Here is a 110,344-nt window from a genome sequence, read left to right as displayed (position 1 = left end):
TGTCAAGGGTAGGGCGTGGCCTGTCCGGATCGGGATGCCGTCGCGTTGTGTGACGTTAGCGCGGTCTGCACCGTCCTTCGGCCCTACCGGGATAATGCCGGAAGTCCTAAGTTTGACCTGCCACAGTCCGAGCGAAAGGAACGACGATGTTCACCTTGCAGATCAGCTATCCGGTCCGGGATTACGAGGCCTTCAAAAAAGTATTCGACAGCGATCCTGCAGGCCGCGCGGCCTCGGGCGCCAGGTCTGTCCGCCTGTTCCGGGATACGGAGGACCGGAACAGCGTGGCTGTGCTCCTTGACTTCGACACCAAGGACTCTGCGAACGCCTTTCTGGGACGGCTACGCAGCGAGGTGTGGGACAACCCCGAGGTGATAGGGCAGCTGATGACCGCAGCCCCCACAGCCAGGATCCTGGAGGAGACGGCCCGCGAGGGCCAGGGCGCGGACTGACCGCTGCCCCGCACGGCAGCCCTGTGTGGAGCAACGCCAAACGCAAGCGGACGACGGCGGGACCTCCCGCCGTCGTCCGTCCCTTCTGCTGCGGCCGGTCAGGATGTGGACCGGGTATCGAACGCTGCCGCCGATTCCCGCAGGAGGCGCGCGACTGTGTCCACGGGCATGTTGGCTGACCGCCGCCGGTCGAACCGTCGCAGGACGATACGTCGCGTGCCCAATCCGGGGACGTCCAGGACATCCACCCCGTCATGGCGGACGCCGCTCAATGCCAGGGTGGGTGCGATCGCAATACCCTCGCCCGCGGCCACGAGCGCGAGGGCGGTAAGCGTGTCCTGGTACTGATGGACCGTCTCCATCCGGGCACCCGTTGACTGGCGAAGGCGACCGAGCACCGCCGCGTTGGCCGCGGACGGCTCGACGCCGAGCCACGGAAAGGGCAGCCCGGCAAGATCAACGTTCTCGGTGGTGAGCAGTGCACCCGACGGAACCACCAGCTTCCATGGTTCGTCAAGGAGGGGCTCTTCAATCATTCCGGCGGACAGTGAACGTTGCTCGGCGGTCGTAGAGTCGAGCTCGACCACGACGGCGTCGAGCTGGCGCTGACGTAGCAGCCGCATCAAGGCAGGGAAGTCGTCCTCAAAGATCCTGATCTCCAATTGCGGGTACTGGGTGCGCCAGCCGGGCAGGCGCGGGATCACCACCGTCCGAACAAAGCTGGTGAACCCGCCCACGCGCACGACTCCTGCGACCTTGGCCCCGCCTTCGATTCGGGCGCGAGCAACACTGAGGGCGCGTTCAATCTCCTCGCCTGCTTCGGCAACTGCCAGGCCGGCGGGTGTCAAAACCGAACCCTTGGGCGTGCGCACCACCAAGGCGTGCCCCGTCTCGTCCTCCAATTTGGTGAGCTGCTGTGAGACGGCCGAGGGCGTAAGTCCCAGCTCGTCCGCTGCGGCCAGCACGCCGCCCGTACGAGCAATTGCAAGAAGCACGCGCAACCGGCGCGGATCGATGTCCATGTTAAGTAGTTCTAAACCAGGACTTCAGTGGAATGCAATTGCTCTAAAGGTGGTACGTCCCCATAATTGCTGTTGAAACGGCAGGCCCGCGGGCGACATCCAGGCCGGACTCCAAACACACGCGTAGCCCGCCAACTTCATTCCGCCAGCGGATGGCAGCCGGGCATCACCTCGAAAGGACATCATGGAACTGCTGTGGGAAATCGCAGGTTGGTCGGGGGCAGTTCTGATCCTGTCGGCATACCTGTCCGTCTCCATGGGTTGGTTGAAGGCCGGCAAGCGCTTCCAGGTGGCCAACCTCATCGGTGCATGTGCCTTCATCGTCAATGGTGCGGTCCACGAAGCGTGGCCTTCCGTGGTCACGAACATTGCCTGGTGCCTTATTTCCGCCATCGCGATTCTTCGCATGCGTGCCACGCACGATTCGCCGGTGGACGCGGTTGAGGCGCCGCAGGTGCAATTTCCGGGCGTCCCCGACACGACCGGACAGATCGCTGTTGTCGAGGCAATTACGTCTGCGGTTCACGGCGACGTCGCCGGACGTGCGGCCGAGTGCCACGCCAGCCTGCGTGACGGGTGGACAGCGGACTCCGCGCACCTGAGCAGCACTGCCGGGACTCGCTGACGGGGTTCCCGCTCACGTTGACGTCGCCGCTTTTAGTTCCTCATTGTGGTGGCGGCCCAACAGGGCCACCATGATGCTATGAACGCTGAAACACCGAACGCAGCGGAGTTGAGTCTTCCCCAGGCCTTCCTCCTTCTGGCAACGAACGACAACAACGGCAAACCTGAAGTGCCGGTGTTCGCACTCAGGACCACTGTGGCAGGGGCAATATTGGCCGAGCTGGCGCTGCTCGGTGCGATCGAGCTGCAGGGGAAGCACGTCAGGGCCACCGGGACTGTCCCGCAAACGGACTTCCAGGACGAGCTGGAACTCATCCGCGGCAAATCCCGTGCCCGCACTCCCAAGTGGTGGGTCTCCGTACTGGACAGCCGCGCCGAAGTGCAGGGTGTGTACGAGGGAATGGCGTCGGCGGGCATCGTGGAGCACGTCGGTGAAAAGCATCTGGGCCGGTTCCGGGCCGTACGATACCCGCACAAGGACCACGCTGCGGAGGAGGTGCTCCTGAAAAAGATCGAAGCGGCACTCAGTGGTGCGCCGTCCAATCTCGAGGTTCCTGAGGCGGGGGTTACCGAGGCAGGGGCGCCTGATGCAGCGGCGGCTGAGGCCGGGGTTTCCGGGGAAGGGGCGCCTGATGCTGCGAAACCTGCCGCGAAACCTGAGTCCAAAGGGCCCGATCTCCGGACCACGGTGCTGATCGCCCTGCTTCAGGCGGCCGGACTGCTCGGCAAGCTCTTCCCGGCAGCAGACCTAACCCGGGCAAATGAGCTGGCCAGGGACTATTGGCCCACCCGTGCCGTGGAGGACGAACTCCGCCTGATCAGACTGGCGGAGGAAGAAGCCGCAACCTTGTAGTGCTGTCCGCGGACGACGGAGGGGGAGTCCGCGCCTCACCGCGGGGCGACGGCGGGCGGTCCCGCCGCCGTCCGCTACGAGACGGTGGTGCGGGGGCGCAGTCTTAGGGCCTGCATGCCACCATCGACGGCCAAATCCACACCCGTGGTGGATCCGGCCAAGGGGCTGGCCAGATACACGACAGCCGCTGCCACTTCTTCCGGGGCAACGAGCCTGCCGTGCGGTTGGCGCGCCTCAAGCGCGGCGCGTTCCGCGGCCGGGTCCGGAGCCGCCGACAGGAGGCGATCGATCCATGGCGTATCTGCGGTGCCAGGGTTGACGCAGTTGACCCGGATGCCCTCAGGGAGGTGGTCCGCCGCCATGCTCAGGGTGAGCGAAAGCACCGCGCCCTTTGTCGCGCTGTAAAGAGCACGCTGGGGCAGGCCCGCGGTGGCAGCAACCGAGCATGTGTTCACGATGGCGGCATAACTGGAACGGCGCAGGTACGGGAGGGCTGCACGGGAAACCCTGACCATTCCAACAACGTTAATGTCGAAGGCCCGGTGCCACTCGTCGTCGTCGTTGTCCTCGATGGTGCCTTGTGCGCCGATGCCAGCGTTGTTGGCCACAATGTCGATACCGCCCAGCAGCTTCGCGGCTTCTTCGACAGCGCTCCGGACAGAGGCATCGTCCGATACGTCGCACCGGAGGGCGATGAGGCCCGCAGCGGCCTTCTGGGGTTCGAGGTCCAGCACAGCAACGGCTGCACCCCTCTCCCTCAGCAGCGCAGCGATTGCCGCGCCGATGCCGGAAGCGCCTCCTGTGACCACAGCTTTGAGTCCTGCAAACTCCATTGTTTTTCCTTCCCGGCCGAGGCCGTTCTGACTAGGATTGCGAAAATTCCTGCCGCTGGCGCCCGAGGCCGGCTACTTCAATCTCGACGACGTCTCCCGCCTTGAGGTAGGGGAATCGGCCCGAAAGCGCCACGCCTTCCGGAGTGCCGGTACATACCAAGTCCCCCGGTTCCAGGACGAGGTACTGGCTGAGGTCGTAGATGATCATTTCGACGTCGAAGATTAGATCGCGGGTAGATGAATCCTGCCGTGCTTCGCCGTTCACCCAGCTCCTCAGCCGAAGGTCCCCGGCGTCGACTTCGTCGGGCGTCACAAGGAACGGGCCGGTGGGGCAGAACCCCGCGCAGCTCTTGCCCTTGGACCATTGGCCCCCGGAGACCTCCAGCTGGAACTCCCGTTCGGAGAGGTCATTGACGGTGACGAAGCCGCCGATATGCTCCCTGGCTTGATCTGGCGAGTCAAGGTATGAGGCGCGTTTGCCAATGACGACGCCGAGCTCCACTTCCCAGTCCGTCTTGGTTGATCCGCGGGGAATGGCCACGCGATCGTAAGGACCGGCAACGGTGTTGGGCGCCTTGTGGAAGATGATGGGGACCGTCGGCGGCTTTGAGCCGGACTCTGCCGCATGGGCTGCATAGTTCATGCCGATGCAGATCACTGATGAGGGGCGCGCGATGGGGGAACCGATCCGCGCGCCATCCAGGGTGATTTCGGGCAGGTCTCCGGCGGCGAGGGCCGCCGCAACACGTGCGGGGCCGCCCGACTCCCAGAAGGCCGTGTCGATATCGGCGGTCACCGGCAGCAGGGAATAGTACTTGTTCTCGTTCACGACGGCGGGGGCTTCGGCGCCGGGCGCACCTATGCGTGCAAATTGCATCGGTTCTTCTTTCTCAAGTGTGTTCGGTTGGCGGGGCGTTGCGGCCGCCCGGTTATGTGATCAGGCCGGTTTCGCGCAGCTCGTCCCAGAGGGCCGGGGGCACGGACTGCGCTGCGAGGTCCAGGTTCTGCGTCACCTGTTCCGGGGTGCGCATGCCAAGTACCACGCTGCTCACGGCAGGGTGCTGGTACGGGTAGGCGAGGGCGGCCGTTGGCAGGGTTGTGCCGTGGGATTCACAGATTCGGGCCAGCCGGTTTGCCCTGTCCAACAGTTCGCGGGACGCGGCCTCATAGTTGTAGGTGGCGCCGGGTACGGGCCTGTTCTTTGAGAGGAGCCCGGAGTTGAAGACGCCCACGTTCACAACGGCAACGCCCCGTTCCAGGCACGCAGGAAGCAGGTCCCTGGCCGCACCCTGTTCAAGGAGCGTGTACCGGCCGGCGAGCATGATGACGTCGATGTCGGTCTCGGCGACGAAGCGGTGCAGCATTTCGGCCTGGTTCATGCCGGCGCCCCAGGCGCCGATGATCCCTTCATCCCGCAGGGCGGAGAGCGTGGGGACGGCGCCTTCCAAGGCCTCTTCCCAGTAGTCATCGGGATCATGGATGTAGACGATGTCGAGCCGGTCTGTGCGGAGTCGCTGCAGGCTTTCTTCAATGGAGCGGAGGACCCCGTCCCGCGAGTAGTCACGGACGCGGGCGAGGTTGTCCGGCACGTCGAAGCCCTCGCTGTCCCGCCCTGCCGGGGCGGTGTTGGGTCGCAGGAGCCGGCCAACTTTGGTGCTCAGCACGTAATCGCTGCGCTCGCGTCCTGCCAGTGCGGCCCCGATCCTGCGCTCAGAGAGTCCCAGGCCGTAGTGGGGTGCCGTGTCGAAGTACCGGATGCCGCCCTCCCAGGCGGCGGTGACGGCGTCGAGCGCTTGCTGTTCAGGCACCTCCCGGTAGAGGTTGCCGATCGGCGCGGCGCCGAACCCCAGTACCGGCAGTTGCACGTCGGTTCCCGGAATGGTGCGTTTTTGCTTGAGATTTGCGTGCATTGGGTCAATCCTTGTCTGATCTTTGGAGACGCCTGCTAAGCAGGAGTGTCTAGTCGATAGAAGCGGGCGGCGGTCGCCCAGGCGACGCCGTCACGTTCAGCGGCGCTGGCCCCCGCGAGAGCGCTGTCCATGACCAGGTCGATCCACCCCTGGTACGCGGCCGGATCCGTCATCGAAACCGGCCAATCGCTTCCGATCATGCAGCGTTCCGGCCCGAAAATCTGGAGGGCCTCTTGAATGAAGGGCAGTGCCTGGCCTCCAAGGGGCCTGCCGGGTGCTGCTTCGGCCCCCGCCCCCGAGAGTTTGATGACGACGTTCGGCAGCCCCGCCAGCTTCCGCATCGAGTCACGCCAGGCGCCGAGGGTGCCTTTTGCGACCGGCGGTTTGCCCATATGGTCCAATACGATGCTCAGTTCCGGCACCTCCCTTGCCCAGTCCGCCAGGGTGCCGAGCTGCCAGGACCGGACGCAGGCGTCAAAGGTGAGCCCTGCGAGAGCCACCTGCCGGGCGCCGGCAATCATCTGCGGGGCGAGAATTTGGGAGTCGTCCAGATCTTGGAAGAGGTGCCTTACTCCCCGGACCAGCGGCCGCTGGGCCAGCTGCTCCAGGTCCCGGGCCAGTTCGTTGCCGCCGTCGAGGCGGGCGAAGGCGACGACGGCGGACAGTGCAGGCCAGTCGGCGGCCAGCGCGCTCACCCAGTCCACTTCCTTGAGGGCCTGGTCTTCCCTGCAGTCAGCCTGGACGAAGACTGCACCGCGGGTGTTGTTCGAAGTGTGCGGAAGGTCCTGGGGGAGGAACGGTTTGTTCAGAGCCGCGCTGTTCGCCAACCACGTATAGTCAAACAGCGTCGGGTCCCAAACGTGGACATGGGAGTCAATGACCTTCACGGCATCCGCCCATCACTCGGTTGCCTCTGCACGGACGCCGATGGTCAGCAGGAGATTGGCGTAATGACGGGTGTCTCCGCTTGCGATGACGATTGCGACATCGGCTGATCGGGCTGCGTCATAGAAATCAAAACGCTGGTGGGACGTGATGGGGACGTCCTTGCCAAGGGCCTTCTCATAGCCCTTGACTGCTTCCGTCCAGTTTCCGTCCGGGGGCGTCATGACGGCGGCGGCTTCGATCGGAACCGCGTCGACAAGGACCTCAAGGATCTGGTCAATGCCGAGCAGCCCGGGACGCAGATTGAGGGCGACACGCGTGGCGGTAGCGGGGGCTCCGGTGTTGTGCGGATAGTTGCCGTCCGCGATGAGGATCTGGGAACCATGGCCTGACTCCGCTAGCGCTGCAAGCAGCCCGGGGTGCGTCAGGGTGTAGTTGATCATGCGCCCGCTCCTTCGCGTGTGGTTGCGAACATCATTCCACTGACAACGCGTGCGGACTTCCGGGCCTCTTCATCCCGGCCCTTTTCGGTCCCTGCCCAGTAGTTGCCCGAAGGGAAGGCATATTCCTGCAGCGTTAGTTCCTTGATCTCCGCTGAGTAGCCCGGATTCATCGGAGCTACGTAGGCGCCGTCGGCGATGATGCAGGGATCCACGAAATGCTCATGCAGGTGGTCAACGTACTCGGTGACTCGCCCTGAGAGGTCGCCCGACACTGCGATGAAGTCGAAGATCGAGAGGTGTTGTACAAGTTCACAGAGCCCGACGCCCCCTGCGTGGGGGCAGACAGGGATGCCGAATTTGGCGGCCATCAGCTGCACCGCGAGCACCTCATTCACGCTGGCGAGGCGGCAGGCGTCCAACTGGCAGTAGTCGATGGCCTCGGCTTGGAAGAGTTGCTTGAAGAGGACGCGGTTCATGCCGTGCTCGCCGGTGGCTACGCCGATGGGTTGGACTGCCCTGCGGATCTCGGCGTGCCCGAGGATGTCGTCGGGGCTTGTTGGTTCCTCGATCCAAAGGGGGTTGAATTCCGCCAGTTGTTTCACCCAGTCGATCGCCGCGGGAACGTCCCACACCTGGTTGGCGTCGATCATGAGGTTGCCCTCCGGCCCGATCACATCGCGGGCGATGCGAAGTCGGCGGATGTCGTCCTCCAGGGAGGCCCCGACTTTCAGCTTGATATGGCGGTAGCCCTGGTCCACAGCCTCCTGGCACAAGCGGCGCAGCTTTTCGTCGGAGTAGCCCAGCCATCCCGCGGAGGTGGTGTAGCAGGGATAGCCTTCACTCATCATTTGTTCGAGGCGGTGGTTCCTTGTGGGGTAGAGGCCGGCAAGGATTCCGAGGGCCTCATCCCGCGTCAGCGCATCCGACAAATACGTCAGGTCCGCGGCGTCGACGATCTGCTCCGGGGACATGTCCACGAGCAGCCGCCACAGCGGCTTTCCGGCACGCCGCGCGGCCAGGTCCCACACCGCGTTCATTACCGCTCCTAGTGCAAGGTGTTCCACACCTTTGTCCGGTCCGAGCCACCGCAACTGTGAGTCCTGCTTCAAGCTCCGGTAGGTCTTCCCGAGGTCCTGGCAGACATCCGCGACGTCGAGTCCGACCAGGGGGCGCGCGCGCAGCTCCATGGCCGCGGCGCAGATCTCATTGCCCCGTCCTATTGTGAAGGTGAATCCGCAGCCGTAAACGGCGGGATCCTCCGTCCTCAGGACGATGTACGCGGCGGAGTAATCGGCGTCGTGGTTCATGGCATCTGAACCGTCAGCGGTCAACGAGGTGGGAAACCGCACGTCGTAAACGTCGTATCCGGTGATGTTTGGCAAGGTAAGTCCTCCAGGTTAAGCGAGGCAGCTGACGCTCTAGCGACGTTGGCGAGCATCATCTGATGTATTTGGGGATATTTGATGAGAATATAGTAGTAGGAGGCTTTTTCCAAGCAATACATCAGATGACCTGGGTTCCCGGCTAAAATCAGCGGAACCCTGATGTTTCGAGAAAGGCGGACCGGATGGACAACCTTCCGATGTCCCAGACAGACGTCGTCATCTCCGGCGTAAAGCAAATGCTCTCCACCCGCAGGCTCAAACCAGGGGATCGCCTGCCTATCGAGAAGGACCTTGCGGCAGAACTCCAGGTGTCCCGGGGGTCCCTTCGGGAGGGAGTCAGGGCACTGTCCACGATGGGAATCCTGGAGACCCGCCAGGGCGCCGGCACGTTTGTCACCAAATTGGAGCCAGCCGCCTTGCTGACGGCTATGGAGTTCTGGGTGGGTCTGCAGGACGGTGAGCGGGCCAATCAGGTGCACACCGTCCGCCGGGCACTGGAAACGGAGGCCGCTTCTGCCGCGGCTTCTTCCATTAGCGAGGAGGAACTTCAGGTCGCGGAGCAGGTCCTTCAACGTGCGCACGATGCGATCGGCGGGACTCCTGTTGACCATAACGCGGCGATGCAATGCGATATCGAGTTCCACAGGCTGATAGCCAGCGCTTCCCGCAACCATGTGCTGGCCGCCCTGATCGAGACAGTCTCCACGAAGACGATCCGCGGCCGTATGTGGCGGTCCATCCACGACCATGAGGGGTTGCTGGCGACGCATCGCGAACACCTGGGAATCCTCGACGCATTGAGACGCCATGATGCGGAGCGCGCCAGGACCCGGATGGCAAACCATCTTTATGCGGTGGAGGACTATGTCAGTGCCATCCCTTCCCCCGTTTTGGACGAAGCCCTCCAGCAGGGGCGGTTCGACGAAGAAAGTCCAGTTGAAGGCAACAGCACATTCGTCTGATGTTGTATGGCCGACATGACTCTTTTAGGGGAAGAACTGCTGCTTTTGACTGATGAGTGATGAGAAAGATCGGATGTATTTGGCTTTTTCTCTTGACTTCCCCAAATCAGGGGGACATTCTGGAGCGACAAAGGTTGCGTGTATCACATCCGTCAGGCCACGAGGACGTCGCCCGGCAACCGCCTTTGTCCCCAAGAGATGAAAGGACATCCATCGTGTCGCAAACCCGCGCTTACGCCAGGCTGCTCACCGCGATTGCGGCTGCAGCTGTTGCCGCTACTGCCCTGACAGCCTGTGGCTCCGGAGCCACCTCATCATCGGAGAACGGCAATGAGGCTTCCTCGATGTATACGTGGATTTCAAACGAGAACGACCGGGCCCAGTGGCAGGCGTTCGTGGATGCGGCGAAGAAAAAGGATCCCGGGTTCAACCTGGCGTTGGAGGGACCGAGCTTCACGGATTACTGGACGAAGGTCAAGACCCGCCTCTCCAGCTCTGGTGCCCCCTGCATCATCACGAGTCAAGCAGCGCGGATGCAGGAGCTAAAAGACCTGACAGTGCCATTGGATGACCTGGTCAAGAGCAACAACCTGGACATATCTGTCTACAACAAGGCAATGATGGACGGGATGACGGTTGACGGGACGCTGCGCGGCATCCCGTATGACGCCGAGCCTACGGTTTTGTACTACAACAAGGACCTGCTGGCCGCGGCCGGCGTGAAAGAGCCAGGCGCCAGCTATACCACCAGCCAGTTCCTCGCGGACCTGAAGGCGGTGACTAAGGACGGCGGTGCCGGTCTGGCAGTGCCGCCCGGTTTTGTGGCAGGTCCGGGCCTGCCGTTGGCCTTCGCCAACGGACACGAGCCGGTTAAGGATGGAAACCTTGATCTGACCAACCAGGGCCTCGTGGACGCACAGCAGTTTGCCTTTGATCTTTCAGCCAAGGAACAGGTAGCCGGCGCACCGCAAGCCTCGGATGCCCTTGACGTAGCGGAGCAGCAGTTCATGAGTGGAAAAGCCGCGATGATCATTGACGGTCCTTGGATGTACGACTCCTTGACCACCAAGACCAAGGGCAAAGTAGGCATCGCCGTTATTCCGTCGGACTCCGGTAAGAGCGTAGGCATGATCCAGGGTTCAGGCTTCGCCATAGCTGCTTCGTGCAAGGACAAAGAAGCGGCCTTCAAAAACATCATGAAGATCACCACCGCAGAGGTTGTGGGCGCCGTTGGGGCTGCCCGCGGCACCGTTCCGTCCATTGAATCGGCGGTCCAGGATTGGGCGGGAAACAAGCCGGCCTCCGACGTCGCTACTGTCAAGGCCCTTTTGCAGAGCGGCAAGCCGTTGGTGACCACGCCAACCTGGAACCAGGTGGAGACATCTTTCACGCAGTACTCAGGGCAGGGGTTCCGCGGCACCAAGTCTGCCGAGGAGATCCTCAGCACCATCATGAGCTCAGCTAAGTAAATCCCCAGGGCGGGCTTCTGCCAAGGAGCCCGCCCGCACGATTGATGGAATAGGTCAACGATGACTGCCATACCTCCAACAGCTGTTACAGACCGGAAGGTGCCCATACGAAGCATGGGTCACGGACGCGTTGCCGCCGCTTACCTGGCGCCGGGAATGCTCGGTTTCCTCATCTTCATTGTGTTGCCCCTGATCGCTTCGCTGGTTATCAGCCTGTTCGACTGGCCCCTTTTCGGGACACCGGAATTTGTGGGTCTGGACAATTACGTGCGGATGCTGACCACCGACCCTGTGTTCTGGACGGTGCTTGGCAATACCATGTTCTTTGCTTTTTGCTACACGGTGCTCAACCTCGTTGTGGCGCTCGCCCTGGCGACTTGGGTGCACAACCTCGGCAGCTGGGGGCCGTTCTTCCGGGTCCTGTTCTTTGTCCCCGTAGTGACTCCCATGGTGGCGAACGCCTTGGTTTGGCGGCTGATGCTGACGGACGACGGGGCGGTGAACAGCTTCCTGGCAACCTTGGGAATTCAAGGGCCTTCATGGCTCAGCGACAGTCACCTTGCCATGGGATCCCTGATAGCAATGTCCGTCTGGCAGGGAATCGGCTACAACATCATCGTGCTCGGGGCCGGGCTAAGCGGCATCTCGCCGAACCTGCTCGAAGCCGCGCGGATCGACGGGGCGGGAGCCTGGCAACGATTCTTCCGTGTGGTGCTTCCCATGCTCTCGCCGTCGCTATTCTTCTGCACGGTGATGACCATCATCGGCTCGTTCAAGGTTTTCACCCAGCCGTACCTCCTCACGCTCGGCGGCCCCGGTGACTCCACGAACACCATTGTCTTGTACCTCTACCGCAACGGCTTTTCCTTCGACAAGCTGGGCTACGCCTCCGCCTTGGCCTGGGCACTGTTCGTGATCGTCATGTTAATTACGGCGCTCCAGTTCGCGCAGCAGAAGAAGTGGGTCAATTATGACAACTGAGATTCTCGTTCCGCGGGCAGCAGATCGGACTCCGGACCAGCAACCCAGGAAAAACCGGCGCAAGAGGTTTCCCGCCGGACGCGTCTTTAGTCGGGTAGGGGTGGTCCTCGTCGGGGCCGTCTTCTTCTTTCCCTTCATTTGGATGTTTGCTTCCTCGCTGAAGCCGACCTCCGAAATCTTCTCGACCGGTTCAAGCTTTTTCGCCTCCCGCGTGGAGTGGTCCAATTACGTGACGGCGTGGACGGCCATTCCCTTCGGGCGCATCATCCTGAACAGTTTCCTCGTGGCCACGGCCGGTGCCCTGCTGACAACCGTCGTGTCGTTGCTTTCCGCCTACGCCTTCGCCCGCTTGCAGTTCAAGCACCGGGACAAGCTGTTCCTCGTTTTCCTGGGCACGTTGGTATTGCCCCAGGAAGTGTTAGTGATTCCCCTCTACATCATGATGAACAAGCTCGACATGGTTAACTCGTTGCCCGCGCTGATCGTGCCCTTTGCCTTCGGAGCCTTCGGGGCATTCCTTATCCGGCAGTTCCTACTCGCGCTGCCCATTGAGTTCGAGGAAGCGGCCAGGATCGACGGCGCAGGCTCGATCCGAATTCTTTGGAGCGTCATTCTGCCTTTGGTCCGTGCGCCACTTGCCGTCGTCGCGGTCTTCAGCTTCATCGACTACTGGAGCAGCTTCCTCTGGCCCCTGGTCGTCATCAATGACGTCTCCCAGGCCACCATCCCGCTGGGCCTTTCCATGTTTTCAGGAGAGCGCGGCACCGACTGGGGTCCGCTTATGGCGGCAGCCACGGTGGCCGTTATTCCCAGTCTGCTGATAGTGGTCCTCCTGCAGCGCCAGCTCGTCAAGGGCGTCAGCATGGGCGGCTTCGGCGGACGCTGAATATGCACCACCACCCGAAACCCGACCCACACCTCATGTATTGGAGCAAAATGAACAACTCGACTGTCGACAATAACGACTGGAAGAAGCTTTCGCGGCCCGTCCCGGAGTGGTTCCAAAACGCCCCGTTCGGCATCTTCATCCACTGGGGTGCGTACTCCGTCCCTGCCTGGGCTGAACCGATCGGGGCGTTGGGCACGATCGACGACGACCGTGAATGGTTCACACACAACCCCTACGCTGAGTGGTATTACAATACGATCCGGATCGACGGAAGCCCCGCCCAGCAGCACCACAGGGAGAATTTCGGCGGAGAAGACTACGATGCCTTCCTGGAACAGTGGAAGGCCGAGCAGTTCGATCCGACCGAGTGGGTGGAACTTTTTCAGTTCGCTGGCGCAGACTACGTTGTTCCCACCACCAAGCATCACGACGGCATCGCTCTCTGGGACGCACCAGGGACGGGGGATCGTAATACCGTCCACCGCGGCCCGGGCAGGGACCTGATCAGGGAGATTGCAGATGCAGTCCAGGCAAAGGGCCTCAAACTGGGCCTCTACTACTCCGGCGGCCTCGATTGGCACGTTCGTCCGTTCCCGCCGCTCATCACCAGCGAAAGTGTCCATGACTCGTCCCGGCCCAAGGACGCCGGGTACGCGGAGTATGCCTACAAGCACGTCATCGACCTGGTGGATAAGTACAAACCGCACGTTCTCTGGAATGACATCGAGTGGCCGGATGCCGGTAAGCATTTCGGCGAACACGGACTCGGGCGACTCTTCGAATATTTCTATTCGGTCAACCCGGAGGGCGTCGTAAATGACCGCTGGGGTGATACGCACAAGGACTACGCGACCAGCGAGTACGAGCACTTCTCGCAGTCTGAGTCTGAATCGCAGTGGGAGAACTGCCGTGGTGTCGGGTTCTCCTTCGGCTACAACCAGGTGGAAGGCCCGGAGCAGTCCCTCAGTGGCAAGGAGCTGGCGCGGCATTTGACTGATGTCGTCTCCCGGGGTGGACACTTCCTGCTCAATGTGGGGCCCAAAGCCGACGGAACCATTCCCGAGATACAGCGCCAGGCGTTGACTGACCTCGGTCACTGGATGGCCACGGCCAAACAGTTCCTGGTCGGTGCTATGCCGCTGGCAGAGGACATAGCAGCCAAGGAGGACGCACCGTGGGTCCGATGGCTCGACAGGGGCGATGAAGTCATTGCGTTTGTGGATTCATCCGATGAGCACTCAGAGGCTGTCTTGGAGCTCGACGCCGGTCAGTTCGCACTCGGAAAAGCCGCGGTGGCCGGTTCCGGGGGCGCCTTGGGACACGAGGGGGCCCGGCTCAAGGTCGAACTACTTCCTGACCGTCGAGGGCCAGTGATTGTCCGTGTTCCGAGACTTAACGTCGCGGGTTAGGCGCTCGGCTGCATTATGCACCGAACGAGCGCGGGCGACGGCGGGAGGTTTCCGCCGTCGCCCGCTTCCTGGGTGGCGGGTGGCGCCGCTTAGTTCGGGCTCCGGGAGTTCGCACCAGCATCGCCAGCCGAGCCACCGCGCCTCAACGCGGTGCGAGGACGCAGAACTCGTTGCCCTCTGAGTCGGCGAGGCACACCCACGGCACATCGCCCTGGCCGACGTCGGCGTCAGTGGCGCCCAGAGCCCGCAGCCGGGCCACCTCGGCCGCTTGGTCATCACCGGGGTATGGCATCAGGTCGAGATGGACGCGGCCGCAGACGGTCTTCAAAACTGGCTCGCGAAGGAACTCAAGATACGGCCCCACACCCTTGGCGGATCGCAGCCTGGCGTGATCGTCGGTCACCTCATGCAGGGTCCAGTCCATCGCCTCGCCCCAGAACCGGGCCATGGCCCGCGGGTCCGCGCAGTTGACCACCACGGCGGCTATCGGCCCGGTGTCCCGGTAGATCGACCGGGGTTCCAGCACGCGGAACAGGTTGCCCTCCGGGTCGGCCATGGCCGTCCACGGCACATCACCCTGGCCCACGTCGGCGGGCGTCGCACCGAGCTCCTTCAGCCGGGCGACCAGCTCCGCCTGGTGGGCCGCGGAGGTGGTGGCGAGATCGAGGTGCGCGCGGTAGTTGACCGTTTCGGGGTCCGGGACGGTGACCACATCCACGCAGACGGCGACGGGGTCCGGCCAGACGAAGCCCACGGGTTCAACATTGGTCACGCCGGGTCCCTCGCTGGAAACACCCCAGCCGAGTGCCTCCGCCCAGAACCGGCCGATCGCTGCGTCATCCCGAGCCTTGAAATTCACCTGAACGAGTTGCAATGCCATACCGCCAGACCCTATAACAGCCAGCATCCGAAACGGGAGGCGAACCCTAGTTGTTCAGGGCCGCGTACAGGTTCAGGCTGCCCGAGAACACCAGCCACGAAACGTAGGGCAGCATCAGTACCCCCGCCGTCGTACTGATCGGCCCGAAGTGCAGCACGGCGAGGGTCGCAATCACCGCGTGCGCCGCGATCACCAGCAGCGCCAGCCACAGGGCTGCGGTGCCCATCATCGGATACATGCCGAAAAACATCAGCGGCCACGACAGGTTCAGCAGCAGCAGGCTGCCATAGACCTTGAGCGCCGGCCGGCGCGGGTGCCGCTGCTGACGCCACACCAGCCATGCCGCCACCGCCATGGCGGCGTATAGCACCAGCCAGACCGAGCCGAACATCCACCCCGGCGGGGTCCACGGTGCCTTGTCCGCGGCCGCGTACCAGGCACTGTTCATCCTGATCGGCAGGGAGCCCAGCAGCGACACCGCACAGGACGCCGCCAAGAAACCGAGGAGGGCCGCGATCTGCCGCCTCCGCGGCCGGGTGCCGGGGGCGGGAGTGCCCGGGGCGCTTTGTTCAACGTTCAAGAGCACTGACTTACTGTGAACAACTGCGAGCCCTCCCGTCAAACCACGACCGTCAAACCACGACGGCGGGACCCCCGCCGTCGTCCGCCCGCCGTCGTTCGCCTACTGGCTTTCACAGCCTGCCCATAGGCAATCGGTGACTTGTTCCAATGCGGGTGGACGACGATCAGGGTATGAGCGCATGGAGAAGGAGAACAGTTCGCGGGCTGGCCGCCGTCGCGGCGTTCTTCCTGGTCGCAGCCAGCGTGGCCGGCATCGATGAGATGGCCAACGCAAAAATACCGGGTACGGCCACGGGAACCGTCCAGGCAACCGCTATGAACACCGAGGTGCGGCTTGAGCACGTCCTTCTGGCCGGCCTCATTCAGGGCAGCCTTCCCGGTGGTTTCCCAAATGACGACGTCCGGGACGACAAGTACGACGAGGACTATCTGGAAACCCTCCACGTCGAGCCGCGTCCCCCGGCCTGAAAGCCGCCCGCTCACCCATTGCCGTAACAGGTGAAATATGTTTCACTATTTCGTACGGAGGGGAGTATCCCCTGAATGTTCCGTCGTCAGTCCGGCCGTCCCTGAACGGCCCGGCGGGACAGGTCCCCAGAGGACCGGGAAAGACCTCCAGTTGGTTGAACTGACTGGAAGCGGGTTTTGTCTGATGAACGTTCCCCTATGGGCCTGGTTGGCCGTTCTTGGCTTCATTGTCCTCATGCTGGCTGTGGACCTTTTCGCGCACCGCAAGGCACATGTGATCGGTGTCCGGGAGGCGGCCCTGTGGTCGGCTGTCTGGGTTGCCTTCGGAATTGGTTTCGGTGCGCTGGTATGGCGGATCTACGGGGCCGAGTTCGGCCAGCAGTACTTCGCCGGATACCTGATCGAGAAGTCCCTGGCCGTGGACAACGTGTTCATCTGGGCCATCATCTTCACGTACTTCGCGGTGCCCCGGGAGTACCAGCACCGCGTCCTGTTCTTCGGTGTGCTGGGCGCGCTGGTGTTCCGCGGCATCTTCATCGCGGCCGGCTCCGCGATCATCGCCAGCGCCGGATGGGTGCTGTACCTCTTCGCGGCCTTCCTGCTCTACACCGGCTACCAGATGATTCGCCACCGCAACGAGCACCTGGACCCGGAGAAATCCAAGGCGCTGGCGCTCTTCCGCCGACGGGTGCCCATGACCGAGGACTTCCACGGCCAGCGGTTCCTGATCCGCAAGCGCGGCGCCCTCCTCGCCACCCCGTTGCTGGCCGTCCTGGTGCTGGTTGAAGTCACCGACATCATCTTCGCGGTTGACTCCATTCCGGCAATCTTCGCGGTCACCGACGAAGTATTCCTCGTCTTCACCGCCAACGCCTTCGCCATCCTGGGACTCCGGGCCATGTACTTCCTCCTGGCCGACCTGATCCACCGGTTCATCTACCTCAAGATCGGCCTGGCACTCGTCCTGATCTGGGTCGGCATCAAGATGCTCCTCAAGATCGACATCTACTACATCCCCACCCCGGTGTCGCTCGCCGTCATCGCCACAATCCTCGGCGTATCCATCGCGGCAAGCCTCTGGGTCACCCGCGGGCAGGCACGTCACGCGCTCCCCGCACCGCAGAACCCGCCCTTCGGAACCGCCTCAGCCGAGGAGATCGAAGCGCTGGAACCGTTGTGGCGGCGTCCCGGTAAGAAATCGGTCCGGACGTGAACCCGGAGGAAGCATCCCGCCCCGGCCTGCCCGCTTCCGGGCGGGCCGGGTGGACCTTCCTCACCAACCACGGGCACGTGCTGCTGGCCGTGGCGGCGGACCCCGAAATGCGTGTGGCGGACATCGCCGACCGGGTGGGCATCACGCCGCGGGCGGCCCTCCAGATCCTCAAAGACCTTGAAAGCGGCGGATACCTGCACCGCACCCGGGTGGGACGCCGCACCTTCTACAACATTGAACCGCATCAGCATTTCCGGCATCCCACCGAGGCAGCACGCGAAATCGACGGGCTGATCCGCCTGTTCTCCGATCCGGCGCCGTAAGAACGTTGCCCGTTTTCAAACGCAAGCGGACGACGGCGGGACGTCCCGCCGTCGTCCGCTTGGCAGTGCGCCCCCAAGGAGGACCGTAACGTCCGTACCTGACAATGGAAGGGGCCGGATACCTCGCCGGAACATTTAGACGCAGGAACAAGGAAGGCGGAACCTTGAATGGCGGGAATGCCACCAGCCACGGTGGAAGTGAGTGACGCCGTCGTCCAGGGCCTCGTCCGGGACCAGCGGCCCGACCTCGGCGATCGTCCGTTGGAGCGGGTGGCGAATGGCTGGGACAACGCGACTTTCCGGCTCGGCGACGACCTGGCCGTCCGGCTGCCACGCAGGCCGGAGGCGGTTTCCCTGATACTGCATGAGCTGCGTTACCTTCCCGGCATAGCCCGACGCTCCCCGTTTGCGGTTCCTGTCCCTGTCCATGCCGGCCGGCCGACGTTGGACTTTCCTTGGCCGTGGAGCATCGTGCGGTGGGTCCCCGGAGCCGCCGCTGCCGACGCCGGCCTTGCAGACCGCGGGCCGGCCGCCGAGGGCCTGGCCGAGTTCCTCCTGTCCCTCCACGTGCCCGCCGAAACCGGCGTCCCGGTGAATCCTTTCCGCGGCGTGCCGCTGACGGACCGTACCTCTGCGGTGGTGGAACGGCTCGCGGACCGCGGACGCTACCCGCAGGCGGCAGCACTGAAGGAGGTGTGGGCGCAGGCGTGTGCCGCTAGAGCCTGGGACGGCCCGGCGATGATGCTCCACGGCGACCTTCACCCGGGCAATATCCTGCTGGCGGAGGACGGCTCGCTGGCCGGCGTCATCGATTTCGGCGACGTCGGGGCGGGGGACCCGGCTGTCGACCTCGCGGTGGGGTGGCTGATGTTCGACGCCGGCGCCCGCCGCCGCTTCACGGACGCCTTTGGCCCCGCAGTGGAATGGGACACCTGGATGAGGGCCCGGGGCTGGGCTCTCATCCTGTCCACCGCCATGCTGAGCAACTCCGACGATAATCCGCGGATGTTCGCCGTGGGGGAGTTCGGGATCAGGCAGGTCCTGGAAGGCTGACTTTGCCTGCAACTCCCGCGTTAATTGTCAGAGCCTGCTGTCATGCTGTGGGTATGGACGGCAAGGCGGTTGCGGAGACGTTGGAGGCCATGGGGGCTTCCCTTGCTGCGTTGGCTGCGTGTGCCGGCCGCGGGGCCGGGAACGGCGCCGGGAACCTGGCCTCGTCTGGTGCTGATCCTTTGCGGGACGAGGCGGACGCGTGCCTGGACGGCCTGGCGGGGGTGGGTGGCCTGGAGGCCATGCTGGCCGCGGTGAAGGTGCACTTCGCCGCCGGGTACGTCCGCGCTGCCGCGGCCTTGGCGGCCCCGGCCGTTTCCCCGCGGGAGCGCACCGCGCAGGAGATGGCGGTCACGGCGGAGGTGGCCTGTGTCCTGACGGTGGGTGAACGGTCGGCAGCGGCGTTCCTGGCGGAGTCAGCCCTTCTGAGTACCGGGTTGCCGCTGACGCTGTCCGCGCTGCGGGCTGGGGGCATTTCGTGGCAGCACGCGCGCATCATGTGTGATGAAACATCCGGTCTGGACCCGGTCGCGGCTGCTGCCCTGGAGGCTCATTTCCTGGACCCCGGGGCTCCCTTTGCTGCGCGGGGCTGCCCGGCCGGGCAGCTGGTGCCGGGCAGGTTCCGGGCCAAGGCGCGCAGCTGGCGTGAGCGGCACCATCCGGTCAGCCTCGAAGCACGCCACCGCAAGGCCGTGGAGGACCGCCGGCTGGACTATGCCCCGGACCGGGACGGGATGGCCTGGCTCTCGGCCTATGTGAGTGCGGACGTGGCAGCGGGGGTGTGGGCCCGTGCCACGGACGCGGCGCGTGCCCTGCAGGGCCCGGCCGAATCCCGGACCCTGACCCAGCTCCGTGCGGACGTCGCCGCTGACTGGCTCATCGCCGGCGTTGCCGAGGGTGTTCCGTCGCCGAAGGCGCAGGTGTTGGTGACCGTCCCGGTGGTGTCGCTGCTGGGCGCGGGGACGGAACCGGCCACCCTGGACGGGTATGGTCCTGTTCCGCCGTCCATGGCCCGACGGCTTCTCGGCGAGGGCGCCGGATCGTTCCTGCGTGTGCTGACCGACCCGCGCAGCGGGGCGCCGCTGGAGATCGGACGCAGCAGATACCCGGTTCCGAAAGCGATGCGCCAATGGCTGCGGCTTCGGGACGGCCGGTGCCCGTTTCCCGGCTGCAACAACCACTCCCTGGATAACGAAGCGGACCACCTGCTGGCCTGGTCCGCAGGTGGCGGCACCGGTATCACCAACCTGGGCCAGCCATGCCCGAAGCACCACCGGCTCAAACACACCACAGCATGGACGCCGGTCGGGGCCACCCGGGACCAGCCACCGGGCTGGATCTCACCCGCAGGACGCTCCTACCCCAGCGAACAACAGGACTGGGAACCACCACACTGGCCCGACATACCCGCCGGCGCGGAGCCCGCGGGCGAAAACCCCGCGGTGGAGGACGACGACCCGGAGTGGGTACCGGAATGGGAACCACCCCACTGGCCGGACATACCCGCCGGCGCCGAGGGCAACCCCGCAGGCGAAGACCCCCAGTGGGAACCACCCGACTGGCCGGACATACGTGCCGGTGCCCCCGGTCCCGGCGAGACCGGGCCACCACTACCCGCCGACCCCTTCCCTGACTGGGCACAATTCATCGCGGCATAGGATCACCCGTGCACGGTCCTGCCCGCTGCCCAGGCAACCACCGGTGGCGAATGCCGAGGACTGCCCGGGGCGGCCCTTATACTCAAGAGTCCTAGCCGGACGGCCTTATTGGGGGAGACGTGGACGAGGGAACTGCTGTGCCTGCCCAGGAAACGCAGGGACTACCGCCGGTGTACCTGGAAGTGCCGCACCCGTCGGGTTTGCAGGATGCCGGGACATCCAAACTGCTGAACACCGGGCTCACTGCGGCTGAAGCTCTCATCGTCTCCGAACCGGCCCCCGTCCAGTACGCCACCAGATCACAGAAACGCATCCGGGATGTCTTGGGCGTCACGTGGATTCTGTCGTGCATCGCCGCCGGCGTGATGTGGTCCGTCTACAGCGACGCGGCAGACGGGCCCTACCAAGGGGAAGCGGACTGGGCGCTTGTGTTGCTGGGAATCATCGCGCCGTTCGCAATCGTCTTCAGCTTCTACCCGCATTGGCAGGAATGGCGGCACAAAAAGCGGCACAAGGCGTGGCTTGCCCGATTCATCGCAACATGGCCGCTGCGCGAAAGTCTGGTGAGCGTGGAGAGCATCCCTGACGTGTGGCAGCGCATCACCGTGGGCACCATGGCTGACACGCTGGCGGCTGATCGCGGGGCCGTACTGATGCAGGGCGGTGGCGCATCCGGGGAGATTCCCCTCCGGCTGCTAACCGAAGCCCTAACCGCAGTTGGCACCTATGCCCGGGCCGCTTCCCTGGTTCCGGACTTGCAGGCGGCGGCCCAGCAGGCTGTCGACCGGTTTAGCGAGCTGGCCGGACGACGGCGGGAAGACCTCCCGTTGGCAGGCCCGCCGTCGGTGCCGGGTCAACAGCTGCGGCGGCGCCGTAAGGGACCCGTCAGCGACGTCGGCCGCCTGCCGGAATAGCCGGCGGACCTCTCGTTTCGGGGGGACATTCCCCAGATCAAACGCAATCGGAGCGGCGGGAAGTCCCGCCGTCGTCCGCTGCCCGTATCGGGTACTGCTTAGAGTTCGCCCTGGTGGGGAGTCCCGGCGGGGATCGGCACCAGTCGCGTGACATCCACCGGTTTCTCCAGAAGACCCTCGAGCGAGGCGTTGAGCCGTTTGACGGCATCGCCGGCGCCGTGGGCATCGAGCAGCTCGGCGCTTTCCCACTTTTCAATCATCATGATCTGGCCGGTCGGCGATTCATGGATGGCGTACAGCAGGCAGCCGGGTTCTTCGTGCACCTCTGCAATGGCGGGGGAGAGCGCGGCGACCACCTGGTCGTAGGCGCCCTCTTTGGGAGTGAATTCTGCGGTGACAATGACAGTCATGAAATTTCCTTAGCTGATAGGGGAGAGGGCGAGAGGTGAGCAACTGCTGCGTGGGACAAAGTCGGCCTTAACTTCAATCGTGCGGGGAGCCGCAGGGAGCCGTCCCTGCATCCTGCCCAGAACCAGCTCCAACGAGTGCACCGCGAGCATGTCGATCGGCTGACGGATCACGCTCAACGGCGGGTTGGTCAGTTCTGTCCAGGGGTTGTCGTCAAAGACAATGACCGACAGATCGTCAGGTATCCGCACGCCGATCTGGACAAGGCGTCGGACGGAGCTCAGAACCTGGGCGGTGTTGGCCACAATGAGCGCCGTGGGGCGGTCCGGCAGGGCCAGAAGAGACCCGACGGCGTCACCCCCGCCGTCTCCCCGGAACGCTACATCCCGGATGAGCTGGGGGTCCACGCTGATCGAAAAGTTGTTGTGCGCGGCTTTGTAGCCCTCGATCCTGGACCGCCCCGTCGAGGTGCTGACGGGCCCGGTAATGAGGCCAATACGCCTGTGTCCGAGGCCGAGCATGTGTTCGGTGGCGCGTCGGGCCGAATCTACGTTTTCGATGCTCACCAGGTCCACGTCTTCGAGTTCCGGAATGGTGCGGTCGACGAAGACAACATTCACACCCAGGGACTGGAGGCGTGCCCACTTCTCAATGTTTGCTCCGGTGGGCGTGGCAATGACCCCTCCCACTGAGCGGTCAAGGAGTGTGTCCAGGCTGTCGGCTTCGAGGTGGGGGTCTTCCTGGGTGGTCATCACCATCACCTGAACGCCGTGGCTGCGGGCCTCCCAGACAACGCGGTCGGCTAGGTGCGCAAAAAAGGGGTTGGCCAGGTCTGCCACCACCAGGCCAATGGTGGGGGTATGGCCGACGCTGAGTTCACGGGCGGCGGCGCGGGGCCGGTACCCGAGTTCATCAATGACCCGCAACACCGTTTCGCGCTTGGCCGGCGCGACCGGGCCTGAGTCCGGATTCAGTACGCGGGACACCACCGAGACTGAAACTCCGGCCGCCGACGCGACATCGCGAATTGTTGGCGCCTTCTTCACTTCTCCTCCTCGGTGAGGGTCCTGGCCTGGCGTGCGATCACTAAGAGCTGTTTCGTTGGCCCTGGGATGCTCGCTGAGAAACCTTCGTTTGCGTTCCGGTGTGACTGTTGACACAGCCTATCACTGACTGGTACAAAAGTGGAACCGGTTCCACTCCGGTCCTAAAATTCCTATTTGCGACGAAGAAGTTGCTCCGCCCCTCCGGTGGAGGGCCCTTCTCGACGCGGAACGCCAATCAGAGAGATCCCCATGAACCTCCACAAGCTTCTTAGCGACCGCGAGCAGGATGGCCGTCCGATCCGAGTCGGACTCATCGGAGCCGGCCGCTACGGCACCATGTACCTGGCTCAGGCAAACAACATCCCGGGAATCCATGTCGTCGCTATCGCCGACATCAACGTCAAGCGCGCCGAAGGGGCATTCGAGCTTGTGGGTTGGCCCAAGAACCAGATCGCGCCGGACATCGCTACCGCCCTCAGGGACCGCTCCACGACCATCGTGGCCAACGCGGACGAGCTCTTTGATGTAGATATCGACGTCATTGTCGAAGCGACGGGCAACCCCATCGTCGGAGTGAAGCATGCACTGCGTGCCATCGAGACGAAGAAGCACATCATCATGGTCACGGTGGAGGCCGACGCCCTGGCGGGTCCGGCCCTTGCCAGGCGCGCAGAAGCCGCCGGTGTGGTCTATTCGATGGCTTACGGTGACCAGCCGGCCCTCATCATGGAACTTGTCGACTGGGCACGCACCAGCGGCTTCGATGTTGTCTGTGCCGGCAAGGGCGCAAAGTTCCTTGAGCACTATCACGAGATGAATCCCGACAACGTCTGGGAGAACTGGGAGTTCTCCAAGGAACTCACCGATTCCGGGCAGCTGAACCCGAATATGCACACCTCCTTCCGTGACGGCACAAAGGCCTCCATCGAGATGGCCGCCGTAGCCAACGGCGCCGGACTCGTGCCTTCCGACACCGGGCTTACGTTTACGCCGGGGGACGTTGAAGAGATCGCCACAATCTGCCGTCCGGCCGACGCCGGGGGAGTCCTCGCCCACGAAGGAACCGTTGACGTCATGTCCAGCGTCAAGCGTGACGGCACGTGGATCCCGCACAACACCCAGGAGGGCGTGTTCGTCGTGGTCAAGGCCACCAACGCCTACGTTTCCGGCTGCTTCACTGAGTACCCGTGGCACCCGGACCCCACCGGCCAGTACGCCGCGCTCTACCGCCCCTACCACTACGTGGGCCTCGAATTGAATATGTCCATCGCCAACGCAGCTCTCCGCGGGATCTCCACAGGTTCGCCGATCGGGTTCTTCGGCGACGTTGTTGCGACAGCAAAGAAGAACCTCAAAGCCGGCGAATTCCTCGACGGCGAAGGCGGGTACACGGTCTGGGGTCAGCTGGTTTCGGCCAAGCACTCCGTCGCAACCGGCGCCCTCCCGGTTGCGTTGGCCCACCACGTGGAACTGCGGAACGACGTGGCCAAGGGCGGAATCGTGGGCTGGGACGACGTCATCATGGACGACTCCCTGGCCCAGGCCCTGGAGGTTCGCCGGGAAACCGAAGCGCTCGTCGCGGAATTCGCAATCAACGCCTGACCCTCCCGCACCAAACCGGGCGCGGCAATGAACTTCGGCCGATGACGTTCACGCCTCCGGAACAAGACTCCTTCCAATGAAGAAAGGCATCACATGAAATCCAAGACCCGCGCCCTCACCGGAGTGCTGGCATGCACCCTCGCCGCCTCAGTCCTCGCCGGATGTGCCTCAGGGGCCTCCGGCGGGACTGGAGCGCCGGTGGCCAAGATCCAGCTCTCCATCCCCGATCCGCTCACGTCCTCCGTCGGTGTCTCGGCCCAGCATTTCGCCGACCAGGTCAAGAAGACGTCCAACGGGTCCGTGACTGTCACCGTTGTCCCCAACGGAACGAGCTTCAGTGGAGACCAGAACGCGGCTGTGACACGCCTGCAGGGCGGTTCCCTCGATGCACTTATCCTGTCGACGTCCGTCTACGCAGCCGTCGTACCTGAAATGAACGCCATCAGCATTCCGTTCCTCTTCAAAGACACCACCGAGGAAGCGGCGTTCCTGGCAGGAAAGCCGGGCCAGGCGCTGAAGGAAAAGCTTGCCGCCAAAGACACGGTCGCGCTTTCCTTCCTCACCCGGACCGGCCGGGAAATTACGAACTCCGTTCGCCCCATCGAACAGCCCTCGGATCTGAAGGGACTAAAGATCAGGGTTCCAGGCAACCCGTTGTGGACCGACTACTTCAGCAAGCTCGGCGCCAGCCCCACCACCATGGCATTCTCTGAGGTCTTCACCGGTCTGCAGACCGGAACGATCAACGGCCAGGAAAACCCGATTGAGGTGCCGTGGACGAACAAGTTCTCCGAAGTCCAGAAGTACATTTCGATGACCAACCACATCAACGACGCCTGGGTACTCGCCCTCTCCTCGAAGAAGTGGGACACCCTCACCGATGAGCAGAAGAAGGCCCTCACGGACGCCTCTGAGGAAACCGCCACCTTTAAGACCGGTTACGACGCCGAGCAGTCCAAGAAGCAGCTCGAGGAACTCACCGCCAAGGGCATGAAATCCAACGAGCTCAGCGCCTCCGGTCTGGAGGAATTCAAAGCGGCTTCCAAGAGCCTTTACCCGACCTTCTCCCAGCTGATCGGCAAGGACTTCTTCGACCAGGCCATCGCTTTCACCACCACCAAGTAGCCCCCGCCGGCCCGGGGAGCCGAATGCTCCCCGGGCCACCCGCAAGGAAAAGTCCCACTCTCAATGTCGACAGTCTGGAAGCCCATGAAAAACATCACTACGCCCGAGGAACTCGAGGAGGTCCTCCCCTCGGACGCGGAAGAGATACTCCACCACGGCCATGTACCCCCGCGTTGGAGCGGTGCCCTGTGGCTCGACAAAACGCTTGAATGGGTTGTGGGCGCTGCCATCCTCGCGGAGCTCGTCGTGATCCTGCTGAACATCATGGTGAGGGTGATCACCGGCGATTCCGTGCTCTGGACCCAGGAAGTCTCCGAGATCGCGCTGCTGACCATCGCTTTCATCGGCGGCGCCATCGCGTACCCCAAGGGCGCGCACATGTCCGTCCAGGCCCTCATCATGCGCCTCCCCGCCACTTGGAAGCCTTACCTGGCCGCCCTGGTCGACTGGCTGGTGTTCATTATGAGCGCAGGCGCATTTGCGCTGTTCGTTCCCACCCTTGTCCAGCAGATCGAGGAAAAGACCCCGATCCTGCAGCTGCCCGTTTTCTGGGTCTCACTGCCCTTCTCCGTCGGCATGGTGCTGATCGCCTGGTTCGCCCTCCTCAAACTGTGGCGCCAGGACCGCCGGCCGGCACTCATTGCTGCGGGAATCGCCGCCGGACTGATTGTTCTCGTCCTTGTGGCCCAGCCGCTTTTCTACTACGCCACCCCCAACGTCCTGCTCGGCGTCGTCCTCCTGCTTTTGTTCATGCTGCTGTTCCTGGGCCTGCCCATCGCATTCGTCCTTGCCCTGGCATCCGGGATCTACCTTTACCTGGGCGGCATTTCCGAGGTCAGCGCCATCCCCATCGGAATGGCTTCCGGGGCTAAGGGCTTCGTCCTTCTGGCGATCCCGTTCTTTATCCTTGCCGGCACGGTCATGAACTCCGCCGGCCTGACCCTCCCGCTGGCCAAGCTAGTCGATGCCCTGATCGGGCACCTGCGCGGCGGCCTGCTCCAGGTGGTCGTCGTGACCATGTACATCTTCTCCGGCATCTCCGGCTCCAAGGTGGCCGACGTCGCAGCAGTGGGGACCACGATGCGCGGCATGCTCGAAGAACGAAAGTACCCCCGTGGAGAAGTCGTCGCCGTCCTGTCGGCCTCGGCCATCATGGGCGAAACCATCCCGCCGAGCATCGTGCTCCTGATCCTTGGATCCATCACCACCATCTCCACCACCACGCTGTTCCTGGCCGGCTTCGTTCCCGCCGCCTTCCTGGCCCTCTGCGTCATGGCACTCGTCTTCTTCCGCGCCCGCAAACAGGGCGGCGTCGCCAGCCCCAAATCCAGCTGGCGTGAACGCGGATCGGCAACCTTCTTCGCAATTCCGACTCTCCTGCTTCCTGTGGGCATGGTGGTGGGAATCCTCAGCGGCTTTGCCACACCCACTGAAGTGTCGTCCGTGGCCGTCGCCTACGCCTTCATCCTCGCCGCCGCTTACCGGCGCGGCAGCAAGCGGCTGCTGGGTGACACGCTGCGGGAAACCACGACGACGGCGGGAATGGTGTTGTTTATCATCGCGGCGGCGTCGCCGCTGGCCCAGACCCTCGCGCTTGCAGGTGTCTCCCAGCAGATCCACGACCTCATGTCAGGGCTCGGCGACTCACCACTGCTCTTTATGCTGTTCACCATCGTCCTGCTGATCATCATGGGCCAGCTCCTTGAAGGCCTCCCCGCGGTACTGATCTTCGCGCCCCTGCTCCTGCCGATCGCCGTCGACTTCGGCGTCAACCCGGTGCAGTACGCGATGGTACTGATCATCTCCATGGGTATCGGCTCATTCGCACCGCCAGCCGGCGTCGGCTTCTACGTCGCCTGCGCAACCGCCCACGAAACTGTCGAGAAGAGCCTCAAGCACTTCTGGCCCTACCTCATCGCCGTGTTCCTCGGGCTCCTCGTTCTTGCCGCAGTCCCGTGGTTCAGCACATTCCTTCCCGCCCTCGCCGGACTGATCCCCTTCTAAGCGAATGACAACACCCGCAATGAGTGAGAAGGAAATGCCCGGCTTCCGCGGCTCCGTGGCCCTCATCGGCACGGGGCCCATGGGGGCCCCGATCGCCCGGAACATCCTCGCCGGCCACGTTCCGCTTACTCTCTGGAACCGCACAGCGGAAAAGGCCCGCGCGATCGGGGGAGGGACCGTCGTAGCCACCCCGGCCGCGGCCGCAAGCGAAGTCGTGCTGACTGTATTGCCCGACCTCCCCCAGGTTGCGGCGCTACTTCCCGGCGAGGACGGCCTGCTGGCAGGATGGAAGGCCGCCGGCATCGAGCATCCGGTCTTGGTGATTCACGGGACGGTGTCACCGGTGGCGGTCGCGGAGTTCGCCGACGACTGCCTGCGAAACTGGGGACTGACCGTCGTGGACGCACCCCTCAGTGGCGGAACCATCGGTGCTGAAGAGGGCCGGCTGAGCATCATGGTTGGCGGACCGGCCGAGGCCGTGGAGCGCTTGACCCCGCTCTTCGGGCTATACAGCTCGACAGCCGTTCATTTCGGCAAAACCGGCGCGGGGTCAACGGTGAAGGCGTGCAACCAGATCGTCGTCGCCGCCACGGTAAACGCCCTGGCCGAAGCGATGGCCCTCGCAAGCACTGCCGCATTGGACCTTGAGAAGGTGCAAACCACCCTGGCAGGCGGCCTTGCCAACTCAGAGGTCCTAAGGCAAAAGGGACACCGCTGGATCGACCAGGACTTCGAGGGTGGCGGTTCTGCGAAGAACCAGCTCAAAGACCTCAACTTCATAGCCGAGATTGCCGCGGCACACGGGATAAACCTTCCGTTGGCTGCGTGCCTGCAGAGTTCGTTCGAAGAGATGATCGCGGCCGGCGACGGCGACATGGACCATACAGGGATCTACCGGACCTTACTGTCTTAGCCTCCAGACAGGGGAACGGCGCCAAACGCAACGGCGCGCCTACGAGGGAGTGGCGTCGCCGGGAACGGGGGATCAGCTCACAAGCTGCCGAGGAAGTCCTCTGCGAACCGCCTGACACCATCCCACTCGGTGTAGACGTAATCCTGCGATGTGTCGGTATCCAGGCTGCCTTTGTCGCTGGCGATCTTCTTCATCATGTGCCGCTTGAGGAACCCGTACTGCGTGTAGAGCAGCGCCCCGCCGAAGAGTCCCACCCGAGCAGGCCGCCAGCCCGTTTCATGCTCGAATTTCTCGACGTAGCTCTCCGCGTTCTCGGCGTCCCCGTGGGCAGCCAGGCTGACAGAAAAGAGCGCGGACGGGAGGCGCGTCAGGACATCACCGTTCTTCCGCACGAAATCCCGGACGTAGTCTTCGTGCTTTCCCAGGTGGACCGACGCGCCAACGATCACGGCGTCGTACCCGTCCGGGATCGTGTCCCCGGCCTGCTTGATGTCCGCCGGGTCCGCGCTGTGGCCGTGTGCCCGCACCACGTCCGCGATGTACTCGGCGATCTTGGCAGTCTGCCCCTCGGTAGTCCCGTAGGGAAGGTAGATCTTGGCCATGATTGGCCTCCTTGTGCTGACGGCCCGCGCGCGAAGAGGGCATCGCCTGAATGATCCACGGACCTTCTCACACCAGTCTGAGCACGCCCGGGGATGCAGCCGTAGGGTCGAACGACCCGGAACGGGAGCCGGCTTTTCACCGCTGGCCGCGGCCCGGGCGGCGGACTCCGGGGCTGCCGCCGGTTCGTTTCGTGTTGGTCACCGATGATGACGAATGGGGCCGGTGTTTATTACCCGGCTGCGCGTGGAAGAACAGCCAGCCCGTCGGCGACGAGCCTGCCGTCGTGTATGACGGTGCGGTCGGTGCCGCGGTCCATGACGGTGCTGGTGACGGTTTCGCCGTCTACCAGGACGACGTCGGCCCGGTCGCCTGGGGTCAGGCCCGGCCGGTCGTCGGGGCTGGTGAGCCGCGGGACGGTGCGGTCCATGATGGACGCGCCTCCGACCGTGGCGATCGCCGCGCAGTGCTCGATGAGACGGTCCTTGCGCAGCCGGTGCGTGAAGGCCAGCTGCCAGGTGCGGTCGAGCATGTCGCAATTGCCATACGGACTCCAGTAATCCCGTTGACCATCCTCGCCCAGACCAACGCGGATCCCGGCCTCCGTCATCCGGGCCAGGTCGAACTGGGCGCCTCCACTTGCCGGGGCCACGGTCGCCCAGGCGACGTCCAGCTCGGCCATCTGCTCCACGATCCGGGCGGTCACATCGGGGTGGACGTTGGCCAGATCGTAGGCGTGGGAAAGCGAGACGCGTCCCTGCATGCCCAGTGCGCGGGTGCGTTCGAAGATGAGTTCCGCACTGAAGACCCCCAGATGGCCGGGCTCGTGCAGGTGAATATCAACGTCCACCCCGTACTTCTCGGCCAGCCCGAAGACGATGTCCAGATGGCGGGCCGGGTCGCGGTCCAGCTGGCAGGGATCAATGCCGCCGATGGTGGTCGCCCCCGCACGGAGGGCCTCCTCAAGGAGCGGCACAGTGCCGTCCTCGAGGAGGAGGCCCGCCTGGGGGAAAGCCATGACTTCTACCTCGGCCGCGTGGGCGAAGCGCTCCTTCGCCGCCAGGACTGCTTCGAAGCGCTCAAGCTTGCAGTCCACATCGATCTGCGCATAGGAACGGACGCGTGTGGTGCCCCGCGCAATCATCCGTTCCAGCGTTCCTGCCACCACATCCGCGTACGGGATGGGCGTGTCACGCCAGTTTTCCCGGTCGTTGCACATCATGTTCCACACCCCGGGAGAGGCGGTGTGCTCCCGAAACGGCAGTCCTATCCGGGTCGAGTCGAGGTGGACGTGCACGTCCGTGAAAGCGGGGAAGGCGATGCGGCCGCGTCCGTCGATCGTGCCGCCGGCGGCGTCAGCTGACACGTCGCCGGTCCCCGCGGGATGAACGGTTGCAATACGCCCCTCGTAAACCTCGAGGTCTACGTTGTCCCCGCCCCAGGGGCGGACGTTAGTGATGAGCATGATTCATTCCTTTCGGATGGGCTGGTGAACACGACGGCGGGGAAGGCTCCGGTACAGTGGCACCGGCGCCTTCCCTACCGCACCATGGACTAGAAGTGGAAGGCAACCTGTGCAATCGCTGCCGCGGCGACGAAGCTCGCCGTGAACGTCATCAGGGCGACGATAATGATCTTCCAGCTCAGTGAGCGCAGGGCCTTCACGTCGCGGCCCAGTGACATGCCGATCAGGGCGATCATGGGCAGGCCTGCGAAGAGGACGCTGATGTGCTGCGTGGCGGAGGCGACGAAGGGCCCGATGGGCAGGAACGTTGCGGAGGCAATCGTGGCCAGGGCCAGCACCCAGATGCTGGACGGAACAACCGGGACGAGCTTCGCGAGCACCAGCGCGATGGCGGTGAGAGCCAGCAGGATGAGGATGCCGACCACGTCCAACGGCTGTGCTGAACCGGTGCCAAGGGCGTTCAGGAAGAAACCGGCCACTCCGGTCGCGGCGAATGCGATGAGCCACGTCCTGGGTGTCCGGACAACTGTGGGATCCTCTTCGATTCCGTTGACGTCCACGGTGTCCGAGCCAGGCGCCTCATCGGAGTCGGTCAATGCCCCGCCCGGGAGCGCAGCGCCTGTGCGGCCTGCTCGGGCTCCGACTGTCGCGCCACTGGGAACACTGTGGCGGACACGGCGGCCGAGGTCGTCCCGTCCGAAGATGCGGGACCACATCTTGTAGAGCTTCTGGCACATCGGCAGCGCGATAAAGACGCCGGCGTAGAAGCCGACGATGTTGGTCACGAGGTTGGAAAGCGCAGCGAGGGCCATGATCTCCCCGGCCATCTCGGGGTAGAGGATGGACAGGGCGCCGACGCCCCCGAGCATCATGGAAGCGGAACCCAGTCCCAGGCCCAGCGCCAGGGCGCGGGGATCGAAGAAGTCCAGTCCGCCGAGAAGACCGGCGAGCAGGGAGATGAACACGGCGCCAAACACACTGCCCAGCACCCACACTGCGAAAACACCGCGGTACTCGGGGGAACGGACGCCGAATCGTTGGATGGCGAAGGCCAGGTAGGACTCGCGGTCGATCGACCAGGTGGCGCCGATTGCAGTACGGCCCAATCCAAGGGCAACTGCCACCGGCAGGGCCAGGATCACGGTGCCGACCACGTGCCCGACCTCCTGGAGGAGTATCGCGGGGCCAATGTCGGTGAACTTCGTCAGCGACGGGCCAATCTGGGTCCCGAGGCCTGCCAGGAAGAAAACGATGGATACGTCCATCAGGTGCGTGGACACCGCACGTGCACGCCCTCCGATCGGCTTCCACTTCTGGACGCCGAGGAATCCGCCAATGAGCACGGTCCACAGGATGGGCATCAGGACGATGGCTGCCGGACCGAGCTGCAACTTGTGGGTGCCGATCGTGATGGCCACGGCACAGACCGCTGTGGAGAGCGCGATCATCCCGAGCCACAGGGCGGGCCGGGCACGGAAGGAACGGGAGGGCGGCGCGTCCACTAAGGCGGGTACCGGGCCGCCTGTGGTCTTCGTTTCGTTGGGCATGGCGCAGGCCTTTCCAAGGAGGAGTTGGGGGATCAGAACAAAGACGTCTCGCATTTGCGGAATCAAGCTTTGGTATACCAAGTGACTGTATACTCGTACCCATTGAGAGGCAAGTCACATTTTTCAAACGCCGGTAATCCCCGGCCGCTGCCCCAAGGAGGCACCTTGTACACGAAGATCTCGGCCCGGTTCGTTCTGGGGTTCGACGGAAGCCGGCACACGCTCATCTCCGACGGCGAAGTCGTCTTCGAAGGAGATTCCATCATCTTCGTGGGTCGCAACTATGAGGGCCCGGTTGATGAGGAACGCGACTTTGGCCAGAGCCTGGTGATGCCTGGACTGATCGACCTGGATGCCCTCGCCGACATCGACCACCTCATCCTGGACTCGTGGCCCTCGCCTGACGTCGCCGCCGGCCACCTGTGGTCGGACGACTACTTCGCCAGCCGCCGCCGGGACGTGTTCACGCCGTCGGAACGCGCCACCATCCGCGAATTCGCCCTTGCCCAGCTCGCCCTGCACGGCATTACCACCTACATGCCCATCGCCTCAGAGATCCACAGTTCCTGGGCCGAAGGCTTCGACGAGCTCGTGGACATGGCAGAGACCAGCCGACGGATCGGCCTGCGGGGCTACCTCGGCCCCGCGTACCGTTCCGGGGTCCACGTCACCACTGCAGCAGGCAGCCGCGAGGTCCACTTTGACGAAGCCCGGGGGGTTGCCGGCCTGAGCGACGCTGAGCGTTTCCTCGACCATGCCGCCGGGCTAAATGACCCCCTCGTCACTGGCGTATTGCTGCCGTGCCGCATTGAGACGCTGTCCGAAAACCTCATGCAGGAGACGGCGAGGATCGCCCGCGATCGGGACGCGATTGTCCGGCTCCACTGCCTCCAGTCGCCCCTCGAGGACGAGCTGCTGCAGCGTTCAGCCGGACGCGGCGTCCTGGAACTGCTCGAATCCACCGGCCTGTTCGGCACCCGCCTTCTCATTCCGCACGGGGTGGTGATTAGCGGCAAGGACCCTGCCGCGTCCGCTCCCGGAGGTCCGCTGGACGTGCTGGCCCGGCACGGCGTCAGCATTGTCCACTGCCCGCTGACCTCGTTCCGCTACCAGAAGCAGCTCGATTCGTTCGACCGTTTCCGCGAGGCCGGAATCAATATGTGCCTGGGTACCGACTCTTTCCCGCCGGACCTGGTGCGGGGCATGGACGTGGGCATGCACCTGACCCGGATGGTTGAGGGGAGGCCCGACGCCGGGACCCTGGCCGACTACTTTGACGCCGCGACCCTCGGCGGTGCGCGAGCTCTTGGCCGGAAAGACCTCGGGAGGCTGGCGCCCGGCATGCAGGCCGACATCACGGTGTTCTCCCTGGGCCACTTCCGCGACGGCGTCGTCGAGGATCCGCTTCGCACCCTGGTGCTCAACGGCACGGCGCGGCAGGTTACGGATACTTTTGTGGCCGGCCGCCCCGTGGTGGTGGGCGGTGCCCTGCCCGGCGTTGACCTGGACGCGCTGCGGGCCGGGGGTCAGGGGCTGTTCGAGGCGATGCGGGCTGCCTACTCGGAGCGGGACGTCCGGCGCCGTGCTTCCGATGAGCTGTTTCCGCCCACCTATCCGCACGCCGAAATTGCCCGTCCGGTTGTTGTCCCGTAGCGACGGGAGCTACGGACTACCATGCCGCCCACTATTGGCTTGGTATACCAAAGGCGGTATGGTGGATACATGCGAGGGCTGCCGGCGCATCCTGGGACAGCTCCTCCGCCCCCTTACCGGAACCATGACTTTGACCTGCTGACATCGGCTCCCGCAGTGTTGCGGAGCGGCCCATTCCATTGGAGAAAACAATGTGCCTGCATGATCACACCCCTGCCGCTGTGCCCCCCGCTGCGGTTCCGCGCCGCGGCATCCTCGCCGGGGCGGCCGCCCTCGCCGGAATCTCAGTGGCAAGCCTTGCCGCTCAGCTGGGAGGTGCCCCGGCCGCGAAAGCGGAGGGCAACGCATCCGGTCCCGGCTACCCCGGCCGGCCCGCTTCACCGCAGCCCATGATCATCGAGGGCGGCACCATAGTGGACCCCATGACAGGCGACGCCGTGCCAGACGGGGTCCTTGTCCTGGAAGGCGGTAAGGTCACCGCCGTCGGCAGCCGGGAGGAAACACGGCGTGCCGTGGCCGCACTTGCCGGGCGCGCCCGCATCGTGAATGCCGCCGGCCGCTTTGTCCTCCCCGGCCTCATCGACGTGCACGTCCATGCCAACGCACTGGCCGATGCACGGGCCATCCTGCAGGGCGGCGCGACCAGCGTCAGGAGCGGGTCGAGCAGCTTCTACCAGGACGTCGCCCTTGCTGCCCTGCCCGCCTGGGCCGTCGGCGCCTCGCCCCGGATGAGCCCGGCCGGGCTGTTCATTTCACCCGAACTCGGGGACTCGCTCCTTGCAGACCCGGACCTTGCACCACTCGCCTCCCTGTCCGGGGGAGTCGCCGAACCATCGGACCTTGCCTACCTCACCCGCACCAACCTGAAACGCGGCGCCCAGGTGATCAAAACCCGGGCCAACCCCCGGGCGGGGCTGCCGGAACAGGACCCCCGCGAACTCGTCTACACCTACGATCAGCTCTCTGCCGTGGTCAAGGCCGCAGGAAAAGCAGGAGTGCTGTGCCACGCCTACAGCGCGGAAGGGATCGACGGCGCAGTCCGGGCCGGTGTTCGGAGCATCGAGCACGGCGTCTTCGTCACCGAGGAGACCATTTCCCGGATGGCCCGCCGAGGGACCTACTTCACGCCAACCATGGATGCCATCACAGGGATGGCGGGCTCGCCCAATCCCATCCTCGCCGCCCGCGGCAAGGAATACACGCCCATTATTAAAGCCGCCGTCAAAGCTGCCCATGAAGCCGGTGTGACCATCGTTGCGGGGACGGACTCTTTCGGATCCGACGTAACCCCGATTGGCACGGAAGTCCGTCTTCTTGCCGAGGCAGGGCTGTCTCCGCTGGAAGCGCTCAGGGCAGCGACGGTGAACGCCGCCGCCCTGCTCGGCTGGGGTGAGAGCGCGGGCCGACTGATGCGCGGTTCTTTCGCCGACGCCGTCATTGTGGACTCCGATCCGTTGAGCAGCGCTTCGGCCCTGGAAGAAATCCGGGCTGTGGTGGCACAGGGGGTCCTTGTCCGGAACGACCTCTGATCGAGGGCCAGGGGATAGCGGCGACGCTGTCCCCGCCCGCCTTACCCTGCCCGAGCGTTTAGCCGCGCCCATTTGAGAAAGCCACCCATGACCCTGATTCTTAAGGCCTCCGAGCTCCAGGCCCTGGCCGATATGCCCGCGACGATTGCCGCCGTCGAACGCGTTTTTGCCGGCCTCAGCCGGGGCACCGCCGTTCAGCCGGCGCCGGATTCCCTCCTCCTGCCCTCGTCTGACGCGAGGTTCCTGCCGATGGCAGCGCTGTCCAGCGCCGAAGAACTGGCATCAGTGAAACTGCTGGCGGACATCCCTGCGAACCGGGAGTCCAGCCTCCCCACCCAGCGGTCCACGATCATGCTCGTCTCCCAGCTGACCGGTGAGACCCTGGCGATCCTGGACGGCAAAGTGCCCACACGGGTCCGGACTGCCGCCGCCAGCGCCGTGGCGACGAAGCTGCTCGCCAGGCCAGGCAGCACCACCCTGGGGCTGGTCGGGGCAGGTGCCCTGGCGGTGGCGCATGTGGAAGCCATGCTTTCCGTCCTCCCGATCGAAAACGTGGTGGTGTGGTCCCGTTCCGCGGGCACCGTCGCCGCCTTCTGCGCCGAAATATCCCATCACGGCCTGAACATCACGCGGGCTGCCAGCGTCCGGGAAGTGGTGGAGGCCGCCGACGTGCTGTGCACCCTCACACCGGCCGTTGCGCCCCTGGTAAAAGGCGAGTGGTTCAAGCCCGGGCTGCACGTGAACGCTGTCGGATCCCGTCCCCGCGCGGACCACCGGGAGATAGATTCCGCGGGCATGGTGAGGGCGAGGGTTTTCGTGGACAGCCTGGCCACGGCCAAAGCAAAATCCGGCGGGCTCATCATCCCGGTGGCCGAGGGTGTGATGGGCTTTGAGGACGTGGAAGCCGAACTTGGTGACGTGGCGGCCGGGACACGACCGGGCCGCGTCAGTGCTGAGGACGTAACCTTGTTCAATTCGGTAGGTATCGGTCTGCAGGACCTTGCGATCGGGCGGCTCCTGTACGACGCTGCGCTCAGCAAGGGGGTTGGCACCCGCGTGGCGTTGAATAACTGAGAGGCTGCGGAAGCACGACGCCGCAGCAATAACGGGAGGTATGTATGACGGTCCAAGCGGAATCCCCCGCGTCCTCCTCGGACACGGCCCGGGCGCGGATCCGGGAACTGATCATTTCAGGCGACTTCGCGCCGGGCTCCCGGCTCCGGGAACGTGAGCTGTCCCAGACCCTGGCCGTTTCCCGCGTACCCGTCAGGGAAGCCCTCCAGCAGCTCGAAGCCGAAGGCTTTATTGATACGTCCCCCCGGCGTGGTGCCACCGTCAAGCAGATCACCCTGCGCGACGTGAACGAACTCTTTGACGTGCGGCTCAGCCTGGAAGTCCTCGCCGCACGCCTCGCCGCCCAGGCCGCGGCAAGGGGCCAGTCCTCGTCGCGGTTGCAGCACATGATGGACCAGGCGGAAGAAGCAACCCTGCGCCACGATCACGCGCAGATCCCGCTCAGCAACACGGCCCTGCACGCAGAGATTGTGGCGATGGGAGGCAACTCGCTGCTGGAGTACTCCATGAAGCCGCTGCTGGGCCGGATGCAGTGGCTCTTCACCTTGACCGGGCACCGTGATCCCCAGGTGCAGTGCGCTGAGCACCTGAGCCTGTGCAAGGCCATCTATGACGGCAAGGCGGAGCTGGCGGCGGCGCTGGCCTACGCGCATGTGGAGCTGGGCCGCGAGCCGTCACTCCAAGGACTGGCCGGGCGCCTGCCCGAAAGCTGACCGGACAAGCTGACCGGACAGGCTGACCAAACGGAAAGGACGACGGCGGGATGTCCCGTCGTCGTCCTTTCTGTTTGTTCCGAAAGCCGGGGGTCCTAGTGCCAGAGCCCCAGGGCGAACTCCGCGATCACGGTGGAAAGCAGGAAGGACGCCGTGATGGCCACCAGGCCCACCGGGATGATCTTCCAGCCGATGTTCTTCAGCAGCGGGATGTCCTTGCCCAGCGACAGGCCCGCCAGCGTCAGCATGACCGTGGCGATGGACAGGAAGTCCACGGTCTTGACGGCGGCATTGAGCGCCCCTGCCCCGAAGAACCACGGGCTGGAGATGTAGGCGCCGATGGTGGTGATGAAAACGATCGCCGAGATCTTGCGGGTGACTTTCGCCAGGGCAATGCTGACCAGCACGAGGGCGAGCATGATGGCGTAGCCGGCCACAATCGTCAGGCTGAAACCCTTGGCCGCCACCGAAGCCGTGGCGATGCCGAGCACCGTCAGCACCGACAGGGACAGCCACAGCGGGAGCTTGATGGCTGCCGACGATTCGGCGACGCGCTCGCGGAACAGGCGGTTTTCCTCGGCCTGTGCTTCTTCACGGTCGATGTCGGCGGCGCTGCGCTCGGCGGTGGCGCCTGCTGTTACGGCGGCAGCTTCGCGTGCTGTCTGCTTCCGGGTGAGGGCCTTGTAGAAGCGGTCGGCCAGCGGCAGCGCAATGTAGATGCCGACGTAGACGCCTAGGACGGTGGTGATCAGGTTGGACACGGCGGCCATGCCCAGGATGGCTTCCTGATCGGCCGGGTAGGCGGCGACGATGCTGGCCGCGGAGGCGGCCATCATGGAGCCGGAACCCACGCCGGCGCCCATGGCCAGGGCCAGCGGATCGAAGATCTTCCAGTTGGCCACCAGTGAGGTGAGGAGCGTGATGAACACGGCCCCGAACAGGGTGCCGAAAACATACATGGCCAGCACGCCGCGGTACTGGTCCGAATCCGGTCCGTACTTTTCCGAGACCATGGCGAACGACGGTTCCCGGTCCAGGGAGAACGTGGCACCCACGGTTGCCTTGCCCATCCGGAGCAGCACTGCCAGGGGGAGTGCCAGCACGATGGTGCCCAGCAGGTGGCCTACTTCCTGGAGGAGCAGCGCCGGCCCGGCCTTGATGAGGCTGGGAAGGCTGGGTCCGATATTGAAGGCCAGCCGGGCCACCAGCAGCAGCACGGCGACGCCCACCAGGGCAGCCGCAACGCGCTGGAGGTCAAGGCCGAGCGGCTTGAATTTCTGGATGGAGACGAGCAGGCCCACGATGAGGCCCCACACCATGGGGAAGATGATGATGGCGCCAATTCCGACGTCGATCTTGGCCTGGCCGATGAACTGGACCGCGACGGCGATCACAAGGGCCAGGGCGGCAATGGGGATGGTCAGCTTGGTGCCGGCCTTGTCTATCCGCGCTGTTTTGGTGGTGCTCATGATGTGCCTTCCTGGGTGAAAGTACGACGGCGGTATGCCGCTTTGATGAAGCGTTCTCTTTGTGCGGGGGTTGAGGCTGCTGCGGCGACCGTCCAGGCCAGCGCGGTGGCTGCTTCAAACATCACCCCGTAGGCCTCCGGGGAGTCGGCCAGCGCGGCGAACGCATGCGAGTGAATGGGAACGTCAGCACCCGGAATGCTCAGCCACGGATGCAGGGACGGGATGACCTGGGAGATGTTGCCCATGTCGGTGGAGCCGCCGCTGAGGCCTGACGAACGCGAGATGTCCTTGCCGAACACCTCCATCGCATCGGTCCAGTGCGCAGCCAGGGCATCGTCCTGGAGGAGGGGCTCGTAGAGGGGTTCCGCCTCCTCGATGGCCAGCGTTGTTCCGGTGGCCATCGCGGCTCCTTCGAAACAGCGGCGAACGCGCTGGTGCAGCGCGTCGTATTCCGGCAGGGTGAAGGCCCGGCATTCAAACTGGACCACGGCCCGCTCCGGAATGATGTTGGTGACGTGTCCGGCTTCCTCAACGAAGCAGGCGATGCGGTGGTCCGAGGGGATCTGCTGGCGGAGCAGCCCAATGGCCACCTGGCTCAGCACGGCCGCGTCCGCGGCGTTTACGCCCAGGTGCGGGGCCGCTGCCGCGTGGGCGGCCTTGCCGGTGAACGTCGCCTTGTAACGGCCCACGGCCTGCGCACTGGTGCCGGCCGGGTTGTAGGTCAGCCCGTCCTGGACGGGATGGACCATCAAAGCCAGCCCCACGCCGTCGAACGCTCCCTGCTCCAGCATGAGCGCCTTGCCGCCGCCATGCTCCTCGGCGGGCGTTCCGATGGCTTTCAGCGTGATGCCCAGCTGGTCCACGTGCGGTTGCAGGGCCAGTGCGGCGGCCACCGATGCGCCCGCGATCAGGTTGTGCCCGCAGGCGTGCCCGATGTCCGGGAGCGCATCGTATTCCACGCACAGCACCACGGTCAGTTCGCCGCTGCCCGCGCTCGCGGTGAACGCTGTGGGCAGCCCGCCGGTGCCGCGTTCAACCTCGAAGCCGCCTTCGGCCAGCAGTGCCGCCGCCGCCTCGGCGGAACGGACCTCCTCGAAGGAGACCTCCTTCGCGGCGTGGATTTCCCGCGCCATGGCCTGGACGCGGGGCTTCCAGTTTTCGACGCCGGCGGCAAGGGCCGTGCGGAGCGCCGCCAGGGCGGGGCTTGAGTCTGTCAGTTCCATCAGTATCTGCCTGTTCTCGTAGGGCGCTTTAGTAGGACAGGGACGGGAAGGGGGAACCGGCAGCCCGCGTTGGCACCCAGACCGCCTTCGTCTGGGTGTACTCGTCCAGGACGCCAGGGCCGGACGAGCGCCCGTGGCCGGAGTCGCCGAAGCCGCCGAACGGAACCGCCACGTGGATGGTCTTGTAGGAGTTGATCCAGAACGTTCCTGCCTTCACCTCGCGGGCGATATGGTGCGCGCGGGAAATGTCGGACGTCCATACGGCGCCGGCCAGGCCGAAGTTGGTGTTGTTGGCCCGGGCGATGGCTTCAGCTTCGGTGTCGAAGGCGTCGGCACCCACCACCGGACCGAACACCTCCGTCGTTTCGAGGCGGTTTGCGGGCGTGACGCCGTCGAGCAGGGTGGGCATGACCCAGTGCCCGCCGGACAGCGTGGACCCGGCGAGGGCGTCCGGAAGTGCCGCCCCGGTGACCCGGCGGCCGCCGTCGTTCATTCCTGCTTCGATGAGGGTGTTGACCGTGGCGAACTGCCGGGCCGTGATGATCGGGCCCACCTCGGTGTCCGCGCTGAGCGGGTCGCCCACCCGCAGCCGGGCGGCACGGTCCGCCACGAGCTCAATGAACTGTGCGTGCACGCTCCGCTCCACCAGGAGCCGCGATCCGGCGACACATGACTGCCCGGCGCCGGAGAAGATCGCCGAGATGGCGCCGTCGGCGGCACGGTCCAGGTCCGCATCGGCGAAGACGATGTTCGCGCTCTTGCCGCCGAGTTCCAAGAGGGCGGGAATCCCGGCCTGCGCAGCCGCAACAGCCACGCGCCGGCCGGTGGGGACGGAGCCGATGAAGCTGATTTTGCCCACGCGCCGGTCGGTGGTGAGGGCCGCGCCCATGGTCTGGCCCAGCCCGGCCGCCACATTGAACACACCTGCCGGCAGGCCTGCTTCGTGCGCCAGCTGGGCGAGCCGGACGGAGGATGCCGGAGTGAATTCGCTGGGCTTGATGATCACGGCATTGCCGGCGGCCAGCGGGGCGGCGGAATTCCAGCCCGCCGTAAACAGGGGAGCGTTCCAGGGCGTGATGGCGACGACGACGCCCCAGGGGACGCGTTCGGTGTAGGTGTGCCACGGGCCGGGAACCGGAATGGTGAGACCCGTCAGCTTGTCCGCCCAGCCGGCGTAGTAGCCGAACATCTCGGCCACCTTGGCGGCCTCGACGCGGGCGTCCCGGATGGGTTTGCCGGTGGTGGCGGACTCGAGGATGGCAAGTTCCTCGCCGTGCGCTTCCACGACGCGGCTCACATTGCGCAGGATGGCGGCCCTTTCGAAGCCGTTCATCGCGCCCCAGACTGCCGCGCCCGCCGTCGAGCTTTCCTGGATGGCGTTGGCACCTTCGGCGCCGGGGTCAGCGTAGCTGGCAAAAGCTTCGCCGGTGGCCGCGGCAGTGAGGGTGATGCTCTCCCCGCTGCCGGGAACGGTCTTACCGTCAAGGAAGGCGCCGAGGCCGGCCGGAAAGGCTGCGTCGAGGACGGCCCGGGCGGTGGCCGCCGAGGAGGAGGTGGGTGCTGTGGTGATGCTCAACGTGATGGTCCTTCAGGGCTGGGATCCGGGGATCAGGAGACGGGTGCGGTGGACGGCGCGCCCGCTGGCGTGATGGCGGGGGCGACGGTCCTGGCGATTTCGGTGAAGTCGGCGCGCGGTCCGAGGGCGGCGAGGGCGTCCTGCCACTGCCCGGCCACGGCTGCAAGGAGGGCCGGGCTTTCGCCGATCTGGGCGGCGACCTCCACGGCGAGGGCGGCATCCCGGGCCATCAGGCCGAGCGAGAAGCCAGAATCGTGGGTGCCGCTGAGTACCCAGGTGGGGTACATGTTGGCCGAGACTCTGCTGCCGCCGGAGGCTTCGCTGATGCTGGCCGCCGCCTTGGCGGGATCGATGCCGTAGGCCTTGGCCACTCCGAGCGCCTCGCCCACGGACACCAGGTTGGCCGCCGCCAGGACGTTGTTGAGGAGCTTGACCACGTTGCCGCTGCCGGGGCCGCCGATGTGGCTGTACTTGCCGCCGGTGAGGGCGAGGAGTACGGGTTCGGCGGCGGCGAGGGCGGCGTCGGTTCCGCCAACGAACGCGCTCAGGGATCCCGTTGCTGCACCGTCGCGGCCACCGGAGACCGGAGCGTCAACGAAAGCCGCGCCCTGTGTGTCGGCAAGGTGGGCCATCTGCTTGCTCGTGGCCGGTTCGGAGGTGGTGGTGTCAATGATCGCCACGGTCCCCGGTACGGCCAGGAGCCGGGGAACGGTGGTTTCCACGATGCTGGCTGCAGGCAGTGAGAGGACGGCGTAAGGGGTTCCGGCGACGTCGTCAAGGCTGGCGGTGGTGGCGATTCCGGTTTGGGCGGCTGCGGTCCGGGCGGCCTCGGAGGGGTCGAAGCCGGTGACGTCCCAGCCGGCTTTGTGCAGCGTGGCAGCCATGGCTCCGCCCATGGCTCCAAGGCCAATGACGGCTATGCGGGTGCTGGTGTTCATGAAGTACTCCTGGAGGATACGTGTGGGGGTGTGGGGGTGTGGGGGTCAGTCGAGGTAGATGTCCAGGTCTTTCCAGAGCTGTTGGGTACGCCGGATGGCGGCGCGGCTGCGTTCGGGATGTGCAGCCTCCATGCCCGCGAGGAGGCCGTAGACCACGGAGTTTGCCGCGGTGACGGACTGGAAGAAGGAGATGCCTTCCGAGGCCACCACCAGGAGGTGGTCGGCGGCCGCGGCCAGGCGGCCGCGGCGCATGTCGCTGATGGCGATGACCGCGGCACCTGCCTGCTTGGCGGCTTCGGCTGTGACGATGATCTGCCGGATGGAGCGCCACATGTTGATGACCACCAGGACGTCCCCTTCGCCGAGGGTGTTGGTGCTGGAAGCGAGGTGGACGCCGGCGCGGTTCTCCAACGTGATGGGGTAGCCCATGGTCGAGCCCAGGTGCGCCATCACGCTGGCGGGGCCGGCGAAAGAGCCAAGCCCGACGACGGTGATGGATTTGGCGGCGGCCATGGCCGCAATGGCGGCCTCGGCGTCGTCGCCCGTATTGGAGTCCAGCGTCAGGCGGAGATTCTCGATGTCGTGGTTGATCGCGTCGTGGAGGGGGCTGCGGTGTTCGCCATGCTCGGTCAGGGTGTCCTCGGTGGAGATCATGACGAGGTAGCGCGAGCGCAGTTCCCGCTGGAGATCGGGCCAGCCGCGGTAGCCCAGGTGTTGGGCCGTGCGGACCACCGTGGAGTTGTTGACGTCCGCCCGCTGGGCGATCTCGGCGATGTCCGCGTAGGAGGAGAGCTGCGGATTGCGGGCGATGACATCCACCACCCGGCTCTGCGCCTTGGACAGCGGAACGTCCGGCAGGGCGTCGCCGAGCCACGCGTGGGAAACGTTGCCCGCGCCGCCCGCGCCTGCTCCGCCGGCTTCAAGATCGACCGCGTTGGTGTTCAAGTCCGGACCTCTTCTGTAACGCACATCACTCTGCAAGGCTGATTGCATCAAATCTACTATGCAATTTCGTTTGCGAACAGGCTTTTTGGTTTCCGGCTTGTTAATCCTCGTTGCGGCGGCCTTTGGGCTGCCGCGGCGCAAACAGCAACGGACGACGGCGGGAGGTCCCGCCGTCGTCCGTTCACCTTTTGGAGTCAGCTGTTGGAGTCAGCGCCGATGTCCGCGCTGAAGTGGCGCCTAGGGCCCAGTGTCTGCCGGCCCGGTGTCTGCCGGCCCGGTGTCTGCCGGCCCGGTGTCTGCCGGCCCCGCAGGTTCGGTCCGGAACTTGATCAGCTTGTGTGTCCCGTCGCAGTAGGGTTTGATCGCTGACGCCCCGCACCGGCAGAGCGCCACCGTCCGGCGCTGCCTCGGCACGGGCTCTCCGGAAGGCGTGACAATCTCGAAGTCACCACGGACCAGCAAGGGCCCGTCCGGGCAGACGACGATCGAACCTTCAGCGGGCTCCTGGTTCATGTGCCCTTCCTGGTGCGTGGTCATGCGGCAGCGGGGAGGCCGGTGCGGAGTGAGGTGCGCCCGTTCTCCCAGGCCTCGAGGATGCGGAGGGTGAGCCTGGTGTCTAAGGCAATGGCCGCCGTCGCCCCGAACAGCACGTCGGGGAGCAGGTCCGGTTCTGCCTCCACCAGACCTCCCGCGAGATCCCGTCCTGCGATCTGCTCGTGGACGGCGTCGGCCTCCACGTGTTCATCGAAGTAGGCGGTTGCTGCCGCGTCGAAATTATGGCGGCGGAAACCGTTGCCATAGAGCTGGTTGGGCCGGGAGGACGTCATCTCGTAGATCGCCAGGTGCCCGGAGATGGCACCGCGGAGGCGGCGGTTCAATCCGAAGAGGGACATCATGTTTACCGAAGCAAGGGCAATCGCGGGCACTGCATCGACGTAGGCGCCGTACCGGTCATCGAGATCGAGGGCGCGCATGGTCCTGGCGAAGAGGGCGCTGTGCATCCGGTCCGCGCGGCCGCCGCCGTATTCGTCGGCCTGGATCTCCACCAGGGCGGCTTTGGCGCGGCCGGAGAGGCGGGGGATTGCCCACGTGTGCGGGTCCGCTTCCTTGAGCTGATAGAGGGATTTGTGGATGAGGAATTCCCGGAGCTGGTCGGGGCTGGCCATCTTCGCGACGTGCTTTGAAAGGCTGGGCCCGGTGTCCGCGGCCGCGAGGGTGAACAGGACGGTGGCCACGGCGTCACTGACAAGGACTCCCGTGGTGACCGGGGGAGCCGCGGGGGCCTCGGTCCGCGCCGCCGTCCGCAACGCCTCCTCGAACGGCTGCTCCAGCAGCCGCCGGACGGCGATCAGGCCCGGAGTCCACTCCCAGCCGTCATCCACGCCGTCCAGTCCGCCATAGTGCAGCTCGTAGAGACAGAAAAGCGCCAACTGGAGGTCCTCGTCCTCGATGACGTCCCCGGTCTCGGCCAGCTGAGCGGAGACGAGTACCTGCAGGCCGGTAAGGGCTGCTGCGTCCGCGTCGGGCTGGCCGGCGAGGAGTGCTAGCAGGGCGGCGCTGACCGGCCCCCGCGGGTCGGGGATGTTCATGGTTCTCCTAGGGATTCTCGTGCCAGGCGGGCGCTGCTGCGGACGGGGTTAGAGCCGGTTCCGGTTGCGGGGGTTGGCGGCAGGGTTCTGTTTCGCCCGCCGGGCGCGCATGACGCGGCTGATGATGGTGGGGAGGAAAGCGATGAGCAGTTTCTTCATGGCGGTGGTTCCCTTCGTCGTGATGGATACTAAGCATACTTGCTATTGAACGCGCAAGGGCTGGTGGCAGCGCGCGGCGGCTTTGCCGAGACTCATTGTGGTAGTCGCGTAACTGCGCCACCATGATCGTATGGATGCACAAACACCTCAGGCGGAGGAACCCAGGGCCCCGGAGCTGAGCCTTCCCCAGGCATTCCTCCTCCTGGCTACGAACGACACCGACGGCGCCCCCGAAGTGCCGGCCTACATACTCCGGACCACTGTGGCAGGGGCAATATTGGCCGAGCTGGAACTACTCGGCGCGATCCGGCTGGACGGGAAGCACGTGAGGGCTACCGGGACCGTCCCGCAATCGGACTTCCAGCACCAGTTAGAGCTCATCCGTCACAAATCGCGGCCTCACACTCCCAAACGGTGGGTCTCCATGCTGGAGGGGCGGGCAGAAGTGCAGCGCGCCTATGAGGGGATGGCTTCGAAAGGCATTGTGGACCGGGTCGGCGAGAAGCATCTGGGCCTGTTCAAGTCCGTGCGGTATCCGGAGAAGGACCACGGTCCGGAGGCCGCGCTTTTGAAGAAGATCCATGACGCACTCGGACTCAAGCCGGCGGCTGCGACGCCGGCCTCGCCGCCGGCAACTGCGGCGCCGGTAGCGCCGCAGGCAACTACGACGCCGGCCGATGCCAAACCGGCAGACGCCAGGACCACAGCCCTGATCGCCCTGCTTGAGGCGGCCGGGCTGCTCGACAAAATGTTCCCGGAAGCTGATCGGGACTTTCCTCGAAAGCTGGCGAAGGACTACTGGCCTGCCCGTGCGGTGGCGGACGAACTGCGAATGATCCGGATGGCGGAGGCAGAGGCTATGACCTAGCCCGGGGCTGTTCGCCCGCGGGCTGGAACAACTCGACGACGTTTCCGGCCGGGTCCACGAGCAGGATCTGCTGGCCGCCCGGGCCGCTGACGATGTCGTTCCGGAAGGTGAGCCCGGCTGCGCGCAGCCGGTCGACCTCTGCCGCAATATCGTCCACGATGAGATGGATGCGGTTCCATCCTCCCGGTAACGGCACCGCGCCATCCGGCATCGGCCGCCCTGCCGAGCTGGCCGGCCCGCTCAGCAGGAGCCGCAGCCGGCCGCGCCCGACGTCGGCGAACGCCGGCGCCGCGCTCATCCTGAGGGTGAATCCGAGGTGTTTTGTGTAGAAGTCGACGGCCGCCTCGACGTCGTCAACCATGTAGCGGACGCTGACCATGTCCGTAAGATCGTTGGGCATTTCTGGCTCCTCTCCGAAAATCAGATGGGAATACTCGATGACGTACAGCAGAAACCGGACAGATCCAACCTTCAGCCACGGCTACGCGGACAACAACGGCCTCCGCATGTATTACGAGGTCCACGGGGGGGCGTTGCCGGGCCGGCCGCCGCTGCTCCTCATCCCGGGCGGCGGCTCCACCATCGGCACGAACTTCAGTGAACTCATCCCGCTGCTGGCCGAACACCGCCAGGTGATCGCCGTGGAGGAGGAGGGCCACGGCCGCACCCAGCCCACCAGCCGCCCGCTCACCGCCGAGAACTCCGCCGGCGACATTCTCGCCGTCCTGGGCGACCTCAACGTCGAAACCGTTGATGTGCTGGGATTCAGCGCCGGCGGGCACACCGCGATCGCGCTGGCACTCGCACGCCCCGCCGCTGTCCGGCGCCTCATCGCGGCTTCCACCTTTGTGAGCCGCGACGCCGTGCCGGAGGAGTTCTGGGACGGCATGGCAACGGCCACGCTGGAGGACATGCCCGACACCTACAAGGACGCCGACCGCCTCCTGAACCCGGAACCCGGCCACCTGGAGCGGCTCTTCGAGCTTGATCGCCGGCGCATCCTTGACTTCCCCGGTTGGTCCGACAACGAACTGGGCACCGTCACGGCGCCCACACTGGTGGTGTGCGGCGACCGGGACATCGTCACCGCCGCGTACGCCGACCGGATGGCCACGCTCATCCCGGGGGCCCGCCTGCTGGTCGTCCCCGGCGGCCACGGCGACTACCTTGGCGAGCAGGCCGCCAGCGTCGGGGACCTGCGGACGATGCACGCCACCGCCCCGTTCCTGATGCTGTTCCTCGACGGCTAGGGGCTTAGCTGTTCTCCTGAGTCCTGCCCAATGTCAGTCCTGCCCGTCGCCGGCCGGATTGGCGAGCGTAATTTCGGTGTGGACAATCTTGGCGGAACACTGGAATTGCGCGCTGCACGTTTGCAGGTAGACCGAAGCCGCGGCGGCACCTTCGTTGAACGCCATCATGTTCGGGATTACTCGTATGGTGACTGTTTGGGTCTGCTTGGTGCAGCTGAGCTGATCATTTCCGCCGCCGGCGGCGATCCGTCCGTCGCTGACTCTTTGGGTGAGTTGGACCACGGGTATTGCGATGATCAATGCGGGATCGGTGTCGCAAACGAAGGTGACGGGAACATCCACCGCTGCGCCGTCGGCGACGAGGATTCCCGGCCCGGCGCTTACGAGCGTTGCGGGGGCTGCTTGTGCGGGGGTGGCTATGGCCACGAGGGTGGCTGCAAGAGCGGCGGCAAGGCAGCTTCTGGTGCCTAACATCAGGTTCTCCCTTGAATGGAAGCGTGGCGTCCTGGTTCCGCATGGCGGGCCAATGCGGTGGCTGGGCGCCTTATAGGTACGGGGCGTGGCCCCTGACGACAGCGCCGTTCCGGGCGCCGCCTGATGCGGCGGAAAGTCCGGATGGCCGTAGACTACTCACTAGCTGCCTGCGTGACAACGCTTAACGCAAACGGACGTCGGCGGAAGGTCCGTAGAATTAAACAGGGCGGGCCGGAAACGGCGGAGAACAACCTGAATTAGTGCGCTGGCCGTGTTGGGCGCATGGCTCCCGGGAGTCATACCAGTGGTTCAGGTGGCCCGCACTCAGTGCAAGACGGACGACGGCGGGAGGTCCCGCCGTCGTGGTCTAAGCAGGGATGAGACCAGGATCGGGCGCAAGCCCCCAGGTCATCTTCCGGATCGCCTCGCTGGGGAGCCCGCTCAGTGCGGCAAGTTCGTAATCGTCCATGGTTCCCAGCCTGCGCGCCGCCGCCAGGAGCTTCAGCCGCCGCCCTTCCAGGGCCGCCTTCGACTCCTCCAGCTCGGCCAGTTCGGACTTCACTCCGCTAATCAGGGCAAGCTGCTGCTCAGCCGTCAGCCCGGACGGTGCCAGGTCGTCAGAGGACAACCCGATGGTCCGCACTGCCCAGCGGGAAAGGCCGGCGGCCCTGGCAAGGCCTGTCATCTTCAGGCCGTCGCACAGTGCCTGGGCGACGTGCTGGTTTAGGCGGACCGAAAGCGCCCTTATGCTGCTGGCATTGAAGGAAATCCGTCGCCGGTCCTCCTTGAGGAGCTGCCGGAGCTGTTCCGCCTGGACAGCTGCCGCGTCAGGCTTCCGCCGTCCCCGGTAACGGTAGTAACCGCCGTCGGCCGGGTGCGGAACAGATGGCTGCAGAACAGGGCTGTGCAAAACAGGGCTGGACAGAACGGCCAAATGCACTCCTCGGTTCGGAATCACGTCAGTTGGCGCCGGCGAAAGAACCGCCAAGCGGGCCAGCGTAAGTAAAACGCTAGACACAACGGTCCGCCCGCGGAAATACCAATTCTGCGTGGACCCATAACCGGAAAATGTGGGCACAGGGCCATAAGAGACGCTTATCCGTCCACGCACTTTAGGTCTTATCCAGACGCGCCACGATTCCCTAGGGTCGAAGGAAGCGAGTACCGCTCCCTCCTGAATCCGTAGGAAGAGACCATGCCTAAATTTGAACCTGCATCACGGGTGTCCCGCATCAAGTCCTCCGCCAGCGTGGCCGCCGCGGCCCGTGTGCGTGAGCTGAAAGCGGAAGGGCGCCGGATCCTGGACCTGACGGTCGGCGAGCCTGACTTCGACACCCCGGAGCACATCAAGGCAGCCGCCAATGAGGCGATCACCCGCGGGGAGACCAAATACACCTCCGTCACCGGAACCCCCGCCCTGCAGCAGGCGATCCTCCAGACCCTAGAGCTGCGCACCGGCATCCACTACACCCCGGCCGAGATCACCATCGGCGGGGGCGCCAAGCAGGTGATCTTCACAGCCTTCATGGCCACCCTGGACGCTGGCGATGAAGTAGTGGTGCCCGCGCCGTTCTGGGTCTCGTACCCGGACATGGTGCTCGCGAACGAGGGCGCGCCCGTGGTGGTTGCCTGCGGCGAGGAGACGGGGTTCAAGCTCACCCCCGAGGCCCTGGCCGGAGCCCTCACCGAGCGGACCAAATGGGTCATCCTGAACACACCGTCGAACCCCACCGGCGCCGTTTACTCCGCGGCGGAACTGCGCGCGCTCGCCGATGTCCTGGCAGGCTTCCCGCACGTGCACATCCTGACGGACGAGATCTATGACCAGATCTACTTCGGCACCGGCAAGCTCTCCAACCTGGTGCAGGTGGCCCCGGAACTGAAGGACCGCATCCTGGCGGTCAACGGTGTGTCCAAGGCCTACGCCATGACCGGCTGGCGCCTGGGCTACGCGGCGGGGCCCGCCCCGCTGATCGCCGCGATCAATAAACTCCAGTCGCAGATTTCCTCCTGCCCGTCCTCCGTCAGCCAGGCCGCCGCTGCCGCCGCCCTCACGGGCAGCCAGCGCTTCGTGCAGGAAAGCCTCGAATCCTACCGCGGCCGGCGCGATGTGGCAGTCGCCGCGCTGAACGCCGTCGACGGACTGTCATGCACGACGCCGGAAGGCGCCTTTTACGCGTACGTCAACTGTGCGGGCGTCATCGGGAAGACGACCACCGAGGGGCAAATCATCGCCAACGACGAAGACTTCACCCTTTACCTCCTCGAGGCAGCCTCCGTAGCCGTGATCCAGGGGTCGGCTTACGGACTGGGCCCCTACTTCCGCATCTCCTACGCCACCAGCCTCGACGTCATCGAAGAGTCCATCGCGGCCATCGACAAGGCCGTCCGGGCCCTCAACTGATCCACATCCACCGAAGGAAAACGCCGTGATCCACGTAAAAACCACCATCGAACGACCCGAAGCCGACGCCGTTAGCCGCCTCGCCAAGTTCTCGTCCGCCACCATCCACGAGGCACAGGGACGTAAAGGCGCCCTCAGCTCCAGGATCAAGCCCATCGACCGGAGCATGTCCTTCTGCGGCCCCGCCGTCACCGTGCGCTGCGCCCCCAAGGACAACCTCATGCTGCAGGTGGCCATCCACTATGCCGAGGCCGGGGACGTCATCCTTGCCGCGGCGGGGGAGTACGAGGAAGCCGGGACATTCGGCGACGTCCTCGGCAATGCCATGAAGGCCAAGGGCCTCGCCGGCCTGGTGACCGACTCGGGCGTCCGAGACACCCAGGACCTCATCGAACTGGGACTGCCCGTATTCTCCGGCAGCGTTTCCATCAAGGGCACCGTCAAGGAAACCATCGGCCCCATCAACCACCCGGTGGTCTTCGGCGACGAGATCATCTATCCCGGCGACGTGCTCCGCGGCGACGCGGACGGCGTAGTGGTGGTGCGGAAGGACGAGATCGAGGAAGTCATCCGCCTCTCGCAGGAACGCGACGACGCCGAGCGAGAACTCATCGGCCTCTACCAGGCCGGCGGAACCACCATCGAGCTGTGCAACCTCACCGAGGTCCTCAAAGCCAAGGGCCTGCTCGTCGAAGAGGCCTAGCCGCCCGCACAAGCCGCGGCAGCACCGCCGTCGTACGGGAAATCCCGTGCGGCGGCGTCCGCATATCCAGAAGCGCGCGGCCGCGGCAAGTGGAATGGGAGGGCTCGATGTCCGTTGCAGGACATCGAGCCCTCCCATTCGCGATAGCTTCCTACCGGGCCGGAAGGTAATGGGTAGGCGGGCCAAACACGGCATCCTCCAGATACCAGACAGTGGACCCTCCGCTGCTGGCCGGCATGATGCTGCCTTCGAAAACAAAGACAGGGGCAACCGAGCGGTCCTCCGGGCGCCAAAAACCGTTTGCGGGGCAGTGGAAACCCGTTTTGGCCATCAGCCCCGGGTTTGTCTCGGAATTCCTGCGGATAGCGTTGATTTTTTTCACGGCTCACTCCCAATTAATTCTCCATAAATGCAACCGCCGCAATTTATCGGCCTACGTACAATTTTAGGATTAGGAGCCCCCGGATACTAAGACGAATGATGAGTGCCCTAATAAGCGGATGCTATGGCAACGCTATCTCGCATATTTATTGCTAAGCATTTCCTGGAGCATTTCCTTCAGCACCAGTAGCACCGCCGACGCCGCCTCGGAAAGCGGATCATGGTCGGGGGTGCACAGTGCGATCTTGCACTGCAGGGCCGGGTCCACAATCCGCAGGACGTGGAAGTCCTCCTCGTGGAAGAGTGCGTCAGCCGCTGACTTGGGCATGATGGTGGCCCCCAGGTCGGCCCGCAGGAGGCGCGCCAGGGACGGCACGGACTCCACTTCACCGACCAGCTTGAGGGTGAGCCCCTTGTTGGTGAAACCGGCCTCCACGGCCTGCCGAAGCGTGTGGATCTTCTCGGGCAGGAACAGTCCGTGGCGGGCCACTTCCGCCAGCGAAATCTCGCCATTCCCGGGTTCAACCGGGAATCTGCCCGCGTTGACCACAAAGTGCAGGTCTTCGATGATCATGGTGGTGAACTGGACGCCGCGGATAGGTCCCGGCTCGTAAATGAGGGCCATGTCCAAGCGGCCATTCTTGATTGCCTCACTCAAGACGCCGCCATAGATTTCCGTGACATGCAGGACGATGTCCGGGTACCGGCGGCCCACTTCGCTGATGATCTTGGGCGTCAGGCTGGACGCCATGCTGTAGGGCGCGATCGCGATGGACACCCGCCCGGACGGTGCGGCGCCCGACGCGGCCACGTCCTGGCGCGCCTGCTCCACCAGACGCAAGATCGACTGGGCATGCCGGTACAGGGTGTGCCCCGCGGCCGTGGGCTTAACGCCCTGCTTGCTGCGGATCAGGAGCCGCTGCTTGAGATCCGTTTCCAGTGCCGACACCTGCTGGCTCAGGGCAGGCTGTGCCACATGCAGCGCCGCCGCCGCCTTGGTGATGCTTCCCGAATCCACAATCTGGACGAAATACGCAAGCTTCCGCGTGTCCATGGCCGTCTTCTCTCTTCGCGGCGTCCTGAACCCGGGAAAGGTCATAACCGGATGCTATGGAGGGATACGCAACAGGTCTTTGTGTGATCCACATCTCTGACACTAGGTTGAACCCAGAACGCTATTTCATTCATCGAACATTCTACCCCTCCGATGGATATGCAAATTAACAATGACCCCAGACGCATTTTGCATGCTATTGGGTTTTACCGGAATAGACGTTTTCTTTTACATTTCCGAAATGTGCACTCCTTAGCGTCGGAACATCAGGATCCGCCACCAACACCCCGGATTCTTCCTTATGAGAAAGAGATGACAAATGCGAGCAACCATCAAAGGCAAGATCACAGCAGTCGCCGCGCTGTCCGCTGCGGCGCTGGTACTCTCCGGCTGCGGGGGCGGCGCCGGAGCAGCCAGCAACGACAGCGCTACGTCAGGCGAAGTGAACCTGATTGCCTACTCGGGCGTATGGCAGGACCAGTACACCGCCGCAGTCATCGAACCGTTCAAGGCCAAGTACCCGGACATCAAGATCAACTACGCCTCCAAGCGGTCCTCGGCTGAGATGCTCAGCGCCCTGCAGGGCCAGAAGACCAACCCGGCAACCGACGTCGCCATCATGGACAACTCGGTTTCCACCACCGGCAACAAGCAAGGCCTCTTCGAGAAAGTGGACGCCGCCGGCGTCCCGAACCTCGCCAACGTCCCGGAAAAATTCCGCGACAAGGACGGGTACGGCCCGGTGGCCATGCTCGACGCCGTGGGCCTGGTCTACGACACTGCCACCTTCCCCCAGGCCCCCGAGAGCTGGGACGTGCTGTGGGACCCCGCGTACGCCGGAAAGATCAACGTCAACGCCCCGCCGTCCCTGCTGGGCCTGTCCCTGACGGCCATCACCGCCAAAATGGCGGGGGAGGACTACACCAAGGGCATTGATGCCGCGGTGACCCGCCTCAAGGAGATGGCCCCGGGCGTGCAGACCTTCGCGCCCAACCCGGACGAATACCAGAACGTCATCACGGGCCAGACCGTCCTGGGCCTCGGCCAGAATGCCCGCGGCCAGTTCTACAGCGACCAGAGCAACAAGAAGATGGGCGTCACTTTCCCCAAGGAAGGCACCGTCTACCAGATCAACACCATCAACGTGGTGAAGGATGCGCCGCACTCAGCCGCAGCCAAGACGTTCGTGGACTACGCCCTGTCCGCCGAGGCGCAGACCGCCTTTGCTAAGGCACTCTTTTACGCACCCTCCGTCAGCAATGCAGAACTTCCGGCAGACGTGAAAGCCCGTGTGGTCCCCACCGACGGGTCACTGAACATTGTCCCGCTGGATGTGGAATTCCTGTCCTCCGCCCGTGATAAGTGGACCGACATCTGGAAGCGCCAGATCATCACCAAATAACCGCGAACCGGTGCCCCTCCCCAACATCACTTCAGGAGAACTGATCCCGTGACTGAACCAAAACTGTCGATCGTAGATCTGACCAAAAGATATGCAGCAGGTCTTGAGCCCGCCGTCGACCGCCTGAACATGGAAGTTGAGGAGGGGCACCTGGTGGCGCTCCTCGGCCCGTCCGGCTGCGGCAAGACCACCACCTTGCGGATGGTGGCCGGCCTCATGGACCCGACGGCCGGGTCCATTGTGGTGGACGGCAAAGAAATCACCCACACGCCGGTAAACAAGCGGGGGATGGGCATGGTGTTCCAGTCCTACGCCCTCTTCCCGCACATGAACGTGGAGCAAAACGTGGCCTTCGGCCTGGAAATGCGCCAGACGCCGAAATCCGAGCAAAGAGCCCGTGTCGCGGCGGCCCTGGACATGGTCCAGCTCGGCCACCTAGGAAAGCGGCAGACCAAGGAACTCTCCGGCGGCCAGCAGCAGCGCATCGCACTGGCCCGAGCGCTCGTTGTCGAGCCCACTCTCCTCCTGCTCGATGAACCCCTGTCCAACCTGGACGCCAAGCTCCGCGAAACCATGCGCACCGAGATCAGGTCCATCCAGCAACGCACCAGGGCCACCACCCTCTTCGTCACGCACGACCAGGACGAGGCCCTGGACATGGCCGACCGGATCGCCGTGATGAACGGCGGCCTGATCGAACAGTTCGGGTCGCCCACCGACGTCTACGAACGCCCCCGCACGCACTTCGTGGCCAACTTCATTGGCCAGGCCAACTTCCTCACCGCCCGGGTGGGCGCCGAAACCGGACGGGCAGGCGTTGCCGGCGAAAGCTACTACAAAGTGGACGTCGAAGGCCTGGGCCAGTTCGGCGCCGTCGGCGCAGCGGGCCTGTCAGGCAGCACCCATGAAATGGTAATCCGCCCGCACCGGCTCACCGTGGCCCTGCGCCCCGGAGCGGACCAGGCACCCGTCGCGGGAACCATCGAACGGGTGAGCTACACCGGCGATGCCCTGGCCGTGGCCGTCCGCGTGGGCGAGCAGCAGCTGCAGGCCCAGCTGCTGACCTCCAGCGGCGACCTTCCCTGCACCGGGGACGCCGCGTACCTCTCATGGGCGCCCGAGGACGCCTATCTCCTGCCCGCGGCTGCGTCCGCGGAAAGGCTGGCGGCATGACGCTCCTGCAAACGCCGGTTGCCGCGGAAGAACGGACAGGCCGGGACGAGGGCCTGCTCGAAAAGGCCACCGAACGGCGCAACCGGCGCACCTACCTCGCCCTGCTCCTGCCCGGGCTCCTGGGCCTGCTGGTCAGCTTCGTGTTCCCGCTGGCCTACATGGTCCGGATGTCCTTCAACAAGGGCGCCCCTGACGGCGTCATCGTGGAGACGTTCACGCTGGACACCTACATCCAGCCGCTGACCGACCCGTACTACTGGCGCGTCACCCTGGACACCTTCCAGATGGGCGTGACCGTGGGCATCCTCTGCGCCCTGGTGTCCTACCCGGTGGCGCTCTTCCTCGCCCGCAGCACCAGCAAGTACCGCGGCCTGCTCATCGCCATCGCCATCGCCCCGCTGCTGACCTCGGCCGTGGTGCGCACCTACGGATGGATGGTGATCCTCGGGACCAACGGACTCATAAACTCCTCCCTCGAGGGCCTGGGCCTGATCGACACACCCCTGAAGCTCACCAACAACATGACCGGTGTGACCATTGGGCTGGTGGAGATCTTCATGCCCTACGCGATCCTGGCCATGATCTCCGGCTTCGGCCGGCTCAGCCCTCAGCTTGAGGAAGCCGCCGGCTCCCTCGGCGCCAGCAAGTTCAAGGTCTTCACCCGGGTCACACTCCCGCTGAGCCTGCCCGGCCTCCTGACAGCGTTCCTGCTGGTCTTTGTGCTTGCCATCAGCACCTTTATCACCCCGCGGCTCCTGGGCGGAGGCAGCGTGCAGGTCCTGGCCACCGAAATCTATGACCAGACCACCGGCCTGCTCAACTGGCCCTTCGCCGCCGCCCTGTCCGTCATCCTGCTGGTGCTTTTCGGCCTGATCATTGCCGTCTACCAGCGCCTCACTAAAAAGATCGGAGGCTGACCGTGAGCGACGTCCGGATATTCAAGCCGCGCTTCAACCCCGCCAAGCCTGCCTTCGGGCTGCTGGTGTTCCTGCTGTACCTGTTCCTTCTGGCACCCCTGCTGATCGTCTGCGTCGTTTCCTTCGCCTCCAACCAGTACCTGTCCTTCCCGCCGGAAGGGCTGACGCTGAAGTGGTACGAGATGCTCCCGCAGGAGAGCACGTTCATGGAAGGAATGAAGGTCAGCCTCATCGTGGCCGTCATTGTCACCCTCATTGTCCTGGCACTCGGTGTGCCGGCCGCGCTGGCGCTGGACAGGTTCGATTTCAAGGCCAAGGCAGCCGTGCAGTCGTTCTTCCTATCGCCGCTGCTTATTCCCAGCATCGTGCTGGCCCTGGGCATGGTGCTGCTGTTCGGCCCGCTGGGACTGACCAACACCTATGCCGGCATCATCATCGGCCACGTGGCCATCACCATCCCGTTCGTCATCCGCACCACCCTGATGAGCCTGGCCACCACTGACACGTCCTGTGAAGCGGCCGCACGCGTCCTGGGTGCGGACTCGTGGACGGTCTTCCGCCGGGTGACCCTGCCCATCATCCAGCCGGGCGTGATCGCCGGTGGCGTCATTGCGTTCATCGTCTCCTTCGATGAAGCCGTCATCTCGCTCTTCGTGGCCGAATCCGGCCTGCCCACCCTGCCCGTGCAGGTGCTCAGGTACGTGGAAAACTCGGCAGACGCCGCCGTGGCGGCCCTGTCAGTCATCCTCATCCTGATATCCCTCGCGGTAGTAGTGGTGGTGGAACGCGTCATGGGGCTGCGCAAAGCCCTCCGCTAGGCGCTGCGGTCATAACCGCCACCTATCCCGTGACACCGATTACGTCTTTGTGTGATCAAACTCGCGGTGTCAGACTTTTTTGCAGAAGCCGGTCAAAACGGCACACCGAACCACACCCACCCAGGAAGGCACTCAATGGGACCCATCGTTGATCTCGTCGCAGATCTCGGAGAAGGCTTCGGCGCCTACTCAATGGGCGACGACGCGGCCCTGCTCGAAGTGGTTTCCAGCGCCAACATCGCCTGCGGCTTCCATGCCGGAGACCCGGACATCATGCACGCGACTGTGGCCGAATGCGTCCGCCGCGGCGTCAGCATCGGGGCGCACCCGAGCTTCCCCGACCTCCGCGGCTTCGGCCGCCGCGCCATGGACCTGACCGCGGACGAAGTCCGCAACGACGTCGTCTACCAGTTCGGCGCACTGAGCGCCTTCGCCGCCTATCACGGTGCCGGCGTCGCCCACCTCGCACCGCACGGACGACTCGGGAACCTCGTGGCCACCCGCGCCGACTACGCCGGCGCAGTGGCCGACGCCGCCGCCCGCATCAACCCTGACCTCATCGTCCTGGCCCAGGACGGCGAGCTGGCCACGGCGGCGGCCGCGCGGCGGCTCCCGGTGGCCATCGTGGGCATCGCAGACCGCGCCTACGAGGCGGACGGCACACTAGTGCCGCGCAGCCGCCCCGGCGCCGTCATCCACGATCCTTCAGCCATCGTGGACCGCACCGTCCGGATGGTCTGCGAAGGGCTTATTTCCACCGTCGCAGGCACCGACCTGCCCATCGTCGCCGACACGGTCCTGTTGCATGGAGACACCCCCGGCGCGGTGCAGCTGGCCCGGCAGGTACGCGCCGAACTCGAAAGCGCCGGAGTGACCATTGCCCCGCTGTCACAGGTCCTCGGCGCCAAAGTGAAAGCTGCCTGACATGGCAGCCACCCCAACCCCAACTCCGGTGGAGGTCCACGAATCAGGGGACGCTGCACTGCGCGTCGTCGCTTCGTCCCCGGATACGGAAGCCAACTGGACCACCGTGCATGCCCTCGCCGAATGGCTTGAGGAAGCCGGCGCCGACGGCGTCCACGGCGCTGTGCCGACGTACGACTCATTGCTCGTGGAATTCGACCCCGGGGTCACCTCAGCACGCCAGGTCCGGGCCTTTGTACTGATGGGCCTGCGCCAGCTCGATTTCATCGGTGCGCCGTCCCGGGCTCCCCGGATGTTCGAGGTCCCCGTGGCCTACGGCGGGGAGTACGGTCCGGACCTGGAGCGGGTTGCCGCCCATGAACAGCTGTCGGTCCAGGAGGTCATTGCCGTCCATACAGCCAAGTCCTACGTGATCCGCTGCCTCGGCGCCCCGGCCGGCTCGCCCATGATGGACGGCCCCGATTTCCCGCTCCCCGTCCCGCGGCTGAAGGACCCCCGCCTGTCCGTTCCGGCAGGTGCCGTTTCCGTGGCGGGCCGGCAGGCAGTCATTGCCCCAGCGGCGGCACCCGGCGGATGGTGCGTCATCGGCCAGACACCCCTGACCGTTCTCGACGCCGCCAGCGAACCCCTCGTCCCGTACGTTCCCGGCGACGTGGTCAGGTTCCACCAGATCCAGCCCGAAGAGTTCGCCAGCTTCGCCGGCCGGAAACTGGAGGCAGCACAATGAACGGGCCGTTGATCATCCAGCAGCCCGGCAACTCTGTGGTCACCGACCTGGGACGCTTCCGGGGGCCCCGGTTCGGGCTGCCCGTAAACGGTGCCCTGGACCAGTTCTCCGCCCGCGCAGCGAACATCCTCGCCGCCAACGCCGACAACGCACCGCTGCTGGAGGTCACCGCCCTGGACTTCCGGATGCGGGCCACCACGGACATCCTCATCGCGGTCACCGGAGCACCCCTGCACCTCACTGTGGGCGGGCGCGAATGCCCGCAATGGGAACCGGTGTCCGTCCGTGCCGGGGAAACGGTGGCGCTGCGCCGGATCACCGGCGGCCTGCGGGCCTACATTGCCGTTCACGGCTCGGTGGAGGCGCCCGTCCTGCTCGGCAGCTGCGCGCCGGACACGGTCGTCGGATTCGGACTGCGGCTTTCAGAAGGCACCGAACTGAAGACCTCACGAAGCGTCGGACCGATCCGGCAGCCGTACTTTGACCTGCCGCTCTTCCGGCTGGGACTGACCCGGCCCGAATTCAGCAGCCGGGCGGTTGTGGAAGTCACGGACGGCCCGGACCTGGACGAGTTCGGGGACACCGCCGACCTTCTCTACAACACCGAATACACCGTCAGCGGCCGGAGCAACCACATCGGCCTGCGCCTCGGCGGCGCGCTTCCCGAGCGCCAGTCCACAGCGGAAGTGCTGTCCCGCGGCGTTCCGGTGGGGGCTATCGAAGTGCCGTCCCGGGACGAACTCCTGGTGTTGCACCGCGGACGCGGAGTCACCGCCGGCTATCCCGTGCTCGCGGTGGTTACCAGCCGCTCACTGGACGTCCTTGCCCAGGCAAGGCCCGGGCACACCATTACTTTCCGCAAGACCACCGTCCCGGAAGCAACAGCTAAGCATCGGGCCGCGCTTCGGGAACTGGAAACGCTCCGTTCCACAGTCAGCACCGTCTTCTCCCTCCTGGGCATCGGCAGGCAGCCCGGCTGGCCGGAACTCGTACCGGCAGCAGGCAGCTGAGAAACACCGATGGCCCCCTCTTTTCGCACAAGATTCAAGTTAGGAATGAACGTGTCAACATCAATGCGCGAGACCGCCCCGCAGCAGGACCGGCTCAGTGCCAGGCAAACCCGGAAAGTCATTACCGCCGGGTGCGTGGGGATTTTCGTCGAACTCTACGACAACGGCATCTTCGCCTTCATGGCCGGTACCCTTGCCCTCGTCTTTCTGGCACCCGGCAACCCGGACAACGCCCTGTTGTTCGTCTTTGCGGGATACGCCGTGTCATTCTTCGTGCGGCCGCTCGGCGCCGTGGTCTGCGGATACTTGGGCGACCGGATCGGGCGGCAAAAGCTCCTGGTCTTCGTCATCCTGCTGATCAGTGTGGCGACGGCGGGCATCGGCCTGCTGCCCGCCTACGCGGCCATCGGCGTCGCGGCCCCCGTGCTCCTGGTGTTGCTCCGCATGCTGCAGGGCTTCTCCGTTGGCGGCGAAGCCGCCGGCGCCATGACCTTCCTCGCCGAACATGCACCCGAAGGCAAGCGCGGCGTGATCACGTCCTACGCGCAGATCGCCTCCTTCGCCGCCCTCCTTACCGGCACGCTCGTCGCGTTCTCCATGTCTCCCTGGCTCACCCAGGCAGCGATCGACGGGGGCGGCTTCGGCGCGTTCGCCTGGCGCATCCCGTTCCTGGTGGCCATCCCCATGGGCATCATCGGCTGGTACATCCGCAAGGCGATCAGCGACACCCCCAACTTTGAAAAGCTCAAGGAAGAAGGCGGGCTGTCCGAGAACCCGCTGAAGGAAGCGTTTGCCTCGGCCGAACACCGCCGGGCAATGCTGCTGGCCCTCTTCATCCCCCTCATGAACGGCTCCGGCTACTACGTCCTGTTCTCCTACATGCCCACATTCCTCAAAGGCAAGCAGCTCAACTTCACCATCGGCGAAGCCCTCCTGGTCACTGCCTGCAGCCTGGTGGTCATCTGCATCGCTATCCCCTTCATGGGCGCCCTCTCGGACCGCGTCGGCCGCAAGAAAGTCATCGCCGGCTCCGCGATCGCCATGGCCGTCCTCGGCATTCCCTCCTACGCGCTCATCGCCACCGGCCAGATGGCACTGGCCATACTCGGCGCCTGCATCATGGCGGTGGTCTTCGCCGGGCACACCGCAGTGATCCACATCCTGATCGTGGAACTCTTCCCCACCCGGGTCCGCTATTCGGCCTACGGACTGGGCTACAACATCTCGTCCGCACTCTTCGGCGGCACGGCACCGCTGCTGATGACCTGGCTGATCTCATCCACCGGCAACATCTACATGCCAGCGTTCTACGCAGTCATCACCGCGCTGGGCACCCTTGCCGCCGTCAGCACGGTGAAGGACCGGGCGCATCTGCCGCTCCGCGACGCCTAACCACCCCTGCAGCACTGCACCGCAATCCACCAGGAGACTTCCATGCCTTTTTCAGATTATTCAACTGCCCTCGTTACGGGCGCGTCCACCGGAATGGGTGCCGCAATCGCCGGCCGCCTGGCCAAGCGGGGACTAACCGTCCACGCCCTGGCCCGCAACGAGGAGCGCCTCAACGAACTGGCCGACAAAACCGGCGCGGTCCCGCACGTCGTCGACCTGACCGACACCGCGGCGCTGGCTGCCGCCGTCGGCAATCTTGAAGTGGACGTCCTGGTGAACTGCGCCGGAGTTTCCCGCCCGGGGAACATCCTGGACTCCAGCGAGAGCGACATCGACGAACTGGTGGACGTCAACCTGCGCGGCCTGCTGCAGCTGACCAGGCTGGTGCTGCCGGGGATGGTGGAACGCGACCGCGGGCACGTCATCAACATCAGCTCCATCGCCGGCGTGTACAACTTCTACGGCCACACCGTCTACCACGCCACCAAAGCGGCGGTGCACCAGGTCTCCCGGCAGTTGCGCAACGACACCGTGGGCAAGCGCATCCGCGTCACCGAAATCTGCCCCGGCCGCGTCGAAACTGAGATCTTCGGCCGCAACATGGGCGGTACTCCCGAAGCCATGGAGGAGGCGTGGAAGACGTACTACGAGGGCTACGAATCGCTGACCACGGACGACATCGTCAACGCCATGGACTACGCCATCGAAACACCCCGCCACGTCAACGTGGGCATGCTCGAACTCATGCCAACCTTCCAGGTCCCCGGCGGCCTCACCTTCGACCGCCGCTAACGGCCCCCGCCCCAACCCGCCACCGATTGATAGGTTCTTCGATGCAAACAGTCCGCACCGTCAGCTTCCCCGACCCGCAACTGCTCGCCGATCTCTCGCCCCTGCCCGACGGGCTGAGGGGAGTGGTGTGGGACTTGAAGACAGATCCCGACGGCGGGACGCTCAGTGAGATCGACGGCGTCATCCTCCCGTACATCGACGCCTCCGCCGTGCTGGGCTCCCTTGCCGGCGTCCCGAACCTGAAATACGTCCAGACGCAGTCCACCGGATACGACGGCGTGATCGAGGCCGCCGGTCCGGCGGCCGGCGTGGCCAGCGCCTCCGGCGTCCATGCCGCCGCCACCGCCGAACTGGCCCTGGGGCTAATCCTGGCGAAGCTGCGCGGCATCGACCAGGCGGTCCGCGATTCGCAGTACGGGCTGTGGCGGCCGGAGCGGCGCCAGTCGCTGGCGGACCGGCGGGTGCTGCTGGTGGGTGTCGGCGGGATCGGGCACGAAATTGCCCTGCGCCTGGCGCCGTTCGAGGTCACCGTCACCCGGGTGGGCAGCTCTGCGCGCACGGATGAGCACGGCGAGGTTCACGGGTCTTCCGAACTGACCGCGCTCGCCGCGTCGCACGACATCATCGTTTCCGTGCTGCCCCTGAACCAGCAGACCCACCAGCTGATCGGCGAAGAGGTCCTCGCCGCCCTCCCGGACGGTGCCCTGGTGGTGAACGTGGGCCGCGGCTCCGTGATGGACACGACCGCCCTGACCAAGGAAGTCCTGTCCGGCCGCCTGCAGTGCGCGCTCGACGTCGTGGATCCCGAGCCGCTGCCGCAGGACCACCCGCTGTGGTCCACGCCCAACGCCCTGATCACGCCCCATATTGGCGGCAACGCGTCAGCGTTCCAGCCCAGGATCCTCAAGCTCCTGCGGCAGCAGTTCGAAGCCCTCGCAGCGGGACAGGCGCCCGCCAACCTGGTGCAGGCCGGTCCTTTCGCATGAGCCCGCTGTTTGACCTGACGGGGCGTGTTGCCCTGGTGACCGGTTCGAGCCGGGGGATCGGCAACGCCCTGGCCCGGGCACTGGCCGATGCCGGCGCCACGGTGGTGCTGAACGGCATCAACCAGGAACGCCTGAAAGCCGCCGAAGCCGCGATGGCCGCCGACTATGCTCCGGGCCGGGTACACAGCTGCGCCTTCGACGTCACCAGCGACGCCGGGGCCGCGCGGGGAATTACGTGGGTGGAGGATAACGTGGGACCGCTGGAGATCCTGGTGAACAACGCCGGAATCCAGCACCGGGTGCCCATGCTGGAGCTGGATGTGAAGGACTGGGAACGCGTCATCTCCACCGACCTGACCAGCGCCTTCCTGGTAGGCAGAGAGGCTGCCCGGCACATGATCCCGCGGGGACGGGGCAAGATCATCAACATCTGCTCGGTGCAGACCGACCTGGCCCGGCCCACCATCGCCCCGTATATCGCGGCCAAGGGCGGGCTGCGGAACCTCACCCGGGCCATGACCGCGGAATGGGCGGCCTCCGGCCTGCAGATCAACGGGATCGCGCCGGGCTACATCCACACCGAAATGACGCAGAACCTGGTGGACGATGAGCAGTTCAACGCCTGGATCCTGGGCCGCACCCCGGCCCACCGCTGGGGGACCGTGCAGGACCTGGCCGGCCCGGCCGTCTGGCTGGCCTCCGACGGTTCCAACTTCGTGAACGGCCAGACCATCTTCATCGACGGCGGAATGACGGTGGTGGTCTGATGCCCACCACCGACGCCCTGGCTGTCGAAGCCCTTCCCGTCTCTGGTCCTGCCGTGGTGGCCCACGCCGCCGGCGACCTCCGGATCGACGACGTAACTCTCGCCGCCCCGGCCCCGGAGGAGGCCGTCATCGAGGTTCTCTACGGCGGCATCTGCGGCTCCGATCTGCACTACTGGCTGCACGGTGCGGCCGGCGAATCCATCCTGAAGGCGCCCCTGGTGCTTGGCCACGAGATTTCCGGGACTGTGGTCCGCGCCGCGGCTGACGGCACCGGTCCGGCCGCGGGGACCGCCGTCGCCGTCCACCCGGCAACTCCGGCACCCGGCGCAGCCCGGTATCCGGCGGACCGGCCCAACCTCTCGCCCGGGTGCACCTATCTGGGCAGCGCCGCCCGCTACCCGCACACCGACGGCGCGTTCAGCCGGTACGTGAACCTGCCGGCGCGGATGCTGCGCGCGCTGCCGGAGGGCATTGACCTGCGCACGGCAGCGCTGATCGAGCCCGCCTCCGTTGCATGGCACGCGGTGTCCCGGGCCGGTGACGTTGCGGGGAAAACTGTCCTGGTGATCGGCAGCGGCCCCATCGGCGCGCTTGCCGTTGCGGTCCTGAAGCGGGCCGGCGCAGGCCGGATCGTCGCCGTCGACATGCACGCCAGGCCGCTGGAAATCGCTACGGCCGTAGGCGCGGACGAGGTCCTCGCCGCCGACGACGTGGAAGCGATCGCAGCCGTCGAGGCCGACGTCGTGATTGAATCCTCCGGCAACCACCACGGGCTGGCGTCAGCCATCCAGGGCGCAACCCGCGGCGGCACGGTGGTGATGGTGGGCCTGCTGCCCACCGGGCCCCAGCCGGTCCTGATCTCCCTGGCCATCACCCGCGAACTGGAGCTCAAGGGATCGTTCCGCTTCAACGGCGAGATCGACGACGTCATCGCGGCCCTCGCCGACGGCTCCCTGCAGATCGATCCGGTGATAACGCATGAGTACCCGGTGGAGGCAGCCCTCGAGGCTTTCGGCGTCGCCCGGAACTCCGCCGAGTCCGGGAAGGTGCTCCTGAGCTTCGGGGGCGCAGGCTGACCGTGTCCGTCCAGTCAACCGGGACGCGATGGCTGCGTCCCATGCCCGTGTCCAGGCCCGCGCCTAGGCCGGCCCGCGCAGGCGTTCCATTTCCCGGCGGTCCTTCTTGGTAGGCCGCCCGGTTCCGCGGTCGCGTTGCGGAAGACCGAGTGCGGGCGCCACCGGCCTGGGCGGCGTGTGGTCGGTGAAGCAGTGTGCGGCCGCCTCGGCGCCCACGCGCTTGGCGATCAGCCGCCGGACCTCAAGAATCCGTTCGTAACCCGGCTGGCGGACCCGGACGGTGTCGCCCGGAACCAGCGACTGCGAGGCCTTGGCAGGGTTTCCGTTGAGCCGGACGTGCCCGGCCCGGCAGGCGGCAGTGGCTGCAGAACGGGTCTTGTAGGCGCGAATGGCCCACAGCCAGGCATCAATGCGGACTGTGGCGGGGGCTGACGGAAGGCTGCTCATGACTGCAGCCGAGTATAGCGGGACGCGATCGTCCAGCGACCGTGCGGCAGCAGGCGTGACCTAGCCTTCGCAATCCTTGCAGTACTTCATGCCGTCCTTCTCGCGGGCCAGCTGGCTGCGGTGGTGGACCAGGAAGCACGACATGCAGGTGAACTCGTCCTTCTGGACGGGGATGATCTGAACCAGGAGTTCCTCATGCGACAGGTCGGCTCCCGGGAGCTCGAAGGAGTCGGCCAGATCGGACTCGTCCACGTCGATCTGGGACGTTTGCGTGGCCGAGCGCTCGGGTTTGAGAACGTCGGCCGCGTCATTTGCCTCGTCCTCTGTGGTTACCCGGGGCGCGTCATAGTCGGTTGCCATGTGCCGGTCTCTCCTTGGAGCAGGCGAAGACGGCGTCTGTGTACCGTCTGAAGAAAACACATCTTAGCCACTCCGGCGGGAACATAAAAGGCCTTCCGCTGCGGCACCAAACGCAAGCGGACGACGGCGGGAAGTCCCGCCGTCGTGCATTTGCGGAGGGGCGGAAGGCGGTCAGCTTTGTACCCGTTGCCGGTAGTTCCGGGGGGTTTCGCCGGCGTCGTTAAGGAAATGCCGGTTGAAGTTGGACAGGTTGGAGAAGCCGACTTCGTAGCAGATCTCGGAAATCGCTTTGTCGCTGCGCTCCAGCAGCCGCCGCGCGTGCGCCAGCCGGAGCTTGCGGACCAGGGCGCTGAAGTTCTGGCCGGTGGCGCGCTTGAAATACTTCGAGAAGGTAGGCTCCGGCATTCCCACCAGGGCCGCGGCCTCGGACATCTTGACGTTTCCGGCATGGTTGGTGAATACGTACTCCAGGATGATGTCCACCACGGCCGCGGCCTGGCCGTCCAGCTGCGGCCGGAACCACTCATCGGCGAGATACCGGCGTTCTTCAGCGGGTGCATGGGCAAGTACCGCGAACAGTTCAAACAGATGATGAAGCCGTTCCAGCCCGGTGGAGGCGCCCATCGCCTCAATGGACGCGGCCGCCTTCACGGCTGAGCGGCCCAGGAACTCGATCCCGCGCGCGGACTGCTCCAGCAGGGGCCGGACCTCCGCTATCTCCGGGACCAGGGCGGCGGTCTGCTCGACCCATTTCCCGTCGAACTGGATGACGGCGTCGCGGTTCGCCAGCACTTCACCGGGCGCAAGGTCGCTGACCCAGTCGTGGGGCAGTCCGGAGCCGACGAGGGACACATGGCCGGCCTCGAAGGTGCCGATGTGGTCTCCGACGATGAACTTTCCAGTGCCCTTCCGGATCAAGTGGATCTCGTACTCGGGATGGTAGTTCCACCGCGCCACGGGGCTGGGGTAGTCGTGCTGGTGCCACCGAACGGAGTGGTTGGGATCGGGCGGGATGACTTCCCTGTTAGCCCGCATCCCCAGCAGCCTTTCGGCCAGCCTCGCGGTGGCTCCGTCGCTGGGGTCGGCGGCACTCATGATGGGTTCTCCGTGGGATGGGCGGTTATGAAAAATGGAACGCTCGCAGGAGCCTTTTCCTTAGATTAGTACCTGCCGGAGGCGGGCAGGCGGGAAGTGTCGGGAAAATAAGTATCAGAAACCGGCAACCACGGCGCTAGTTGTGCCCTGTCCCGCAAGCCTAAAGTTGAGATACATCAGCGCGGCGCATCGGATCCCCGATCGTAAGCCCCGCCCCAGTCCGGTACACCGAGGCAGCAGTCGGGGTGCGGCGGCTGTGCACCCCCATGAAGAACAAAGGAGTCCTTAATGCGTCCAAAAATGCGTACTGCGACCCTGGCCGCCGGCGCCTTGTGCGTGGCCCTGAGTGCCTCGGCCTGTGCAGGTGCTGGCGGAGGCAATTCCGCCGGCGACCCGAACACCATCAATGTCCTGATGGTGAACAACCCCCAGATGGAGGACCTGCAGCGGCTTACCGCGGAGAATTTCACCAAGGAAACCGGCGTCAAGGTCAACTACACGATCCTGCCCGAGAACGACGTCCGCGCCAAGATCAGCCAGGAGTTCTCCAGCCAGGCCGGCCAGTACGATGTGGCCTCACTGTCCAACTACGAGATTCCGTTCTATTCCGCCAACGGCTGGCTCGCTCCGCTGGACAAGGTGGCCGCGGACCCGGGGTTTGAACAGGACGACATCCTCCCGGCCTACACGGCATCCCTCACCGGCACCGACGGCAAGCTCTACGGCGAACCCTTCTACGGCGAATCGTCCTTCCTGATGTACCGGAAGGACATCCTGGACGCCAAGGGCCTCACCATGCCGGAGAAGCCCACCTGGTATGAAGTCGCGGACATAGCCGCGAAAGTGGACGGCGCCGCTCCGGGGATGAAGGGCATCTGCCTGCGCGGCCAGCCCGGCTGGGGCCAGGTTTTCGCGCCGCTGACCACGGTGGTGAACACCTTCGGCGGCACCTGGTTCGACAAGGACTGGAACGCCCAGGTCAACTCCCCGGAATTCACCGAGGCAGTTGAGTTCTACACCAAGCTGGTCCGCGAGCACGGTGAATCAGGCGCCGCCCAGGCCGGCTTCACCGAGTGCCTGAACAACATGAGCCAGAGCAAAGTGGCTATGTGGTACGACGCCACATCGGCCGCCGGAGCCCTGGAATCCGAGGCATCGCCGGTGAAGGGCAAGATCGGCTATGCCCAGGCCCCTATCAAGGAAACCAAGTCCTCCGGATGGTTGTGGACCTGGTCCTGGGCCATGCAGGCAGCTTCGAAGAAGCAGGATGCTGCCGGGAAATTCATCGCCTGGGCCAGTTCCAAGGAATACGAGGAACTCGTCGCGGCCAAGCTCGGCTGGGCCAAGGTTCCCTCCGGCAAGCGCATCTCCACCTACGAGAACGCCGAATTCCAGAGGGCTGCGCCGTTCTTCAAGGCTGAACGCTTCGCCATTGAGAACGCAGACCCGAAGAACCCCGGCGCGCAGGAACGCCCGGCCGTCGGCATCCAGTTTGTCGGCATTCCCGAGTTCGCCGCCCTCGGCACCAACGTGTCCCAGGGTGTCAGCTCCGCCATCGCCGGTCAGGGTTCTGTGGCTGACGCGCTGGCCAAGGGCCAGGAAGCTGCACAAAAAGTCGGCAATAAGTACAAGTAGCAACTACCCAACAGCAGGAGAACATCATGACTACCGCAACGGCGCGTATCTCCCGATCGGGACGCAGCGCAGCCACCCCATCCAAGAACGCCAAATCACGTGAGCGTGCGCTGGCCTGGGCGCGGCGCGCGCCGCTGCTGCCGGCCCTGATCTTCCTCATCGTCGTCACCCAGCTTCCGTTCGTGGTGACGCTGATCATCTCGTTCCTAAACTGGAACAGCCTCAGCCCGGACAAGACCGCCTTCGCCGGGTTGGAAAACTACGTCACGGTCCTCACGGATCCCGACCTGCGACAGGCAATCTTCACCACCATCCTCCTTACCGTCTCAGTGGTCCTGGTGAGCCTGCTCGTCGGCCTGGGCCTGGCCCTGCTGCTGGATAAGAAGTTCATCGGCCGCGGACTGGCACGGACGCTGCTGATCGCCCCGTTCCTGGTGGTGCCCGTAGCCGCGGCGCTGATCTGGAAGCACGCCCTGCTCAACCCCACCTACGGGTTGATCAACGGCATCCTGACCTGGGTCTGGTCCCTTTTTGGCAGCGCCACGGCACCCCAGCTGGACCTCCTGTCCCAGGCACCCATGATGGCCGTCATCGTGTCGCTGGTCTGGCAGTGGACGCCGTTCATGATGCTCATCCTGCTGGCCGGCCTGCAGTCCCGCCCCATGGACACCGTGGAAGCTGCGCAGATGGACGGCGCCACACCATGGGCCATCTTCCGCCACCTCACGCTGCCGCACCTGCGCCAGTACCTGGAGCTGGGCGGCCTGCTTGGGGCGATCTACATCGTGCAGAACTTCGACGCCGTCTTCACCCTCACCGCAGGCGGACTGGGCACGGCCAACCTGCCCTACGCGATCTATCAGACGTTCTACTTCGCCAACGAATACGGCCTGGCATCCGCAGCAGGCGTCGTGGTGGTCATCGGCACCATCATCGTGGCCACGTTCGCACTCCGCACCGTCTTTTCACTCTTCAAGAAGGAGGCAGCACGATGAGCACCCTCACCCCCGCCGCGCCCCGCGAAACCTCCGCCGGCCCCACCGCTCTGAATACCGGCCGCTCCCCGCGCCGCGGCAAGACCCGCATGGATCCCACCCGCAACAACACCGCGGCCGGCCTCGCGGCCTGGCTGCTCGCCCTGCTCTTCGCCGCCCCGGTCGTGTGGATGATCCTGACCTCCTTCCACTCCGAAACCGACGCTGCAACGAACCCGCCCTCCATCGCTGCGAACCTCACCCTGGACGCGTACCGGGAATTCTTCGGGGAAACGTCCGGCGTCAGCCCGTGGCCTTCCCTGATCAACTCCGCCACCGCTTCGATCCTGTCCACCGTCTTCGTCCTGGTCCTGGCGATCCCGGCGGCCTACGCCCTGTCCATCCGGCCGGTCAAGAAGTGGACCGACGTGATGTTCTTTTTCCTCTCCACGAAGATGATGCCCGTGGTGGCTGCAATCCTGCCGCTCTACCTTTTCGCCCGAACCGTCGGAGCCCTGGACAACATCTGGTTCCTGATCCTGATGTACACGTCCATGAACCTCCCCATCGCGGTCTGGATGATGCGGTCATTCCTCGCAGAAGTACCGGTGGAAATGCTCGAAGCCGCCCAGATCGACGGCGCCGGCCTTCTGCTGACGCTCCGCAGGATTATCGCCCCCGTGGCGATGCCCGGCATCGCCGCGACCGCCCTGATCTGCTTCATCTTCAGCTGGAACGAACTGCTCCTGGCCCGGGTCCTGACCGGCGTGGTGGCAGGCACCGCCCCGGTCTTCCTGACCGGCTTCGTCTCCGGCCAGGGCCTGTTCCTCGCCAAGGTCTGCGCAGCCGCCGTCGTCATTTCGCTCCCGGTACTGTTCGCCGGCTTTGCCGCCCAGGACAAACTCGTCCAGGGCCTCTCCCTCGGCGCCGTGAAATAGCCCGCCGTCCCTTCGATTCCCAAAGGATGACTCAGATGACAACCCCAACCGTCCAGTCCAGCACCCACGCGCACGCCGAACTGCCCGCCACCATGCGGGCCGCCATCCTGAAGCGCCAGGGCGACATGGCGATGGAGACCCTGCCCGTCCCGCAGCTCGACGCCGACCAGGTTCTGGTCCAGGTGGCCGCCGTCGGCGTCTGCGGCAGCGACGTCCACTACTACGAGCACGGCCGGATCGGCGACTACGTGGTGGACCACCCGCTGATCCTTGGCCACGAACTCTCCGGCCGGATCGCCGCCGTCGGGAGCGCCGTGGACCCCGCCCGCGTCGGCAACCGGGTCGCCGTCGAACCCCAGCGCCCGTGCCGCAAATGCAAGCAGTGCAAGGCCGGCCGCTACAACCTGTGCCCTGACATCGAGTTCTACGCCACCCCGCCGATCGACGGCGCCTTCGCCGAATACGTGACCATCCAGGGCGACTTCGCCTACGACCTCCCGGACAGCGTCAGCGACGAGGCAGCCGCCCTGATCGAACCGCTCTCGGTGGGGCTCTGGGCCTGCGAACGCGCCGAGATCAAGCCCGGCAGCCGGGTGCTGATCGCCGGCGCGGGACCCATCGGCATCATCGCCGCCCAGGCGGCCCGGGCGTTCGGCGCCACCGAAATCTACGTCAGCGACATTGCCGAGGACCGGCTGGCATTTGCGCTCAAGCACGGCGCCACGCACGCGCTCAACGCGAGGACCGACAGTGTGGAAGGGCTCGACGTCGACGCCTTTATTGACGCTTCCGGCGCACCGCAGGCTGTCCGTTCCGGCATCAAGGCCGTGGGGCCGGCCGGAAGGGTCATCCTCGTCGGGCTCGGCGCGGACGACGTCGAACTCCCCGTTTCGTACATCCAGAACCGGGAGATCTGGCTCTCCGGGGTGTTCCGCTACACCAACACCTGGCCGCTGGCCATCCAGTTGATCGCCGACGGAAAAGTGGACCTGGACATCCTGGTCACCGGCAGGTTCGCCCTGGCCGAATCCGAGCAAGCGCTCACGGCCGGCAAACAGCCCGGGCAGCTCAAAGCCGTGGTCTACCCGGGCCGCTGACCATGATCACCGTCATTGGCGAATCCCTCGTCGATATCATCAGCGATCCGCGCCGGGCCCAGGAAATCCAGGCACACCCGGGCGGCAGCCCCCTCAACGTGTCGGTAGGGGTTGCCCGGCTGGGCCTGGCGACGAACCTCGTGACGCACTACGCCGATGACCGGCACGGGCTCATGATCGAGGAGCACCTGCACTCCAACGGAGTCACCGTGATAAGGGGCGGCAGCACACCCACGTCAACGGCGACCGCCACGCTCAGTCCCGGCGGCGCCGCGACGTACGCCTTCGACATCAGCTGGGACATCACCGGGGCGTCGCTTCCTGCCCTGGCCGCTGTCGAGGGGTCCACCCACGTCCACACGGGGTCGATCGCGGCCGCGCTCCCGCCGGGGGACCAAGCCACGCTGGCCCTCGTGAAGGCGGCCCGGGCGCACGCGACCGTCAGCTACGACCCCAATTGCCGCCCCGGGACCAGCCCCGATGTTGCCGCAGCGCGCTCGCAGGCGGAACTCTTCGTGGCCGCCAGCGACGTGGTCAAGGCCAGCGATGAAGACCTGGCCTGGCTCTACCCGGACAGGACGCCGGACGAGTCGATGGCAGCGTGGCTCGAGCTTGGGCCGGCCGTCGCGGCACTGACACGGGGCGCGGAAGGGCCTGTCGTCATGACCCGGCGCGGCCGCGTGGAAATGGCCGCCGAAACCATCACGGTGGCGGACACCGTCGGGGCGGGAGACTCGTTCATGGCCGGCCTGATCAGCGGCCTTGCCCAGCTGGACGCGCTGGGCGCTCCCGCACGCTCACGCCTGCAGGACATCACCCCGGGTGAGCTGCACGCCCTGGCCGCGTTTGCGAACAGGGCCGCGGCCATCACCTGTTCCCGGCCCGGCGCCAACCCGCCCACGTCAGCCGAACTGGGTTTTTTGACCGGCTCCCTCACTGCATCGGAAGGCTAGACCATGCCTGCACCCGAACCCGGCGTCCTTGCCGGACTGCCTGACTCCCTGGCAGTGCCCTCCTACGACCGCTCCGGCCTGACCGCCGGGATCGTCCACTTCGGCGTGGGCGGTTTCCACCGCGCACACCAGGCCATGTACCTGGACCGGCTGATGAACGCCGGCAAGGCGCATGACTGGGCCATCTGCGGGGTGGGCGTCCTGCCCGGCGATGCCCGGATGAAGCAGGTGATGGACAGCCAGGGCTGCCTGTACACGCTGGTGGTGAAGAACCCGGACGGAACCCGGGAAGGGCGGGTCATCGGTTCGATCATTGAGTATCTTTTCGCGCCCGATGATCCCGAAGCCGTCATCGAGAAGATGGCGTCCGACGCCGTCCGGATCGTTTCGCTGACGGTCACCGAGGGCGGCTACAACTTCCACCACGTCACCGGCGACTTCGACGCCGGCAACCCCGACGTGGTCCACGACCTCCAACCCGGCGCCGCACCGAGGACGGCCTTCGGCCTCGTCACCGAAGCGCTCGCCCGGCGGCGGGCGCGCGGATTCGCACCGTTCACAGTGATGTCCTGCGACAACATCCAGGGCAACGGCGACGTGGCCCGCACAATGTTCACCGCTTTCGCCAAGCTCAAGGACCCCGAGCTGGGCGCCTGGGTGGAGGAGTGCGTTCCCTTTCCCAACAGCATGGTGGACCGCATCACTCCGGTAACCACCGACGCCGACCGTGAGGAAATTGCCGAGGAATTCGGCGTCCAGGATGCCTGGCCGGTGGTGTGCGAACCGTTCGAGCAATGGGTCCTTGAAGACCGTTTCAGCCTCGGCCGGCCTCCCTTCGAGGAAGCCGGCGTCCAGCTGGTGGAAGACGTGGAACCCTACGAACTGATGAAGCTGCGCCTGCTCAACGCCAGCCACCAGGGAATGTGCTACTTCGGCTACCTCGCCGGCTACCGCTACGCCCACGAGGTGGCCCAGGACGGTTTGTTCGCGCAGTTCCTGCTGGGCTACATGGACAAGGAAGCCACGCCCACGCTTCACCCCGTCCCCGGAATCGACCTCGATGCCTACAAGCGGACACTGATCGAACGGTTCTCCAACGAGCACGTGCGGGACACCCTGGCCAGGCTGTGCGCGGAAAGCTCGGACCGGATTCCCAAGTGGCTGGTTCCGGTCATCCGCATCAACCTCGAACAGGGCGGGGAGATCCGCCGGTCCGCGGCGATCGTTGCCAGCTGGGCCCGGTATGCCGAGGGCACCGACGAACAGGGCGATCCCATCGACGTCGTGGACCGGCTGAGAGGGCCGTTGATGGCAGCCGCCGCGCATCAGCGCGAGGAACCGCTCGCCTTCATCTCCAACCGCGAAGTCTTCGGCGACCTGGTGGACAGCCCGGTCTTTGTTGCGGCTTACCTTCAGGCCCTCGAGGACCTCCACAGCGTCGGTGCCCGGGGAACGCTGGAATCCCTGCGGTCCCATTCATAGGTCAACGCAAACGGTCGACGGCGGGATGCCCCGCCGTCGCTCATCACCGGGGAGAGGCTAATGCGGCACCAGTTCATCGCTGGGGCTCCTGGGCCGGCGGTTCCTGCGCGAACTTGTGAAAAGCGCGGTGATGCCCCTGATGAGTCCGACCGTGAGGGTCTTCAGTACGAGGAGAACGATTCCAACGGCTCCCGTCACCAGCAGTAGCAGGAGAAACAGGACGAGGATCGGCAACAAAAGGACAACTATGCCCGCTATTGCTGCCATGTAAATAAGCGCGTACCCGGCAACGGTGGTCGGATCCACTGGACTTCCTGTCAACAGCCGGACCATTTGCTCCGGATGCTTGCTGCCCGTTCCCGTTGCAGCCTGGGGTGGTGCGGCCTTGAGTATCTATGACGTCGGCCGCTTTGGCGGAGCCCGTTAGGGCAAGGAAGGGTGCCGCCCGCACTGGAGTGGCACCCTTCCTGTTTGGCGGCGGATTATTCCTTGAAGGCGTCCTTGACCTTCTCGCCGGCCTGCTTCAGGTCGGCTTTGCTTTGATCAGCCTGACCTTCGGCCTTCAGGCCCGGATCGCCCTTGGCTTCTCCGGCAGCTTCCTTGCCCTTGCCCCCAAGCTTCTCGGCAGCGTTATCGATCTTGTCTCCCAGACCCATGGTGTTACTCCCTCCGGTTTGGTTGCCGCCGGCGTTCCGCCGGTGGCCTACAACTTCATCGTAAACCCGATCATGCCCAAATAGTAAGCATGCTGACTGGATTGCGGCGCAAGTGCCGATGCAGCTGAAGTCGCATGCGGGTCCCGGCGCCACGAGGACGAGGACTCCAAGTCCCAGTGTTGAAGTGGCGGTTATTTTAACCCTTGACGGTGTGATCTACGTCGCGTAGATTGTTCAACAGTTCGGATTGTTCAACGATCCAACGATCGCTCGTATTTTCGACTTCCGCAGCCCATCACGGTAGTCGCGCACCCCGCCATTTGCGCGCTTGCAACTTCGCTAGCCGGACAACGTGGCGCCCCAGCACCATCCGCCGCACGCGGATTAAATTCACACTTTTCATGGAGGATACACATGGCCACTCCATCAGTTATGGCCCCCGGCGACCCGAAGCCCGTTATAGGGCGCAAGAGCATGTACAAGGCATTCGCGGCCAGCCTGACCGGAACCGCCCTGGAGTTCTACGATTTCGCCGTCTACTCCGCCGCCGCCGCGATCGTTTTCCCGCTGATCTTCTTCCCGGCCTCGGACCCGGTCACGGGCACCCTGCTGGCCTTCTCCACCTACGCCGTGGGCTACATTTCCCGGCCCGTCGGCGGCATCATCTTCGGACGGCTGGGGGATGAGATCGGCCGCAAGAAGATCCTGGTCATCACGCTGATGCTCATCGGCGTCGCCACGTTCCTCATCGGCCTGTTACCCACGTACGACAACATCGGCGTCATCGCCCCCGCCATCCTGGTCTTCCTCCGCTTCGCCCAGGGCGTGGGCGTCGGCGGCGAATGGGGCGGGGCAGTGCTGCTCTCCAGCGAGTTCGGTGACCCCCGCCGCCGCGGATTCTGGGCATCCGCGGCGCAGATCGGCCCGCCTGCCGGCAACCTGATGGCCAACGGCGCGCTCGCAGTCCTGACCCTGACCCTGTCGGAGCAAGCCTTCCTCGACTACGGCTGGAGGATCGCGTTCCTCATCTCCGCACTGCTGGTGGCCTTCGGCCTCTGGATCCGGCTCAAGCTTGAGGACACCCCCATCTTCAAGGCCATGGAAGCCAGGGGAGACAAGCCCAAGGCCCCGATCCGGGAAGTCCTGACCACCCAGCGCCGGCCCCTCATTGCCGCCATGCTCAGCCGGATCGGCCCGGACGTCACCTACGCATTGTGCACCGTCTTCACCCTCACCTACGGCATCCAGGAGCTCGGCTTCGACCGCGGCCAGGTGCTGGTGGCTGTGCTCGTCGGTTCAGCCGTCCAGCTGTTCACCATGCCGCTTGCCGGCGCCATCTCGGACCGCATCAACCGCCGGCTGGTCTACGCCATCGCAGCAGTGGCCGCCGCCGTGTGGGCGTACTTGTTCTTCATCGTCCTGGAGGGACGGTCCCCGGTCATGCTGATCGTGGGAACGGTCCTGGGCCTGCTGTGCCACTCCTTCATGTACGGGCCGCAGGCAGCCTTCGTAGTTGAACAGTTCTCGCCGCGGCTCCGCTCCACCGGCAGTTCACTGGCCTATACCTTCGCAGGCATCATCGGCGGCGCCATTGCACCGTTCATGTTCACCCTGCTGCTGAGCACCTTCCATAGCTGGGTCCCGGTTGCCATGTACCTTAGCGTCGCCTGCCTGCTGACCCTGGTGGGGCTGGCACTGGGGCGTGACTCCAACGTTGCCGAGGACGAGGAATACCTGCAGTCCCCGGTGGAACTCACTGAGGCCGTGGCCCGATGAACCAGGCAACCGCCCTCATGGCGCCCTCCGACGCACGCCTGAAGTTCCGCAACGGCCTGGTCACCCCCACCTCCGGATGGAGCGACGGATACACGCAGGCGAACCTGATTGCCGTGGCGGCCGACTACGCCGATGAATTCATTGAATTCTGCCGGCTCAATCCCAAGGCCTGCCCCGTCATCGACATCATCCCGGCGGGGCGTCACGAAAGCGTCCTCGCCGCAGGATCGGACATCCGCAGCGACGTCCCGGCCTACCGCATATGGGTGGACGGCGAACTTGCCGACGAAGTCACCGATGCGACGTCGGTCTGGCGTGATGACATGGTGGGCGTCCTTATCGGCTGCAGCTTCACTTTTGAGGCCGCCCTCGCCAGCGAGGGCATCCCGCTGCGGCACACCGAAACCGGCCGCAACGTGCCCATGTACCGTACGAACATTGAGTGCACCCCTGCGGGACGCATCCACGGTCCGATGGTGGTCTCCATGCGTCCCATGCTGCCGGGGCTGGTCGACACGGCCATCCGGGTGACGTCGGAAGTCCCGAAGGTCCACGGCAGCCCGGTTCATGTCGGGTCTCCCGAAGATCTTGGCATCGCCGACATCAACCGCCCCGACTTTGGAGACGCGGTGGAGATTCGGCCAGGGGAGGTGCCGGTCTTCTGGGCCTGCGGGGTGACCCCGCAAAGCGCCGTGATGGCATCCAGGCCCTCGTTTGCCATCAGCCACGCCCCCGGGCATATGTTCATCACGGATGTTCCCGAGAGCAACTACCGGGAACCGGCAGGAGTGTCATTGTGAAGAAGAGACTTCCCGTTGCCGAGGCACGGGCCCGCAGGATCATGAACCTGACCGCACCGCGGCGCCAAGCCACCGGGACGCACTGCGAACTGACCGGCGTCTGGCAGAGTCCAACAGGAACGAGCGTCTCCCTGTTCGAGGGCCAGCTCCTCCCGAGCGAGTCCGGCCGGCCCTGCATTTGGACCTACGTTGGCCTCCCGGCCAGCAAAGCCGGATCCGGCGACGCCCGCCGTGCAGCGCCGGAGCACCACAGGCTGTAAGGACCAACCGGCAAGCGGACGACGACGGGACCTCCCGCCGTCGTCCGCTTGCGTTGCCTGGGACCTGCTACGGCAGCCGGGACGCCCGCAGCAGCGTGGGTGTGCCGGCACTTTCGGGGGCGAGGGGCACGGGGCTGACGAGCACTGCCGGGCCGCGGTGCAGGATGCCGCCTGAAACCACCTGGCAGCGCACGCCGCCCCGCCCGCGCATGGCCTTGTGCGCGCCGGGCGCGAGCATCTGGTCCATCCAGGCGCAGGGGTTGGCGGGCCGCCCGGCCTTGAGGCGAACCACATCCCCGCGCGATTCCAGCGCAAACTCCCCGCCCAGCAGCGGAGCCAGGTGGGCACCCCTGAGGACTACGTTGCGCCGCGTCAGCAGCGGGTCAAACGGTGCGGCCCCCAGCTCCGCGGCCATGGCCTCGAGTGCCTCGACGGCGAAAAGGGTGACGGCAGCATCCATGTGGGCGGCCTTACCGAAGAACCTGTCGCCCACGATGCCTTTGCCGGCCACCATCTCCACCTGGTCTGCGTCGGTGGTGGGCACGTCCGCGGCCCCCTCCCGTGCGCGGCCAAAGTAGGCATGGGCCGGCGACACCAGAAGATGCAGGACCTCAACGTTGTACCTGTAGCTTGCCGTCATGCCTCAAAACTATCGTTCATCGGAGGGCAGCCGTTTCAATCCAAAAAAAGGATGCCGGTCGGACCGAATCTTGCCCCGGCAATCCAACAGGAGCATGATTCGGAGGTACTGGGGAGTTTCTAGCTCGATTTGGATCAATGAATATTCGGTTGTAACTAGAGCCAAAGGTGCGCCGATGCCCAACCCAAAGCAGCCCCCCAGTGCCGCCGCAGATCCCACGGCAGAGGCGCGTCCACCAAAGCCCTCGCGACTTCCCCGACAATTGAGTGGCAATGTTGCCAGGAAATCGAAGGCATTGGTCGTATTTGAAATAGTAGGCGGCCTTTCGGCGATCATTGCCTCGCTGATTGCCATCTTGGCCTGGCTTCCCCAAGCCCAGGACACCCTTTGGCCAAACGAGAAATACTACAAGATGCTGGGCGAGCTCAACGCCGGCCACAGCGTCGCTCGGTTCGACTCCGAGCTCGGTCCTCCCACCCTCATCCGGGTCCACAGCACCTCGACGCCGGTTCTAACCGAGCGTCTCTACATGAAGGAGCAATTTGTGGTCAGCACTCTGACGCCGCCTGAGGGCAACCGAACCATGGTCTATTCGGTACTGTCATGCAATCCAGAATTCCAGCCGTCCTTCCACACGCCCGACGGTCGAACCCTCCAGCTGCAGTCAAAACCCCTTGACGCTCTGGACGGCGTCATCACTATGTCGGGCAGCTTGAACTATTCGCCCGGCGCAACTGGCAGCAGCGTTCGACTCAACGCGGAGATGGCAGTCCGAATTCCGGCAACCGCGAGTTCCAACCGCGCCTACGCGTACGGCGTCAACGGAGCGTGCGGACCCACCGCTCTGCCACGGGCAGACGGAAGCTACAACCAGGAATTTAAGGGAACCCTGGGCGAGGCGCCGGACGCTGTGCGCTCATACAGACACACCGTGGCGCCCAATTTCTACGCAGAGGCTTATCCGGAGGACGGGTTTTTGGATTTCGAAACAATAATAGGCATCGCCTCTCCGTACCACTTCGACCTGCCAGCCCGATACCTCAACGAGAGCGGTACCAGAACATTCCGCCGATGAGGTGCAGCTCGGCCGGACCGGAGGCTCACGTGCTCCCTGACAAAGCAACCCCGTTAGTCCACCCGGACCTTCACCCCAGCAGGTCGTCCTCGTAGCACCAGCGCCAGTCTTCACCCGGCTCGATGCTCCGCATCACAGGGTGGCCGGTGGCCGCGAAGTGCCGGGACGCGTGCGTTCCGGGGGAGGAGTCGCAGCACCCCACGTTTCCGCAGGCCAGGCACATCCTGAGGTGGACCGGCGTCGTCCCTTCCCGGCGGCAGTCCGCGCAGAAGGGATCGCGCGGCACCTCCGGGGACCGGGCGGACTCGAGGTGGCCGCACACCCCGCCCGGGCGCGCGATGCCTTCTCCGCCGCCCTCGCCGGAAGTGTCCAGCTCATCCAGTGAGAGGTCGAGCATCGACTCCTCAACGTCCAGCCGGTCCAGGACCTCGCTGAGTACTTCGTGCGCGTACTCGCCTCCGCGCCGCAGCTCCAGCACCTTGGCCCGCTCAGCTTCCAGCATGGCAAGGCGCAGCTGGGCGTAGCGCTGGCTCGGGGTCGCGGCCTCCGCCGTCGGCCGGCCGAGCCGCTCCCAGGCCGCCAGCCCGCGCTCCTGGGTCCGCCGCTTCAGCATCGCGACCACCTCCGGCGGGTCATCGTCGCTGCGCAGTTCCTGCAGCCGCTGCACTCCGGCGGCGGTGGCCAACTGCATCAGGGAGGCCTGGTTCAAGGCGTCCTCGCGCTGGTCCGGACCCTGAACCCGGAGCAACCGGACCAGCGCAGGCAAGGTGAAGCCCTGCAGCGTGAGGGTCCCGCCCACCACCACCATCGCGGCCAGGATCAGCACGGAGCGGTGCTCCAGGTCGGCGGGCAGCACCAGCACCGCGGCCAGCGTCACCACCCCGCGCATCCCTGCCCAGGACACGATCGCGGCGAACTGCCACGGCGGCGCCGGATCCTTTCGCCGCACAGCCGGGATCAGCCGGGGCAGGTAGGTCGCCGGGAAGACCCACACCGGCCGCAGCAGCAGCACCGCCAGCAGGATCACGGCGCAGCCGGCCCAGATCCGGCCGGCGCCCAGCGAATCGTCCTGGACGCCCTCGATGATGGTGCGGACCTGCAAGCCGATCAGCAGGAACACGGAGTTTTCCAGCAGGAACTGCACCGTGTTCCAGTTGCTGCGCTGGCTCAGCCGGGCGGCGCCGTTGGGCATGGACGGCGCTTTGGTGCCCATCACGAGCCCGGTGACGACGACGGCGAGCACCCCGGAAGCGTGGATTGCCTCGGCGGGGAGGTAGGCGACGAACGGGGCTATCAGCGACGTCGAGGTGTTGATCGGGACGTTTCGGATCCGCTTGCGGAGCTCGGTCAGTACGTAGGCGGCGGCGAGGCCCACCACCAGTCCGCCGCCTGCCGCCAGCAGGAAGCCGCCGGCGATCCCGGCCGCGGACACGGACCCGGCGATCGCCGCGATGGCGGCGCGGAGGCAGACGAGTGCGGTGGCATCGTTGACCAGGGATTCGCCTTCGAGGATGGTGACGATCCGGCGCGGCATCCCCACTTTCCGGGCGATGGCGGTCGCGGCCACGGCGTCGGGCGGCGCGACGACGGCGCCGAGGGCGATCGCGGCGGCCAGCGGGATCTCCGGGAACAGCCACCAGACCACAAAGCCCACGGTGAGGGTTCCGAAAATGACGTAGCCCACTGAAAGCAGCCCGATGGCGCGCCGGTTGGAGCCGAAATCGAAGAGCGAGGTCCGCAGCGCGGCCGCGTACAGCAGCGGCGGCAACAGCCCGACGAGGACCAATTCGGGATTGAGTTCAATGCGTGGGACGAAGGGGAGGAAGGAACCCGCGACGCCGGCCAGCACCAGCAGCAGGGGGACGGACACGTTGAGCTTCCGGCCGAGTGCGCTGCCGGCGCAGACAACGGCCACGAGAACCAGCAGTCCCAGTGCGATCTCCATGGGGTCATTCTGTCAGGCGATAAAAGGTGCAAGGCGGTGTAGCGACATTTTCCGTTCACGGCGCCGACACCGTGCGGTTCTCGCGCGTTATTCCGGGGCGGGCACTCTTTTCACGCACCCACGTTCAGCGCGTGACCGCCTGAGAGGAAACCCGTTGAGCTCCACCAAGGAGAACCCCTGTGCTCGTGAAAACCGCTGTCACCGCCGTCGTGGCACTCCTGTCCCTGGCCGGGATCGCAGCCCCGGCATCCGCCGCCCCCCACGCCAGCGAAGATCCTTCCAGCCAGCAGGCGTTTAGCTTCGGTGTCATCGGGGACATCCCGTACGGCGACGCCGAGACCGCAAAATTCCCTTCCCGCATCCAGGACATCAACGCCGACCGCGGCCTGGACTTTGTTGCCCACGTGGGTGACATCAAGAACGGGTCGTCCGTTTGCTCGGACGAGTACTTCGCATATATCCGCTCCGAGTTCGACTCCTTCGAACATCCGTTGGTCTACACGCCCGGCGACAACGAATGGGTGGACTGCCACCGGGGGAACAACGGCGCGTACAACCCCCTGGAGCGGCTGGACAAGCTTCGGGAGGTCTTCTTCAACGCACCGGGAAAAACCCTCGGCCGGACCATGCCAGTGAAGAGCCAGGAAGCCCTCGGGCTGCCGGAGAATGTCCGCTTCACCAGGAACCGCGTGGCATTCTCCGTGGTGAACGTCCAGGGCAGCAACAACTCGCTCCAGCCGTGGACCGGCATCGGTGAAACCGCAGTGACACCCGAGCAGCAGGCCGAGGTGGACCACCGAACAAAGGCGGTCCTGGATCAGGTCCGGGACACCTTCAAGGATGCGACCCGGCGCAACGACAGGGCTGTGGTCCTCATGACCCAGGCGGACATGTTCGACCTTTCGCTGCTCGACGCGGCTACCGCCAACCCGGACTCGGTCTCGGGCTTCCGCGAGATCGTCAGGACGATAACCGAGGAAACGAACCGCTTCGATGGCCCGGTCTACCTCATCAACGGCGACAGCCACGTCTACGCCGAAAACCAGCCCCTTGCCGAAGGCTCGCCCTGGCTGAAGATCTACGGCCAGGAAGCTGCGGATGACCTGCAGCGCATCACCGTCGACGGCTCGGCCAACGCCACGAATTACGTGAGGTTCACAGTGGCGGAAAACAACGCGTCCGGCCACGGCGTCCTGTCCTGGGAAAAGGTTCCTTTCCGTCCGTAGTCCGGCGGGGGCGATAATAAAGGCCCCGTACCGGAAGGCGCTTACATGGAAATGGCAAAAGCCACCGAGGCCGACAAAGAGCAGTTCAGGTCACTGATGGCAGGGCTGCCGGGCATCGAGATCAAGCCGATGTTCGGGAACCTCGGTGCCTTCGTCAACGGAAACATGTTCGCGGGGCTCTACGGCTCCACCCTGGGACTGAAGCTCGCGGATGCTGACCGCGAAGAGCTGATGACGAGCCGGGAAGTCCTGCCATTCATCTCGGCCGAACGGCCCATGGGCGGCTATGCGGGGCTCCCGGTCCAGGGCCCGCCGGAAGAGATCGAACCGTGGCTGGCCCGGGCGCTCGCGCATGTCGCCGCACTGCCGCCGAAGGCGCCCAAGAGTTCCAAGCCGAAAAAGTAATGAACGGTGGCGGACTTGCCTCGTCCTAGGCCTTCGTCACCTCAGGAGGTGCTGTCCCCGGGAGTTTGAACTCCGATTCGCTGAACGAGGGCGTCAAGGATGGGAAGCTGGCCTTTCACGAGCTTGGTGCGCGCCTCCGCCTCGGTGAACCAGCGGGCGTCGTCGATCTCGGGATAGTGCCTGATGACGCCGGAGCCCCTGGGCCATTCCAGCGGGAAAGTGTTGCTCTCAATGCGTTCGGGCCGGAAATCCCACTCGGCCGCGAAGACGGTGATGACCTTGCCGGACGGCTGCCGGAAGGCGCCCAGGCCGATGTAGTCAGCGGGCGGGGCCGGGGTGCCCATTTCTTCTGCGAACTCGCGTTTGGCGGCCGTCAGGGCATCCTCGTCCTCAGGGTATTCACCCTTGGGGACGGACCACGCGTGCTCGTCCTTCCGGGCCCAGAACGGTCCGCCCATATGGGCTATCCAGACCTCCACCTGAGCCGCGGGATTCCACCGGTACAGCAATATGCCTGCGCTTCGAACCGTCATAGTGCCTCCTGGTCCAAGGCTATACGCGACGACGCTGAGGGTCGGCTCTCGGGTAGTGTGTGGGCATGGTGCGTGGACTTGCCGACATGGGAGCAGAAGGCGTTCTGCTGGCTGGGGCAGGGCGGGCAATTCTGCTGCAAATCGCCAACCCGGCGGTGGGTCACGGCGTCGCCGAGCACAGCAACTTTGCCGAGCGTCCGCTGGACCGGCTTCGTGCCACCCTCACCTACGTGTATGCCGTTGTCTACGGCACCGAGGAGCAGGTGGCGGCGGTGCGTCGCCGCGTGAACCGTGCCCACGGCCCCGTCCGCCGGAAGCCCGACGCCCGCTCCGCCGGCTATGACGCCTTCGACGCGCAATCCCAGCTCTGGGTGGTGGCAACCCTGTACGACACCGCCGTCACGGTTTACGAGAGAATCTACGGAACGCTGGACGATGACGCGGCAGACCTCATGTACCGGGACTACGCGAGACTCGGCACCGCCCTCCAGCTTCCCGCGGAACTGTGGCCGGCAGACCGCGAGGCGTTCGGAAGCTACTGGAAGACCTCGCTGGAGGGGCTGGAAGCCGACGACGTCACGTCACACGTGGCCCGCAGCCTGCTCTATCCGGAGGACCCCCTGCTGTGGCAGCGCCTTGCCATGCCGCTGGCCCGCTTCATCACCGCAGGCCTGCTGCCGGACAAGCTCCGGCGGGGTTTCGGACTGCCGTGGAGCGAGCGCCACGGCCGCTGGTTCGACCGCACCATGCGGTGGTCCGCCGTGGTCTACCCGCGGCTGCCGCGGCGGGTCCGACACTGGCCCAAGAACTACTGCCTGGGCCGGCTCGGCGCGGCATAGGAACGGCGTATCAGCGCGGAGTTCCGGCCCGCTCGAAAACCTGCTGGATGATGGTGGCCGCGGCGTCGACGGCAGCCTGGATATCGCCCTCCCCGAGCGGCCGCCAGTTCATGGTCGCAACCTCCACTGAGTCTGTTCCCCTCCGGGCGCCGAGGCGGACATACCAGCGGCCGGGATCCTTAGCATCCTGGTAGCTGAAGGCGTAGCTTGATGCGGCGTCGAGCTTAACGTCCAGGCGTCCCACTGACGTCCAAGAGAGGGCGCCCTGGCCGAAAACATTGGCCTGGATTGTGGTGCAATCAGCGACTGCGGACGTTCGGGTGTCGAAAGGATGGGGCGGCTGGACCGCTGTGCCCGTGCTGATGGCGGTGATGCCGAGCGCGATCCCTTTGTCCTCAGTGGAGGCAATCGCCTTGGCCATGGTGGCGCCGGGCGCCAGCGATTCCCAATACGTGGCATCGTCGTACGAGCAGCTGGTCGGCGACGGGAGCGGTGAGGAACCTGATGACCTCGTGATCACCCCGGCTTCGGTGGGGCTCACGTAGAACTTCGTGGCCGACGGTCCCGGCACGCCGGCGAGCAGCTGGGTGAGCTCTTCCGGGGTACGGGCGCCGGCCGGATTCGGCTGCGGGGAGCTGGGCGGGTTCTTCACGGCCTCATCGATCAATTCGCGGGCAAAGGCGGCCATGGAGTCCATGGCGCGCCCTGTCGCCTCTGGATCCACCGGCCAGAGCGTGAGTGCCATGTCGATCGAGAGGGTCCCGTCCAGCACCTGCATCCCGGCCAGTCCGATGTCCGCCGCGCCCAGGCCCTTGGCCTTCTGGACGGTCCCGTAGGCCTTCTGGCCAACAGGCGGCGGGTCCACGAGCTGGACCCTATACGTCGTGGTGTAGGGGGCGCCTCCGCCGGGGGCTGAGACGGTGATAGCCCGCTCGAAGTCGGTGCACCCCGACGTGAGGCCATCGACGCCGTTGACGTCTGCCGCAACCAGCTTCTCGTGCGGCGCACTCCTCACCGTAAACGTGATGGTGGACGTCGGGGACTGCTGGGGGCCAAGCGGCAGGGTGCCCGCCGCAAAAGCTATTTCAGTGTCCGTCCGCCGCGGATCGCTCTCCCCAGTGGCAGGCAGCCGGAACGCACCGCACTCTTCGGGGGTGGTGACGCTGGTGCTGCTGGGACGCTGCATCCCCTCGGCCGTGCTGCGGAGTGTTCGGGTATCGATCACCATCCCCTGCAGGTTCCGTGACTGCACCACCCTGGTGGCGATGTCCACGAGCTGCTGGTCGCCATAGGCTTCTTCCGGCTGAGCGGATGCGGTTGGTGATGCCGATGACGAGGCCGGCATACCGCTCGACGATTCGCTGCCAGGCGTCGGGCCGCCGGGCGCCGGAGAGCACCCCGCGAGGACCAGTGCCATAGCCGTGCCGGCCACCCAGCGGCGCCAACGGCGGCGGCGGACGGCCCTACAGCCCGGCATTGGAGAACACCTTGCCGAAGAAGGTGGCCAGCCCGTCTGCTGTGGCCTGCGCTTCGGACGGTGAGGACGCCCTGCTGGCCTCCACCGAAAGGCTCCCCCTGCGGGCGCCGGCCCGGACATGCCACTCGCCCGTCCCGTCGGATAGCTGGTAGACGACGGCATAGCTGGAGTCGGCAGCAAGGGTTGTGTTCAGTTGCGAGACGGCCGACCACTCGCGCGAGCTGCCGCCAAGGGCGACCTCCTGGATCGTCGCGCAATCGCGGAGTGCGGCGGCGCGGGTGTCAAACGGGTAGGGCGGCGCCGCAGTCGTCGGCATGCTGATCACGTTGAAATCGCTGTAGTCCATCTTGCTCACACTCTGTATCTGCCCCTGACCGAAGACCGAGCCTGCGAGGGAGCCGTAATATGCTTCATCGCTGAAGGTGCAGGGACCCGCAGGTCCCTGCGACGACGGGGCGGCACTGAAGCCGGGCACCGGGCCGAGGACTGAAGCGCCGGGCATGGTCGCCGGACCGCCGTCCGGGCCGGTGACTCCCTTGAGGAGTGCAACGACGTCGTCAGCAGACCGGGAGTTGGGCGGTACCGGGGCCAGTGTGGGTGGCTTCTTCACAGCCTGGTCGATGAGCTCCTTCGCCAGGCCGGCCATGGAGTCGAGGGCCGGTTTGGCCGCGGACTCGGAGTCGAGCGCGGCCACCGAGAGATTCAGGTGGATGGAAAGTGTCCCGGCAAGGACCCGCAGGCCGACCGTTCCGACACTCCCTGGCCCCGTCGGCTTCGTTTGCCTCAAGCCGTATTGTCTCTCCCCGACCGGCCCCTCCCCGACCCGGGGAGCGGCCAGCAGTTGGAACGTGTACGTTGAGGTCTGGCCGGACTCCGTTGTTGCCACGTCAAACTGGCCGCAGCGGGATGCCAGATCGTCTGTGTAGCCGAAATCGGCCTTGGCGATCGCATCCTTTTCCGCGCTGCGGAGCGTGAACATGATGGTGGTGGTGGGCCCCGACTGCCCGCCGATTGGCATGACGCCGTCGGCAAAATTGACGCTCTTGTCCGCCCACCGAACGAAGGGGTTTTGAGGGGCGAAGGCGATACATTCGCGGGGGGTTGTCTCGGTGCTGACCTCGGGGAAGGTGCCGCTGGAGGCTCCACTTCGCTGGCGTGCGGAGTCCTGGGCCGGGGGGAACTGCAGGTTCCGGTTCTGCGCGACTCCGTTGATGATTGCCGCGAGCTCCTGGTCCGTGAAGACTGTCTCTGGAAAGCCGGTTGCCGCAGGACTGCCTGATGGGGACGCAGGGGGCGTAGCACCGGGCGTCCCGCCTCCGGATGAGCACCCCGCCAGAGCGAGCACGGTCACCACGGCGCAGGCGATCCGGCGACCGACCGACCTGAGCGCATCGCCGGTTTCGGTTCCACGAACGGACACCATCTGCCTCCCTTGCCAGAAGCCAAGGCTATGATTCACGGGGCATACCCAATAGGGTATTTGGACCTCACGCGAGCTCCGCCGCTTCGGGACGGGCCGCCGGAAGCACGTGGCACGGCACGCCGCCACTCTGATGCGCGTAGTCCGTGCTGGCGGTGCACGTAAGCGGCCGCATATTCGGGTGGCGGCCACTCGTGACGGGCCACAGGACAACCCCTAGAATGCACTCACCGGCAGGTGCCGGCAACCCGGACCGCGGAGGTCAGCAGGCAAGCGGCATGACCCGCCCAGCAGGAATCCCTGCTCCTGCCGCAGCTAAGCGGTTCTCTCATTCGGAAGGAAGCTCGTCATGGGAATTCTCGGATTTCTCCTGCTCGGCTTGATCGCGGGAGCTATCGCAAAGGCCATACTTCCCGGAAGGCAGGGCGGCGGCTGGGTAGTCACCCTGGTACTGGGTGTGGTCGGCGCCATCCTTGGCGGATGGATCGGTTCGCTGGTCTTCGGCGGCGGCCTCGCTGAGTTCTTCGATCTCAGGACCTGGCTGCTGGCTATTCTGGGCGCCGTGATTGTGCTGGGCATCTTCGGTGCCGTCACGCGTCGAAGCAGGGCCTGACCCGCGGCTTGTGAGGCCGGCGTAAGGCAAAGAAAACCGAGACGGACGACGGCGACTCCTCCCCGCCGTCGTCCTCTCACCGGCGCCCGCCGCAGGGGAACTAGGCCGCCAGGTAGCCGCCGCTGGCCCAGCGGCGCAGCGCCGCCTTCTCGCCGTCGTCGAACTCCATCAGCGCCACGCGGCAGAGCTCTTCCACGTTCTCGGTCCAGGCCGCCGCCAGCCCCTCCGCCGTCGCATCTTCATTGAGCTGGTAATTGACGTAGCCGAGGCCCTGGACCACAAAGTTCACCGCACCGCGGGACACCGGCTGGCCGGCGGTGACGCAGTCATCCCGGACGAGCCGGGAGAGCTCGTTGCGGTTGACCGGCTGTTCGCGAAGCCGTGCTGCCAAAGCCTGGAAGAGCTGCCGGAACTGCGCCTCGGAGAGTGCGGGCACGTCCGTCACCCTGGTGACCCGTTCCTCGATGCCGGGCTCGACGTCCGCATCGGCGGGCAGGTCGTCGCTGGAAAACCTCTGCGCGTCCCAGACCCAGCCGCCCCGTGAGGGGGAGTATTCAACACCGTTGCCGATCTGGGCCACCCAGGTCCCGAACTTCCCGTACCCGCCCCAGTCTGTTTTCAGGGAAGGGTCCGCCGTGAGTGCACGGTGGGCCACCATGGCTCCGACAACAGGACCCGGTGCGGCCCGGACAAAATCGCAGACCTCCCGGACCGCGGCGGAAACGGCCTTCGACTTTGCCTTGGGTTTTACCTTGGCGGCCGTCTGTGCCTGCAGGGGCTGGACAGAGGCGACGGCGTGGATTGGCTCAGCGGTGGTGCCGTTGAGGATCGCCACGAAGTCGTGGGACTCCACCACGCTGTCCGCCATCTCGCGGTAGGCGAAGGCAACCGCACCGGCGGCGATGACCGTGGTCATCTTGTCCGCTGCCCGGAACCGCTGGATGAGGGACGTGAAATCGGCATCTGCCGAAGCGATGAAGAACTCGTCGATGCCTGCGCTGCCGGACAGCGCGTCCATCGCATCCAGCACCAGGTTGATGTCGGTGCTGGACTTCCCGCGCTGCGTCAGCGACGGGCAGTCGATCACCCGGAAACCGGCACGGGTCCAGTACGTCCGGTACTTCGAGTACACCACCGGGTTCAGGTAACAGTTTCTGATCAGGAAGCGGCGGGAACTTTCGGCGGAGCCGCCGGCGGACAAGGCATCGGCCCAGTGTTTGGGATCCTCGGCGAAACGCTTCGCCGCCAGGGGATCGAGGGCCAGCAACCCCGTGTACACGTTGTCGAAGTCGACAAACATGGCCGCCCGGATTCCGGGCCGTCGGGCAGGGGACGGCGACTCTTTCATCTGCCCAGTGTGCCAGCACGCCGGAAAACCTGCAGCCGCCTTATTCACGACACGCTCAGGCGGTCGGGACGCCGGCGGATAGCAGCCGCCCAAGAATATCGGGCGTCTGTGCAACAGCCGCAGCGCCACGGGCCTCCGACGGTTCCCCGTAGCCCCACGAGACAAAAATCGTAGGGATCCGGTGTGCGGCCGCTCCGGCAATGTCGTAGCTCCGGTCGCCCACCATGACCGCGCCGGAGATGTCCACCCCCTGTGCATCGAGCCGTGCCAGCGATTCGGCAATGACATCCTCCTTGGAGGCTCTTCCTGCTGCGTCGGAGGCACCGCAGATGTCAGCGAAGTGACGGTCAATCCCAAGGGCGATGGCCAGCCGGACCGCCTGGTCCTCCACCTTGGACGTTGCCACCGCCATCGGACACTGCAACGAATCCAGCTGACCCAAAAGGCTGTCAATACCGCCAAATAGGCCGGATTGCAGTGCCCCTGTCTCGGCGTAGGCTGCGCGGTAGTGCCGGAGCGCGTCCCGGGCGGTTGCTTCGTCCAGGCCGGCGCTGTGCCTGAACGACTCGTACATGGGCGGTCCGACATACTTGAGCAGTTCCCCGCGTGGAGGGACGGGGGCATTCACCGCCCTGAGCGCCCGGGCAGCGCTGTCCATCACGCCCGGAGCGGAATCCAGAAGCGTCCCGTCCATGTCGAACAGAATGCAGGTGATGGCGGCGGGCGGCTGATTGTCCCCGTGTGGACGTATCATTTCTGCGGAGCCTTTCTGGCTACGGCATCGGCCACCCTGTCTAAGGGACAAGGGTGAGCCGATGATTGCGGCGGAGGGTAGGGATGGACGGGGCGGGTTTGGATCACATCGACCAGAAGATCCTTGCGGAACTGACGAAGAATGCCCGGGTGTCCCATGCCGAACTGGCCGGCAGGGTGCTTTTGTCCCGGAACGCCGTGCGGCAGCGTGTTGACCGCCTGGAGCGGCAGGGCTACATCCAGGGCTACACGATTGTGGCGGGCAGCGTGGGCCAGAGCATGGTCTCCGCATTCCTCATGATTTACCGCAAGGACCGCATGCGTGGTGCCGACGTCCTGGCAGCGCTGCGGACCATTCCCGAAGTGGTCCTGTGCGATGTCCTGAGCGGCGACTTTGACCTGCTGGTGAGGCTGGAGGCGCGCTCGCTGGACAGGGTCCAGGAGATCTGGGAGCAGATCGCGGCGCTGCCCGGGGTCGGCGATACCGTCACGGCGCTGACCCTGTCCAACGTCATCCGGCGGCAGGGATCAGACGGCCCCGGAACGGCCGGGCCATAGGCCTGCTGCCTCGCTAGCTTCTGATGCAGACCACCTTGGGCTGCGTCATCTCCTCAAGGGCGAACCGGACGCCTTCGCGGCCCATGCTGCCGTACTTGGACCCGCCGAACGGCATGCCGTCGAACCTGTAATCGGAGGAGTCATTGATCATCACGCCGCCCGCGTCCAGGTCCCGTGCCGCGCCCATGGCGGACGCGAGCGAGCGGGTGAAGATGCCTGCATGCAGGCTGAACTCGATGGAGTTCGCCAGTTCGATGGCTTCGGCACACGTGCTGAAAGCCCTGAGCATCACCACCGGTCCGAAGACTTCCTCCTGCCAGAGGCGGCAATCCTCCGGAACGGACTCCAGGACCGTGGGCAGCAGGACATTTCCCTCCGCCCGGTTCCCCGCCAGGACCGTCGCGCCGGCGTCAACGGCCCCGCTGATCTTGAGCTGGACCTCCCGAACTGCAGCGGGGGTAATCATGGGGCCAACGTCGGTCCGTTCCTCGGCGGGGTCCCCGGTGACCAGCGCGCTGGTGGCCGCCAGGAACTTTGCACGGAATTCGCCGTAGATGGAGCGGTGGACCAGGATCCTCTGCACTCCGACGCAGTTCTGCCCCGCAGCCCAGAACGCTCCGGATACGCAGGAATCCACCGCACGGTCCACATCCGCATCGTCAAGGACTATCACCGGTGCGTTGCCGCCCAGGTCCATGGCGAGCTTCTTCAACCCGGCCGTGCGGGCGATTGCCTCACCGGTCGCGAACCCGCCGGTAAAGGACACCATCCGCACGTCCCGGGTCCTGATGATGGCAGCCGCAACATCCCTCCCGCCGTGGACCACCGTCAGGACCTCCGGCGGCAGGCCGGCGTCGTACAGGGCGTCGGCCAGCAGCTGTGCGGACAACGGCGTGAGGGCTGACGGCTTGAGTACGACGGCGTTGCCCCCTGCGATCGCCGGGCCCACCTTGTGTGCCACCAGGTTGAGGGGATCGTTGAACGGAGTGATGGCCGCGATGATCCCCAGCGGCTCACGTGTGAACCAGCCGGTCCGGTCCTCTGATCCGGCATAGGAGTCGAAGGGGATGACCTCGCCGGCGCCGCGCGTTGCCTCCTCTGCGGACAGCCGGAGGGTGTTGATGGCCCGGTGCACCTCCTTGCGCGCCTGGCGGACGGTCTTCCCGGCCTCCGCCACAATGGTCCGGGCAAAGACCCCGCTCCTGCGCTCGATGTCGGAGGCGGCCGCGGACAGGATGGCGGCACGTTCATGGCGGGACAGGGATTTCGCCGCCACGGCGCCGGAGCGTGCCGCGGCCATCACTTCTTCGACAGCACTGACATCGGTGATGGGGACGTCTCCCACAACCCTGCCGTCGTAGGGACTGGTCACCTCGTGGAGCCGTGGGGCGCGGACAACCTGCAGCATGGTGGCCTCAGACACGTGCCAGTCCTTCCGAGATCTTGTGGATGGCCATGATGTCGGAGAGCAGCGCGTAGGCCGTCTCAATGCGTCCGGCGCCGGGGCCGGAAACCGTCACGGGGCCCAGCAGGTCGGTCTCGAACGAAACCGCGTTCGTGGCGCCCGAAATGCCGGCAAGGCTGTGCGCAACATCAACGGCGCGCGGTGCAACGCTTGCCGCGATGCCGCCGTCGGGAGTCCGCCTGGCGGATCCGATCAGCTTCCAGCGCCGGCCGGCCGAAGCGGCTGCCCGGATATCCTCGGGCGTCAGCGCGGAGATTCCCTCCCGGCGGACGTCCTTCAGCTCCAGGTTCCCGCCAAGCAATTCGTTGGCGAGGATCAGCACCTTCAGCTGCACGTCGAAACCCTCGAGGTCCGCGGCGGGATTCGCCTCTGCGTAACCCAGCTCCTGGGCCTCCCGGACAGCCTCAGCAAGTTCAAGGCCGGCTTCCATGCGCCCCAGAACGTAGTTGCTGGTGCCGTTCATGATCCCTTCGAAGCCGTTGAGCTGCAGGCCGCCGAACATCTGCTTGGCAAGCCGGATCACCGGAGTGCCGCTCATGACGGCACCTTCAAACTCGAAGCGGACACCTTTCCGTTCCGCCAGGGCTGCCAGTTCCCGGCCCCGAAGCGCCACGGGTCCCTTGTTGGTGGTGCAGACGCTCTTGCCCGACTCCAGTGCCCAGCGGACGTGCGACACCGCGGGCTCGCCGTCCTCGGGATTGGTGAAGGTGGCCTCGCAGATGATGTCCGCTGTGCAGTTGCGGATCGCGCCCTCGTTATCCGGCTCCGCGGAACCGCCGTGCCGGGCAAAGGTTTCGCCGTCGCCGCCCAGCGCCAGGGCCATGGACAGATCAATGCCGCCGGCGTCCACGAGGGACCCGAGGCGCAGATCCGTGATGGCAACTACACGCAGGCCGAAGCCCAACTCGGCGCGGAGTGCTTCCCCGCGGGAGGCGATCAGCTCAGCCAGGCTGCGGTTCACTCCGCCGAAGCCGATCAGTGCAAGGTCATAGGTGGTCATGCCGTGTCCTTCTCTCGGAATTGCTTGGTGTTTCCATGCTCAGGGCGCTCCGTGTCCGTCCCGCCATGTGATTCCGCCCAAAGGACTGCGCAAAGTGACCAAGGATGACGCCATACGTATCGTCAGCCCTTAACAATCGTGCAATATATGCATCTAGGAATGTTTTTAAAGATCAAGAAGGCGTTTTGGTGTTACTTTCATCACGGTGGTTGGGTTTACCGGTCTGGTCCCCAACGCCCTCCGAGGCTTTCCGGTGCATCAATCCCGTTCGCACCTCGACTACTCTCCCGGGAGCAATTCATGGAACTTTCCTCCACAACCCGCTTGGATCCGCGGGCTTCTTTACCGCCTGAATCGGAACCCGCTGCACCAGAGCGCGGTCCGGCGCCGGGGCTCCAGCGATCCATGGGCCCGCGGCACCTGGTGATGATCGCCATGGGCGGCGTCATCGGGTCGGGCCTTTTCCTCAGTTCGGGCTACACGATCTCCCAGGCCGGCCCGCTGGGCGCGGTTCTGGCGTATCTCGTGGGCGCCTTCGTCGTTTACCTCGTCATGGCCTGCCTCGGGGAACTGGCCATCGCCTACCCGGTCTCGGGCGCGTTCCACATTTACGCGGCCAGATCCATCGGTCCCGCCACCGGTTTCACCACGGCCTGGCTTTACTGGCTGTGCTGGGCCGTGGCCCTGGGATCCGAGTTCACCGCGGCCGGCCTGCTCATGCAGCGGTGGTTCCCGGGAATTGAGGTGTGGGTCTGGTGCGTCGTTTTCGCGTCCATCCTGTTTGCCCTGAACGCCGTCTCTTCGCGGTTCTTCGGCGAATCCGAGTTCTGGTTCTCCATCATCAAGGTGGGCGCCATCGTGGTCCTGATTGCCTTTGGCGGCGCCGCGCTGGTCGGCTTCCACCCGCTGGCCGGCGGCTCCCACCCGTTCCTGCTCGAAAACTTCAATACGTCGGGCGGACTGTTCCCCAACGGCTTTTCCGGCGTCCTGGTGACTGCCCTGGCGGTCTTCTACGCGTTCTCCGGTTCGGAACTCATCGGCGTCGCAGCGGGCGAAACGGCCAACCCCGAGACAAGCATTCCCAAAGCAATGCGGACCACGGTGTTCCGCCTGCTGATCTTCTTTGTAGGCGCCATCGCTGTCATCGCCGCCACCATCCCCTTTGACCAGGTAGGCCTGGACGAGAGCCCCTTCGTCACCGTCTTTTCCTCCATCGGCATCCCCTATGCCGCGGACATCATGAACTTCGTCATCATCACCGCGCTGCTCTCCGCCGGAAACAGCGGCTTGTTCTCCTGCGCAAGGATGCTCTTTTCCCTGTCCGAGGAAGGGCACGCGCCGAAGGCATTCCGGAAGCTCACCAAACGCGGGATTCCCCTCATCGCCCTCTGCGTCAGCATGGTCGGCGGGCTGGCTTCGCTCATCAGCAGCGTGGTCGCTCCGGAATCGGTCTATCTCGCGCTGGTTTCTGTCGCCGGGTTCGCTGTTGTGGGGGTATGGATGTCCATCACGGCGTCGCACTTCTTCCACAGGCGGGCCTTCGTTCGGAACGGCGGAAACGTCGACGACCTCGCCTACAAGGCGCCGCTGTTCCCGGTGGTTCCGATCCTTGCCTTCGCGCTGTGCCTCATCTCGCTGATCGGCATCGCTTTCGACCCGAACCAGGTCGCAGCCCTGTACTTCGGCATTCCGTTTGTGGGCGCCTGCTACGCCTTCTTCTACTACAAGTACGGACGGCGGCAGCAGCTCGCCAAGTAGCCTGCTGCGGCAGATCTACGGCAGATCTGCGGCAACCCGCATGCCCGGCGGCCGAACCAGTGTTCGGCCGCCGGGCCTTTGGCGTGTGCCTCCGAAGGCGGCCGTTCCGGCAGGACGAAAGCTGCCGGTCACCACTGCCTGCGCTGTGTGAGAATGGGCGTTGAAGTCCACCAGAAGGAGCGGTTCAGCTTGGAATTGTCGGAAGCGTCATCGCTGGGCCAGGGCCTTCGCATTGTCCGGCTGATCGTCGACCGCGAGAAGAGGGGCAGGGGACTGCTGGGGGTATCTCAGCTCGCCGCCGAATTGGAGATGGACCAAAGCCGGGTGTCCCGGCTTACCCAGGAGCTGTGCGAGCTGGCCATTTTGGAGCGGGTGGAACGCGGACCGTTCCGTGCCGGTCCGGCCTTCTTCCAGCTTGCGGCCAGCCTCAACGTCGGCTGGATCGGCCAGGCCAAGAGCGAACTGGAACTCTTCGTGGCGGAGTTCGGGCTGCGGGCCCGGCTGTCAGTCCGTGACGGTGTGCGGGTGATCCTCCTCAGGACGTCCAGCAATGACGGCGTGCTGGGAAGCTTTGTGAAACCGGGCATGGTCACACCCGTCTGGTGCACGGGATCAGGCCGTGCCCTGCTCTGGGACCACAAGGCAGCCGATCTTGAGGAGCTTCTTCAGGGCATGGACTTCATCGGCGTGGGCGGCCCCAGGGCGGCCCACTCCGTGCCGGAAGTGTGCGAATTGATGGAGCAGGACCGGCCGCAGGGCTTCATCAGGGCGGCCGAGGAGTTTGAGCACGATGTCCATGAGCTGGCCGTGCCCGTGAGGGATCCGGACGGACGGGTCAGCGCAGCCCTCTCCGTCCTGGGCAGCCGCAACGCTGTTGAGCTCCGGACCGGGGAAATTGCCGATGCACTGCACTCGGCGGCAAGGCGCCTCGCAGCGGTGGGTGCGGCCGGCGCCGGAGTCAGCTAGGACGCCCCAGGGCCGCTTCCAACCGGCCGCCCCACTTCAGGGCCGCGGCAGCAATCTCGTCGCACTTCGGCTCCAGCCGCGCCTTTGATCCGACCACCTGCAACGCGGCGACGGTCTCGCCGCGGAAGTCGCGCACCGGAACGGCCACGGAGTACAGGCGAGGCTCCGCCTCTTCATCCACCACGGAGTATCCGCGCTTCCGCGCCCCGGCCAGGCGAACAAGGAAGTCCTCGACGTCGGCGGGAGTGTTGGGGCCGTGGCGCACAAATTCGGTATGGCTGAAGACAGCACGGACCTCGGCATCGCTGGAGTCCCACAGCAGCGCCTGGCCGGCGTCGCTGCAGTACGCGGGGTAGGGCCGGCCGATCCACGAGCCCACCATCGTGCTGTTCGACGGGACATGCTCACCGATGGTCACGGTGCTGTCACCGTTGAGGACACCCAGGAAGCAGCCTTCGCCGGTATCCTCGACGAGCCCCTCCAGTGCCGTCAATCCCTCGGTCCGCAGCCTTTGCTCAGTGAGCAACTGCGCATCCGTATAGAGGCTCCAGTCCAGCGAATACTCCCGGTGCCCGCCACGCAGCAGGAAGTTTTCCTGCTGGGCGGCCTTGAGCCCGCGGGAGATCTGGCTGCGGTCCTTGCCGAGATCTGCGGCGATGTCCCCGACCGTCGCGCCCCGCGCCCCGCCCTTGTGACGGGACCCGACGGCGAAGACGACTTGCATTCCGCGGCCCATGCTGGAGATCTTCGACATGGATCCGATCTTAGTTCCTGGCTCAGGAGGGGCAGGGGGATTGTGCCTAGTGGATCGCGAAGACCCTGGCGGGGAATCCACTTCCGCCTTGCGGCTTCGGCCAGGCAGCCACCAGCACGGCACCTGATTCAGGCAGGCCGTCCAGGTTGGCGAGCAGCTCTATCTGCCAGCAATCCTGGGCAAGGATGTAGGTTTCCAGGCTGAAGTCCTGGTTCGACGTCGCCTTCCCCGGGTCCGTGTCGGTCTGCTCGTGGCCGATCGCCGTGATGTTCCGCTCGCCGACCAGGAAGGACAGCACCTCCCGGGACCAGCCCGGGGTGTGGCTGACGCCGTCGCGATCCCGGTTCGCCATGGCCTCCGGGTCCGGCCAGCGGTTGCTCCAGCCGGTCCGGAGCGCCACGAACGCGCCCGCCGGGATCCTTCCGTTGCGCTCCTCCCACGCGCTGACGTCATCCAGCGTGGGCGTGGCGTCAGCGTCAGCCGCGGCCCTGGTGCTGATGTCCAGCACCACCAGGGGCAGCACCATCTCATCCACCGGGATATTGTCCAGCGTTCGCCCGCCACGGATAAAGTGCGACGGCGGGTCGACGTGGGTGCCCCACTGGCCGACGATGGAGTAGACGTGTGCCGTGAAGCCGTCGCCGTTTTCCAGATCGAAAAGAGCCGTCCGGCGTTCGTCCGGAAAAGCAGGGAAGTGTGGCTGGCCGGGGTGGAAGGCGTGCGTCAGATCGGTGAACGACCGGCCGGACAGCAGCGACTGGAAACCTTCCCAGAACCCGGTGGCCTGGACCGTCATGATGCCCGCCCCAGTGCGGGACGAACAGACGCTGCCGTGGAAACCCGGACCGGCCCGGAAAGTTCGATGACCGGCACCTCCCAGGGGTGAACTTCGATCATGCGCTCCACGAGCCGGCTGACGGCCTCCTCGGACAGATCCGCGTCCAGATACGTGGTCAGGACAAAGGTGGGCGAAAACGTTCTTTCCTCTGCGCGGCCGAAGGTGGGATTTGCCCCGGCCGATGCCGTGAAGCCCTCGAAGCCGAGACTCGATTCGAAAACATGCCGGTAGTTTCCGAAGTCCCCGAGATCGGGGCAGGACTCGAGTGTGTCGAAAAGTGACGAAAGGCCGGGGTCCGCCTTCAGGACCTCCAGGTCGCCCTCCACCAGCCGCCTCAGGGAACCTGCGCCAATGGGCCAGTGGACGCGGAGTTTGCGCACACTTTTCATTCCAATATCCATGCCTTGATGCCTCTTCCCTCGATCGTCCGGAGCCGTCGTGCGGCTTTTGATTCATCCTGACAGACTGTGATGAGCAGCACAAGCATATTTACTTGTATATGATGCACATAGATTGTCATTGCCCCGTCTACGAAAGCGAAGTGATTCCGTTGAGCACCCCCGCCACCCCGCTGCTTTTCGCCCTCTACGAACAGGCTAGCGTCGGTTGCGGCGGCGCCCCGAGCCTCTGGACGCATCCGCTGGATGACCGCCTGGCGGTAAATTCCCTGGACCGCTGGCGGGATGTGGCCGTGACGGCGGAACAGGCCAACCTTGATGCGCTGTTCTTCGCCGACGTGCTGGGCCTCTATGACGTCTACGGCGGATCTGCCGACGCGGCCTTGGGCTGGGCTGTCGAGGCACCGGCGAATGACCCGTTCATCTATGTCCCGGCGCTGGCGGCGCTGACGGAGCGGCTGTCCTTCGTCATCACGGCGTCGACCACCTACGAGCACCCGTTCTCCCTTGCCCGCCGCTTCGGCACCCTGGACCACCTCAGCAACGGCCGGATCGGCTGGAACATCGTCACCTCATACCTTTCCAGCGCGGCCAGGAACTTCGGTATGGACGAGATGCTCAAGCACGCGGACAGGTACGGCCGCGCGGACGAGTTCATGGATGTGTTCTACAAACTGCTGGAAGGCAGCTGGGCGGGCGACGCCGTCGTCGGCAGCAAGAGCGAAAAGGTGTACGCGCGCCCCGGCTCTGTCAGGTCTATCAACCACGACGGCGAGCATTTCCGGGTGGACGGACCGTCCTTGACCTCGCCGTCGCCGCAGCGGACCCCCACCCTGTTCCAGGCGGGGTGGTCTCCGCGGGGCCGCGAATTCGCCGCCAAGCATGCCGAAGTGATCCTGCTGCCCAAGAAGGACCCGCAGGAAATCTCCGCGGGACTGGCGGACATCAACCGGCGGGCGCTGGAGGGCGGCCGTCCCGCCGGCGAGGTCCGCTCCATGGCACTCGCCCGGATCATCACCGCGCCCACCGCGATCGAAGCGCAGGAAAAGTACGAGGAACTGCAGCGCAACTACCATCTGGAGGCGCAGCTGGTCAGCTATGCCGGCGACACCGGGATCGACCTCAGCAAATACGCCGACGACGAGCCGCTGGCCACGGCATCCAACGGACTAACTTCCTACGTGGTCAAGGGGGCGCCGCAGGACCGGCCGCTCACCGCGGGGGACGTGCGGCACAAATTCTCCGAGGTCACCCGCGGAACGGACCTGCTGTTCATCGGCACGCCGGAGGATGTCGCCTCGCAGATCCAGGACCACGCGGCGGCGTCGGGGCTGGATGGCTACATGATCAACCCGCTGGTCAGTCCGGGTTCCCTGAATGACTTTGCGGAGCTGGTGGTGCCGGAGCTTGCCAAGAGGGGGCTCTACGACACGGAACCGAAGAAGGGCACATTGCGCTCCCGGCTCCGTGCCGACGGTGCGGACCTGATGGCGGGCACGGCTTACGGGGCCGGATTCCGCCAGCGCTAACCCATTGACAGCATGACGCGGCAGTCATAATCTACAACCAAATGGTTGTAGATCAGTTGAGTGATGCCGACGTTGACCGCCTGTTCCAAGCGCTCGCGGATACCACCCGCCGGGACATCGTCCGGCGGGTGGCCGTGGCGGATTATTCTGTTTCCGGCCTCGCAGCCCTCTACGCCATGAGCTTCGCCGCCGTACAGAAGCACGTGGCGGTGTTGGAGCGCGCTTCCCTGGTCACCAAGGAGAAGCGCGGAAGGGAGCAGATCGTGCGGGGTAACCGTGAAGCCCTGCAGAAAGCCCGCCGGCTGCTTGACGAGTATGAAGCGATCTGGCGGCAGCGCGCCGAGCGGATCGCAGACATTCTGGCTGAAGGATAGGAAGGTTTCGCAATGCCTGTTATCAGTTCCACCAAGAATCTCGAGGCACTCAGGCTTACACTCGTGGCCGAGTTCGACGCCGGCGTCGAGCGTGTCTGGCAGATCTGGGAAGACCCGCGCCAGCTGGAGCGCTGGTGGGGCCCGCCCGGCTATCCTGCCACGTTTGACCGGTTCGACTTCCAGCCCGGCGGGAAGGCCGGCTATTACATGACAACCCCCGAAGGCGAGAAGCCCCGCGGCTGGTGGAAGTTCATCACGATCGAGGCGCCGAACCAGCTGGAGTTCGACGACGGTTTTGCCGACGAAAACGGTGACCATATTGAAGCCATGGGGATCGCCCACGCCACTGTCACCCTCGAAGACCTCGGCGGACGCACCCGCATGACCATGATGTCCACCTTTGAATCCGAAGAGCAGATGCAGCAGATGGTGGACATGGGTATGGAGGAAGGTCTGAAGGAGGCCGCCGGGCAGATCGATGCCCTCCTCACCGAGCACTCCCACGCGTAGCGGGCCGCCCGGACCGGCACCGACGGAATAATCCGAAAACGCAAGCGGACGACGGCGGGAAGATCCCGGCGTCGTCCGCTTGCGTTGTGTTGAGCCTGGCTTACCAGGCCGCGACTTTACCGGACTGCGGGTTTCCTAGACAGCGGCGCCCTGGGCGGCGCTGCGGTTCAGGCTCACCGTGAAGGTGTTCGGTCCGCTGAGGGTGACGGCAACATCGTTCCGGTGGGCGTTGGCCTTCGTGGAAATGTCGTGCACCAGGGCGTCCAGCGTGTGGTCGATGGCGGAGCGGTCCCAGATCTTAAGGGTCACGGAGTGATTGGTTTCGAACGTCATTATTCGGTGCCTCATTCATAAATTTGGTCATGGGCTTCGCATCGGCGCGGAGCCCGGGACGGGTCTATTCATGAACGCTCTGAGGCCTTGCGCAGCTCGGCGAGCTCACTGGTTTGGCCTCGTTGCGTCCACCAGGTTGGGTCGTTCTAAGCCGCTGCATTCCCTGCGCCTTAGCGCGGAAACAAGGGCTGGTGAGGCTGTGAAATCGCATTCTCAACCGTCCTTTCCATGATGCACGGAGGGGTGGCGGCGGCTCAAGCCAGGATCCGTTCATTGCACGTGAGACTCATCACAGCCCTGTGCGCGGGGCGGGGCGGGGCGGCGGGGCGCACTTTCATTGACAAGTGTACGGCGTACACCTATCCTCAATCGCAAGAGGTGTACGCCGTATACCAACCATGCGAAGGGCCGGCCATGTCAACCGAAACCATCACTCCCGCCGCCGCCTCCGTCCGGCGCCCCCGGCCCCAATGGCCCGTGCCCGCCGGCCTCATCCTGCTGAGCCTCATTCCGGTCATTTTCGGGGCCCTCCGGCTGGCCGAACTGACGTCCGGTGCAGAGGTGACGCCGCAAAACGCGCGGTTCTTCGCCTCTCCCGTCCCGGTGGTGACGCACATTGTCAGCGTCACCGTCTACTCCCTTCTGGGGGCGTTCCAGTTCGTTCCCTCACTACGGGGCAGGCGCGGCTGGCACCGTATCGCCGGACGCGTTCTCATCCCGGCAGGCCAGCTCGCAGCGCTCTCCGGGCTGTGGATGTCCGTCTTCTACCCGCTCCCGGACGGCTTCACCGACGTCCCGCTCCGGCTCTTCTTCGGCTCCGCGATGCTCGTGAGTATCGTCCTGGGGATCCTCGCCGTCAGGCGCCGGGACTTCGCAGCGCACAGCGCCTGGATGACGCGCGCATACGCTATCGCCGTGGGCGCGGGAACCCAGGCCCTGGTGGGCATCCCGTGGCTCCTCCTGGTCGGCCCCACGGATGTGCCCACACGCGCGGTGCTGCTGGGAGCGGGGTGGCTGATCAACGTCGCGGTTGCCGAGTACGTCATTCGCCGCCGCGCCCGGCGGGCGGCGGGCGGGGTCCGGCGGCCGGTCAGTACGCCTTCACCCGCTGTTCCACGATGAGGTGGATGAGGGCAAACGTCCCGTCCCGGTCGATGGCCCCGAAAGCGGCGTCGAGGGCGGCCGGCACATCCTCGTCGCGGGTGACGGTGACGCCGAAACCGCCAAACGCTTTAGCCATGAGGCCGAAGTCGGGGTTCTTCAGCTGCGTCCCCGAAACCCGGGACGGGTAGTGCCGTTCCTGATGGGTGCGGATGGTGCCGTATTCCTGGTTGTCCATCACGATGATGAGCGGCGTTGCCCCGTACTGGGCTGCCGTGGCCAGCTCCTGCCCGTTCATCAAAAACTCGCCGTCGCCCGCGATGGTTACCACCCGCCGCTGCGGGCTGGCCAGCGAGGCGGCGATGGCGGACGGGATGGAGTAGCCCATCGAGCCGTTCCTGGCGCTGATCATGGAGGCATAACGGCGGGTGGGGAAGTAGCGGTGCGCCCAGTTGGTGTGCTCACCTGCACCGAACGTCACCATGGCGTCCTCGGGGAGCCGCGGAACGAGGTTGGCCATTAGCGTGTCCATCCTGGCCGGCCCCGCAACCGGCGCTGCCGGCGGCAGCGCCGCGAACGCCGCCTGCTCGGTGCGCATCCTGGCCGTCCACGCTTTCCACTCGTCTTTCACGGGCAGCTCTATGCCCAGCAGATCGCGGACGAAGGCTTCCGGTTTGGCCACGATCTGCCGTGAGACGGGGCCCGAGCGGCCGCGCAGCGAGGGGTCGATGGTCACCAGGAAGTTCTGCTTGTTCCAGTCCTGGCGGCAGACAAAGCCGTCAGTAATCACGTCCCCGGGCACCGTCCCGACGAAAACGAGCAGGTCGGTTTCCTCCAGGAGGTCATACGTCGGGCGGGGGCGGCCGTAGCCGATCGGGCCCACGTAGGATGGCGAATCAAAGGAGACAGTACCCTGCGTGCGCCATTCCGCGGCGGCCGGGATGTGGTGCTTTTCGAGCCAGCCGGTCAGCTGGCCGGCCGCCTCCTGTGTCCAGTCGTTGCCGCCGGTGACAAACAGCGGCTTCTTGGAAAGAGACAAGGCACCGGCAAGGGCTTCTGCGTCCGTGGCGCTCATGCCGCCCGCAGCCACGGGGATGGCCGGGTGCAGCGCCGGATCGACCTGCTGCCGGATGATGTCCTCCGGCAGGCCCACCACAACGGGACCCGGCCGCCCGCTCATCGCTGCAAACATGGCTTCCGCAACGATCTCGGATGCCCGCTCGGCGTGGTCCAGCACCATGACGCGCTTCGCACCGGTGTCGAACCAGGCCTTGATGTCGAATTCCTGGAATGCCTCGCGGTCACGGTGCGCAAAAGGAATGAGCCCCACGAAGAGCAGCATTGGGGTGGAGTCCTGCCAGGCGGTATGCAGCCCCACGTGGGCGTTGGCCGCACCGGGTCCGCGGGTCACCATGGCCACCCCCGGGCGCTGGTTCATCTTGCCGTCGGCTTCGGCCATATACGCGGCGCCTCCTTCGTGCCTGCAGACCACCGTGTCGATGCCGGAGCCGTGCAGCCCGTCCAGCACGTCCAGGAAGCTTTCGCCGGGAACAACGTAGGTGCGTTCCACCCCGTGCATCGCGAGGGAATCCACTATGACGTGCCCGGCGGATTTCAGGGTCCCGGAGCCTGCCCTACCGCCACGGGGGTTCAGTGTTCCGGGGTCGGCCGCGGAAGCGGGCCGTACCGCGAGGTGATTGCTGGTGCCGGCGTCGATCGGCCTGGTGTCGGTTGCTGTCATGGTGGATGCGGATTCCGTTGTCATCTCTGCTTGTCTTCTGGGTTGGGTGTTGGTGTGCGTGCGTTGGGTGGAGCGCCGTTGGCGCCTAGTCGGTTTCCGGTCCGGTGCAGAAGAAGCAGCCGTCCTCGCAACTGTCCGTCGTCTGGTTTTCCGTTGACGCCCCGATGGTTTGGGGGCTTAGCAGGTCTTGTCGGTTCATGGCGGGCTTTCGTCGGTTGTTGGTGGGGTCTGGGGCTGCGGGGCCGGGGGAAAAAGCGGGCGGGTGTGCGCTTACCGGATGGGAGTTCTGTTGGCCACCACGGGTGCGGCGCCGGTGTATCCGTTCCGGACCTCGGCGATTTCATGGATCCGTTTCCGGCAGGAGTACCAGCCCGCCACCATCAGCGCGCAGGCCACGAGGGTCACCAGCAAGGTAAGCGGGGAATCGATGAACACCATGACCAGCACGCCGAGCAGGAACAGCAGGCTGAGGTAGCCGGTGTAGGGCGCACCGAACATCCGGAAGGCGGGACGCTCCACCCAACCCCTGTCCGCCCAGCGTTTGAGCTGGATCTGGCACACCACGATGGTGGCCCAGGTGACAACGATGCCCACGGAGGCCACGTTCAGCACGATTTCGAAGGCCTGTGCGGGGACGAGGTAGTTCAGCGGCACGCCCAGCAGTGAGACCACCGCCGTGAGGGCGATGCCGCCGTAAGGGACGCCTGCCTTGTTCATGCGGGCCGCGAACCTGGGGGCGGAACCGGCCATGGACATGGAGCGCAGGATCCGGCCGGTGGAGTAGAGGCCGGCGTTGAGGGAGGACAGGGCGGCCGTGAGGACCACCAGGTTCATGATGACGTCCACGCCTTCGATGCCCAGCGAGCCGAAGAATGTCACGAACGGGCTGACGCCCTTCTCGTAGGACGTGTAGGGAAGCAGGAGCGCCAGCAGCAGGACTGACCCGACGTAGAACACCGCGATGCGGAACACCACCGAGTTGATGGCCTTGGGCATGATCTTCTCCGGGTTCTCGGTTTCACCGGCGGCGGTGCCCACGAGCTCGATGGAGGCGTAGGCGAACAGCACACCCTGCATCAGGATGATCATCGGCAGCAGACCAGTGGGGAAGATGCCGCCGTTGTCCGAGATCAGGCTCAGCCCGACGTCCTGCCCGTCCACCGGTGTGCCGAAGATGACGAAGTACGTGCCGATGATGAGGAACGCCCCCAGCGCTGCCACCTTGATCAGGGCGAACCAGAACTCCAGCTCGCCGAAGACCTTCACCGAAACGAGGTTGAGGCAAAGAACCACTACCAGCGCGATCAGGGCCCAGGTCCACTGCGGCACGGCGCCCATCCACGGGACGTACTTGCCGAAGAAGTTCATATAGAGCGCCACTGCGGTGATGTCCACGATGGTGGTGGTGGCCCAGTTGATCCAGTAGAACCACCCCGAGATGAAGGCGGCCTTCTCACCGAAGAACTCCCGGGCGTAGGACACGAACGAGCCCGACGACGGCCGGTGCAGCACCAGCTCGCCCAGCGCGCGGAGGATCAGGAAAGCAAAGAAGCCGCAGACGGCGTAGGCGATCACCAGGGAGGGTCCGGCCGCGTTGAGGCGTCCGCCGGCGCCAAGGAACAGGCCGGTGCCGATCGCGCCGCCGATCGCGATCATCTGGATCTGCCGCGCCTTGAGGCCCTTGTGGTAGCCGGCGTCTTCAGCGTGGATGAGGGAATCGGGTGCGTGGGCGTGGCCGCCGTCGGCCTCGTACAAAGCAACCTCGCCATTGGGGTTGTTGGACATGGGTGTTCCTTTCGACCTGTCAAAGATCTAAATGGGGGTTCTAGCGGGAGTTATTGGAAACAGCTGGGGGACGGGTTAGAACACAGACCATCCGGTGCGGTCGGCCAGATCGGCGAGGGCGGCAGTCCCGGCCAGGGAGTTGCCTTTGGCATCCAGCCGGGGGCTCCACACGCAGATGGCCCCTTCGCCGGGCACGATCGCCAGGATGCCGCCACCCACACCGCTCTTCCCCGGAAGCCCGACGCGGTAGGCAAATTCGCCGGCCGCGTCATACATTCCGCACGTGAGCATGATGGAGCTGATGCGTTTGGCCTCGCTCCGGGACACCACGGTGCCCTGCGCGCCCCGGCCGCCCTGCGCGAGGAAGAGCGCGGCCTTCGCTGTCTCCACGCAGGTCATCATGATGGAGCACTGCCTGACGTAGTTTTCCACTACTGCCTGCGCGGGGTAGCGCAGGTTGCCGAAGCCCTTCAGGAAGTGGGCCAGGGCAAGGTTTCGGCTGCTGTTGGCCAGCTCACCCTTCGCGGCTTCCTCGTCGATGAACGGGCCCTGCCCGCCCGTGCGGCGGCCCGATTCCCGGGAGAGGAAGCGCAGGAGGTGTTCGGCGGCGTCGGGAAATTCTTCCATGAGATGGTCGGTGACCACCAGGGCGCCCGAGTTGATAAACGGATTCCGGGGGATCCCGTGCTCCACTTCGAGCTGTACCAGGGAGTTGAAGGACGTGCCCGACGGTTCGCGAAGGACCCGGGACCAGAGCGCGCCGGGGTCGTCCGCGCTGAGTGCCAGGGCCAGCGTGAAGACCTTGGAGATGCTCTGGATGGAGAACGGAACGTCGGCGTCGCCCGCGCTGAAGACTTCCCCGGACGAGGTGGCCACGGCAATGCCGAAGCGGCTGAACGGCGGGGAGGAGAGGTGGGGGATGCCTGCGGGAACCGATCCTGCTTCGGCCCGCGGCCGGTGGTTTCGCACGATGTCGTCCAGGACCAGGTCGAGAGGCGGCGAGTCGAGTGCTGTCTTCATGGGTTGCCCGGGTGCTCCTTATGCTTGCCGGCCCACTCCCGGATGTGGAGCAGGGCGACCAATGAATGGCGGGGATCGGTGAAGTTCAGGCCGGTCACGCGGCTGGCCTTGCTGATCCTGTAGTAAACGGTGTTCTTGTGCAGCTTCATTCGCCTGGCGCATTCGCTGACATCCAGTGACGCCTCGAAATACACCCGAAGGGTCTCAGCCAGTTCCCCGTCGTGGCGGAGGAGGGACCAGAGGCTGCGATGGCGGAAAGCCGAAGCGGTGAAGTTCTCCAGTGCTTCCTGGAAGAGGATGTCCACTTCAAAATCGTCAACGGTGGCCACCCCGGCCGTCCCGGACCGCCGCATGCAGCCGAGCAGTGCCTCCGTTTTTGCGGTCACCGAATGGATGGACAGAAGATCAGGGGCGATGGGTCCCACCGCGGCGAAGGGACTGATACCCAGATGCTTTCCAGCGTCCCGCACGATGGCTTCGGCGAGGCTCCGGAGTCCGGCTTCGGCATTCGCGGACTGGAGCGCCGGGATGATCACCGCGGTGTCGCCGTTGAACTGCCCCACGACGGCTGACTGTTTATAGGCGGCCGCATGGATGGAAGCGAGGTTGGCGAGTTCACCGTGTTTGAGGGCCGCATCGTCCGCCTGCGCGTCAGTTGCTGACATCCCTAGCAGAACGAGTGCTGCGGGGCGGTCCGCCGGAATCTTCTCGCTGTGGGCGCTCGCCGCGGCTTCGGCCGGCCCGGAGAGGATCCGCGCAATCCGGTCCTGCCGCATGTGCACGGACTGCTGGTTGCGGTAACGGATCAGCTCGGCGGACGCCCGCGCCGCGGATCCGGTGAGGACGTAGTCGACGTCGGCCCCGAAGCCGTCGCCGGTTTCCTGCAGCCAGATGTACCCCATAATGCGGTCGCCGGCGAACAAGGTGATGGCAATGCGCTCCCGAAGTCCGTCCTGGGGCCGGGCCGGAACCCTGACTGGCAGGCGGGTCCGGTGCAGTTCGCGGTAGGCGCCGAGGTCCTTGAGGAGGAGTTCGTATTTCCGCGGACCGCGGCGGGCAAGGATCGATGCCTTGCGGAGCTCGTCGATGTCATTCGTCACCGTGGAGTACGCCAGGACCTTGTTGGCGGCGTCCTCGATGACCACGTGGCTGGACGTCAGGCGTGCGGTGGTCTGCGCGATGGCGAACAGGTCTTCTTCCAGCAGCGTCAGCACCTCGCTCTGGTAGCTGCGCGGCGTGATGCGGTCCTTGGCGATGGACAGGAGCCGGTCCCAGTCGGCGGCCGGGTCCACCAGGAGAAGGCCTGTTCCTGCTGCGCGGAGCAGCTCTTCGGCTTCCTCGAGTTCACCCGGACTGCCCTTGACCGCGATCACCAGGGGAGGATCCTTCAGAAGGCGCCGCAGCGCGGGCAAAGCGGAGCGCCCGCGAACCCCGATCAGCAGCACAAAGGCGGCGCCGCCGTCGGACGTCTCGTCGTCGGAGTCAACGATCAGGAAGCGTTCAATGGGGGAATCCGCGCGGGACGGCCGGAGGATGAGGCTGGCGAAACCCAGAGGGAGATCCGACAGGATGTCGTCCACTGTAGCTGCGGCCATGGGCTTCCTTCTGCGTTGATACCCCGCCGGACGGCTCTGTCCGGTCACCCCATGCTATCCAGAGCATTTCGGGGAGAATATGGATGCCGGACTAAATCCTCCGCTGCGTTTTAGGTCCCCGAACCAAGGCGTTGCCGGCCGGGGACGCTGACGTGGAACTTCGGCTTTTTCTGGACGCCGGTTGCTTTTCTGGATGCCGGTTAAGGCACAGCGGACGACGGCGGATGGTCCCGCCGTCGTCCGATTGCGTAGTGGCCGGCGCCGCCGGTCAGGAATCCGGCTCTGTTCTTCCGGGGGCGAGGGCGTAGAAGGGCGTGAACCGTCCCCTTTCTCCGGGGGCGATGTTGGAACGGACGATCGAAGCGCTTTCAAGGGCGGCCAGATGGTGCCTTACGGAGTCCCGGCAGGAAGCGATGCCGCTACTGATGTCGGCTACTTTGCTAGCGCCATTGCTTGCCAGGTAGTCGATGATTTGTGCCCTGATCGGTGTTCTCCGCGTCCTTGCCGTCCGCTCGAGGGTTTGCACGTCCTTCGGGCTCTGCAGCTCAAAATCAGCGGTCATTGGCATGCCCTTTCATTCGGTGGGGTAGTGGTGGTTGCAACGAGGGTGGCCGGGCGAGGTCCTTTAGTGCATCGAAACGCGCTCAGGCTCTCTACTGAATTCAGCGTCCAGCGCTCCGAGGGCCGTTCCGGAAGAGGCCTCTTCGGGGGCGGAAGAGGATTGGTCGTGCTTCTGGCCGATCACCGCGGTGGCGATGGCATTTCCCAGGATGTTGGTGGCGGTGCGTCCCATGTCCAGGAGCTGGTCGATCACCAGCAGGACGCCAATGCCGGCGGCGGGGATACCGAAGGCAGGGACCACCGCGGCTACGACGACGAGTGACCCGCGCGGCACGCCGGCCATGCCCTTGCTGCTGAGGAGGAGCATTGCGGTCATCGCGATCTGCTGGCCAAGGTCCATATCGATGCCGTAGGCGTTGATCAGGAAGACCGAGGCGAAGGTCATGTACATCATGGAGCCGTCCACGTTGAACGAGTAACCCAAGGGCAACACGAAGCCGGTGGTGCGCTTCTCGATGCCGAACTTGGTCAGGCCTTCGATGAGCTTGGGCAGGGCGGCTTCACTGCTGGAGGTGGCGAACGCGATCACCATGGGTTCACGCACAATTCGGACCAGCCGGAAGGCCGCCCGTCCGAGGAACGCGACCGCGACCGCGATCATGATCACCCAGAGCGCGGAGAGGGAAACATAGAAGCCGCCGATAAACGAGGCATAAGTGGCAAACGCATCCAGGCCCTTGGATGTGAAGGCTGCTGCGATGCCGGCAAAAACGCCCACCGGGGCCGCCTTCATCACATATCCGGTGACTTTCAACATGACGCCCATCAGTTCATTGATGGCATCCGCTATGGAGGAGCGGCCCTTCTTCCGAAGATTCAGCAGGGCGATGCCGAAGAGAGCGCCGAAGACAAGGATCTGAAGGGGGTTGTTTTCGGTCAGTGCGGCGAAGACGCTCGTGGGGATGATGTGGGTGACAAACGCCTGGTAATCGAGGGGCTTCGTTTCCATCCCCGAGTCACCGCCCGGCATCAGGTTGAGCCCGTCACCGACGTTGAGCACATGGGCGGTGATGAAACCGAAGGCGCCCACCAGGACGGAGGCGGACAGGAACCAGATCATGGATCGCCCAAAGAGCTTGCCCACGCCTGCGGATTTGGCCGCTCCCGCGATGCCGGAGACGAGGGTGGCAAAGATCAGCGGGGCAATGATCATTTTGATGAGGTTCAGGAACATGTGCGTCACGGTGTCCAGGACGGACACGACGGATTCGCGTGAGTCCACCGGCAGCAGCCAGTGGAAAAGCAGCCCGCTGAGGATTCCGAAGACGAGTGCGGCCAGAATCCACATCGTTGATTTGTTTTTCATGGTCAGTCCTTGGGTAAAAGGCCTGGGAAATTTGGGCACGGCGGTGTGCCCCTGCTCCCGTGGCGGGTGGGGTGTGGTTTGGGTTGCGCTACTTGCTTAGGTTGGCCAGGCGTTGGGGGCTGAGGAGGTCTTCGAGTTGCTCGGCGGTGAGCAGGTTGTGTTCGAGGACGAGTTCGGCGACGCCTTTGCCGGTGGCGAGGGCTTCCTGGGCGATGGCGGTTGCGGTGGTGTAGCCGAGGTGGGGGTTGAGGGCGGTGACGAGGCCGATGGATTGTTCGACGGTTCGGCGGAGGTGGTCGGTGTTGGCGGTGATGCCCTGGATGCAGCGTGCGGTGAGGGTGCGGCAGGCGGCTTCGAGGTGGGAGATGCTCTTGTGGAGGCTGTGGACGATGATGGGTTCGAAGGCGTTGAGCTGGAGTTGTCCGGCTTCGGCGGCCATGGTGATGGTGACGTCGTTGCCGATGACTTCGTAGGCGACCTGGGAGACGACTTCGGGGATCACGGGGTTGATTTTGCCGGGCATGATGGAGGATCCGGATTGCACGGCGGGGAGGTTGATTTCGCCGAAGCCGGCGCGGGGGCCGGAGGAGAGCAGGCGCAGGTCGTTGCAGATTTTGGAGAGTTTCACGGCGACGCGTTTGAGGACGCCGGAGAGGTGGACGAAGGCGCCGACGTCCTGGGTGGCTTCGATGAGGTCCGGGGCGGTGACCAGGGGCAGGCCGGTGATTTCGGCGAGGTGGCGGCAGGCGGTGGCGGCGTAGCCGGCGGGGGCGTTCAGGCCGGTGCCGATGGCGGTGGCGCCGAGGTTGATTTCGTGGATGAGCAGGTCCGCTTCGGCCAGGCGGAGCCGGTCTTCGCCGATGGTGACGGCGTAGGTGCCGAATTCCTGGCCGAGGGTCATGGGGACGGCGTCCTGGAGCTGGGTGCGGCCCATTTTGACGACGGTGCGGAATTCGAGGGCTTTGGCGGCGCAGGCGTCTTCGAGTTCGGCGAGGGCGTCCAGGAGTTCGCGGGCGGCGAAGATGGTGCCGAGTTTCACGGCGGTGGGGTAGACGTCGTTGGTGGACTGGGAGAGGTTGACGTGGTCGTTGGGGTGCAGGCGGGTGTAGTGGCCTTTGGGGTGTCCGAGGATTTCCAGGGCGCGGTTGGCGATGACCTCGTTGGCGTTCATGTTCGAGGAGGTTCCGGCGCCGCCCTGGATGACGTCCACGACGAACTGGTCGTTGAGTTTGCCGTTGAGGACGTCGGTGCAGGCCGCTGCGATGGCGTCGGCGCGTTCGGCGTCGAGGAGGCCGAGTTCGTGGTTGGTGCGGGCGGCGGCGAGTTTCACGGCGGCGAGGCCGCGGACCAGGTGCATGTTGGTGGAGAGCGGCTGGCCGGTGATGGGGAAGTTCTCCACGGCCCGGAGGGTGTGCACACCCCAGTACGCGGCAGCGGGAACATCCCGGTCGCCCAGCAGATCATGCTCGGAACGGGTTTTCGGGGCGGTAAGGGGAAGAGTCATGGGGGTCCTCGCGGGGCTTCGTTGACGGGTTTGGACGATGGAATTCTTGGGGTACAGAGCTTGGGGCCGGTGCAGGCTTGGGGGACGCCGCCGCCAGCACGGAGGCATAGGGGTGCCACGGCGGGGGAGGCACGCGGGTTTGCGGCGGGTAGGGCAGGTCAGGGGACGCTGGATGGACTTCGGGGCTTAGGAGGGTTTAGCGCGTATGGCCGGACGTGGAGTTCTCGCTTCCGGGGACGATGGTGCCCAGGGCGCATTCCACCCCGTGCAGATGCATCCTCATGGCCTGGGACGCTTCCTCGGCTGATCCGCTCTCGATGGCAGCGAAAATGCGCGCGTGCTCTTCGCCGGATTCCTTGCGCCGGTCAGCCACGAGGTTGAGGGTGTTGGACTGGTTCGCCATGGCGTCACAGATATCCGAGAGGAATGATTCGAACACGCCGTTGCCGCTGCACCGGGCGATGGTCACGTGGAACTCGGTGTTCAACAGCACCCACTGCTGGAGGTCGTCCTCCTGGGACATTTCCCGAAGGATTTCCC

111 protein-coding genes (1 of these 111 only partly in view) are annotated in these 110,344 nt (G+C 65.2%); 59 read left to right on the top strand and 52 right to left on the bottom strand.

Annotated elements, in window-relative coordinates:
- The first annotated feature begins 146 nt into the window (after positions 1–146).
- Positions 147–452 (top strand): hypothetical protein, encoded by a 306-nt coding sequence (locus tag JOE41_RS08440; RefSeq protein WP_209751981.1) that lies wholly within the window; start codon positions 147–149, stop codon positions 450–452.
- 98 nt (positions 453–550) lie between these two features.
- Here the strand turns inward: JOE41_RS08440 and JOE41_RS08435 are convergent, their stop codons facing one another.
- On the bottom strand, positions 551–1,474 hold the full coding sequence (locus JOE41_RS08435; RefSeq protein ID WP_011693446.1) for a LysR family transcriptional regulator: 924 nt from the start codon (positions 1,472–1,474) through the stop codon (positions 551–553).
- Between the two features lie 184 nt (positions 1,475–1,658).
- On the opposite strand from JOE41_RS08435, the gene JOE41_RS08430 reads away from it, so the two are divergent.
- Together JOE41_RS08430 and JOE41_RS08425 are read left to right on the top strand one after the other, a co-directional pair.
- Positions 1,659–2,099: a hypothetical protein gene (locus JOE41_RS08430; protein WP_209751979.1), complete on the top strand. Its 441-nt coding sequence runs from the start codon at positions 1,659–1,661 to the stop codon at positions 2,097–2,099.
- A gap of 78 nt (positions 2,100–2,177) precedes the next feature.
- Complete coding sequence (locus JOE41_RS08425) at positions 2,178–2,951, top strand: GPP34 family phosphoprotein (RefSeq protein ID WP_011693444.1); 774 nt, start codon at positions 2,178–2,180, stop codon at positions 2,949–2,951.
- A 74-nt stretch (positions 2,952–3,025) separates the two neighbouring features.
- Here the strand turns inward: JOE41_RS08425 and JOE41_RS08420 are convergent, their stop codons facing one another.
- Genes JOE41_RS08420 through JOE41_RS08395 form a run of 6 tightly spaced genes read right to left on the bottom strand, consistent with a single transcriptional unit; the run spans position 3,026 to position 8,404 of the window.
- Positions 3,026–3,784 carry an SDR family NAD(P)-dependent oxidoreductase gene (locus JOE41_RS08420; RefSeq protein WP_209751978.1) on the bottom strand — a complete coding sequence of 253 codons (759 nt, stop codon included), beginning with the start codon at positions 3,782–3,784 and terminating at the stop codon, positions 3,026–3,028.
- A gap of 31 nt (positions 3,785–3,815) precedes the next feature.
- Positions 3,816–4,661, bottom strand: a complete 846-nt coding sequence (locus tag JOE41_RS08415; protein WP_209751976.1) for a fumarylacetoacetate hydrolase family protein — start codon at positions 4,659–4,661, stop codon at positions 3,816–3,818.
- Between the two features lie 52 nt (positions 4,662–4,713).
- Positions 4,714–5,694 (bottom strand): aldo/keto reductase, encoded by a 981-nt coding sequence (locus tag JOE41_RS08410; protein WP_209751973.1) that lies wholly within the window; start codon positions 5,692–5,694, stop codon positions 4,714–4,716.
- 35 nt (positions 5,695–5,729) lie between these two features.
- The gene (locus JOE41_RS08405; RefSeq protein WP_209751971.1) at positions 5,730–6,581 is read right to left on the bottom strand and encodes an amidohydrolase; all 852 of its coding nucleotides are present in this window, start codon (positions 6,579–6,581) and stop codon (positions 5,730–5,732) included.
- 12 nt (positions 6,582–6,593) lie between these two features.
- Positions 6,594–7,022 (bottom strand): RbsD/FucU family protein, encoded by a 429-nt coding sequence (locus JOE41_RS08400; protein ID WP_209751968.1) that lies wholly within the window; start codon positions 7,020–7,022, stop codon positions 6,594–6,596.
- Positions 7,019–8,404 (bottom strand): L-fuconate dehydratase, encoded by a 1,386-nt coding sequence (locus tag JOE41_RS08395; protein WP_209751966.1) that lies wholly within the window; start codon positions 8,402–8,404, stop codon positions 7,019–7,021. The genes JOE41_RS08400 and JOE41_RS08395 overlap by 4 nt, the downstream gene beginning before the upstream one ends.
- A 185-nt stretch (positions 8,405–8,589) precedes the next feature.
- Here JOE41_RS08395 and JOE41_RS08390 point away from each other — a divergent pair, with 185 nt between their 5' ends.
- The 5 genes from JOE41_RS08390 (at position 8,590) to JOE41_RS08370 (ending at position 14,117) form a co-directional block, all read left to right on the top strand.
- A complete protein-coding gene (locus JOE41_RS08390; RefSeq protein WP_245200671.1) occupies positions 8,590–9,369 on the top strand; it encodes a FadR/GntR family transcriptional regulator in 780 nt (259 codons plus the stop codon).
- A gap of 215 nt (positions 9,370–9,584) precedes the next feature.
- Complete coding sequence (locus JOE41_RS08385; protein WP_307800683.1) at positions 9,585–10,838, top strand: sugar ABC transporter substrate-binding protein; 1,254 nt, start codon at positions 9,585–9,587, stop codon at positions 10,836–10,838.
- Between the two features lie 114 nt (positions 10,839–10,952).
- The gene (locus JOE41_RS08380) at positions 10,953–11,819 is read left to right on the top strand and encodes a carbohydrate ABC transporter permease (protein WP_245200670.1); all 867 of its coding nucleotides are present in this window, start codon (positions 10,953–10,955) and stop codon (positions 11,817–11,819) included.
- Entirely contained in the window at positions 11,809–12,705 is an 897-nt protein-coding gene (locus JOE41_RS08375) for a carbohydrate ABC transporter permease (protein ID WP_209751964.1), read from the top strand. Before JOE41_RS08380 ends, JOE41_RS08375 begins: the two co-directional genes overlap by 11 nt.
- 50 nt (positions 12,706–12,755) lie before the next feature.
- On the top strand, positions 12,756–14,117 hold the full coding sequence (locus JOE41_RS08370) for an alpha-L-fucosidase (RefSeq protein ID WP_209751962.1): 1,362 nt from the start codon (positions 12,756–12,758) through the stop codon (positions 14,115–14,117).
- 142 nt (positions 14,118–14,259) lie between these two features.
- Here JOE41_RS08370 and JOE41_RS08365 read toward each other — a convergent pair whose 3' ends face one another.
- Both JOE41_RS08365 and JOE41_RS08360 read right to left on the bottom strand, forming a co-directional pair.
- Complete coding sequence (locus JOE41_RS08365; protein ID WP_209751960.1) at positions 14,260–14,997, bottom strand: VOC family protein; 738 nt, start codon at positions 14,995–14,997, stop codon at positions 14,260–14,262.
- A gap of 46 nt (positions 14,998–15,043) precedes the next feature.
- Positions 15,044–15,583, bottom strand: a complete 540-nt coding sequence (locus tag JOE41_RS08360) for a TspO/MBR family protein (RefSeq protein ID WP_307800682.1) — start codon at positions 15,581–15,583, stop codon at positions 15,044–15,046.
- A 167-nt stretch (positions 15,584–15,750) separates the two neighbouring features.
- Between JOE41_RS08360 and JOE41_RS08355 the strand changes: the two genes are divergently transcribed.
- The 6 genes from JOE41_RS08355 to JOE41_RS08330 all read left to right on the top strand — a co-directional run bounded on the left by JOE41_RS08355 (position 15,751) and on the right by JOE41_RS08330 (position 21,205).
- The gene (locus tag JOE41_RS08355) at positions 15,751–16,047 is read left to right on the top strand and encodes a hypothetical protein (protein ID WP_209751958.1); all 297 of its coding nucleotides are present in this window, start codon (positions 15,751–15,753) and stop codon (positions 16,045–16,047) included.
- A 184-nt stretch (positions 16,048–16,231) separates the two neighbouring features.
- Complete coding sequence (locus JOE41_RS08350; protein ID WP_209751956.1) at positions 16,232–17,260, top strand: TerC family protein; 1,029 nt, start codon at positions 16,232–16,234, stop codon at positions 17,258–17,260.
- Positions 17,257–17,583, top strand: coding sequence for a winged helix-turn-helix domain-containing protein (locus JOE41_RS08345; RefSeq protein ID WP_011693437.1), 327 nt, complete (start codon positions 17,257–17,259; stop codon positions 17,581–17,583). Before JOE41_RS08350 ends, JOE41_RS08345 begins: the two co-directional genes overlap by 4 nt.
- Positions 17,584–17,760: 177 nt before the next feature.
- Positions 17,761–18,636, top strand: coding sequence for an aminoglycoside phosphotransferase family protein (locus JOE41_RS08340; RefSeq protein ID WP_245200669.1), 876 nt, complete (start codon positions 17,761–17,763; stop codon positions 18,634–18,636).
- Positions 18,637–18,689: 53 nt separating this feature from the next.
- Entirely contained in the window at positions 18,690–20,291 is a 1,602-nt protein-coding gene (locus JOE41_RS08335) for an HNH endonuclease signature motif containing protein (RefSeq protein ID WP_245200668.1), read from the top strand.
- Between the two features lie 137 nt (positions 20,292–20,428).
- A complete protein-coding gene (locus JOE41_RS08330) occupies positions 20,429–21,205 on the top strand; it encodes a hypothetical protein (RefSeq protein ID WP_209751952.1) in 777 nt (258 codons plus the stop codon).
- Between the two features lie 98 nt (positions 21,206–21,303).
- Here the strand turns inward: JOE41_RS08330 and JOE41_RS08325 are convergent, their stop codons facing one another.
- A complete protein-coding gene (locus tag JOE41_RS08325) occupies positions 21,304–21,615 on the bottom strand; it encodes a putative quinol monooxygenase (protein ID WP_011693432.1) in 312 nt (103 codons plus the stop codon).
- A 9-nt stretch (positions 21,616–21,624) separates the two neighbouring features.
- Positions 21,625–22,659, bottom strand: coding sequence for a LacI family DNA-binding transcriptional regulator (locus tag JOE41_RS08320; protein ID WP_209751951.1), 1,035 nt, complete (start codon positions 22,657–22,659; stop codon positions 21,625–21,627).
- 249 nt (positions 22,660–22,908) lie between these two features.
- On the opposite strand from JOE41_RS08320, the gene JOE41_RS08315 reads away from it, so the two are divergent.
- From JOE41_RS08315 to JOE41_RS08300, 4 genes are all read left to right on the top strand, one after another.
- On the top strand, positions 22,909–24,261 hold the full coding sequence (locus JOE41_RS08315) for an NAD(P)H-dependent oxidoreductase (protein ID WP_209751949.1): 1,353 nt from the start codon (positions 22,909–22,911) through the stop codon (positions 24,259–24,261).
- Positions 24,262–24,354: 93 nt separating this feature from the next.
- Positions 24,355–25,386 (top strand): DctP family TRAP transporter solute-binding subunit, encoded by a 1,032-nt coding sequence (locus JOE41_RS08310; RefSeq protein WP_043484304.1) that lies wholly within the window; start codon positions 24,355–24,357, stop codon positions 25,384–25,386.
- An 84-nt stretch (positions 25,387–25,470) separates the two neighbouring features.
- Complete coding sequence (locus JOE41_RS08305) at positions 25,471–27,390, top strand: TRAP transporter large permease subunit (RefSeq protein ID WP_245200667.1); 1,920 nt, start codon at positions 25,471–25,473, stop codon at positions 27,388–27,390.
- A gap of 19 nt (positions 27,391–27,409) precedes the next feature.
- Positions 27,410–28,303 (top strand): NAD(P)-dependent oxidoreductase, encoded by an 894-nt coding sequence (locus JOE41_RS08300; protein WP_232223550.1) that lies wholly within the window; start codon positions 27,410–27,412, stop codon positions 28,301–28,303.
- 77 nt (positions 28,304–28,380) lie between these two features.
- On the opposite strand, the gene JOE41_RS08295 is transcribed toward JOE41_RS08300, so the two are convergent.
- From JOE41_RS08295 to JOE41_RS08285, 3 genes are all read right to left on the bottom strand, one after another.
- Positions 28,381–28,905 carry a flavodoxin domain-containing protein gene (locus JOE41_RS08295; RefSeq protein WP_011693426.1) on the bottom strand — a complete coding sequence of 175 codons (525 nt, stop codon included), beginning with the start codon at positions 28,903–28,905 and terminating at the stop codon, positions 28,381–28,383.
- A gap of 230 nt (positions 28,906–29,135) precedes the next feature.
- Entirely contained in the window at positions 29,136–30,368 is a 1,233-nt protein-coding gene (locus JOE41_RS08290) for an amidohydrolase family protein (protein WP_209751945.1), read from the bottom strand.
- A gap of 89 nt (positions 30,369–30,457) precedes the next feature.
- Entirely contained in the window at positions 30,458–31,915 is a 1,458-nt protein-coding gene (locus JOE41_RS08285) for a DUF3100 domain-containing protein (protein WP_245200666.1), read from the bottom strand.
- Between the two features lie 165 nt (positions 31,916–32,080).
- Here JOE41_RS08285 and JOE41_RS08280 point away from each other — a divergent pair, with 165 nt between their 5' ends.
- The 4 genes from JOE41_RS08280 to JOE41_RS08265 all read left to right on the top strand — a co-directional run bounded on the left by JOE41_RS08280 (position 32,081) and on the right by JOE41_RS08265 (position 36,884).
- Entirely contained in the window at positions 32,081–33,568 is a 1,488-nt protein-coding gene (locus JOE41_RS08280; RefSeq protein ID WP_209751943.1) for an amidohydrolase family protein, read from the top strand.
- Between the two features lie 191 nt (positions 33,569–33,759).
- Positions 33,760–35,097: an amidohydrolase family protein gene (locus JOE41_RS08275; RefSeq protein ID WP_209751941.1), complete on the top strand. Its 1,338-nt coding sequence runs from the start codon at positions 33,760–33,762 to the stop codon at positions 35,095–35,097.
- Positions 35,098–35,184: 87 nt separating this feature from the next.
- On the top strand, positions 35,185–36,171 hold the full coding sequence (locus JOE41_RS08270) for an ornithine cyclodeaminase family protein (RefSeq protein WP_209751939.1): 987 nt from the start codon (positions 35,185–35,187) through the stop codon (positions 36,169–36,171).
- Positions 36,172–36,215: 44 nt separating this feature from the next.
- Complete coding sequence (locus tag JOE41_RS08265) at positions 36,216–36,884, top strand: GntR family transcriptional regulator (RefSeq protein ID WP_209751937.1); 669 nt, start codon at positions 36,216–36,218, stop codon at positions 36,882–36,884.
- A 95-nt stretch (positions 36,885–36,979) separates the two neighbouring features.
- Here JOE41_RS08265 and JOE41_RS08260 read toward each other — a convergent pair whose 3' ends face one another.
- The 7 genes from JOE41_RS08260 to JOE41_RS08230 all read right to left on the bottom strand — a co-directional run bounded on the left by JOE41_RS08260 (position 36,980) and on the right by JOE41_RS08230 (position 44,624).
- A complete protein-coding gene (locus JOE41_RS08260; protein WP_011693419.1) occupies positions 36,980–38,353 on the bottom strand; it encodes a DUF3100 domain-containing protein in 1,374 nt (457 codons plus the stop codon).
- Entirely contained in the window at positions 38,350–39,576 is a 1,227-nt protein-coding gene (locus JOE41_RS08255; RefSeq protein ID WP_209751935.1) for an amidohydrolase, read from the bottom strand. Before JOE41_RS08255 ends, JOE41_RS08260 begins: the two co-directional genes overlap by 4 nt.
- Before the next feature lie 28 nt (positions 39,577–39,604).
- Positions 39,605–41,152 (bottom strand): aldehyde dehydrogenase, encoded by a 1,548-nt coding sequence (locus JOE41_RS08250; protein WP_209751933.1) that lies wholly within the window; start codon positions 41,150–41,152, stop codon positions 39,605–39,607.
- A 32-nt stretch (positions 41,153–41,184) separates the two neighbouring features.
- Positions 41,185–42,090 carry an NAD(P)-dependent oxidoreductase gene (locus JOE41_RS08245; RefSeq protein WP_209751931.1) on the bottom strand — a complete coding sequence of 302 codons (906 nt, stop codon included), beginning with the start codon at positions 42,088–42,090 and terminating at the stop codon, positions 41,185–41,187.
- A 45-nt stretch (positions 42,091–42,135) separates the two neighbouring features.
- A complete protein-coding gene (locus tag JOE41_RS08240; RefSeq protein ID WP_209751929.1) occupies positions 42,136–43,035 on the bottom strand; it encodes a MurR/RpiR family transcriptional regulator in 900 nt (299 codons plus the stop codon).
- 237 nt (positions 43,036–43,272) lie between these two features.
- Positions 43,273–43,548: a CDGSH iron-sulfur domain-containing protein gene (locus JOE41_RS08235; RefSeq protein WP_209751927.1), complete on the bottom strand. Its 276-nt coding sequence runs from the start codon at positions 43,546–43,548 to the stop codon at positions 43,273–43,275.
- 20 nt (positions 43,549–43,568) lie between these two features.
- On the bottom strand, positions 43,569–44,624 hold the full coding sequence (locus JOE41_RS08230) for an iron-containing redox enzyme family protein (RefSeq protein ID WP_209751925.1): 1,056 nt from the start codon (positions 44,622–44,624) through the stop codon (positions 43,569–43,571).
- Positions 44,625–44,913: 289 nt separating this feature from the next.
- Between JOE41_RS08230 and JOE41_RS08225 the strand changes: the two genes are divergently transcribed.
- On the top strand, positions 44,914–45,651 hold the full coding sequence (locus tag JOE41_RS08225; RefSeq protein ID WP_209751923.1) for a GPP34 family phosphoprotein: 738 nt from the start codon (positions 44,914–44,916) through the stop codon (positions 45,649–45,651).
- Here JOE41_RS08225 and JOE41_RS08220 read toward each other — a convergent pair.
- A complete protein-coding gene (locus JOE41_RS08220) occupies positions 45,641–46,051 on the bottom strand; it encodes a VOC family protein (RefSeq protein WP_209751921.1) in 411 nt (136 codons plus the stop codon). The two genes, JOE41_RS08225 and JOE41_RS08220, sit on opposite strands and share 11 nt — an antisense overlap.
- Positions 46,052–46,088: 37 nt before the next feature.
- On the opposite strand from JOE41_RS08220, the gene JOE41_RS08215 reads away from it, so the two are divergent.
- Positions 46,089–46,901, top strand: coding sequence for an alpha/beta fold hydrolase (locus JOE41_RS08215; RefSeq protein WP_209751919.1), 813 nt, complete (start codon positions 46,089–46,091; stop codon positions 46,899–46,901).
- A 33-nt stretch (positions 46,902–46,934) separates the two neighbouring features.
- Here JOE41_RS08215 and JOE41_RS08210 read toward each other — a convergent pair whose 3' ends face one another.
- Together JOE41_RS08210 and JOE41_RS08205 are read right to left on the bottom strand one after the other, a co-directional pair.
- Positions 46,935–47,375 (bottom strand): hypothetical protein, encoded by a 441-nt coding sequence (locus JOE41_RS08210; RefSeq protein ID WP_209751917.1) that lies wholly within the window; start codon positions 47,373–47,375, stop codon positions 46,935–46,937.
- Between the two features lie 367 nt (positions 47,376–47,742).
- Complete coding sequence (locus JOE41_RS08205) at positions 47,743–48,309, bottom strand: hypothetical protein (RefSeq protein WP_245200665.1); 567 nt, start codon at positions 48,307–48,309, stop codon at positions 47,743–47,745.
- A gap of 261 nt (positions 48,310–48,570) precedes the next feature.
- Here JOE41_RS08205 and JOE41_RS08200 point away from each other — a divergent pair, with 261 nt between their 5' ends.
- The gene (locus JOE41_RS08200) at positions 48,571–49,779 is read left to right on the top strand and encodes an aspartate transaminase (protein WP_209751915.1); all 1,209 of its coding nucleotides are present in this window, start codon (positions 48,571–48,573) and stop codon (positions 49,777–49,779) included.
- Between the two features lie 25 nt (positions 49,780–49,804).
- Complete coding sequence (locus JOE41_RS08195; protein WP_209751913.1) at positions 49,805–50,482, top strand: 4-carboxy-4-hydroxy-2-oxoadipate aldolase/oxaloacetate decarboxylase; 678 nt, start codon at positions 49,805–49,807, stop codon at positions 50,480–50,482.
- A 151-nt stretch (positions 50,483–50,633) separates the two neighbouring features.
- Here the strand turns inward: JOE41_RS08195 and JOE41_RS08190 are convergent, their stop codons facing one another.
- Positions 50,634–50,864 (bottom strand): hypothetical protein, encoded by a 231-nt coding sequence (locus tag JOE41_RS08190; RefSeq protein ID WP_307800681.1) that lies wholly within the window; start codon positions 50,862–50,864, stop codon positions 50,634–50,636.
- A 132-nt stretch (positions 50,865–50,996) separates the two neighbouring features.
- Positions 50,997–51,917, bottom strand: a complete 921-nt coding sequence (gene nac / locus JOE41_RS08185) for a nitrogen assimilation transcriptional regulator NAC (RefSeq protein WP_209751911.1) — start codon at positions 51,915–51,917, stop codon at positions 50,997–50,999.
- Between the two features lie 319 nt (positions 51,918–52,236).
- Between nac and JOE41_RS08180 the strand changes: the two genes are divergently transcribed.
- The 12 genes from JOE41_RS08180 (at position 52,237) to JOE41_RS08125 (ending at position 63,901) form a co-directional block, all read left to right on the top strand.
- Positions 52,237–53,319 carry an ABC transporter substrate-binding protein gene (locus JOE41_RS08180; protein ID WP_052500620.1) on the top strand — a complete coding sequence of 361 codons (1,083 nt, stop codon included), beginning with the start codon at positions 52,237–52,239 and terminating at the stop codon, positions 53,317–53,319.
- A 48-nt stretch (positions 53,320–53,367) separates the two neighbouring features.
- On the top strand, positions 53,368–54,492 hold the full coding sequence (locus JOE41_RS08175; RefSeq protein WP_209751909.1) for an ABC transporter ATP-binding protein: 1,125 nt from the start codon (positions 53,368–53,370) through the stop codon (positions 54,490–54,492).
- Positions 54,489–55,409 carry an ABC transporter permease gene (locus tag JOE41_RS08170; protein WP_209751907.1) on the top strand — a complete coding sequence of 307 codons (921 nt, stop codon included), beginning with the start codon at positions 54,489–54,491 and terminating at the stop codon, positions 55,407–55,409. The genes JOE41_RS08175 and JOE41_RS08170 overlap by 4 nt, the downstream gene beginning before the upstream one ends.
- A 2-nt stretch (positions 55,410–55,411) precedes the next feature.
- Entirely contained in the window at positions 55,412–56,227 is an 816-nt protein-coding gene (locus JOE41_RS08165; RefSeq protein ID WP_052500618.1) for an ABC transporter permease, read from the top strand.
- Positions 56,228–56,362: 135 nt separating this feature from the next.
- On the top strand, positions 56,363–57,151 hold the full coding sequence (locus JOE41_RS08160) for a LamB/YcsF family protein (RefSeq protein WP_209751905.1): 789 nt from the start codon (positions 56,363–56,365) through the stop codon (positions 57,149–57,151).
- 1 nt (position 57,152) lies between these two features.
- The gene (locus tag JOE41_RS08155; RefSeq protein ID WP_209751903.1) at positions 57,153–57,878 is read left to right on the top strand and encodes an allophanate hydrolase subunit 1; all 726 of its coding nucleotides are present in this window, start codon (positions 57,153–57,155) and stop codon (positions 57,876–57,878) included.
- Positions 57,875–58,888 carry a biotin-dependent carboxyltransferase family protein gene (locus JOE41_RS08150; protein ID WP_209751901.1) on the top strand — a complete coding sequence of 338 codons (1,014 nt, stop codon included), beginning with the start codon at positions 57,875–57,877 and terminating at the stop codon, positions 58,886–58,888. The genes JOE41_RS08155 and JOE41_RS08150 overlap by 4 nt, the downstream gene beginning before the upstream one ends.
- A 45-nt stretch (positions 58,889–58,933) precedes the next feature.
- Complete coding sequence (locus JOE41_RS08145; RefSeq protein WP_245200664.1) at positions 58,934–60,280, top strand: MFS transporter; 1,347 nt, start codon at positions 58,934–58,936, stop codon at positions 60,278–60,280.
- Between the two features lie 42 nt (positions 60,281–60,322).
- Positions 60,323–61,072, top strand: a complete 750-nt coding sequence (locus JOE41_RS08140; protein ID WP_209751899.1) for an SDR family oxidoreductase — start codon at positions 60,323–60,325, stop codon at positions 61,070–61,072.
- Positions 61,073–61,113: 41 nt separating this feature from the next.
- Positions 61,114–62,058, top strand: coding sequence for a 2-hydroxyacid dehydrogenase (locus JOE41_RS08135; protein WP_209751897.1), 945 nt, complete (start codon positions 61,114–61,116; stop codon positions 62,056–62,058).
- Positions 62,055–62,825, top strand: a complete 771-nt coding sequence (locus JOE41_RS08130; protein WP_209751895.1) for an SDR family oxidoreductase — start codon at positions 62,055–62,057, stop codon at positions 62,823–62,825. Before JOE41_RS08135 ends, JOE41_RS08130 begins: the two co-directional genes overlap by 4 nt.
- Complete coding sequence (locus JOE41_RS08125) at positions 62,825–63,901, top strand: L-idonate 5-dehydrogenase (protein WP_209751892.1); 1,077 nt, start codon at positions 62,825–62,827, stop codon at positions 63,899–63,901. The genes JOE41_RS08130 and JOE41_RS08125 overlap by 1 nt, the downstream gene beginning before the upstream one ends.
- Before the next feature lie 63 nt (positions 63,902–63,964).
- Here JOE41_RS08125 and JOE41_RS08120 read toward each other — a convergent pair whose 3' ends face one another.
- From JOE41_RS08120 to JOE41_RS08110, 3 genes are all read right to left on the bottom strand, one after another.
- Positions 63,965–64,348, bottom strand: coding sequence for an RNA-binding S4 domain-containing protein (locus JOE41_RS08120; protein WP_011693407.1), 384 nt, complete (start codon positions 64,346–64,348; stop codon positions 63,965–63,967).
- 60 nt (positions 64,349–64,408) lie between these two features.
- Positions 64,409–64,708, bottom strand: coding sequence for a DUF4193 domain-containing protein (locus JOE41_RS08115; RefSeq protein ID WP_011693406.1), 300 nt, complete (start codon positions 64,706–64,708; stop codon positions 64,409–64,411).
- Positions 64,709–64,879: 171 nt separating this feature from the next.
- On the bottom strand, positions 64,880–65,803 hold the full coding sequence (locus tag JOE41_RS08110; protein WP_209751890.1) for an AraC family transcriptional regulator: 924 nt from the start codon (positions 65,801–65,803) through the stop codon (positions 64,880–64,882).
- A 288-nt stretch (positions 65,804–66,091) separates the two neighbouring features.
- Here JOE41_RS08110 and JOE41_RS08105 point away from each other — a divergent pair, with 288 nt between their 5' ends.
- From JOE41_RS08105 to JOE41_RS08080, 6 genes are read left to right on the top strand one after another with little or no spacing between them, the layout of a single operon-like run.
- Positions 66,092–67,438 (top strand): sugar ABC transporter substrate-binding protein, encoded by a 1,347-nt coding sequence (locus JOE41_RS08105; RefSeq protein ID WP_209751888.1) that lies wholly within the window; start codon positions 66,092–66,094, stop codon positions 67,436–67,438.
- A gap of 26 nt (positions 67,439–67,464) precedes the next feature.
- Complete coding sequence (locus JOE41_RS08100) at positions 67,465–68,433, top strand: carbohydrate ABC transporter permease (RefSeq protein ID WP_209751886.1); 969 nt, start codon at positions 67,465–67,467, stop codon at positions 68,431–68,433.
- Complete coding sequence (locus JOE41_RS08095) at positions 68,430–69,350, top strand: carbohydrate ABC transporter permease (RefSeq protein WP_209751884.1); 921 nt, start codon at positions 68,430–68,432, stop codon at positions 69,348–69,350. Before JOE41_RS08100 ends, JOE41_RS08095 begins: the two co-directional genes overlap by 4 nt.
- A 35-nt stretch (positions 69,351–69,385) precedes the next feature.
- Positions 69,386–70,447 carry an NAD(P)-dependent alcohol dehydrogenase gene (locus JOE41_RS08090; RefSeq protein WP_209751881.1) on the top strand — a complete coding sequence of 354 codons (1,062 nt, stop codon included), beginning with the start codon at positions 69,386–69,388 and terminating at the stop codon, positions 70,445–70,447.
- A 2-nt stretch (positions 70,448–70,449) separates the two neighbouring features.
- Positions 70,450–71,400 carry a PfkB family carbohydrate kinase gene (locus tag JOE41_RS08085; RefSeq protein WP_209751879.1) on the top strand — a complete coding sequence of 317 codons (951 nt, stop codon included), beginning with the start codon at positions 70,450–70,452 and terminating at the stop codon, positions 71,398–71,400.
- A gap of 3 nt (positions 71,401–71,403) precedes the next feature.
- A complete protein-coding gene (locus JOE41_RS08080) occupies positions 71,404–72,882 on the top strand; it encodes a mannitol dehydrogenase family protein (protein ID WP_209751877.1) in 1,479 nt (492 codons plus the stop codon).
- A gap of 57 nt (positions 72,883–72,939) precedes the next feature.
- Here the strand turns inward: JOE41_RS08080 and JOE41_RS08075 are convergent, their stop codons facing one another.
- Both JOE41_RS08075 and JOE41_RS08070 read right to left on the bottom strand, forming a co-directional pair.
- Complete coding sequence (locus JOE41_RS08075) at positions 72,940–73,188, bottom strand: hypothetical protein (protein ID WP_209751875.1); 249 nt, start codon at positions 73,186–73,188, stop codon at positions 72,940–72,942.
- A gap of 176 nt (positions 73,189–73,364) precedes the next feature.
- Positions 73,365–73,538: a CsbD family protein gene (locus tag JOE41_RS08070; protein WP_011693403.1), complete on the bottom strand. Its 174-nt coding sequence runs from the start codon at positions 73,536–73,538 to the stop codon at positions 73,365–73,367.
- 414 nt (positions 73,539–73,952) lie between these two features.
- Here JOE41_RS08070 and JOE41_RS08065 point away from each other — a divergent pair, with 414 nt between their 5' ends.
- Genes JOE41_RS08065 through JOE41_RS08055 form a run of 3 tightly spaced genes read left to right on the top strand, consistent with a single transcriptional unit; the run spans position 73,953 to position 76,374 of the window.
- Positions 73,953–75,314 carry an MFS transporter gene (locus JOE41_RS08065; RefSeq protein WP_011693402.1) on the top strand — a complete coding sequence of 454 codons (1,362 nt, stop codon included), beginning with the start codon at positions 73,953–73,955 and terminating at the stop codon, positions 75,312–75,314.
- A complete protein-coding gene (locus tag JOE41_RS08060; RefSeq protein ID WP_011693401.1) occupies positions 75,311–76,114 on the top strand; it encodes a putative hydro-lyase in 804 nt (267 codons plus the stop codon). Before JOE41_RS08065 ends, JOE41_RS08060 begins: the two co-directional genes overlap by 4 nt.
- A complete protein-coding gene (locus JOE41_RS08055; RefSeq protein WP_209751873.1) occupies positions 76,111–76,374 on the top strand; it encodes a hypothetical protein in 264 nt (87 codons plus the stop codon). Before JOE41_RS08060 ends, JOE41_RS08055 begins: the two co-directional genes overlap by 4 nt.
- A 67-nt stretch (positions 76,375–76,441) precedes the next feature.
- Here JOE41_RS08055 and JOE41_RS08050 read toward each other — a convergent pair whose 3' ends face one another.
- The gene (locus JOE41_RS08050) at positions 76,442–77,014 is read right to left on the bottom strand and encodes an MOSC domain-containing protein (protein ID WP_011693400.1); all 573 of its coding nucleotides are present in this window, start codon (positions 77,012–77,014) and stop codon (positions 76,442–76,444) included.
- 175 nt (positions 77,015–77,189) lie between these two features.
- On the opposite strand from JOE41_RS08050, the gene JOE41_RS08045 reads away from it, so the two are divergent.
- Positions 77,190–78,089, top strand: a complete 900-nt coding sequence (locus JOE41_RS08045; RefSeq protein WP_209751871.1) for an ETEC_3214 domain-containing protein — start codon at positions 77,190–77,192, stop codon at positions 78,087–78,089.
- A gap of 70 nt (positions 78,090–78,159) precedes the next feature.
- Here the strand turns inward: JOE41_RS08045 and JOE41_RS08040 are convergent, their stop codons facing one another.
- Positions 78,160–80,034, bottom strand: a complete 1,875-nt coding sequence (locus JOE41_RS08040) for a Na+/H+ antiporter (protein WP_209751869.1) — start codon at positions 80,032–80,034, stop codon at positions 78,160–78,162.
- A 179-nt stretch (positions 80,035–80,213) separates the two neighbouring features.
- On the opposite strand from JOE41_RS08040, the gene JOE41_RS08035 reads away from it, so the two are divergent.
- Both JOE41_RS08035 and JOE41_RS08030 read left to right on the top strand, forming a co-directional pair.
- Positions 80,214–81,260, top strand: coding sequence for a metallophosphoesterase (locus JOE41_RS08035; protein ID WP_209751867.1), 1,047 nt, complete (start codon positions 80,214–80,216; stop codon positions 81,258–81,260).
- 45 nt (positions 81,261–81,305) lie between these two features.
- Positions 81,306–81,665 carry a TfoX/Sxy family protein gene (locus tag JOE41_RS08030; protein ID WP_011693395.1) on the top strand — a complete coding sequence of 120 codons (360 nt, stop codon included), beginning with the start codon at positions 81,306–81,308 and terminating at the stop codon, positions 81,663–81,665.
- 41 nt (positions 81,666–81,706) lie between these two features.
- Here JOE41_RS08030 and JOE41_RS08025 read toward each other — a convergent pair whose 3' ends face one another.
- Positions 81,707–82,198, bottom strand: coding sequence for an NUDIX domain-containing protein (locus JOE41_RS08025; RefSeq protein ID WP_011693394.1), 492 nt, complete (start codon positions 82,196–82,198; stop codon positions 81,707–81,709).
- Positions 82,199–82,263: 65 nt separating this feature from the next.
- Between JOE41_RS08025 and JOE41_RS08020 the strand changes: the two genes are divergently transcribed.
- A complete protein-coding gene (locus JOE41_RS08020; RefSeq protein WP_209751866.1) occupies positions 82,264–83,037 on the top strand; it encodes an oxygenase MpaB family protein in 774 nt (257 codons plus the stop codon).
- 10 nt (positions 83,038–83,047) lie between these two features.
- Here JOE41_RS08020 and JOE41_RS08015 read toward each other — a convergent pair whose 3' ends face one another.
- Positions 83,048–84,382, bottom strand: a complete 1,335-nt coding sequence (locus JOE41_RS08015) for a hypothetical protein (RefSeq protein ID WP_209751865.1) — start codon at positions 84,380–84,382, stop codon at positions 83,048–83,050.
- Between the two features lie 118 nt (positions 84,383–84,500).
- The gene (locus JOE41_RS08010; protein WP_245200663.1) at positions 84,501–85,937 is read right to left on the bottom strand and encodes a hypothetical protein; all 1,437 of its coding nucleotides are present in this window, start codon (positions 85,935–85,937) and stop codon (positions 84,501–84,503) included.
- 346 nt (positions 85,938–86,283) lie between these two features.
- Between JOE41_RS08010 and JOE41_RS08005 the strand changes: the two genes are divergently transcribed.
- Positions 86,284–86,547 carry a GlsB/YeaQ/YmgE family stress response membrane protein gene (locus tag JOE41_RS08005; RefSeq protein ID WP_011693390.1) on the top strand — a complete coding sequence of 88 codons (264 nt, stop codon included), beginning with the start codon at positions 86,284–86,286 and terminating at the stop codon, positions 86,545–86,547.
- A 100-nt stretch (positions 86,548–86,647) separates the two neighbouring features.
- Here the strand turns inward: JOE41_RS08005 and JOE41_RS08000 are convergent, their stop codons facing one another.
- Both JOE41_RS08000 and JOE41_RS07995 read right to left on the bottom strand, forming a co-directional pair.
- Complete coding sequence (locus JOE41_RS08000; protein ID WP_209751864.1) at positions 86,648–87,895, bottom strand: NYN domain-containing protein; 1,248 nt, start codon at positions 87,893–87,895, stop codon at positions 86,648–86,650.
- Between the two features lie 55 nt (positions 87,896–87,950).
- The gene (locus tag JOE41_RS07995; RefSeq protein ID WP_209751863.1) at positions 87,951–88,649 is read right to left on the bottom strand and encodes an HAD hydrolase-like protein; all 699 of its coding nucleotides are present in this window, start codon (positions 88,647–88,649) and stop codon (positions 87,951–87,953) included.
- Between the two features lie 83 nt (positions 88,650–88,732).
- Here JOE41_RS07995 and JOE41_RS07990 point away from each other — a divergent pair, with 83 nt between their 5' ends.
- Positions 88,733–89,206 carry an Lrp/AsnC family transcriptional regulator gene (locus tag JOE41_RS07990; protein WP_011693387.1) on the top strand — a complete coding sequence of 158 codons (474 nt, stop codon included), beginning with the start codon at positions 88,733–88,735 and terminating at the stop codon, positions 89,204–89,206.
- 13 nt (positions 89,207–89,219) lie between these two features.
- Here JOE41_RS07990 and JOE41_RS07985 read toward each other — a convergent pair whose 3' ends face one another.
- Both JOE41_RS07985 and JOE41_RS07980 read right to left on the bottom strand, forming a co-directional pair.
- A complete protein-coding gene (locus JOE41_RS07985; protein WP_209753579.1) occupies positions 89,220–90,614 on the bottom strand; it encodes an aldehyde dehydrogenase family protein in 1,395 nt (464 codons plus the stop codon).
- Between the two features lie 7 nt (positions 90,615–90,621).
- Positions 90,622–91,671 (bottom strand): homoserine dehydrogenase, encoded by a 1,050-nt coding sequence (locus JOE41_RS07980; protein WP_209751862.1) that lies wholly within the window; start codon positions 91,669–91,671, stop codon positions 90,622–90,624.
- 300 nt (positions 91,672–91,971) lie between these two features.
- On the opposite strand from JOE41_RS07980, the gene JOE41_RS07975 reads away from it, so the two are divergent.
- Positions 91,972–93,429 (top strand): amino acid permease, encoded by a 1,458-nt coding sequence (locus tag JOE41_RS07975; protein WP_209751859.1) that lies wholly within the window; start codon positions 91,972–91,974, stop codon positions 93,427–93,429.
- 189 nt (positions 93,430–93,618) lie between these two features.
- On the top strand, positions 93,619–94,395 hold the full coding sequence (locus JOE41_RS07970; protein ID WP_011693383.1) for an IclR family transcriptional regulator: 777 nt from the start codon (positions 93,619–93,621) through the stop codon (positions 94,393–94,395).
- On the opposite strand, the gene JOE41_RS07965 is transcribed toward JOE41_RS07970, so the two are convergent.
- From JOE41_RS07965 to JOE41_RS07955, 3 genes are read right to left on the bottom strand one after another with little or no spacing between them, the layout of a single operon-like run.
- A complete protein-coding gene (locus JOE41_RS07965; RefSeq protein ID WP_209751855.1) occupies positions 94,388–95,149 on the bottom strand; it encodes an IclR family transcriptional regulator in 762 nt (253 codons plus the stop codon). The genes JOE41_RS07970 and JOE41_RS07965 overlap by 8 nt on opposite strands.
- Before the next feature lie 46 nt (positions 95,150–95,195).
- Positions 95,196–95,945, bottom strand: a complete 750-nt coding sequence (locus JOE41_RS07960; RefSeq protein ID WP_209751853.1) for a cyclase family protein — start codon at positions 95,943–95,945, stop codon at positions 95,196–95,198.
- On the bottom strand, positions 95,942–96,376 hold the full coding sequence (locus JOE41_RS07955) for a hypothetical protein (protein ID WP_307800680.1): 435 nt from the start codon (positions 96,374–96,376) through the stop codon (positions 95,942–95,944). The genes JOE41_RS07960 and JOE41_RS07955 overlap by 4 nt, the downstream gene beginning before the upstream one ends.
- A gap of 152 nt (positions 96,377–96,528) precedes the next feature.
- Between JOE41_RS07955 and JOE41_RS07950 the strand changes: the two genes are divergently transcribed.
- The 3 genes from JOE41_RS07950 to JOE41_RS07940 are packed head-to-tail and all read left to right on the top strand — an operon-like array spanning position 96,529 to position 98,798.
- A complete protein-coding gene (locus JOE41_RS07950) occupies positions 96,529–97,914 on the top strand; it encodes an NtaA/DmoA family FMN-dependent monooxygenase (RefSeq protein ID WP_307800679.1) in 1,386 nt (461 codons plus the stop codon).
- A gap of 41 nt (positions 97,915–97,955) precedes the next feature.
- Positions 97,956–98,288 carry a helix-turn-helix domain-containing protein gene (locus JOE41_RS07945; protein ID WP_011693378.1) on the top strand — a complete coding sequence of 111 codons (333 nt, stop codon included), beginning with the start codon at positions 97,956–97,958 and terminating at the stop codon, positions 98,286–98,288.
- A 12-nt stretch (positions 98,289–98,300) separates the two neighbouring features.
- The gene (locus JOE41_RS07940; RefSeq protein ID WP_209751847.1) at positions 98,301–98,798 is read left to right on the top strand and encodes an SRPBCC domain-containing protein; all 498 of its coding nucleotides are present in this window, start codon (positions 98,301–98,303) and stop codon (positions 98,796–98,798) included.
- A 135-nt stretch (positions 98,799–98,933) separates the two neighbouring features.
- On the opposite strand, the gene JOE41_RS07935 is transcribed toward JOE41_RS07940, so the two are convergent.
- A complete protein-coding gene (locus JOE41_RS07935) occupies positions 98,934–99,131 on the bottom strand; it encodes a hypothetical protein (RefSeq protein ID WP_011693996.1) in 198 nt (65 codons plus the stop codon).
- A 414-nt stretch (positions 99,132–99,545) separates the two neighbouring features.
- Between JOE41_RS07935 and JOE41_RS07930 the strand changes: the two genes are divergently transcribed.
- Complete coding sequence (locus JOE41_RS07930; RefSeq protein WP_209751845.1) at positions 99,546–100,253, top strand: DUF2306 domain-containing protein; 708 nt, start codon at positions 99,546–99,548, stop codon at positions 100,251–100,253.
- Here the strand turns inward: JOE41_RS07930 and JOE41_RS07925 are convergent.
- The 8 genes from JOE41_RS07925 to JOE41_RS07890 form a co-directional block, all read right to left on the bottom strand.
- Positions 100,222–101,997, bottom strand: coding sequence for a thiamine pyrophosphate-dependent enzyme (locus JOE41_RS07925; RefSeq protein ID WP_209751843.1), 1,776 nt, complete (start codon positions 101,995–101,997; stop codon positions 100,222–100,224). The genes JOE41_RS07930 and JOE41_RS07925 overlap by 32 nt on opposite strands.
- Before the next feature lie 246 nt (positions 101,998–102,243).
- Positions 102,244–103,758, bottom strand: a complete 1,515-nt coding sequence (locus JOE41_RS07920) for an amino acid permease (protein ID WP_011693374.1) — start codon at positions 103,756–103,758, stop codon at positions 102,244–102,246.
- Positions 103,759–103,833: 75 nt separating this feature from the next.
- Entirely contained in the window at positions 103,834–104,778 is a 945-nt protein-coding gene (locus JOE41_RS07915; protein WP_209751841.1) for a glutaminase, read from the bottom strand.
- Positions 104,775–106,373, bottom strand: a complete 1,599-nt coding sequence (locus JOE41_RS07910) for a CdaR family transcriptional regulator (protein WP_209751839.1) — start codon at positions 106,371–106,373, stop codon at positions 104,775–104,777. The genes JOE41_RS07915 and JOE41_RS07910 overlap by 4 nt, the downstream gene beginning before the upstream one ends.
- Before the next feature lie 268 nt (positions 106,374–106,641).
- The gene (locus JOE41_RS07905) at positions 106,642–106,935 is read right to left on the bottom strand and encodes an ArsR family transcriptional regulator (protein WP_011693371.1); all 294 of its coding nucleotides are present in this window, start codon (positions 106,933–106,935) and stop codon (positions 106,642–106,644) included.
- 63 nt (positions 106,936–106,998) lie between these two features.
- Positions 106,999–108,300 carry a dicarboxylate/amino acid:cation symporter gene (locus tag JOE41_RS07900; protein ID WP_209751837.1) on the bottom strand — a complete coding sequence of 434 codons (1,302 nt, stop codon included), beginning with the start codon at positions 108,298–108,300 and terminating at the stop codon, positions 106,999–107,001.
- An 88-nt stretch (positions 108,301–108,388) separates the two neighbouring features.
- Positions 108,389–109,804, bottom strand: coding sequence for an aspartate ammonia-lyase (locus JOE41_RS07895; protein ID WP_011693369.1), 1,416 nt, complete (start codon positions 109,802–109,804; stop codon positions 108,389–108,391).
- Between the two features lie 196 nt (positions 109,805–110,000).
- Positions 110,001–110,344: the final stretch of a FadR/GntR family transcriptional regulator gene (locus tag JOE41_RS07890; protein ID WP_011693368.1), read on the bottom strand. 385 nt of this gene lie beyond the right edge of the window; 344 of the gene's 729 nt are visible here — the last part of the coding sequence; its start codon lies off the right edge, out of view; its stop codon occupies positions 110,001–110,003.

The organism is Arthrobacter sp. PvP103, from assembly GCF_017833075.1.
GTDB lineage: Bacteria > Actinomycetota > Actinomycetes > Actinomycetales > Micrococcaceae > Arthrobacter.
Note: the sequence above shows the minus strand (reverse complement) of the source record. Positions and strands in the feature narration are given on the sequence as shown.

What these genes read in the sequence shown, in the direction of transcription:
- JOE41_RS08440 (WP_209751981.1), top strand. Translation starts at nt 147, where the DNA reads ATGTTCACCTTGCAGATCAGCTATCCGGTCCGGGATTACGAGGCCTTC.
- JOE41_RS08435 (WP_011693446.1), bottom strand. Translation starts at nt 1,474, where the DNA reads ATGGACATCGATCCGCGCCGGTTGCGCGTGCTTCTTGCAATTGCTCGT.
- JOE41_RS08430 (WP_209751979.1), top strand. Translation starts at nt 1,659, where the DNA reads ATGGAACTGCTGTGGGAAATCGCAGGTTGGTCGGGGGCAGTTCTGATC.
- JOE41_RS08425 (WP_011693444.1), top strand. Translation starts at nt 2,178, where the DNA reads ATGAACGCTGAAACACCGAACGCAGCGGAGTTGAGTCTTCCCCAGGCC.
- JOE41_RS08420 (WP_209751978.1), bottom strand. Translation starts at nt 3,784, where the DNA reads ATGGAGTTTGCAGGACTCAAAGCTGTGGTCACAGGAGGCGCTTCCGGC.
- JOE41_RS08415 (WP_209751976.1), bottom strand. Translation starts at nt 4,661, where the DNA reads ATGCAATTTGCACGCATAGGTGCGCCCGGCGCCGAAGCCCCCGCCGTC.
- JOE41_RS08410 (WP_209751973.1), bottom strand. Translation starts at nt 5,694, where the DNA reads ATGCACGCAAATCTCAAGCAAAAACGCACCATTCCGGGAACCGACGTG.
- JOE41_RS08400 (WP_209751968.1), bottom strand. Translation starts at nt 7,022, where the DNA reads ATGATCAACTACACCCTGACGCACCCCGGGCTGCTTGCAGCGCTAGCG.
- JOE41_RS08390 (WP_245200671.1), top strand. Translation starts at nt 8,590, where the DNA reads ATGGACAACCTTCCGATGTCCCAGACAGACGTCGTCATCTCCGGCGTA.
- JOE41_RS08380 (WP_245200670.1), top strand. Translation starts at nt 10,953, where the DNA reads ATGGGTCACGGACGCGTTGCCGCCGCTTACCTGGCGCCGGGAATGCTC.
- JOE41_RS08375 (WP_209751964.1), top strand. Translation starts at nt 11,809, where the DNA reads ATGACAACTGAGATTCTCGTTCCGCGGGCAGCAGATCGGACTCCGGAC.
- JOE41_RS08370 (WP_209751962.1), top strand. Translation starts at nt 12,756, where the DNA reads ATGAACAACTCGACTGTCGACAATAACGACTGGAAGAAGCTTTCGCGG.
- JOE41_RS08365 (WP_209751960.1), bottom strand. Translation starts at nt 14,997, where the DNA reads ATGGCATTGCAACTCGTTCAGGTGAATTTCAAGGCTCGGGATGACGCA.
- JOE41_RS08355 (WP_209751958.1), top strand. Translation starts at nt 15,751, where the DNA reads ATGAGCGCATGGAGAAGGAGAACAGTTCGCGGGCTGGCCGCCGTCGCG.
- JOE41_RS08350 (WP_209751956.1), top strand. Translation starts at nt 16,232, where the DNA reads ATGAACGTTCCCCTATGGGCCTGGTTGGCCGTTCTTGGCTTCATTGTC.
- JOE41_RS08340 (WP_245200669.1), top strand. Translation starts at nt 17,761, where the DNA reads ATGCCACCAGCCACGGTGGAAGTGAGTGACGCCGTCGTCCAGGGCCTC.
- JOE41_RS08335 (WP_245200668.1), top strand. Translation starts at nt 18,690, where the DNA reads ATGGACGGCAAGGCGGTTGCGGAGACGTTGGAGGCCATGGGGGCTTCC.
- JOE41_RS08325 (WP_011693432.1), bottom strand. Translation starts at nt 21,615, where the DNA reads ATGACTGTCATTGTCACCGCAGAATTCACTCCCAAAGAGGGCGCCTAC.
- JOE41_RS08315 (WP_209751949.1), top strand. Translation starts at nt 22,909, where the DNA reads ATGAACCTCCACAAGCTTCTTAGCGACCGCGAGCAGGATGGCCGTCCG.
- JOE41_RS08310 (WP_043484304.1), top strand. Translation starts at nt 24,355, where the DNA reads ATGAAATCCAAGACCCGCGCCCTCACCGGAGTGCTGGCATGCACCCTC.
- JOE41_RS08305 (WP_245200667.1), top strand. Translation starts at nt 25,471, where the DNA reads ATGAAAAACATCACTACGCCCGAGGAACTCGAGGAGGTCCTCCCCTCG.
- JOE41_RS08300 (WP_232223550.1), top strand. Translation starts at nt 27,410, where the DNA reads ATGAGTGAGAAGGAAATGCCCGGCTTCCGCGGCTCCGTGGCCCTCATC.
- JOE41_RS08295 (WP_011693426.1), bottom strand. Translation starts at nt 28,905, where the DNA reads ATGGCCAAGATCTACCTTCCCTACGGGACTACCGAGGGGCAGACTGCC.
- JOE41_RS08290 (WP_209751945.1), bottom strand. Translation starts at nt 30,368, where the DNA reads ATGCTCATCACTAACGTCCGCCCCTGGGGCGGGGACAACGTAGACCTC.
- JOE41_RS08285 (WP_245200666.1), bottom strand. Translation starts at nt 31,915, where the DNA reads ATGCCCAACGAAACGAAGACCACAGGCGGCCCGGTACCCGCCTTAGTG.
- JOE41_RS08275 (WP_209751941.1), top strand. Translation starts at nt 33,760, where the DNA reads ATGTGCCTGCATGATCACACCCCTGCCGCTGTGCCCCCCGCTGCGGTT.
- JOE41_RS08270 (WP_209751939.1), top strand. Translation starts at nt 35,185, where the DNA reads ATGACCCTGATTCTTAAGGCCTCCGAGCTCCAGGCCCTGGCCGATATG.
- JOE41_RS08265 (WP_209751937.1), top strand. Translation starts at nt 36,216, where the DNA reads ATGACGGTCCAAGCGGAATCCCCCGCGTCCTCCTCGGACACGGCCCGG.
- JOE41_RS08260 (WP_011693419.1), bottom strand. Translation starts at nt 38,353, where the DNA reads ATGAGCACCACCAAAACAGCGCGGATAGACAAGGCCGGCACCAAGCTG.
- JOE41_RS08255 (WP_209751935.1), bottom strand. Translation starts at nt 39,576, where the DNA reads ATGGAACTGACAGACTCAAGCCCCGCCCTGGCGGCGCTCCGCACGGCC.
- JOE41_RS08245 (WP_209751931.1), bottom strand. Translation starts at nt 42,090, where the DNA reads ATGAACACCAGCACCCGCATAGCCGTCATTGGCCTTGGAGCCATGGGC.
- JOE41_RS08235 (WP_209751927.1), bottom strand. Translation starts at nt 43,548, where the DNA reads ATGAACCAGGAGCCCGCTGAAGGTTCGATCGTCGTCTGCCCGGACGGG.
- JOE41_RS08230 (WP_209751925.1), bottom strand. Translation starts at nt 44,624, where the DNA reads ATGAACATCCCCGACCCGCGGGGGCCGGTCAGCGCCGCCCTGCTAGCA.
- JOE41_RS08225 (WP_209751923.1), top strand. Translation starts at nt 44,914, where the DNA reads ATGGATGCACAAACACCTCAGGCGGAGGAACCCAGGGCCCCGGAGCTG.
- JOE41_RS08220 (WP_209751921.1), bottom strand. Translation starts at nt 46,051, where the DNA reads ATGCCCAACGATCTTACGGACATGGTCAGCGTCCGCTACATGGTTGAC.
- JOE41_RS08215 (WP_209751919.1), top strand. Translation starts at nt 46,089, where the DNA reads ATGACGTACAGCAGAAACCGGACAGATCCAACCTTCAGCCACGGCTAC.
- JOE41_RS08210 (WP_209751917.1), bottom strand. Translation starts at nt 47,375, where the DNA reads ATGTTAGGCACCAGAAGCTGCCTTGCCGCCGCTCTTGCAGCCACCCTC.
- JOE41_RS08200 (WP_209751915.1), top strand. Translation starts at nt 48,571, where the DNA reads ATGCCTAAATTTGAACCTGCATCACGGGTGTCCCGCATCAAGTCCTCC.
- nac (WP_209751911.1), bottom strand. Translation starts at nt 51,917, where the DNA reads ATGGACACGCGGAAGCTTGCGTATTTCGTCCAGATTGTGGATTCGGGA.
- JOE41_RS08180 (WP_052500620.1), top strand. Translation starts at nt 52,237, where the DNA reads ATGCGAGCAACCATCAAAGGCAAGATCACAGCAGTCGCCGCGCTGTCC.
- JOE41_RS08170 (WP_209751907.1), top strand. Translation starts at nt 54,489, where the DNA reads ATGACGCTCCTGCAAACGCCGGTTGCCGCGGAAGAACGGACAGGCCGG.
- JOE41_RS08160 (WP_209751905.1), top strand. Translation starts at nt 56,363, where the DNA reads ATGGGACCCATCGTTGATCTCGTCGCAGATCTCGGAGAAGGCTTCGGC.
- JOE41_RS08155 (WP_209751903.1), top strand. Translation starts at nt 57,153, where the DNA reads ATGGCAGCCACCCCAACCCCAACTCCGGTGGAGGTCCACGAATCAGGG.
- JOE41_RS08150 (WP_209751901.1), top strand. Translation starts at nt 57,875, where the DNA reads ATGAACGGGCCGTTGATCATCCAGCAGCCCGGCAACTCTGTGGTCACC.
- JOE41_RS08145 (WP_245200664.1), top strand. Translation starts at nt 58,934, where the DNA reads ATGAACGTGTCAACATCAATGCGCGAGACCGCCCCGCAGCAGGACCGG.
- JOE41_RS08140 (WP_209751899.1), top strand. Translation starts at nt 60,323, where the DNA reads ATGCCTTTTTCAGATTATTCAACTGCCCTCGTTACGGGCGCGTCCACC.
- JOE41_RS08135 (WP_209751897.1), top strand. Translation starts at nt 61,114, where the DNA reads ATGCAAACAGTCCGCACCGTCAGCTTCCCCGACCCGCAACTGCTCGCC.
- JOE41_RS08130 (WP_209751895.1), top strand. Translation starts at nt 62,055, where the DNA reads ATGAGCCCGCTGTTTGACCTGACGGGGCGTGTTGCCCTGGTGACCGGT.
- JOE41_RS08125 (WP_209751892.1), top strand. Translation starts at nt 62,825, where the DNA reads ATGCCCACCACCGACGCCCTGGCTGTCGAAGCCCTTCCCGTCTCTGGT.
- JOE41_RS08120 (WP_011693407.1), bottom strand. Translation starts at nt 64,348, where the DNA reads ATGAGCAGCCTTCCGTCAGCCCCCGCCACAGTCCGCATTGATGCCTGG.
- JOE41_RS08115 (WP_011693406.1), bottom strand. Translation starts at nt 64,708, where the DNA reads ATGGCAACCGACTATGACGCGCCCCGGGTAACCACAGAGGACGAGGCA.
- JOE41_RS08110 (WP_209751890.1), bottom strand. Translation starts at nt 65,803, where the DNA reads ATGAGTGCCGCCGACCCCAGCGACGGAGCCACCGCGAGGCTGGCCGAA.
- JOE41_RS08105 (WP_209751888.1), top strand. Translation starts at nt 66,092, where the DNA reads ATGCGTCCAAAAATGCGTACTGCGACCCTGGCCGCCGGCGCCTTGTGC.
- JOE41_RS08100 (WP_209751886.1), top strand. Translation starts at nt 67,465, where the DNA reads ATGACTACCGCAACGGCGCGTATCTCCCGATCGGGACGCAGCGCAGCC.
- JOE41_RS08095 (WP_209751884.1), top strand. Translation starts at nt 68,430, where the DNA reads ATGAGCACCCTCACCCCCGCCGCGCCCCGCGAAACCTCCGCCGGCCCC.
- JOE41_RS08090 (WP_209751881.1), top strand. Translation starts at nt 69,386, where the DNA reads ATGACAACCCCAACCGTCCAGTCCAGCACCCACGCGCACGCCGAACTG.
- JOE41_RS08085 (WP_209751879.1), top strand. Translation starts at nt 70,450, where the DNA reads ATGATCACCGTCATTGGCGAATCCCTCGTCGATATCATCAGCGATCCG.
- JOE41_RS08080 (WP_209751877.1), top strand. Translation starts at nt 71,404, where the DNA reads ATGCCTGCACCCGAACCCGGCGTCCTTGCCGGACTGCCTGACTCCCTG.
- JOE41_RS08070 (WP_011693403.1), bottom strand. Translation starts at nt 73,538, where the DNA reads ATGGGTCTGGGAGACAAGATCGATAACGCTGCCGAGAAGCTTGGGGGC.
- JOE41_RS08065 (WP_011693402.1), top strand. Translation starts at nt 73,953, where the DNA reads ATGGCCACTCCATCAGTTATGGCCCCCGGCGACCCGAAGCCCGTTATA.
- JOE41_RS08060 (WP_011693401.1), top strand. Translation starts at nt 75,311, where the DNA reads ATGAACCAGGCAACCGCCCTCATGGCGCCCTCCGACGCACGCCTGAAG.
- JOE41_RS08050 (WP_011693400.1), bottom strand. Translation starts at nt 77,014, where the DNA reads ATGACGGCAAGCTACAGGTACAACGTTGAGGTCCTGCATCTTCTGGTG.
- JOE41_RS08045 (WP_209751871.1), top strand. Translation starts at nt 77,190, where the DNA reads ATGCCCAACCCAAAGCAGCCCCCCAGTGCCGCCGCAGATCCCACGGCA.
- JOE41_RS08040 (WP_209751869.1), bottom strand. Translation starts at nt 80,034, where the DNA reads ATGGAGATCGCACTGGGACTGCTGGTTCTCGTGGCCGTTGTCTGCGCC.
- JOE41_RS08030 (WP_011693395.1), top strand. Translation starts at nt 81,306, where the DNA reads ATGGAAATGGCAAAAGCCACCGAGGCCGACAAAGAGCAGTTCAGGTCA.
- JOE41_RS08025 (WP_011693394.1), bottom strand. Translation starts at nt 82,198, where the DNA reads ATGACGGTTCGAAGCGCAGGCATATTGCTGTACCGGTGGAATCCCGCG.
- JOE41_RS08020 (WP_209751866.1), top strand. Translation starts at nt 82,264, where the DNA reads ATGGTGCGTGGACTTGCCGACATGGGAGCAGAAGGCGTTCTGCTGGCT.
- JOE41_RS08015 (WP_209751865.1), bottom strand. Translation starts at nt 84,382, where the DNA reads ATGCCGGCCTCGTCATCGGCATCACCAACCGCATCCGCTCAGCCGGAA.
- JOE41_RS08010 (WP_245200663.1), bottom strand. Translation starts at nt 85,937, where the DNA reads ATGGTGTCCGTTCGTGGAACCGAAACCGGCGATGCGCTCAGGTCGGTC.
- JOE41_RS08005 (WP_011693390.1), top strand. Translation starts at nt 86,284, where the DNA reads ATGGGAATTCTCGGATTTCTCCTGCTCGGCTTGATCGCGGGAGCTATC.
- JOE41_RS08000 (WP_209751864.1), bottom strand. Translation starts at nt 87,895, where the DNA reads ATGAAAGAGTCGCCGTCCCCTGCCCGACGGCCCGGAATCCGGGCGGCC.
- JOE41_RS07995 (WP_209751863.1), bottom strand. Translation starts at nt 88,649, where the DNA reads ATGATACGTCCACACGGGGACAATCAGCCGCCCGCCGCCATCACCTGC.
- JOE41_RS07990 (WP_011693387.1), top strand. Translation starts at nt 88,733, where the DNA reads ATGGACGGGGCGGGTTTGGATCACATCGACCAGAAGATCCTTGCGGAA.
- JOE41_RS07985 (WP_209753579.1), bottom strand. Translation starts at nt 90,614, where the DNA reads ATGCTGCAGGTTGTCCGCGCCCCACGGCTCCACGAGGTGACCAGTCCC.
- JOE41_RS07980 (WP_209751862.1), bottom strand. Translation starts at nt 91,671, where the DNA reads ATGACCACCTATGACCTTGCACTGATCGGCTTCGGCGGAGTGAACCGC.
- JOE41_RS07975 (WP_209751859.1), top strand. Translation starts at nt 91,972, where the DNA reads ATGGAACTTTCCTCCACAACCCGCTTGGATCCGCGGGCTTCTTTACCG.
- JOE41_RS07965 (WP_209751855.1), bottom strand. Translation starts at nt 95,149, where the DNA reads ATGTCGAAGATCTCCAGCATGGGCCGCGGAATGCAAGTCGTCTTCGCC.
- JOE41_RS07960 (WP_209751853.1), bottom strand. Translation starts at nt 95,945, where the DNA reads ATGACGGTCCAGGCCACCGGGTTCTGGGAAGGTTTCCAGTCGCTGCTG.
- JOE41_RS07955 (WP_307800680.1), bottom strand. Translation starts at nt 96,376, where the DNA reads ATGAAAAGTGTGCGCAAACTCCGCGTCCACTGGCCCATTGGCGCAGGT.
- JOE41_RS07945 (WP_011693378.1), top strand. Translation starts at nt 97,956, where the DNA reads ATGGTTGTAGATCAGTTGAGTGATGCCGACGTTGACCGCCTGTTCCAA.
- JOE41_RS07940 (WP_209751847.1), top strand. Translation starts at nt 98,301, where the DNA reads ATGCCTGTTATCAGTTCCACCAAGAATCTCGAGGCACTCAGGCTTACA.
- JOE41_RS07935 (WP_011693996.1), bottom strand. Translation starts at nt 99,131, where the DNA reads ATGACGTTCGAAACCAATCACTCCGTGACCCTTAAGATCTGGGACCGC.
- JOE41_RS07930 (WP_209751845.1), top strand. Translation starts at nt 99,546, where the DNA reads ATGTCAACCGAAACCATCACTCCCGCCGCCGCCTCCGTCCGGCGCCCC.
- JOE41_RS07925 (WP_209751843.1), bottom strand. Translation starts at nt 101,997, where the DNA reads ATGACAACGGAATCCGCATCCACCATGACAGCAACCGACACCAGGCCG.
- JOE41_RS07920 (WP_011693374.1), bottom strand. Translation starts at nt 103,758, where the DNA reads ATGTCCAACAACCCCAATGGCGAGGTTGCTTTGTACGAGGCCGACGGC.
- JOE41_RS07915 (WP_209751841.1), bottom strand. Translation starts at nt 104,778, where the DNA reads ATGAAGACAGCACTCGACTCGCCGCCTCTCGACCTGGTCCTGGACGAC.
- JOE41_RS07910 (WP_209751839.1), bottom strand. Translation starts at nt 106,373, where the DNA reads ATGGCCGCAGCTACAGTGGACGACATCCTGTCGGATCTCCCTCTGGGT.
- JOE41_RS07905 (WP_011693371.1), bottom strand. Translation starts at nt 106,935, where the DNA reads ATGACCGCTGATTTTGAGCTGCAGAGCCCGAAGGACGTGCAAACCCTC.
- JOE41_RS07900 (WP_209751837.1), bottom strand. Translation starts at nt 108,300, where the DNA reads ATGAAAAACAAATCAACGATGTGGATTCTGGCCGCACTCGTCTTCGGA.
- JOE41_RS07895 (WP_011693369.1), bottom strand. Translation starts at nt 109,804, where the DNA reads ATGACTCTTCCCCTTACCGCCCCGAAAACCCGTTCCGAGCATGATCTG.